At 34.5% G+C, this 115,343-nt stretch carries 105 protein-coding genes, 6 pseudogenes and 1 riboswitch (1 of these 112 running past the window's edge); of the genes and pseudogenes, 23 read left to right on the forward strand and 88 right to left on the reverse strand.

Translation table 11 applies throughout. From position 1 onward, the window contains the following. Positions 1–311: 311 nt before the first annotated feature. The 10 genes from BAU23_RS17895 to BAU23_RS17940 form a co-directional block, all read right to left on the reverse strand. Positions 312–632: a PTS sugar transporter subunit IIA gene (locus BAU23_RS17895; protein ID WP_000437094.1), complete on the reverse strand. Its 321-nt coding sequence runs from the start codon at positions 630–632 to the stop codon at positions 312–314. A gap of 113 nt (positions 633–745) precedes the next feature. Then, positions 746–2,044, reverse strand: a complete 1,299-nt coding sequence (locus BAU23_RS17900) for a PTS sugar transporter subunit IIC (RefSeq protein ID WP_000770437.1) — start codon at positions 2,042–2,044, stop codon at positions 746–748. Between the two features lie 33 nt (positions 2,045–2,077). Beyond that, positions 2,078–2,860 carry a histidine phosphatase family protein gene (locus tag BAU23_RS17905; RefSeq protein ID WP_000038011.1) on the reverse strand — a complete coding sequence of 261 codons (783 nt, stop codon included), beginning with the start codon at positions 2,858–2,860 and terminating at the stop codon, positions 2,078–2,080. Between the two features lie 87 nt (positions 2,861–2,947). Further along, positions 2,948–4,240 (reverse strand): prolyl oligopeptidase family serine peptidase, encoded by a 1,293-nt coding sequence (locus tag BAU23_RS17910; protein ID WP_071734919.1) that lies wholly within the window; start codon positions 4,238–4,240, stop codon positions 2,948–2,950. Between the two features lie 38 nt (positions 4,241–4,278). Continuing rightward, complete coding sequence (locus BAU23_RS17915) at positions 4,279–4,581, reverse strand: PTS sugar transporter subunit IIB (RefSeq protein WP_001244592.1); 303 nt, start codon at positions 4,579–4,581, stop codon at positions 4,279–4,281. A gap of 350 nt (positions 4,582–4,931) precedes the next feature. Next, positions 4,932–5,753, reverse strand: a complete 822-nt coding sequence (locus BAU23_RS17920) for a MerR family transcriptional regulator (RefSeq protein WP_000760112.1) — start codon at positions 5,751–5,753, stop codon at positions 4,932–4,934. A gap of 175 nt (positions 5,754–5,928) precedes the next feature. Continuing rightward, positions 5,929–8,133, reverse strand: a complete 2,205-nt coding sequence (locus tag BAU23_RS17925) for a helix-turn-helix domain-containing protein (RefSeq protein WP_071734920.1) — start codon at positions 8,131–8,133, stop codon at positions 5,929–5,931. Positions 8,134–8,262: 129 nt separating this feature from the next. Beyond that, positions 8,263–9,621 carry an MFS transporter gene (locus BAU23_RS17930; protein ID WP_000836226.1) on the reverse strand — a complete coding sequence of 453 codons (1,359 nt, stop codon included), beginning with the start codon at positions 9,619–9,621 and terminating at the stop codon, positions 8,263–8,265. A gap of 276 nt (positions 9,622–9,897) precedes the next feature. Then, the gene (locus BAU23_RS17935) at positions 9,898–10,539 is read right to left on the reverse strand and encodes a hypothetical protein (RefSeq protein ID WP_000679129.1); all 642 of its coding nucleotides are present in this window, start codon (positions 10,537–10,539) and stop codon (positions 9,898–9,900) included. Between the two features lie 21 nt (positions 10,540–10,560). Continuing rightward, on the reverse strand, positions 10,561–11,028 hold the full coding sequence (locus BAU23_RS17940) for an NUDIX hydrolase (protein WP_071734921.1): 468 nt from the start codon (positions 11,026–11,028) through the stop codon (positions 10,561–10,563). A 190-nt stretch (positions 11,029–11,218) separates the two neighbouring features. On the opposite strand from BAU23_RS17940, the gene BAU23_RS17945 reads away from it, so the two are divergent. Continuing rightward, positions 11,219–12,010, forward strand: coding sequence for a DUF4240 domain-containing protein (locus tag BAU23_RS17945; protein WP_071734922.1), 792 nt, complete (start codon positions 11,219–11,221; stop codon positions 12,008–12,010). Between the two features lie 59 nt (positions 12,011–12,069). Here BAU23_RS17945 and BAU23_RS17950 read toward each other — a convergent pair whose 3' ends face one another. Continuing rightward, on the reverse strand, positions 12,070–13,107 hold the full coding sequence (locus BAU23_RS17950; protein WP_071734923.1) for an SDR family oxidoreductase: 1,038 nt from the start codon (positions 13,105–13,107) through the stop codon (positions 12,070–12,072). A 255-nt stretch (positions 13,108–13,362) separates the two neighbouring features. Beyond that, the gene (locus BAU23_RS17955) at positions 13,363–13,716 is read right to left on the reverse strand and encodes a hypothetical protein (RefSeq protein ID WP_071734924.1); all 354 of its coding nucleotides are present in this window, start codon (positions 13,714–13,716) and stop codon (positions 13,363–13,365) included. Positions 13,717–13,889: 173 nt separating this feature from the next. Between BAU23_RS17955 and BAU23_RS17960 the strand changes: the two genes are divergently transcribed. Next, entirely contained in the window at positions 13,890–14,645 is a 756-nt protein-coding gene (locus tag BAU23_RS17960) for a CPBP family intramembrane glutamic endopeptidase (RefSeq protein WP_071734925.1), read from the forward strand. Between the two features lie 183 nt (positions 14,646–14,828). Here BAU23_RS17960 and BAU23_RS17965 read toward each other — a convergent pair whose 3' ends face one another. Genes BAU23_RS17965 through BAU23_RS17980 form a run of 4 tightly spaced genes read right to left on the reverse strand, consistent with a single transcriptional unit; the run spans position 14,829 to position 17,535 of the window. Further along, on the reverse strand, positions 14,829–15,770 hold the full coding sequence (locus tag BAU23_RS17965) for a serine hydrolase domain-containing protein (protein ID WP_001192446.1): 942 nt from the start codon (positions 15,768–15,770) through the stop codon (positions 14,829–14,831). A gap of 23 nt (positions 15,771–15,793) precedes the next feature. Further along, positions 15,794–16,684, reverse strand: coding sequence for an AraC family transcriptional regulator (locus tag BAU23_RS17970; protein WP_000446062.1), 891 nt, complete (start codon positions 16,682–16,684; stop codon positions 15,794–15,796). 48 nt (positions 16,685–16,732) lie between these two features. Beyond that, positions 16,733–17,203, reverse strand: coding sequence for a GNAT family N-acetyltransferase (locus BAU23_RS17975; protein WP_016129786.1), 471 nt, complete (start codon positions 17,201–17,203; stop codon positions 16,733–16,735). 17 nt (positions 17,204–17,220) lie between these two features. Next, positions 17,221–17,535, reverse strand: a complete 315-nt coding sequence (locus BAU23_RS17980; RefSeq protein ID WP_083583378.1) for a DUF3980 domain-containing protein — start codon at positions 17,533–17,535, stop codon at positions 17,221–17,223. Between the two features lie 189 nt (positions 17,536–17,724). On the opposite strand from BAU23_RS17980, the gene BAU23_RS17985 reads away from it, so the two are divergent. Next, positions 17,725–18,192: an NUDIX hydrolase gene (locus BAU23_RS17985; RefSeq protein ID WP_000623998.1), complete on the forward strand. Its 468-nt coding sequence runs from the start codon at positions 17,725–17,727 to the stop codon at positions 18,190–18,192. Between the two features lie 18 nt (positions 18,193–18,210). Here BAU23_RS17985 and BAU23_RS17990 read toward each other — a convergent pair whose 3' ends face one another. Next, positions 18,211–19,122, reverse strand: coding sequence for a DMT family transporter (locus BAU23_RS17990; protein WP_071734926.1), 912 nt, complete (start codon positions 19,120–19,122; stop codon positions 18,211–18,213). A 124-nt stretch (positions 19,123–19,246) separates the two neighbouring features. On the opposite strand from BAU23_RS17990, the gene pdxR reads away from it, so the two are divergent. Continuing rightward, positions 19,247–20,689 carry a MocR-like pyridoxine biosynthesis transcription factor PdxR gene (pdxR, locus tag BAU23_RS17995; protein ID WP_016129790.1) on the forward strand — a complete coding sequence of 481 codons (1,443 nt, stop codon included), beginning with the start codon at positions 19,247–19,249 and terminating at the stop codon, positions 20,687–20,689. Positions 20,690–20,781: 92 nt separating this feature from the next. Here pdxR and BAU23_RS18000 read toward each other — a convergent pair whose 3' ends face one another. Continuing rightward, entirely contained in the window at positions 20,782–21,555 is a 774-nt protein-coding gene (locus tag BAU23_RS18000; protein ID WP_071734927.1) for a GNAT family N-acetyltransferase, read from the reverse strand. A 163-nt stretch (positions 21,556–21,718) separates the two neighbouring features. Between BAU23_RS18000 and BAU23_RS18005 the strand changes: the two genes are divergently transcribed. Next, positions 21,719–22,159: a YaiI/YqxD family protein gene (locus BAU23_RS18005; protein ID WP_000708786.1), complete on the forward strand. Its 441-nt coding sequence runs from the start codon at positions 21,719–21,721 to the stop codon at positions 22,157–22,159. Positions 22,160–22,245: 86 nt separating this feature from the next. Here BAU23_RS18005 and BAU23_RS18010 read toward each other — a convergent pair whose 3' ends face one another. The 10 genes from BAU23_RS18010 to BAU23_RS18055 form a co-directional block, all read right to left on the reverse strand. Continuing rightward, positions 22,246–22,560: a DUF3892 domain-containing protein gene (locus tag BAU23_RS18010; RefSeq protein WP_016129792.1), complete on the reverse strand. Its 315-nt coding sequence runs from the start codon at positions 22,558–22,560 to the stop codon at positions 22,246–22,248. 49 nt (positions 22,561–22,609) lie between these two features. Continuing rightward, the gene (locus BAU23_RS18015) at positions 22,610–23,620 is read right to left on the reverse strand and encodes a sensor histidine kinase (protein ID WP_000768498.1); all 1,011 of its coding nucleotides are present in this window, start codon (positions 23,618–23,620) and stop codon (positions 22,610–22,612) included. Beyond that, entirely contained in the window at positions 23,617–24,288 is a 672-nt protein-coding gene (locus tag BAU23_RS18020) for a response regulator transcription factor (RefSeq protein WP_000666450.1), read from the reverse strand. The genes BAU23_RS18015 and BAU23_RS18020 overlap by 4 nt, the downstream gene beginning before the upstream one ends. A 34-nt stretch (positions 24,289–24,322) precedes the next feature. Beyond that, positions 24,323–25,309, reverse strand: coding sequence for an alpha/beta fold hydrolase (locus BAU23_RS18025; RefSeq protein ID WP_071734928.1), 987 nt, complete (start codon positions 25,307–25,309; stop codon positions 24,323–24,325). A 133-nt stretch (positions 25,310–25,442) separates the two neighbouring features. Next, the gene (locus tag BAU23_RS18030) at positions 25,443–26,267 is read right to left on the reverse strand and encodes a DUF2785 domain-containing protein (protein ID WP_071734929.1); all 825 of its coding nucleotides are present in this window, start codon (positions 26,265–26,267) and stop codon (positions 25,443–25,445) included. A gap of 277 nt (positions 26,268–26,544) precedes the next feature. After that, positions 26,545–27,087, reverse strand: a complete 543-nt coding sequence (locus BAU23_RS18035) for a GrpB family protein (RefSeq protein ID WP_000358203.1) — start codon at positions 27,085–27,087, stop codon at positions 26,545–26,547. 43 nt (positions 27,088–27,130) lie between these two features. Then, positions 27,131–27,799, reverse strand: a complete 669-nt coding sequence (locus tag BAU23_RS18040) for a nucleoside/nucleotide kinase family protein (RefSeq protein ID WP_071734930.1) — start codon at positions 27,797–27,799, stop codon at positions 27,131–27,133. 122 nt (positions 27,800–27,921) lie between these two features. Then, on the reverse strand, positions 27,922–28,665 hold the full coding sequence (locus tag BAU23_RS18045; protein ID WP_000357663.1) for a metallophosphoesterase family protein: 744 nt from the start codon (positions 28,663–28,665) through the stop codon (positions 27,922–27,924). Between the two features lie 13 nt (positions 28,666–28,678). Next, positions 28,679–29,617 carry an aminoglycoside phosphotransferase family protein gene (locus BAU23_RS18050; protein ID WP_000391245.1) on the reverse strand — a complete coding sequence of 313 codons (939 nt, stop codon included), beginning with the start codon at positions 29,615–29,617 and terminating at the stop codon, positions 28,679–28,681. 11 nt (positions 29,618–29,628) lie between these two features. Next, the gene (locus BAU23_RS18055; RefSeq protein WP_016129796.1) at positions 29,629–30,429 is read right to left on the reverse strand and encodes a VOC family protein; all 801 of its coding nucleotides are present in this window, start codon (positions 30,427–30,429) and stop codon (positions 29,629–29,631) included. Between the two features lie 98 nt (positions 30,430–30,527). On the opposite strand from BAU23_RS18055, the gene BAU23_RS18060 reads away from it, so the two are divergent. Continuing rightward, positions 30,528–31,538 carry a sulfite exporter TauE/SafE family protein gene (locus BAU23_RS18060; RefSeq protein ID WP_002076481.1) on the forward strand — a complete coding sequence of 337 codons (1,011 nt, stop codon included), beginning with the start codon at positions 30,528–30,530 and terminating at the stop codon, positions 31,536–31,538. A gap of 40 nt (positions 31,539–31,578) precedes the next feature. On the opposite strand, the gene BAU23_RS18065 is transcribed toward BAU23_RS18060, so the two are convergent. Beyond that, positions 31,579–32,028, reverse strand: a complete 450-nt coding sequence (locus BAU23_RS18065; protein WP_071734931.1) for a GNAT family N-acetyltransferase — start codon at positions 32,026–32,028, stop codon at positions 31,579–31,581. 384 nt (positions 32,029–32,412) lie between these two features. After that, positions 32,413–32,605, forward strand: a riboswitch (Lysine riboswitch). Positions 32,606–32,717: 112 nt separating this feature from the next. On the opposite strand from BAU23_RS18065, the gene BAU23_RS18070 reads away from it, so the two are divergent. The 3 genes from BAU23_RS18070 to BAU23_RS18080 all read left to right on the forward strand — a co-directional run bounded on the left by BAU23_RS18070 (position 32,718) and on the right by BAU23_RS18080 (position 35,413). Further along, the gene (locus tag BAU23_RS18070; protein WP_001083392.1) at positions 32,718–34,184 is read left to right on the forward strand and encodes an amino acid permease; all 1,467 of its coding nucleotides are present in this window, start codon (positions 32,718–32,720) and stop codon (positions 34,182–34,184) included. Positions 34,185–34,303: 119 nt separating this feature from the next. Continuing rightward, positions 34,304–34,609, forward strand: coding sequence for an iron-sulfur cluster biosynthesis family protein (locus BAU23_RS18075; protein ID WP_001026200.1), 306 nt, complete (start codon positions 34,304–34,306; stop codon positions 34,607–34,609). A 33-nt stretch (positions 34,610–34,642) separates the two neighbouring features. Further along, positions 34,643–35,413: a DNA alkylation repair protein gene (locus BAU23_RS18080; protein WP_000521701.1), complete on the forward strand. Its 771-nt coding sequence runs from the start codon at positions 34,643–34,645 to the stop codon at positions 35,411–35,413. A 63-nt stretch (positions 35,414–35,476) separates the two neighbouring features. On the opposite strand, the gene BAU23_RS18085 is transcribed toward BAU23_RS18080, so the two are convergent. After that, positions 35,477–35,968 carry a DUF2716 domain-containing protein gene (locus BAU23_RS18085; protein WP_000800541.1) on the reverse strand — a complete coding sequence of 164 codons (492 nt, stop codon included), beginning with the start codon at positions 35,966–35,968 and terminating at the stop codon, positions 35,477–35,479. Between the two features lie 194 nt (positions 35,969–36,162). Between BAU23_RS18085 and BAU23_RS18090 the strand changes: the two genes are divergently transcribed. After that, positions 36,163–36,927: a class I SAM-dependent methyltransferase gene (locus BAU23_RS18090; protein WP_000817555.1), complete on the forward strand. Its 765-nt coding sequence runs from the start codon at positions 36,163–36,165 to the stop codon at positions 36,925–36,927. Between the two features lie 82 nt (positions 36,928–37,009). Here BAU23_RS18090 and BAU23_RS18095 read toward each other — a convergent pair whose 3' ends face one another. Continuing rightward, positions 37,010–37,534: an NUDIX hydrolase gene (locus BAU23_RS18095; RefSeq protein WP_000280171.1), complete on the reverse strand. Its 525-nt coding sequence runs from the start codon at positions 37,532–37,534 to the stop codon at positions 37,010–37,012. A gap of 187 nt (positions 37,535–37,721) precedes the next feature. On the opposite strand from BAU23_RS18095, the gene BAU23_RS18100 reads away from it, so the two are divergent. Next, the gene (locus tag BAU23_RS18100; RefSeq protein ID WP_071734932.1) at positions 37,722–38,345 is read left to right on the forward strand and encodes a cephalosporin hydroxylase family protein; all 624 of its coding nucleotides are present in this window, start codon (positions 37,722–37,724) and stop codon (positions 38,343–38,345) included. A gap of 35 nt (positions 38,346–38,380) precedes the next feature. On the opposite strand, the gene lepB (BAU23_RS18105) is transcribed toward BAU23_RS18100, so the two are convergent. From lepB (BAU23_RS18105) to BAU23_RS18115, 3 genes are all read right to left on the reverse strand, one after another. Continuing rightward, complete coding sequence (lepB, locus tag BAU23_RS18105; protein WP_000656819.1) at positions 38,381–38,902, reverse strand: signal peptidase I; 522 nt, start codon at positions 38,900–38,902, stop codon at positions 38,381–38,383. A gap of 111 nt (positions 38,903–39,013) precedes the next feature. Next, positions 39,014–41,152: a peptidoglycan D,D-transpeptidase FtsI family protein gene (locus BAU23_RS18110; protein WP_001249178.1), complete on the reverse strand. Its 2,139-nt coding sequence runs from the start codon at positions 41,150–41,152 to the stop codon at positions 39,014–39,016. A 213-nt stretch (positions 41,153–41,365) separates the two neighbouring features. After that, positions 41,366–42,061: an NAD-dependent protein deacylase gene (locus BAU23_RS18115; protein WP_071734933.1), complete on the reverse strand. Its 696-nt coding sequence runs from the start codon at positions 42,059–42,061 to the stop codon at positions 41,366–41,368. A gap of 286 nt (positions 42,062–42,347) precedes the next feature. On the opposite strand from BAU23_RS18115, the gene BAU23_RS18120 reads away from it, so the two are divergent. Then, the gene (locus BAU23_RS18120; protein WP_000660283.1) at positions 42,348–43,835 is read left to right on the forward strand and encodes a peptide MFS transporter; all 1,488 of its coding nucleotides are present in this window, start codon (positions 42,348–42,350) and stop codon (positions 43,833–43,835) included. A 493-nt stretch (positions 43,836–44,328) separates the two neighbouring features. Here BAU23_RS18120 and pcp read toward each other — a convergent pair whose 3' ends face one another. The 7 genes from pcp to BAU23_RS18155 all read right to left on the reverse strand — a co-directional run bounded on the left by pcp (position 44,329) and on the right by BAU23_RS18155 (position 50,066). Then, the gene (gene pcp / locus BAU23_RS18125) at positions 44,329–44,976 is read right to left on the reverse strand and encodes a pyroglutamyl-peptidase I (protein ID WP_000859723.1); all 648 of its coding nucleotides are present in this window, start codon (positions 44,974–44,976) and stop codon (positions 44,329–44,331) included. Between the two features lie 16 nt (positions 44,977–44,992). Next, positions 44,993–45,955 (reverse strand): DUF979 domain-containing protein, encoded by a 963-nt coding sequence (locus BAU23_RS18130; protein ID WP_001021645.1) that lies wholly within the window; start codon positions 45,953–45,955, stop codon positions 44,993–44,995. A gap of 1 nt (position 45,956) precedes the next feature. Continuing rightward, positions 45,957–46,652 (reverse strand): DUF969 domain-containing protein, encoded by a 696-nt coding sequence (locus tag BAU23_RS18135; RefSeq protein WP_000593391.1) that lies wholly within the window; start codon positions 46,650–46,652, stop codon positions 45,957–45,959. A gap of 173 nt (positions 46,653–46,825) precedes the next feature. Next, positions 46,826–47,587, reverse strand: coding sequence for a 5-oxoprolinase subunit PxpA (gene pxpA / locus BAU23_RS18140; protein ID WP_016129802.1), 762 nt, complete (start codon positions 47,585–47,587; stop codon positions 46,826–46,828). Positions 47,588–47,605: 18 nt separating this feature from the next. Next, the gene (locus BAU23_RS18145) at positions 47,606–48,595 is read right to left on the reverse strand and encodes a 5-oxoprolinase subunit C family protein (RefSeq protein WP_000382211.1); all 990 of its coding nucleotides are present in this window, start codon (positions 48,593–48,595) and stop codon (positions 47,606–47,608) included. Continuing rightward, a complete protein-coding gene (gene pxpB / locus BAU23_RS18150; RefSeq protein WP_016129803.1) occupies positions 48,586–49,299 on the reverse strand; it encodes a 5-oxoprolinase subunit PxpB in 714 nt (237 codons plus the stop codon). The genes BAU23_RS18145 and pxpB overlap by 10 nt, the downstream gene beginning before the upstream one ends. Before the next feature lie 14 nt (positions 49,300–49,313). Then, a complete protein-coding gene (locus tag BAU23_RS18155) occupies positions 49,314–50,066 on the reverse strand; it encodes an IclR family transcriptional regulator (RefSeq protein WP_016129804.1) in 753 nt (250 codons plus the stop codon). Between the two features lie 252 nt (positions 50,067–50,318). Between BAU23_RS18155 and BAU23_RS18160 the strand changes: the two genes are divergently transcribed. Then, on the forward strand, positions 50,319–50,732 hold the full coding sequence (locus tag BAU23_RS18160; RefSeq protein ID WP_071734934.1) for a hypothetical protein: 414 nt from the start codon (positions 50,319–50,321) through the stop codon (positions 50,730–50,732). A 57-nt stretch (positions 50,733–50,789) separates the two neighbouring features. Here BAU23_RS18160 and lepB (BAU23_RS18165) read toward each other — a convergent pair whose 3' ends face one another. Then, positions 50,790–51,341: a signal peptidase I gene (gene lepB, locus BAU23_RS18165; RefSeq protein WP_000856369.1), complete on the reverse strand. Its 552-nt coding sequence runs from the start codon at positions 51,339–51,341 to the stop codon at positions 50,790–50,792. A gap of 23 nt (positions 51,342–51,364) precedes the next feature. Then, positions 51,365–52,042, reverse strand: a complete 678-nt coding sequence (locus tag BAU23_RS18170; RefSeq protein ID WP_000889676.1) for a copper homeostasis protein CutC — start codon at positions 52,040–52,042, stop codon at positions 51,365–51,367. A gap of 187 nt (positions 52,043–52,229) precedes the next feature. Between BAU23_RS18170 and BAU23_RS18175 the strand changes: the two genes are divergently transcribed. Further along, complete coding sequence (locus BAU23_RS18175; protein WP_071734972.1) at positions 52,230–52,700, forward strand: hypothetical protein; 471 nt, start codon at positions 52,230–52,232, stop codon at positions 52,698–52,700. A gap of 223 nt (positions 52,701–52,923) precedes the next feature. Here BAU23_RS18175 and BAU23_RS18180 read toward each other — a convergent pair whose 3' ends face one another. The 7 genes from BAU23_RS18180 to BAU23_RS18215 all read right to left on the reverse strand — a co-directional run bounded on the left by BAU23_RS18180 (position 52,924) and on the right by BAU23_RS18215 (position 59,407). Next, positions 52,924–54,072: an acyl-CoA dehydrogenase family protein gene (locus BAU23_RS18180; RefSeq protein ID WP_001218373.1), complete on the reverse strand. Its 1,149-nt coding sequence runs from the start codon at positions 54,070–54,072 to the stop codon at positions 52,924–52,926. A gap of 154 nt (positions 54,073–54,226) precedes the next feature. Further along, positions 54,227–54,859 (reverse strand): YdcF family protein, encoded by a 633-nt coding sequence (locus tag BAU23_RS18185; protein ID WP_000662233.1) that lies wholly within the window; start codon positions 54,857–54,859, stop codon positions 54,227–54,229. 332 nt (positions 54,860–55,191) lie between these two features. Continuing rightward, a complete protein-coding gene (locus BAU23_RS18190; protein WP_000452000.1) occupies positions 55,192–55,779 on the reverse strand; it encodes a GNAT family N-acetyltransferase in 588 nt (195 codons plus the stop codon). A gap of 159 nt (positions 55,780–55,938) precedes the next feature. Then, a complete protein-coding gene (locus BAU23_RS18195) occupies positions 55,939–56,319 on the reverse strand; it encodes a VOC family protein (protein WP_071734935.1) in 381 nt (126 codons plus the stop codon). Between the two features lie 90 nt (positions 56,320–56,409). Next, on the reverse strand, positions 56,410–56,925 hold the full coding sequence (locus BAU23_RS18200) for an SRPBCC family protein (protein WP_000069876.1): 516 nt from the start codon (positions 56,923–56,925) through the stop codon (positions 56,410–56,412). Positions 56,926–56,954: 29 nt separating this feature from the next. Further along, complete coding sequence (locus tag BAU23_RS18205) at positions 56,955–57,299, reverse strand: ArsR/SmtB family transcription factor (protein WP_000014568.1); 345 nt, start codon at positions 57,297–57,299, stop codon at positions 56,955–56,957. 779 nt (positions 57,300–58,078) lie between these two features. Then, positions 58,079–59,407 (reverse strand): YjiH family protein, encoded by a 1,329-nt coding sequence (locus BAU23_RS18215; RefSeq protein ID WP_071734936.1) that lies wholly within the window; start codon positions 59,405–59,407, stop codon positions 58,079–58,081. A 240-nt stretch (positions 59,408–59,647) separates the two neighbouring features. On the opposite strand from BAU23_RS18215, the gene BAU23_RS18220 reads away from it, so the two are divergent. Then, the gene (locus BAU23_RS18220) at positions 59,648–61,462 is read left to right on the forward strand and encodes an S-layer homology domain-containing protein (RefSeq protein ID WP_016129809.1); all 1,815 of its coding nucleotides are present in this window, start codon (positions 59,648–59,650) and stop codon (positions 61,460–61,462) included. A 46-nt stretch (positions 61,463–61,508) separates the two neighbouring features. Here BAU23_RS18220 and BAU23_RS18225 read toward each other — a convergent pair whose 3' ends face one another. The 9 genes and pseudogenes from BAU23_RS18225 to BAU23_RS18265 all read right to left on the reverse strand — a co-directional run bounded on the left by BAU23_RS18225 (position 61,509) and on the right by BAU23_RS18265 (position 69,768). Next, positions 61,509–62,387, reverse strand: coding sequence for an aminoglycoside phosphotransferase family protein (locus tag BAU23_RS18225; protein ID WP_071734937.1), 879 nt, complete (start codon positions 62,385–62,387; stop codon positions 61,509–61,511). A 23-nt stretch (positions 62,388–62,410) separates the two neighbouring features. Then, positions 62,411–62,872, reverse strand: a complete 462-nt coding sequence (locus BAU23_RS18230) for a DUF2691 family protein (RefSeq protein WP_000820208.1) — start codon at positions 62,870–62,872, stop codon at positions 62,411–62,413. A 232-nt stretch (positions 62,873–63,104) separates the two neighbouring features. Beyond that, positions 63,105–63,539 carry a ferritin-like domain-containing protein gene (locus BAU23_RS18235; protein ID WP_000282810.1) on the reverse strand — a complete coding sequence of 145 codons (435 nt, stop codon included), beginning with the start codon at positions 63,537–63,539 and terminating at the stop codon, positions 63,105–63,107. A 295-nt stretch (positions 63,540–63,834) separates the two neighbouring features. Further along, complete coding sequence (locus tag BAU23_RS18240) at positions 63,835–65,202, reverse strand: FtsX-like permease family protein (RefSeq protein WP_071734938.1); 1,368 nt, start codon at positions 65,200–65,202, stop codon at positions 63,835–63,837. Between the two features lie 23 nt (positions 65,203–65,225). After that, positions 65,226–65,348: pseudogene (locus BAU23_RS18245) on the reverse strand (bacitracin ABC transporter ATP-binding protein); the annotation flags it as partial. A gap of 23 nt (positions 65,349–65,371) precedes the next feature. After that, complete coding sequence (locus tag BAU23_RS18250; RefSeq protein ID WP_071734939.1) at positions 65,372–66,556, reverse strand: ABC transporter permease; 1,185 nt, start codon at positions 66,554–66,556, stop codon at positions 65,372–65,374. A gap of 2 nt (positions 66,557–66,558) precedes the next feature. Continuing rightward, positions 66,559–67,233, reverse strand: coding sequence for an ABC transporter ATP-binding protein (locus BAU23_RS18255; protein ID WP_071734940.1), 675 nt, complete (start codon positions 67,231–67,233; stop codon positions 66,559–66,561). Next, positions 67,230–68,324: an efflux RND transporter periplasmic adaptor subunit gene (locus tag BAU23_RS18260; RefSeq protein WP_071734941.1), complete on the reverse strand. Its 1,095-nt coding sequence runs from the start codon at positions 68,322–68,324 to the stop codon at positions 67,230–67,232. Before BAU23_RS18260 ends, BAU23_RS18255 begins: the two co-directional genes overlap by 4 nt. Positions 68,325–68,586: 262 nt before the next feature. Then, entirely contained in the window at positions 68,587–69,768 is a 1,182-nt protein-coding gene (locus tag BAU23_RS18265) for a YhgE/Pip domain-containing protein (protein ID WP_000475894.1), read from the reverse strand. Positions 69,769–69,938: 170 nt separating this feature from the next. On the opposite strand from BAU23_RS18265, the gene BAU23_RS18270 reads away from it, so the two are divergent. After that, positions 69,939–70,556, forward strand: a complete 618-nt coding sequence (locus tag BAU23_RS18270; protein WP_001205696.1) for a TetR/AcrR family transcriptional regulator — start codon at positions 69,939–69,941, stop codon at positions 70,554–70,556. 55 nt (positions 70,557–70,611) lie between these two features. Here the strand turns inward: BAU23_RS18270 and ppsA are convergent, their stop codons facing one another. The 3 genes from ppsA to BAU23_RS18285 all read right to left on the reverse strand — a co-directional run bounded on the left by ppsA (position 70,612) and on the right by BAU23_RS18285 (position 74,954). Continuing rightward, positions 70,612–73,218 (reverse strand): phosphoenolpyruvate synthase, encoded by a 2,607-nt coding sequence (ppsA, locus tag BAU23_RS18275; RefSeq protein WP_071734942.1) that lies wholly within the window; start codon positions 73,216–73,218, stop codon positions 70,612–70,614. Between the two features lie 132 nt (positions 73,219–73,350). Continuing rightward, positions 73,351–73,692 carry a YolD-like family protein gene (locus BAU23_RS18280; RefSeq protein ID WP_071734943.1) on the reverse strand — a complete coding sequence of 114 codons (342 nt, stop codon included), beginning with the start codon at positions 73,690–73,692 and terminating at the stop codon, positions 73,351–73,353. Beyond that, positions 73,689–74,954 (reverse strand): Y-family DNA polymerase, encoded by a 1,266-nt coding sequence (locus BAU23_RS18285; RefSeq protein WP_071734944.1) that lies wholly within the window; start codon positions 74,952–74,954, stop codon positions 73,689–73,691. Before BAU23_RS18285 ends, BAU23_RS18280 begins: the two co-directional genes overlap by 4 nt. Before the next feature lie 196 nt (positions 74,955–75,150). On the opposite strand from BAU23_RS18285, the gene BAU23_RS18290 reads away from it, so the two are divergent. Then, positions 75,151–75,516 (forward strand): YxeA family protein, encoded by a 366-nt coding sequence (locus tag BAU23_RS18290; RefSeq protein ID WP_071734945.1) that lies wholly within the window; start codon positions 75,151–75,153, stop codon positions 75,514–75,516. A 104-nt stretch (positions 75,517–75,620) separates the two neighbouring features. Here BAU23_RS18290 and BAU23_RS18295 read toward each other — a convergent pair whose 3' ends face one another. From BAU23_RS18295 to BAU23_RS18355, 13 genes and pseudogenes are all read right to left on the reverse strand, one after another. Next, positions 75,621–76,331 (reverse strand): alpha/beta hydrolase, encoded by a 711-nt coding sequence (locus BAU23_RS18295; RefSeq protein ID WP_071734946.1) that lies wholly within the window; start codon positions 76,329–76,331, stop codon positions 75,621–75,623. Between the two features lie 277 nt (positions 76,332–76,608). Then, positions 76,609–76,965, reverse strand: a complete 357-nt coding sequence (locus tag BAU23_RS18300; protein WP_071734947.1) for a YxeA family protein — start codon at positions 76,963–76,965, stop codon at positions 76,609–76,611. 300 nt (positions 76,966–77,265) lie between these two features. Further along, the gene (locus BAU23_RS18305) at positions 77,266–77,631 is read right to left on the reverse strand and encodes a YxeA family protein (protein ID WP_071734948.1); all 366 of its coding nucleotides are present in this window, start codon (positions 77,629–77,631) and stop codon (positions 77,266–77,268) included. Positions 77,632–78,015: 384 nt separating this feature from the next. Then, positions 78,016–78,513: a DUF4358 domain-containing protein gene (locus tag BAU23_RS18310; protein WP_071734949.1), complete on the reverse strand. Its 498-nt coding sequence runs from the start codon at positions 78,511–78,513 to the stop codon at positions 78,016–78,018. A gap of 163 nt (positions 78,514–78,676) precedes the next feature. After that, a complete protein-coding gene (locus tag BAU23_RS18315; RefSeq protein ID WP_071734950.1) occupies positions 78,677–79,813 on the reverse strand; it encodes a DHHW family protein in 1,137 nt (378 codons plus the stop codon). 33 nt (positions 79,814–79,846) lie between these two features. Continuing rightward, entirely contained in the window at positions 79,847–81,253 is a 1,407-nt protein-coding gene (locus BAU23_RS18320) for an MBOAT family O-acyltransferase (RefSeq protein WP_071734951.1), read from the reverse strand. A gap of 80 nt (positions 81,254–81,333) precedes the next feature. Beyond that, positions 81,334–82,023 (reverse strand): GDSL-type esterase/lipase family protein, encoded by a 690-nt coding sequence (locus BAU23_RS18325; RefSeq protein ID WP_071734952.1) that lies wholly within the window; start codon positions 82,021–82,023, stop codon positions 81,334–81,336. Between the two features lie 624 nt (positions 82,024–82,647). After that, positions 82,648–83,490 carry a polysaccharide deacetylase family protein gene (locus BAU23_RS18330; protein WP_071734953.1) on the reverse strand — a complete coding sequence of 281 codons (843 nt, stop codon included), beginning with the start codon at positions 83,488–83,490 and terminating at the stop codon, positions 82,648–82,650. A 270-nt stretch (positions 83,491–83,760) separates the two neighbouring features. Beyond that, positions 83,761–84,444 carry an N-acetylmuramoyl-L-alanine amidase family protein gene (locus BAU23_RS18335; RefSeq protein WP_071734954.1) on the reverse strand — a complete coding sequence of 228 codons (684 nt, stop codon included), beginning with the start codon at positions 84,442–84,444 and terminating at the stop codon, positions 83,761–83,763. A 126-nt stretch (positions 84,445–84,570) separates the two neighbouring features. Beyond that, positions 84,571–86,355 (reverse strand): sensor histidine kinase, encoded by a 1,785-nt coding sequence (locus BAU23_RS18340; protein WP_071734955.1) that lies wholly within the window; start codon positions 86,353–86,355, stop codon positions 84,571–84,573. Continuing rightward, a complete protein-coding gene (locus tag BAU23_RS18345) occupies positions 86,352–87,038 on the reverse strand; it encodes a response regulator transcription factor (RefSeq protein WP_016129841.1) in 687 nt (228 codons plus the stop codon). Before BAU23_RS18345 ends, BAU23_RS18340 begins: the two co-directional genes overlap by 4 nt. Before the next feature lie 384 nt (positions 87,039–87,422). Next, on the reverse strand, positions 87,423–87,845 hold the full coding sequence (locus BAU23_RS18350) for a DUF1801 domain-containing protein (protein WP_016129842.1): 423 nt from the start codon (positions 87,843–87,845) through the stop codon (positions 87,423–87,425). Between the two features lie 304 nt (positions 87,846–88,149). Then, a pseudogene (locus BAU23_RS18355) lies at positions 88,150–88,415 on the reverse strand (IS200/IS605 family element RNA-guided endonuclease TnpB); the annotation flags it as partial. A gap of 1,015 nt (positions 88,416–89,430) precedes the next feature. Between BAU23_RS18355 and BAU23_RS30665 the strand changes: the two are divergent. Next, positions 89,431–89,734 (forward strand): annotated as a pseudogene (locus BAU23_RS30665) (DDE-type integrase/transposase/recombinase); the annotation flags it as partial. A gap of 587 nt (positions 89,735–90,321) precedes the next feature. Here BAU23_RS30665 and BAU23_RS18370 read toward each other — a convergent pair. The 4 genes from BAU23_RS18370 to BAU23_RS18385 form a co-directional block, all read right to left on the reverse strand. After that, positions 90,322–90,711: a YidH family protein gene (locus tag BAU23_RS18370; protein WP_061675783.1), complete on the reverse strand. Its 390-nt coding sequence runs from the start codon at positions 90,709–90,711 to the stop codon at positions 90,322–90,324. A 489-nt stretch (positions 90,712–91,200) separates the two neighbouring features. Next, a complete protein-coding gene (locus BAU23_RS18375; RefSeq protein ID WP_061675784.1) occupies positions 91,201–92,385 on the reverse strand; it encodes a serine hydrolase domain-containing protein in 1,185 nt (394 codons plus the stop codon). 28 nt (positions 92,386–92,413) lie between these two features. Then, positions 92,414–93,649 (reverse strand): MFS transporter, encoded by a 1,236-nt coding sequence (locus BAU23_RS18380; protein WP_071734956.1) that lies wholly within the window; start codon positions 93,647–93,649, stop codon positions 92,414–92,416. A 224-nt stretch (positions 93,650–93,873) separates the two neighbouring features. After that, complete coding sequence (locus BAU23_RS18385; RefSeq protein WP_061675786.1) at positions 93,874–95,055, reverse strand: CaiB/BaiF CoA transferase family protein; 1,182 nt, start codon at positions 95,053–95,055, stop codon at positions 93,874–93,876. Between the two features lie 129 nt (positions 95,056–95,184). On the opposite strand from BAU23_RS18385, the gene BAU23_RS18390 reads away from it, so the two are divergent. Beyond that, the gene (locus tag BAU23_RS18390; protein ID WP_071734957.1) at positions 95,185–96,087 is read left to right on the forward strand and encodes a LysR family transcriptional regulator; all 903 of its coding nucleotides are present in this window, start codon (positions 95,185–95,187) and stop codon (positions 96,085–96,087) included. A 245-nt stretch (positions 96,088–96,332) separates the two neighbouring features. Next, on the forward strand, positions 96,333–96,899 hold the full coding sequence (locus tag BAU23_RS18395) for a recombinase family protein (protein WP_071734958.1): 567 nt from the start codon (positions 96,333–96,335) through the stop codon (positions 96,897–96,899). A gap of 520 nt (positions 96,900–97,419) precedes the next feature. Here BAU23_RS18395 and BAU23_RS18400 read toward each other — a convergent pair. Beyond that, positions 97,420–99,465 carry a sigma 54-interacting transcriptional regulator gene (locus BAU23_RS18400; protein ID WP_071734959.1) on the reverse strand — a complete coding sequence of 682 codons (2,046 nt, stop codon included), beginning with the start codon at positions 99,463–99,465 and terminating at the stop codon, positions 97,420–97,422. A gap of 269 nt (positions 99,466–99,734) precedes the next feature. Here BAU23_RS18400 and BAU23_RS18405 point away from each other — a divergent pair. Both BAU23_RS18405 and iadA read left to right on the forward strand, forming a co-directional pair. After that, positions 99,735–101,147 (forward strand): annotated as a pseudogene (locus BAU23_RS18405) (YfcC family protein). A 36-nt stretch (positions 101,148–101,183) separates the two neighbouring features. Then, positions 101,184–102,356 carry a beta-aspartyl-peptidase gene (gene iadA, locus BAU23_RS18410; protein WP_071734960.1) on the forward strand — a complete coding sequence of 391 codons (1,173 nt, stop codon included), beginning with the start codon at positions 101,184–101,186 and terminating at the stop codon, positions 102,354–102,356. A gap of 411 nt (positions 102,357–102,767) precedes the next feature. Here the strand turns inward: iadA and BAU23_RS18415 are convergent, their stop codons facing one another. Further along, positions 102,768–106,049 (reverse strand): VaFE repeat-containing surface-anchored protein, encoded by a 3,282-nt coding sequence (locus BAU23_RS18415; RefSeq protein WP_071734961.1) that lies wholly within the window; start codon positions 106,047–106,049, stop codon positions 102,768–102,770. 501 nt (positions 106,050–106,550) lie between these two features. On the opposite strand from BAU23_RS18415, the gene BAU23_RS30240 reads away from it, so the two are divergent. Further along, positions 106,551–106,727: a hypothetical protein gene (locus BAU23_RS30240; protein WP_165444519.1), complete on the forward strand. Its 177-nt coding sequence runs from the start codon at positions 106,551–106,553 to the stop codon at positions 106,725–106,727. A 465-nt stretch (positions 106,728–107,192) separates the two neighbouring features. Here the strand turns inward: BAU23_RS30240 and BAU23_RS18420 are convergent. The 7 genes and pseudogenes from BAU23_RS18420 to BAU23_RS18450 all read right to left on the reverse strand — a co-directional run. Beyond that, positions 107,193–107,882 (reverse strand): annotated as a pseudogene (locus tag BAU23_RS18420) (IS6 family transposase). Positions 107,883–108,086: 204 nt separating this feature from the next. Continuing rightward, positions 108,087–109,574, reverse strand: coding sequence for a sodium:solute symporter family protein (locus BAU23_RS18425; RefSeq protein WP_001017592.1), 1,488 nt, complete (start codon positions 109,572–109,574; stop codon positions 108,087–108,089). Continuing rightward, positions 109,571–109,771, reverse strand: coding sequence for a DUF3311 domain-containing protein (locus BAU23_RS18430; protein ID WP_000691319.1), 201 nt, complete (start codon positions 109,769–109,771; stop codon positions 109,571–109,573). The genes BAU23_RS18425 and BAU23_RS18430 overlap by 4 nt, the downstream gene beginning before the upstream one ends. A 12-nt stretch (positions 109,772–109,783) precedes the next feature. After that, the gene (locus BAU23_RS18435) at positions 109,784–110,971 is read right to left on the reverse strand and encodes an amidohydrolase (RefSeq protein WP_000078118.1); all 1,188 of its coding nucleotides are present in this window, start codon (positions 110,969–110,971) and stop codon (positions 109,784–109,786) included. 168 nt (positions 110,972–111,139) lie between these two features. Further along, the gene (locus tag BAU23_RS18440) at positions 111,140–112,438 is read right to left on the reverse strand and encodes a helix-turn-helix domain-containing protein (protein WP_000276611.1); all 1,299 of its coding nucleotides are present in this window, start codon (positions 112,436–112,438) and stop codon (positions 111,140–111,142) included. Positions 112,439–113,093: 655 nt separating this feature from the next. Beyond that, positions 113,094–114,908 carry an acyltransferase family protein gene (locus tag BAU23_RS18445; protein WP_071734962.1) on the reverse strand — a complete coding sequence of 605 codons (1,815 nt, stop codon included), beginning with the start codon at positions 114,906–114,908 and terminating at the stop codon, positions 113,094–113,096. Between the two features lie 114 nt (positions 114,909–115,022). Further along, positions 115,023–115,343, reverse strand: a pseudogene (locus BAU23_RS18450) (IS6 family transposase) (its annotated part continues 15 nt past the right edge of the window); the annotation flags it as partial.

The raw sequence follows: 115,343 nt of genomic DNA on the forward strand, positions 1-115,343 counted from the left end.
TAACATAAGAGAATAGTAACGTGCTTTTAAGTTTAAGAATAGTCTAAATCCTTAAGTTGATGGATGTGTGGAAGCCCCCCATAAAAAGTCTTTTTTAAATGAACTATTGAGCATAATTTTTACCTGTCCTTTTCAAAAATAGTATTGTTATAGTTTGTTGATTCCGCTATTTGTGGGCAGTAAAACTCCCACCTCAAAATTCAGGTGGAGCAAAGTAGTTAGGTGGGAGTCGGGCTGCCCGTAAATGCCCGATCGGTGAGGGCTGATAATCAGTGGGATGAACCCCCCACTGATTAAAATTTCACTTTATATTAAGCTTGTTTCACTAAAAATGTTTCATAAACACTAATTAGCTCTTCCGCTATTATTTTAAATCCTTCTGCACTCATTAATTGATCTTCTGCATGTGCTAACAATAAGCTTACTTCTACTTTTTCACCAGCTGCTTCTCTACTAATCAGTCCAGCATGCGCTCTATGCCCTTCAATGAAAGTTTCACTACCCTCATTCATTAATTGTCTTGCTTGTTCAAAGTTACCCATTTTTGCTTCTTGAATTGCTTCAATATAGGAAGATCGTGCGCTACCTACTGCTGATATAATTTGAAATACTACTAATTCATTTTGTTCCATAACTATTCTCCTAACATTTTTTTATTTTTATTATTTAAAAAGCAATCAGTGAGGTTTAGCTCATTCCCACTGATTACTAGCCCGAAATAATCGGGCTTTTGAGGGACTCATTATTATTGTTGTGCTGCTTGTTGTTCTGCCTCATAAGCTTTCTTATCTCCCATTTTAAAGAACGGATAATATAGTAGAATTTGAGAGATAATAATTAATACCGTCATGATTAATAGTAACCAACCACCAGAAATATAACCTGCAAATGGTGCTGGTGTTACCCATGGCAATTCAATAAGTGGATTAAAGGTAGATAAAATTCCCGTGATTTTAAGGAATACGACACAAATTAACCCGCCAACTATTGAAGATGCTACTAATGGAATAAAGTAGATTGGATTCAGAACAAGCGGTAATCCAAATACAATCGGCTCATTAATATTAAAGATATTTGGGACGATACCGATTTTCCCAAGTGATTTATATTGCTGTGACTTCGCAAATAGTAGATTTATTGCTAAACCTAACGTATTTCCTGTTCCACCAATGGCAACTGCAAAATGCATTAAACTAAATCCTAAATAAGGAATTTCCGCAAAAGGTGTTCCTGAAGCGAAAGCTGTAATTGCTGCCGTAAATAATGGAGCCGTCGCACTATACCATACATTTATGATTGGAGCTGGATGTAAACCGAAGAACCAACATAAATTCATAAAAGTAAAGATAGCAATAACTGACCATACAGACGATCCAATTACTTTTACAGGTAACGAGATTACTTGACTTACAAAGTTAAAAATATTTTCATATGGAGTATAGCCAAATATTACTCTAATAAAGAAGATAAGCGTGAAAATAATGATTGAAATAAATACTGGATTAATCGCATCAGCTACCATAGGTGGTACCGATTCTGGTAATTTTACTCCAATATTTTTTCTTTTTAATGCACAGTACAATTTACCGGTGAACACGCCGACAAACATGGCAACGAATATTCCATCACTACCTAAATACTGATTTAAAATGGCTGGTATTTGTTCTTCTCCAACTTTAATTGACATTGGCATTAAGCATAAGAAACTACCTAATGCTATAACAGCAGCTGTCATTCCGTTCATGCCTTCTTCTTTCACATAAGAATAAGCGATAATGACAACCATATATACTGCTAACAAGCTAAGTGTCGCACTAATCATGTCTTGCATGTGCGTATATAAACCAATTTGAATTAAAAATTCTTTCCACCCTTTAAATGGTAGATTACCTAAAATAGCAAACAATGTAACACCAATCGTAACAGGAATCGTCATCATCATCCCTGATGTAATAGCATTCACTACTTTACTATTTCCGAGATAATTTGTTAGTGGTGTGATGATTCGTTCTAATCCGTTTCTTATCCCTTCTAACAGCTTCATAATTACCTCCAACATTTCTGACTTTTAATTAATTTACTTTTTTCCTTTTTCTACGTAGCTCATATCATTTACAGATTGAACTTTATATTTCCCATCTTTATATACAACTTTTGAAACACTTGCATTTCCTAACCCTTCTTCAACCTCATTTAAAGATTCAGGAGATATTGAATATAATAGATCCATTAAAGATATACCATGTGATACAACAAGGACTTCACCGCCGCCATCTTCTGCTACTTCTTTTGCAATTTTATCAACTTCGTTTTTCATTCTCTTTGTGACTGTTTCAGTATCTTCAGCCTGTTTACTCTTATCGATCTTCGCTGCAGTTTTTTGCATAATATCGATGTCGAAATTATTCATAAATTCTTCATGGCTCATATTATTTGCTTGTGCAAGTTTTTCCCGAAAAGTATGATTTAACTCCCCTTCAAACTCACCGAAACACACTTCACGCAAATTTTTACTTTGATTGATATTCATATCTTTATTTCCACTTTGATCTAATACAATTTTCGCAGTTTCTATTGCACGTCCACTATCGCTACTATATGCCTTTTCAAACTTAACTTCTTTCAAACCTTTACCAAGATACTCTGCCACTTCAACTCCATCTTTAGTAAGGGGCGCATCTGCCCACCCCTGTACTCTATCAGTCGTGTTTAGCATCGTTTTCCCATGCCTTACTAAATAAAACTCAACCGGCTTTTCTTCTTTTTTCTCTTTCACTTTTTGGTCTTCATTTGCTGAACATCCAAATAATGAAACTGTTAAAGAAGCTAACAAGCAAAGTGATACTATCTTTTTACTCATTATGAATTCTCCTTATGGGCTTATAAAAATGTGCATGCACCACCTACATGAGTAGAATGCTATTTTTATAATCAAGATATTTAAAAATTATTTTGACTGATTAAACAACCAATTTATCATCTCTTTATCCTGCAAAGCTGGTACCCAAGAGAAGTGTCCCATCGGTTGAACGATTCCAGTTGGATATTCTGTATATTTGACCAAAGAACCACCTAGTTCTTTAATCGCTTGTACAGCATCTCTGCTATATCTCACATCAACTAGCGGATCATCTTCTGCATGGAAGACCCAAATTGGCATATCTTTAATATCTTTGAATACTGAAGTATCTTGCATCGGTTCATATTCACTGACAAGCTTATTTTCCGGCAAATCACCTATTCCACAAATCGGAACAGCAGCTGCGAAAAGATCTGGGTTCTTCTTAATAACATTCCAAGTCCCAATTCCACCATTGGACATACCAACAACATATATACGATTTTTATCAATATCATATTTATCGATGGTTTCTTTGAGTAAATTCAACATAGTAGAATAGTTAGGTTCCTCGGTCCAATATGCTGTAAGGGTTTCAGTTGCTTTAACCTGAGGAGCTAACACATATGCAGGGTTTTTCTTTTGCTGTTCTGGATTAGCCCACGCTACAGCACCCTCATTCCCTACGACTTGCATATAGTTGTCATTTCCACGTTCACCTGATCCATGTAAAAATAAGACTAATGGATATTTTTTGTTAGCCTCTTTTTTAGGCTCAAAAAGTCTATATTGCATTTTGCTTCCAGATGTATCTTGATATACCCCTTTTTTAAAATCATCTACAACTGGAGTAACTACATTTGAAATTTTATTTTTCTGTTCGGATGCTTTAAAATTTGCACCATCTTTTGTCTTAATATCTTTCATAAGAGATAATTTATAGTCTAAATTATCTCTTGTGCTTAAAAATTTTTCTTCATTAAATGTTGAGGTAGATGCATATTTTTCGTTTTCATCTAATTCGATTACAACGTATTGTCCGTCTTTTGAAGTCTCTGATACCTCAGCTTTATTATTTGTGTACACTTTATTTATTTTTCTATTTTGAGGCTTCCCATTCACTTCCACCTCAACTTTGAAACTATCTTTTGTTAATTTTGAGCTATCTATTGTATCTCCAAAATCACAAACGACGGTAGCTCCTACTTCACCATATGGAAGAACATTTGTTATAAGTGTTATATCTGAGTCTTTTAAATCCTTATCTTTACTTTCTGATGAACATCCTGAAAGTACCAAACCACCTGCCAAGCTCCCTATTACCATACATAAAATTGGAAATTTTCTTATCTTTTTCAGAAGATGACCTCCCTCAAAATATGTACTTTTCATAACTGACATAACTCGAAAGCTCGTGTATGTTCCCTATGTATAATCTTTTAATCACCTAAAATGTTTTTCACTTGCTCAATTACTTTTTTTCCATCTAACATGCCGTAAGCTGCCATATCAATCACTTCAATATGCTTTTCTGGCAATTGGCTTTTCACATTATTTAATGCATATCGAACTTGTGGTCCTAATAAAATGATGTCTGCTGTTGGCCCAACATTTTTTGCTTCAGTTAGTGCATAAGCATTAATTTCACAGTTATAACCTGCTGATTCTGCATACCCTCTCATTTTGTTCATTAACATACTTGTAGACATACCTGCATTACATAAAAGTACGATGTTTCTCATAATAAAAACCTCCAATATTTATTTTAAGTGCTTTGCATACTTTCTATTTCTGCAAGCGCTTTCTTCATAGGTTCAATATAAACTATGGTCTAAGACTAGGGTCAATAGCTTAATTTAATTAATTCATTTATTTTGTATAATTTGTATAAAGTGTAACTTTAATCAATGGGATTTTGTTCATTCCCTACTGATTATCAGCCCATACCAATCGGGCGTTTACTGCCCATAAATAGCTGGATAAACCTAGCTAAACACCGTATAAAAACTCTTTTGTTTCAAAAAAAATGCATGTAACTGTAGACTGTGTCTAACAATTACATGCATTTTTTCATTTCCTTCTCTACTTCAAGTCACTTTGTACCGTTTGATTTAATAATAGGAATCATAATAATATAATGTTCAACTGTTTTGTCTTGACTCTTTGTTTCACAAACATATCGACATAAAACATCTCCATTAAGAGCGTATCCCTGTTCCTGCATAATATGGAATGGTTCATCTAATATCAACGATGATAACGGTTCATCCACGTCTTTTTCATATAAATAATTCAAGCACTCTCCCATAGGTATTTGAATAACTGAATCATCCATAGGTAATTGACATTCTTTCATCTTTGATTCAGAGATAGCCATTACCCAGTAACTATTATCTATATTTTTCATTTTATATTCTTCAAGTGGAATACATAATGCTGTGGAAACTGTTGGCAAGAAATTTAACCATTTCTTTAATAGAGGATTTACACATAACCTTCCTTCATTTAAATGAACATGTTTGAGAAAATAATAAGTCTCAGCTTGTTTTATAACCCATCGCCTATCTTCTTGTTTATATTCGTTTAATAAGTTCATAAATTCATTTATTTGCTTTGTTTCTAACTCTAACTGTTTTATTGCTTCATTTTTTTCAGCTATTTTATCATTACATTTTTTCATTATGTCATCATACTCTAAACCGTTAAAAACCGATCCAATTTCTTTTACATGAAATCCCATCTGTCTAAAGCTTCTAATTGCTAAAAATACTCCAAAATCCTCATATGTATAAAATCTAAAACCGTTATCTTTGTCTTTTTGTGGTTTTAGGAACCCTTTCTTTTCATAAAACCTTAAAGCATCTATTGAAACTCCAAATTCCTTTCCTACTTCTCCTATTTTATATTTCTTCATGCATATCACCTTCAACTCTATAATTCCTTTTAAATACCTATATAGTGTAACAAGTTTTGAAAAACAATTATATAAAAATAAAGTGCAACTTTAATCATTGGGATAAAAGAGATTTCGGATAAAGGTGAAACCTCCTTTTATCAAAATAGAACATCACTGAAAATATAAACTTCTATTACCCTACTACTTCCCCGTGCATATCATAAAGCTTCAACGCCATCATTAAATTAAATCTAACTTCAGCATGATTTAAATCAACTGAAATGAGCGATTCAATTTTTTCTAGCCTGTATAAGAGTGAACTTCTATGAATAAAAAGTTCTTCTGCAGCACTTTTTACATTTCCATTGTTTTGTAAGAATACATGTAATGTATTATATAAATCAATATTCTTGCCTTCTGAATATTCAATTAGCGGACCGATTTGTTTCTTAACAAAAAGATCTACAGCTGTTGAATGATTTAAATGATGTAAAATGGCATACGATCCTAGATCTTCAAATAGTGCAAACCCCTGTTTGCGGAAGCGACTATCTAAAATATTTAAAGTCTGTATAGCTTGCTGATAACTAGTATAATAATCTTCCAACTGTTTTGTAACACCGCCAATCCCTAATAAAACACGACAGCCTATAGGTGATGAGCCAATCCATTTTTTTATGCTATAAAACATCGATTCCCAAAATGTATCTGCGCCCTTTTTCTGATTTTCAATTGGAACAATTAAAAGTTGTTCATCGTTATGGGATACTGCTAAAATGCCTGTCCCTAGTTCTGGAACACGCGTCTTAATCAAATCCCATATAAGTGACTTTTTCGCTTGTTGTTCGAGTAGGTTTCCTTTCTTTAATTCTTTCTCATCGAGTGAAATTGATAATACCGCGACTCGATGTTTTTTGAAAAGATCCCATTGATACAAGTTTGCATATTGCAAAATATTATCTCGGTCCTCAATTCTTTCAGTTAATAATTTACTAATAAAGCTGTCTTTCATCTGTTCTTTCGTATCTAGAACGAGCTTTTGTTTAATAAACTGGATGGAGCATATATTTCGGGCTAAATCAACCGTTAATTGATCAAATTCATCCATCCCCCCGCTATTTCTTCGTACTGCTAAATATCCTAAAAAATTACCGCCCCCATTAATGATCCAAAACGAAAAACAATAATCACTATTATTCGGATCATGAATTTGGAAAGTATCAGTAAATCTTTTCTTTTTACGTTCTTCTCTTGTTAGTTCAGCTAAATGTTCTGCTAAGCGACTATCCTTTTCATCATGAAATGCTATTGGTTGCATAAATCTATCAAAAATAAATACTGTATCTTGAAATAGATTACCAAGCATTGTTGTAATGCCTTCAAAATTATTATCATCGACCGTTTCTTTTAATAATGCTTGCTGATAATCTAATAGAAAATGAAGACGTTGCTTATGCTCTTTCTCACCATTATATAACCTTGCATTATCTAGTATAGTTGCTAAATGATTTGCAATCATTTCAAGTGATTTCGCATCTGCTTCCGTAAAAAACCCTTCGCATTCCTTTTCAACATGTAATACTCCAATTGGTTTCATATCAATAATGATTGGAGCAGTATACTGTTCACCACCAATCGTTTCAAAAAATGGAAAGTGTTCTTTTAATACATATTTATCCTCAACCATAATTTTGTATGGCTTCTTCATTTCTCCATATGAAGGTGCTTGAAAAACAAAACAGTTTTCAGTCTCGTTATATAAATAAACACAAGCAAAATTCGAATTTGTTTCATTTCCGGCTTTAGAGGTTACCTCATATACATGATTTTCTAATGGAACATCTAGCGACAGATTTTTACTAATCCATCCAAACCCTTCAATTTTTTTCAACTGTGACTCTTTTTGTCTCGCTACAGCTATTGCCACTGCTATATCTTTTCCAAACTCTTCAAATGAAATTTCCATATCTAAAAGCGGGATATGACTTGAAAAGGCGACAATACAAAAACCAAAATGCTGGATATCATCTTTTAATGGAACAGTAAACCAAGTCTCCACCCCAGCATTTTTCAAAGTTTCAGATAGAAGACACACTTCTGGTAAATCTGCCGTTTGATCCGTCATGCTTTGGTATTGTAGTTTGGAGGAACATTCATCAGAATGAAGTGGAAACGCCGAAGCTAAAGAAGTTAAATTACCACTCCAGGCTTTTGGCAAAAATTGTCCACCTTCATTAAAAATTACAGCGACGAAATCACAATGTAATTCCGCGCAAAAGGAATGAGTTAAATATTGAAGCGCCTCTTCTTCCGTATCAATTTTAATAAGCTGGCGTGATGTATTTCGCAAATGATATTCTATTCTTTTCATTAATCTCTCTCTCTTATTACTAGACACGCCCAATCCCCCATTTCATCTTTCTATCTATTGTATAAGAAACGTTACATAAAATAAAAGTAAATATTCTAATTACTCACTGAACAAATGCAAATCCCGAAGAAATGTATCCCCGGGATTGATCATTTACTATTTTGCTGTAGTTACATTATTATCTCTACTAGTGATTTCTTTTTTCTCTTTATAATAAATCCCGTGTTCTTCTTTCACAAATAACAATGCTATACCGCCAATTACAGCAGCAGTCGCAATTGCTGCAAAATTATATTGAGGCAATAAATGCATGGAAAGTAGAATACCTATCAAAGTTGGAGCTACCACACCTCCAAGACGCCCAAAGGCCATTGTACTTCCTACCGCTGTTGAGCGCATATTACTAGGATAATATTGAGAAACAAATGCATTTGACATATTTTGTAGTCCAACAGAAGAAGCACCAATTACTGAAATTAACAAAAATCCAACAAACATATTATTTACAAATCCGATGAGTGATAATGCAATTGCTCCACAGAAAAATAATGGGACAAGTACTTTTTTAAATCCAATTTTATCTACTATTGGACCGAATATGAGAGTTCCAATGATAGCTCCGATTTGCATGACAGCTGTAAATGAGAGACTTGATTTAAGATCGTATCCTGACTGCATCATAAGCCTTGGTAACCATGTACTCATAGAGTAAATGAGTACGAAAGCACTAAAACATGAAATCCAAAACATAATTGTACTTACGGCGCGCTTTTCCTCAAATAACTTAACAACAGGAGAACCTACTTCTTTAGTCGGTCGTTTTGTAAATTCAATTGCCGCATCTTTACTTAACTCTGGATTTACCTTAGCTATTACTTTTTTCGCTTCTTCTATTTTTCCTCTCATTAAAAGAAAACCAATAGACTCAGGAATACTTTTCATTAAAAACGGGATAAACAATAACGGAATTCCTGCTAACCAAAAAACTGGCTCCCATCCTGCTGTCGTAAGAAGGGAACGACTTGTAAGTGCCGCTACCATTGCTCCAATTGAATATCCGCAAAAAATAAATGATACGATAGCAGTCCGAACTCGTTTTGGCGAGAATTCTGTTGCTATAGCAATTACATTCGGCATAACTCCGCCAAGCCCTATACCTGCGATAACACGAAAAATCGCAAACATTACAGGACCGTTCGCAAAACCAGATAGACATGTAAATAGACTAAATAAGATTGTAGTTACTATTATGATATTTTTACGACCTATTTTATCAGCTAATAAACCAAAGAAAGCAGCACCAATTGCTGTTCCTATAGCTGTATAACTACCAATTGCCCCTGCTGTAACATCCGATATTCCCCACTCTTTAATGAGCGAAGGTACTGATGCTCCATAAATAACAGCATCATATCCATCAAATGCAATTACGATAAATAACCAAAATATTAACCAAATATGCATGGAATGAATACGGCTTTCGTCTATCACATTCATCGGGTTAATCGATTTCATCTTAATAGCCTCCTTATATGGGAATCTTCTTTTCTTGTACCTCAACAACAGTAAACGCTTTCAATTACCTCCCTTAAGTTTCTAAATATTTTTCTGAATTTTCCGTATTTAAATTGTAATAATTACTATTAAAAATTGTTATCCGTTTTTTATAGGAAATAGAAAAGTAATATTCCTCTTTAATGCGGGCGTTGCCTCATAGGAATTAAAGTTTGAGCATAAAAAAGAGGCGCAATAAGCACCTCTTTTACATGTAAATCAATAATTATTATTCATTCAATCTTTTATTGTTTCTTCCAGTTTCCCTATCATTTTTGCTATAACTGTAATTGAATTCTCTGTTTCAAATTCCCCAACATTTAAAGAATGATTAGCGTTCTTAACAACATCAATTTTTAAATTCGTTTTATGTACTTGATTCATTTGATGTACATTGTATTGATGATCTTTGTCTCCAATTACTAAAAGCCCTTCATGACGACTATGTAAGATCGAATCAAAAATGGAATCAAAAGTTAGTAAAGGTGTAAGTAGTATCATTTTTGACTGTGCAAATTCTTCTCTCTTCATTAAATCATTTGCAATCGGGATTGTTCCGAGTGATTTTCCTAAAAACATCGAATCGTTGTATTGTCCATTTCTTAGCACTTCATTAATGATAGGATTAATATCATCCATCATTACTTTCGTTACTTCTTCCATTGGTTTTTCCATTAACTGTCCATCGTAGGAATAATGAATATGTACTACATCTATTTTATTTTCAAGCATAAGCATCGTTGCATAATAAAATAACGGCTTGTCATAATTGTAGCCTGAGCCTGAGAACATAAAACAGATTGTATTAGAACCTTTTTCGATATGTGTGTAACGAATGACTTTATTATCTATATGTATCTCTTTTTTAGTCCCCTTCACCGTTTTCCCCTCCAAACACGCTTATTTTTGCAAAACGATATGTTCTGTATGAATTGATATATCCTTTACTTTATCTTTTATAAACGCTGGCTGTAAGTTATACGCATCTAACTCTTCTACCGGCACCCACATAAATAAATACCTTCTACCTTCTTCTTCTAGAATATATTGATCAGCCCCATTTGCAGGTAACTCATGCAATTCTACTTCATAATAAAAACTAATCTCATGAAACTTTCGCTCAGAAAGTGTAAAGAAATTTTCTACTGACCATATTAATCTCTTCACCTTAATAGGAACAGCTAATTCTTCAGCAAGCTCTCGTTTTAACGCATCTTCACTACTTTCTAGCATTTTCACTCGTCCACCCGGTACATACCAAAAATCTTCACTGTCACCTTGCAGAATGAGTATTTTATTATCATGTTTACAAATTGCTCCAACGCGGTAATTAAAACATGTTTCCTCTACTTTAAATGTAAGATCCACAACGAATCCCTCCAATGTATCATTACAAAACTATTATGTATGTGCTGTACAAATAAGATTACTAAATTTTTCTATTTCATTCAATAATTTTCGAACTTTCCGAAAACTACACTTACCTTTTTGTCATTACAGGTATTTATACATATGTTACAATCACAATGCACACTAGAAAAGCACTATGGGGGTACAAATGGAAACGTTATTAATCCAGCAAACTGAGAAATCAAATAAGTTTTGGAAAATCGTTGTGAAAGATAGAGACTACGTTGTGTTTTACGGAAAAATTGGCACAGCTGGTAGTGTGAAAGCGAAAGAATTAGAAACAGAAGAAGAATGCATAAAAGAAGCTAACAAACTAATCGCTTCCAAACGAAAAAAAGGATATACCGACCCTATTCTAGGGAAAGATTACATAAAAGAAAAAACGATAACAGAAGAAAATTTTTGGGAACTACTTGCTCGTGCAAAATCGAAAGGCGAAGACCAAGAAGAACAAATAGAATGGCTCACTTCTCACCTCGCTAAACGTACAGTACATGAAATTGTAGCTTTTGACACACATATGCACCATATTTTAAAAGCCTCCTATACGTCTCACTTATGGGCAGCTGCATATATAATTATGGGCGGTTGTTCGGATGATAGTTTTGATTACTTCCGCGGGTGGTTATTGTTCCAAGGAAAAGAAGTTTACGAAGCATGTATTGAAGATCCAGAACGGTTAATTCCTGTATTAGAAAATTTGAGTGAGTATGATGTTCCAGAAATTGAAGAACTTACGCTATATTTCGGACAAGAAGTATATATGGAGAAGACTGGGGATGAAGATGATACATACTTTACACTATACCATGTCTTATCAAATGAAGAATTTGAGGAAGTTGATATCGAGTTAGACTGGGATGAAGATGACGAAGAAGGTTTGAAAAAGATGTTTCCTAAGCTATGGGAAATGTACGGGGAAGAACCGATTGAGTGGTAGACTAATATTAGGACTCTGTTTAACCAATAGACAGAGTCCTTTTTTCATAGGATTCTTATTTAACCTCTCTTTATTTCATACCACTTATCTAACAGCACCTTTTCTCTTTCAATTGAAATACCTGCCTTAAATTCCCTACCTTTCGTTTCTTTCATCCACTCATACACGTCTGTAACTGTATCTTCTAATCTTCTTAAAGTAAGACCCTCTTTAACTGCGCTCTCTATATTAATAGAGAATCCACCTTTCCACGGATCTGTTTCACCTTCTAATGAAAAAGTTTCGGGAAGCCATAATGGCATTTCCGTCCATGGATGTACTTTATTTTCATGCATAAACGATTCATCAACCCAAACGAATTCAGCATCGCTATTCGTAACTTCTTTACACGTATTTAATAACTCTTCCATCGTCAATTCATCTTTCGGACCCGTTACATTAAATGTACCTGCTTTATTGTTTTCTGCCATGTTTAGTCCCCAGTTTGCGACGTCTTTTATATCAACTATCTGCACTGGACGGTCCTTTCTTCCTGGAACTAACACTTCTCCTCCCTTTGCTACACGCCCAATCCAGTATGGAAGCCGATCTGTATAATCAAACATCCCTGAAAGAAGTCCTGCTCTTACGTGTAAAACACGCCCCGGCCAATACTTCTCTGCTTCTTTTTCACACAATACTTTCAGCGCACCGTAATACTCATAAGGAGAAACTTCATCATTCTCCACAGCCTTTATTTGATCACCCGTTGGTTCGGGTTGTAAAATATAACTTTCTTTTATATGATGCGGAATCCAATCTTTATAAACGGAAAGACTTGAAATGAATATATAATGCTTTATATTATCCCGTAAGACTTCTCCAACATTTCTAATGTGATGCGGAGAAAATCCACACGTGTCGACTACCGTATCCCATTTTCGATTTTCTAAACTTGAAACATCATCATTTCTGTCACCGATTAACTGCTCTACTTCAGGAAAAACTTCTTTATTCGTTCCGCGATTAAATAATGTAACTTCATGTCCTCTTTTTAAAGCTTTTTCTACGAAAGCTCTTCCTAAAAAACGTGTACCACCTAGAATTAAAATCTTCATGTTTCTCCCCCATTCATGATTGAAAATCCTTTCTTTTGTTAAACGATTTTTTGTTGTGAAAAGTTACGGGGGATTTGTTGTTTTACTTCAATTAAATATTTAACTATTTTCGGACCGTGACCTCATTATATAAGAAAAAACAACAGAAAAGTTAGAATATTCTTTCAATTAACGTTTTTACGTATTTTTTACATTTACTCTACCAAAATGACATAAATTCTAAATTACGCTATTTTTAAAATTGACTGCTGATTTTCATAAAAACAATGCTCCTATCAAATTGACAGGAGCATTGTTTTTTTTCAACCCCCATTTACTTTTATACATTTGAATTGAAATTATCGAAATCAAACTAAGCAACCCCATAAATAAACAAATCGCACCTAGAATTGTATAAGAATTTCCATATCCTTGTAATAAAGCTAAATACGTACTTGTATCCATATGACCGCCCTGCTCTGCAACAGATTCACTTGCTGCCTTACTCCCCATTTCTGGTGCATTTATTAGTACATACACACCGATAATAGCTACTAATGCTGAAATGATTTCTACAACATTAGACTTTGTCATCATACCCTCACCTTTCAAACAACGCCTTTTATCCATCTAGTGAAGTCTCTTTCTATCTCTTACTATACTAGCAAAAAAAAGAGATATAATTTAATCCCCTTCTCTATTACTAGAATCAACAATATGAAAATATTCATTCTGTCTATTTCCATTTCATATATAATTAAAATATCCAATATTTGATTAACAAATTATACGTACTTAGGTAGGTGATAAATATTAATAAAAACATAGTTTATCATTCAACATTTTACATTTATTCTCTCACATCGTTCTTTTATATCTTTTTGCTAAACATAGAAAATGGTCGTAGTTATTTGGGTTTCACGATGGTTGTTCCGTTGTTAGCCGTTCTTTTATATCAAAAAGCATATAAGAAACAAGAAATTTTTCATACATTTGGCATTTCACGTCCAACATTAAAATCACTAATTTTCTCCATTTTATTCCCACTACTTCTAGGTCTATGTCTCCATTTCTATTTTTATATTTATAATATACAGTTCTTATTTAATCACTGCAATGAATTGGGATTTCTCCTACTCATTGGTCTTACAATTGCAGCTTTGTCTGCATTTTTAGAAGAAATCATATGGCGTGGAAATTTTCATTACCATTTACGAAAAAAATATTCATTAAAACAAACAGCAATCATTACTGCATCGCTTTGGTCTTTATGGCATTTACCAGTATCAATCTTTTATAAAAACTATGAATTATGGTTTGTAGGAATATTAAGCTATCTATCATTATTATTTATATTATCTATAATTTTGACGTATATGAGAGAGTATGGTCGTTCTGTAATACCACCCGCTATTTTACACGGTATGTTTAATGTATTTTATTTAACAGATGGAGTAGAAACGAAATGGGATTTTAGCCTAATGGAATTAATTAAATTTATCTTGCTGGCAATTGTGTTTGGCATGATGTATCTAATACATCGAAAAGTTAAAAAATAGTTAAAAGTACCTAAACAAATTATAAAGTACTTCAACACCTTGCAATTATTCAATAATCGTATAGGTGTTGAAGTTTTCTAATCTTAGTTGAACAACTTGGTTAATAAAACACTTTTTTCTATCATGAAGAACAAAACAAGTTTAACTAAACCTTTCATTCTTATTTTTATAAAAATAACCATATTAATCTTTTAAATAAGGAAATATGCACTCTTTAATTAACTTCCATCTATCCCCTGCATTCGGTATGACTTCAGAAGCAATCGCCACCACCAGTTCCTTCTCTGGTACGCAGCAAATCATATTCCCACCATCGCCCATTGCACAATATGAAAAGATACCATCTTCTTCTCGTAACCACCATAAGTAGCCATATTGATTCGGATTCATCGCTATTGATTCTTTTACCCATGATTTTGAAAGAATTTGTTTCCCCTCATAAGTACCTGCGTTTAAATATAATCGTCCAAACTTAGCCATATCTTTAACTGTTAACATTAGTCCCCAGCCGCCCGTCGAAATTCCATTTGGATCGTGAACCCATCCCTTTACATCTTTTCCGAATAAGTCATCGAATCCAAATGCTTTCATATTGTAGTTTGGAATTTCTCTCATGCCGAGTGGCTGAAATAAGTATTCATTCGCAAATTCACGCGCACTTTTTCCTGTTACACTCGTAATAATTGCTGATAGTACATGTGCGCCTGCCGATGAATATTTAAAAGGTCCAATTTCTCCACCTTTTCCTGCCCTATTTAACGTATACTTCACCCAGTCCATTTGTGTACATAGTTCTTCTAACGGTTCCTGCCAGTCTATATAAGGATATGGAGCTGTCATTGTAAGTAGATGCCGAACTGTTACTTCAGATGCCTTAAGATTATATTCAGGAAAAAACTCTATTACTTTTTGATTTACACTTTTGATATATCCTTTATCTATACATATCCCAATTAACGCAGAGATTATCGTTTTTGTGACCGACGCTATATGAAATGCATCATTTGGACCGTGACCGTTATAATAGTTTTCAAAAATAACATTACCTTTCTGTACTACTAACATACCATTAACATTTTCATATTCTTCTTTTATAATCTGATCTAACTTTTCAGCAGTTTGCATCGTTCTTCCCCCTTAATCAATGATTAAAAAGGTTCGATAGGTACATATATATCAACTATATGTTTATTTTCCGGGTACTGCCTTGGATCATTTCTATATACTTCAAAAGGATACGAATCTCTCGGCTTATATCCGCTATTTGGAAGCCACTCACCGTATAAGAAATCCCATGCTCCTTTATATTCATCTTGGAATATTTCAAAATGACCTACCGCATACTTGCCTGAAGGTATTACCATTATTCCAATGTCGCTCGTTTCTACTGCGGACTCATCTGGAATTGTTATACATAGACTTGTTCTTAAATGATAGTCCTCAGTAAATTCATGATGATCGTGGTAAATGGTTAATATTTTCGTATCCTCAAATACATGATAGTTTTGCTCCGATGCGTAATGAAATAGTTTTTCTATCATTTTCGGAAAATCTATAGCTAAATCTTTATATGTACCTACATGTCTTATGTATGCGACGTTTACGTTGTCCGCTGTTACAATTTCGACCTCTCCTCGAACCTTCTTACACTCATTGTATTGAGAATCTTCGCTAACGTCTTTGCACTTCTTGCTATTGTGATTTCTATAGTGAGACGGACTTACTCCGTAATAACTTTTAAATGTCCGGGAGAAAACTGCTGAATCTGTGAACCCGAAGTAATACGCAATGTCTGTAATCGTCATATCTGTACGATAAGTAAGAAGGTGTGTTGCCCTCTCTAATTTCAAACGATTCACATACCGAGATAACGGCTCATCCATCATCCCTTTAAAAATTCTATGAAAATGAAATTTTGAAAAGCCTGCCACATTAGCTAAATCTTCAATTGAAAGTGAATCATTTATATGTGATTCTATATAGTCTTGCACTTTATAAACACGTCGTAAATACTCGTTTCTACTTTGAGAACTCTCCATATTTATCACTCCTCACAACAAAAAGGCTAACGTTAAGCTAGCCTCCTTTTACACATTTTTTAAAAATAGCACTCTACTACCGCCGTTCCCATCATAATTTGTATGTACCGATACACCCTCTATCTCATCATCCCCAGCCTCGATTCGAAAACCGATTTCTTGATGAAACTGTATCGAATTTTTATTAATTGGTGACGTAATTGCTTTTACAACTTTACGGTTATTTGCACGAGCGGCATCAAAGAAATAAGAATACAATGTCGATGCGATTCCTCTTCTTCTATACTTTGGATTTACACCGATAAAATGAACATATGCTTCATCTTTATATGTTTGTGAAAAGAATCCACATAAGAAACCTAACGTTTCGCCATCTTCTTCAATGATAAAACTCGTTTCTTGAAAGTGAACGAAAAACAATTTTGGCAACAAGGCAGCCATGTCTCTCCCGCCCCACCAATCATTTAAAACAGAATGAATCTTAACATAATCTTCCCCTTGAATGTTCCTTACTCGCATGTATTTCTCCCTCTCACTCACTTCATTTTTTCATAAATTTTAATGACTGTTTCTACTAATAGGATGAATACCCATATCCCGCAAAATACAAGAACAGACTGGAATAGAGAACCTAGCATAACTATACTTATTAAACCTAATTCTGATCCTGAAATTGACATTTCATCAAATCCTATATTATGTATAAATGGACCGGTTGAAAAAGCCATAAAAATAGATGCTATTAAATAAATCACACTCATTATTTTTAATATTTTTATAGAAAGATAAGAAGTTTGTTCTTGCTCCACTTGTGATAATTCGATTTCTCCGCTCGCAATTCCTTTTTGCAAACAGTCCTCACATTAAAATTCTTCCTTAATTTTTTTACCCCCATGTATTGTACCCGTTATCTCTTTACACCTTGAACATTTTCGATTTATCATGTTGTTACCACTCCAATCCATTAAGATTATACTTATACCATTCTGTATTTACCTTAATATCCCTTTTATGTATTTTATAGAGAAAGGTCGTGTTTTATGATTTCAAAACTTACGTTTGGCTCGAAAAAACATACCGTTCATTATGTATTAAGACCTAGTTGTTATGCGGTTATTTTCCATTCATCTTCTTCAATGATTGCTGTTATCCAAAAAGGAGACCGTTACTTTTTACCTGGTGGTGGTATGGAAGGTAATGAAACAAAAGAAGAATGTTTGCATCGTGAACTACTAGAGGAATTAGGATGGGCAATTGAAATGGATCAATATATCGGTAATGCAGCACGATATTTTTATGCAGAAAAGGAAGATACATATTATTTAAACGATGGGTTCTTTTATAGCGCAAACATGGTACATCAGCAAACTGATAACTGTGAAGAGGATCATGTTTTAAAGTGGATGTCTCCTATACTTGCTGTAGAAATTCTCATTCATGATCATCAAAAATGGGCCGTTGAACAAGCGCTTTTATTACGAAATAAAAAAGGATCTCCTTCTATATGAAAGAGATCCTTTTTACTGTTAGCTTACTTTTTTCAAATTGAGAGCTGGCTTTTTGATTCCGCCTTTTTTTACAACATATAAGCCGATAAAGATAATAAGTCCGCCAACGAGTTGCATCATATTGATTTGCTCTCCAATTGTTACAGCTGCAAAGATAACTGCGAACAATGGTACTAGATACATATAAACCATTACTTTCGTTGAGCCAATTTTACTAATACCGACATACCACATTGCAAGTCCGAAGATTGTCGCAAAGACGATTGAATATGCTAGAGAACCCCAGCTTGGCGTATCTACTGGCCACGTTAAAGAATTTACGTTGAATAAACAGTATATAACGAGAGGTACAATTCCAATTAAAGTAGACCATGATGTGACTCTCATTGCGGAGTATTTTGTAATAAGAGGTTGTGCTAATATTGGATACCATCCCCACGCAATTGCTGCGACTAATCCAATTACATTTCCGAGCCATGCATACTCGTATGTAGCTCCTCCTGTATGCCCTGTTAATAAAACGAATGCTGCACCAATAAACGCTATTATTGAACCAATTTGTACTTTTATCGAAAAACGTTCTTGTTTGTGTAATACTGCTAATATTCCTGTAAAAATAGGTGACATCGCAATTAATAATGAGGCGTTCGTTGCTGAAGTATATTTTACAGATAGCATAAACATCGTTTGATACATTGCCGTACCAACGATACCGACTGCTACTAATCGTAACCAATCTTTTCTTTCAATACGTAATGAGCGTTCCATCATAAAAGTAATAAGTAATAATACCGGTGATGCTACTAAAAATCGTAAACTATTAAATTGAATGGATGACATATATGCCACGCCATACTTTCCAATTGTATAATTTGCTCCCCATACTAATGCTACTGATACTAGGAGCCATTCCATTTGCCATCGTTTCATCCGAATCTCCCCTTCCATATTTAGCATAGTAAAATTGGCTGGATATAACACCGTCCAATTGGCTGTTTTTTTCCCCAGCCAATTTGTTATACTTAATGTATATAAGAGATGCGGAGGCGTTTGTATGGAATGGAAGCTAGATAACGACAGTAAAATCCCAATTTATCAACAAGTTGTTGACTTTATTGAGAAACGTATTACATACGGAGAACTTCCTCCAGGAAGCTTCCTCCCTTCAGAACGGAAATTAGCTACACAGTTAAATGTAAACCGAAGTACAGTAACAACTGCTTATAATGAGCTACGCGCTATGGGAATTGTAGAAAGTACGACTGGTAAAGGTACACGTGTAAGTACACATATGTGGGGCGTTTCTCCAACATTAACGCCGAACTGGAGAAATTTTGTAGAAGGTGGCACGTTTTTACCAAACTTACCGTTACTTCGCCATATTCGTGCGGAGGTACAACAAAATGAAAATATTATAGATTTTGCAAATGGAGAGCTCGGTTGTAACCTCTATCCTCACGATCAATTACAATCAATTTTACGAGAACAACCGTTAACTCATTCATTAAGTTATGATCACCCGCAAGGCTATCTCCCGCTCAGACAAGCGGTCGTAAAATATATGAAGGAATATTTAAAAGTTGAAGCGACTGAACAATCCATTATGATTACATCTGGCGCACAACAAGCACTTCACCTTATCGTGCAATGTTTATTAAATCCAGGTGATGCAGTTGCTTTCGAAAGTCCTTCACACTGTTATTCCTTACCGTTATTCCAATCAGCAGGTATCCGTATTTTCCCGTTACCTGTCGATGAACACGGTATTAATCCAGACGATGTGCAAGAATTATATAGAAAGCATCGTATTAAAATGATCTTTTTAAATCCAAACTTCCAAAATCCTACGGGCACAATGCTTCATCCTAACCGTAGAAAAAAACTATTATCACTTTGCGCAGACTTACGAATTGCGATTGTTGAAGATGACCCTTCTAGTTTACTTACGCTAGAAAAGAAACAACCTTGCCCTACTTTGAAATCAATTGATGAAAATGGAACAGTCATTTATGTACATTCCTTATCTAAAATGATTGCACCAGGTTTACGAGTTGGCTGGCTTGTCGCTCCGCAGTCTGTAGTAGAAAGGTTATCCGACGCAAGGCATCAAATGGAATTAGGTATGAGCATTTTCCCGCAGTGGCTTATGCAGCAATTTTTCGAAACTGTACCATTTCAGTCTCATATCGTACCGTTACGAAAACAACTAGCAGAAAAAAGAGACGTTATCGTTCGCGCCCTAAACGAGCAACTTCACGATAAAATCTCTTTTTCAAACCCGACCGGTGGTATATACATATGGGGAAAATTAAACGAACCGATAAACGAAAAACAACTTATTATGCAGAGTTTAAAACAAGAAATCGCCTTTATGCCCGGTAGTATTTTCGGTGCGAAAGATGGTTATATTCGTTTATCATATGGAAAAGTGAATATTGATCAAATTGAGGAAGGTATTTCTCGTTTACGTGAGGCTATTTTGGTTTGTGGAAAATAAGTAGCATCCTTACATATCGTCAATAGAATTTAATTAATTTTTAACTAAGTACATAAACTAAAAACCACTTTAGTTTATGTACTTGTATTGGTTCATTTTTTTATTTCAATAAAATATGTATCATAAGATTCTTTAAAAGTGTAGCCTATCTTTTTTGCTAGTTCAACAGATTCAGAATTTGCTCCATCCCAACTAGGATATTTCCCTCTATCTAAACAATCTAATATAAGTGCAGATGCTACAATCTTAGCTAAACCTTTTCTTCTATGTTCAGGATGACTCGCAATTTCAATCTCGATTCCATCATCAAATATACTAAATGATGTTGCAGCAGAAACAACTTGTCCTTCATTTAAAATGGCGTACCCTACGCCCCTATCAATAAAATCATCAATTGAATTAAACTGACTAGTAAAATCTTCTGATAGTGCATGGAATGAAGAAGACTTTGCTATATCTTTATCGATTTTTTTCACTTCATAATCTTGCGGTAATGTAGACAAAATATCCCGTATGTATTCTTTATCTAAATCGCCGGGGTTCTTATTAAATCTAAACCTTTGAAACTTCTCAATTGATCCTTTGTGAACAGTCTCTATCCGTTTTTTCCATTCATCCGAATCAACAATGGTAAGAGTAAAATCAGGTAGATTATATAGTAATTCATCCGCCTCTTCTGCGTTTGGATTCCCTGCGTAAAACACAAAAATTCCTACAGTTATTTGAGCAACAGTTGGATTTTCAGGATTGTCTACCCACGCACTTCCCATATGCCCTTGGAGATAGGAAAGTACAATAGTACTATCGAAATTCCCAAACATCCCAATTAACTTTTTCCTTACATTGTTATCTGCTTTATAAATCATTCCATTCCTTCTTTCTAAAAATTATTATTATTCCATCAATTATATGTTAGCATATAATTTTAAATATATACAATTTTTGTAAATTAAAATACAAATTCCTCGTTTGACAAAACCTAAATCTACCATTATCATCAACACGAACCTAGTTTTAGGAGTGATAAAAATGAAAATCTACGTTGATGCAGATGCTTGTCCTGTAAAAGATGTGATTATTTATGAAGCTACGAATGCTGAAATTCCTGTTACCCTCGTTACTAGCTTTTCTCATTATTCTAATGCGGAACAGCCATCAGGAGTAGAAACAATTTATGTTGATTCCGGAGCGGATGCTGCGGATTACCGAATAATGCAGTTAGCAAAAAAAGAAGATTTAATCGTAACCCAAGATTACGGTCTTGCTTCACTCGCTTTAGCAAAAGGCTGTATCGTTCTACACCATAAAGGCTATAAGTATACGAATGAAAATATTGAACAATTGTTACAAACACGGTATTTAAGTGCAATGGTTCGAAAAAGCGGCAAGCGTACAAAAGGGCCAAAACCATTTACAGCAGAAGATAAAGAGAAGTTTAGAGCGCTCTTTAAAAGTATAATCGCACTTTAAAAATGAACCGTCTATTTGCAAGGAAAACTTCGCAAAACAAAGAAGAGAATATCCAAATGAACATTCTCTTCTTGAGGTTTACCTGTTTAAAATGAAGGTAAATTATCTAAGTTATTTTCCTTTATCCCATCAGGTTCACTACGTATAATATCTCTACCATACTTATGAAATACGTCCACATGAGCTAACTTCCCTGATTTCGCTTCACTAAGAGCAGCTATATAATCTAACTCTCTTCCGCTACTTGTTTTAAAAGCAATTAAATCCCCATCATCATTTTTACGAACGGCAACAATTTGTTCTGCTCCTGAATTGACTTCATTGCCTACTTCAAATTGCGCTTGCTCTTCTCCTTGATGTAAGTAATCATTATAAACTTTTTCAAAGTCTTTTTTGTCCATAAATTTCACCTCCAACACATTTTATTAGTATGGTTGTGAGGTGTTGGTTTTATGTGCTTTTCTCTAAAACTTGAGTGTTTTCAAATGAAAACATAGTCCCCTCACTATTTGATTGTAAAGTGTATTTTACATTGAACATCTTTGATATATCTTCAATATTTTTTAATCCTATTCCCGTTCCTTTGACATTTATATCAAAGCCAATCCCATTATCTCTAAAGAAAACAATATCATTGCCTATGAGGATCTCAAGTTTTTTAGCATGTGAATGTTTAAGCACATTTTGCAAAATATTATCGAATAGCCTTTGAATCCATAACTCATTACTATTCCATACCAACTCTTTATCTTGTGGATTATATACTAATTCAATTTTATGAATGCTATACAAATAGCTCCATTTTTTAACCATGTTTTCTATTAAATTTTGTATATTCACTTCATCCTTCACAATATAAGTATTCTCTAATGTCTCTGTAGATTGCATATTAAATTCGTTAGTTAAATCACTTATATATTGTATCTGCCCATACATTGATTCAAGTACCGGTGCTTGTCCTTCGTATTCGCCTTCTAAATAATATAATTGTAATCTAACCGCTGTTAAGGGTGTATTAATATCATGCCGTAATTTATTTAATAGTTCCTTTTTTATTTGATCCTGTTGTTGTAGTTCTAATTCTCGATAAGTCGTTCTTTCTATAAGCAAGTTTACTGATTTAATCAGTTCCCCCATCTCATCATCGCTTTTGACATCTATTATATTTGGAATTTTTTTATCACTTGCTAAATCTCGAATCGTTTGATTTAATACATTAATTTTATTTAATAATGTATTAATTGATTTTGAAAATACAAAAGCTAATACTAATAGTGATAATAAAAATATGATTAACATAGTAGGATATGCAAAGGATTCATGAAAAGGAATGTTCTTGTTTTTAGTTTTAAAGGCAACATTATAAATTACTGATACAAAGATACTAATCGATAGTAATAACAATGGTACGCTAATAATAGCAGTGAATAGTAATAACTGATATTTCTTCTTTAATTTCATTTCTTCATAAAGGTATTTAATCTATACCCTTCTCCATATATGTTCTGAATAATGTTACCTGTTTTATCATCGATTTTGGTCCTAATTTTCTTTATATGTACGTTCATGATATTTTGATTTCTATCTTCGAGTTGCCATAAGTAATCAAAGAAGTGTTCTTTTGTTAGAATTCTATCCCTATTTTCATACAAATAGAAAAATATTTTTCGCTCAATCGCTGTAAACACAACTTCATCACGCAAACCATTAATGAAAACCCTTTTATATTCTGCATCTATAAATAAATGTTTAATTTGCGCGAAAGTACCATATTGATTACCTAACATTTTCTGAATTCTTAACAATAATTCTCGAGGATCAAAAGGTTTTATCATGTATTCTTCTCCAATGGTAAGACCTTTTAGTTTACTATCAATATCATTCCGAGCTGATAGAAATATGATTGGAATATTTAATCCTAGATTTTTTATTTTTTTTGTAATTTGATAACCATCTTCACCTGGTAACATAACATCCATTATGACTAAATCTATTTCATGAATTACATCAAGAACATTCTTTCCTTCTTTCTCCCAATACACTTTATACTTCTCACGCTGCAAAATTTTTTGTAATAAATCTCCTATCATCAAATCATCTTCAACAATTAATATGTTATATTCTTTCATTATGTAGACCTTCCATCACTAAAATAACAATAGTTTAGTTCTTCACCACTTTATTATTAATAAAATCCATTGCAAGTTTGTATATTTCATCAGGAGCGTGTAAATAAATACTATGTGTACCTTCAATTTTTTTCACATCAGCTATCAATAACTTGCTAGCAAACTCCTCATAATCTCTGTTTTTTTGCTTTGTATATTTCGAGTTTTTATTTTCCCTAGCAATCGCATCTATAAATAAAATTGGTGTTTCTTTTGGGAATGATAAGGAATTAGATTTGTTACTGTTATTGTAACTTTGTAAAAGTTCTTGCTTCATATCATCATTAAAAGCTTGTTTATATGAGAGCGCTTTATAAATAGTTTTTTCCTGTTCGGTTAAAAAGGATTGCTGAATTACTTCGGGATTATAAGTAATAGAAGGAGCTAATCGCTGAAAACCAATTTTCGTTAAAATATTCATCCCTTTTATTATTAATGAATCAACCTCTTCTATTTTATGAGTTACGTACTGATTAGGTAAACCAATATCTAATCCAATAATCCCTTTTACTTCACTTGAGTATTTTTGTGCCCAATAAATAGCCTCTATACCCGATAAAGAATGTGGCACTAAAATATAGGGAGGTTTATTCCCACTTCTAATAAGCGCTTTTCTCGTTTGTTCTAATATCGTATCAATATCTCTATCATCATGAAAAACATCACTGTATCCATAACCAGCCCTCTCAATTACAGAAATCTTGTTTTCTTTCGAAAATTCACTATATAATCCTTTCAATTCATAAACAGGAGCGGCAATTCCAGATCCGGCCATAAATACAAACGTATCCTTCCCGCTCCCCTCGTTATAAACATTCACTTTTTTATTATTGAAATTAACAATTTCCCCTTCATTGTTCATTAATTTCGATTCCATTCTTAATTGATAGTTATGATATATAAATACAGCGCCTGTTCCAAGGAAAATAATGCTACTACACACAAAAAATATAATCTTTACTATCTTCAATAATTTTTTCATTTGACACCCCTTTCAGCCTATACTGAAAGGGTACAATTTAAAAATAAATTTCTAATAAATTTTTCAAAATTAATATTTTCTCTTTGTTTCTAAGTATGGATTTCTTTTAAAATTTCCAATTCAAATGCTTTTTTTAATACCTACGCAAATCCTTCAAAGTCTCCAATATATCATCTGTAAAGGCTGTACTACCCTCTGTCTCTAAAACTCTGAAATATAAACTTCTTAAGAAGGCTCTAATATTTTGTACTAAAATATCATACTGAGGATGCGGGATGTCTTCAACAATTGCTATACTATGTAACCAGTTGCCCCACTCTTCTTCAGTTAAAAGATTTTGGTTTCGTAACGACATAATTGGCGCTACTAATCTCTCATCCTCAAAATGTATGTATACGTAATCATTCAATCGAATCTTCTGACGAACAGCAGCTAATATTGCATATGAAAACTCACGATTTTGTATTGTACGTGCTAACGCATCTAGTGCATCAGCCGCATGAGCCGTAGAATGTGCCCAACCTTTTCCTTCTACGTAACCTCTTACATCTTCTTCTAAATAGACATATTCCAGAACTTGTTCTGCTACACTGTACAGTTGTTCTTCAGATAACAACGGTTCTCTTTCATGAACAGATAAAATAAGTGGCGGAATTAATACGGAGAATGCACGTTTAAATACAGAATCAGTTCCCTTTTCACCAATTTTATAAAATAAATAATCAGGACTAATCGCTTGTAACATTAATCCTCGTAATTCTTTTTGTCTAAATACATCATTTGTAATCCATGTGTGAAGCGTACTATATATCAAATCATCACGTAATTCAGCATCAGGTGATCCGATATAATCTAGCATCCACTGTGCATATGGATATGCGTCTACGTCTTCTGGCACAGCATAATTATTATTTTTAATTTGTAGTAGTTCTTCTTTTAATTCTAGTACTTCTGTCATTATATTCCCTGTCCCCTTTTTACGTTTTTTAACTTATTTTCGCCTTATCCCCTGTAATTTCCCTCATAAAATCAAGTCAACTTTTAATATAGCTTTAGTCCCTATCTTTCTATGAACTTGATTCAATTATATAAAATTTCTCCCGAGAAATAAAAGGAAATACATTGGAACACCAAAGCTTCTCACTTTGTTTACATGCATTTCATGTAAGTTTAGGTTATAAAATAAAGTATGTTTTTTCATTCATATTCAAACGTAGTTACAATCAAAATTCGAATTATTTTAGAACTTGTTTAATAAATTTTGCTTTAGCTTTTGTGTATGCTTCTCTATCTTGGTTAAACCTTTTAGCTAACTCTTGCTTTAAATTTGAATAATCATAAACTAATTGTGGATTTTCTCGTAAGCGGTTACGAAATAAAAGTTGTTGCTCCCATCGCTCAGTTCCTTTAACCATCAAATGCAGATGAGCTACACGCCTATTACTCTTCACTTTCACAAAGAACCTTCTCCAAGGTCTTTCATCTAATTCCGGGCCTACATAATGCCAATCATATATAGCCAATTTTGCTGAAATATCTAGTACTCTATCAAATGAGTCTGTTTCAGCCATTAGATCAATGATAGGTTTTGCAGATAAACCAGGTATGGATGTACTGCCTATATGTATTACTTTGCTAATACCGAGAGGAGTAAGTAGTTCATAAAGTTGCTGTTCTTCACATCGGCCTTTATCTTGCCAATCAGGATTCGCATTAACTATCTCTACTGACTCATTCGCCCATACAGGCCAATCGTTCGGATTATCTTTTTTATCCACCCAACACATCCCCTTTCACGAACTATTTGCTATATAAACGATTTTAAATTCCTTTAAATACAACTACCGGATCATCAAAATTACTATTCTGAAATATAACATTCGCACATTCTTTCGGATTATGCTCATCTATATACATCTTACAAGCCGCATGATATCTGTTTATAAACATTTTCTCTGCTTCTTCATAACTTCCAAAAGCTTTAGTCTCCCGATTTGCACCACGTTTTCTCGCAATCTCAAAATCTGTATCTACGAAAATTTTATAATCAAATAGATACTCAATTTCTTTTTTCAATAAAAATGTTCCATCTACTATTAGCACCATATTTGGCGGTGCCACTAGCGGCGTATTATATACAGGGATGTCCGTTATTAAGTTATGAGAAATCGTTTCATAGTGCAAATTCCCGTTAGGTCCTAAAGGCTTTAATAGCCTTTCTTTGAAAGCTGTATAATCGTGTGCATCTTCATAATACCCTCTTGCTGATTCTTTGCCTTGTGTATAGCGAATCACTCTCGGGTTATGAAAATCATCAATGCTTGCGCGTGTTGCTTGTACTCCTCGTTTTATCATTTCCTCTGCCAGTTCATTTGCAAATGTTGTCTTTCCTGAAGCTGTTATACCACTTACTCCAACTCTTATTGGATGGGTTAAGTTTAATTTAAAAATATGATCTACAATGTTTTTAATACGTTGTTTTCGGAGCATGACATTCCCTCCTGTAATTCTGTTTACATAATAAAATTATAATAAATAAACTTCATCAATGTTTGTTGGTAAGTCGATATTTTGAAAAATCATTGATATATTTTTATTGAATTATATTTTCCTTACTTCCCCTTAAACCCTCGATACAAAGCAGTCCGTAATTCTTGCTTGTATTCCTCGATTTCTGGCATATCGAGTTCTTCCGCTAATCGAATTGCTAATTCAATATCATACGGTACACGTACGAGTTGAATAGAAAAACTCGCTGCTTCTTTTTCATTGTAAGTTCCTTCGAAAATTAAATAGGAAGCTTGTGTAATTTCAAGAGGATTTCCTACGCTACCAGCATTACATAACGTTTTCCCTCTAAAATTTTGCACATACGCCTGGTGAACGTCACCGTAGCAAACGACATCTGGTTTTCTTTCCCCTTCTATATTCTCTGTGAGCTCACTATTTTCGAACATACTAATACGCTCTTCTCTTGTTGCATGTGGTTGAATTCTTTCATATAAACTTCTTGGTGAAGCGTGGAACATACGAATGAGTTTGCCGCTCATAAAAAATTCGATTGAAAATGGTAAGCTTCTTAAATACTCATTTTGTTCTTCTGACAATTGTTTTTGATGCCATTTTAACGATTCAAATTCAGTCGGTTTTGTAATGAAATCATCCCAGTTCCCCATAACAACTCCTTCACACTCTTTACGAATGATTTCAATTACTTCGCTAGAATGAGGACCCTTTCCTACTAAATCTCCAAGACAAATAATGCGCTCGATTCCTCTTAATTTAATATCTTTCAGCACAGATTCTAATGCCGGAATATTACCATGAACATCTGAAATTACCGCTATTTTATCCAAATGAACCCCTCCATTATCTATTGTTTATTATATCCACATGATGTGATTGATACCATTTCGGAATATAGGATGAAAAATGATTATGATCTTCTAAAATTCTGTTTAATCTCTCTTTCATATCATCTACTAAATGTGGCGTGCTTCGGTTTGTCCATACGATATCCGCTGGGAATGTCATTGCTGCATATAATGAATACAGTTTCCAAAAATGAAGTGAAGGTTCACCTCCGCAATAACCGTGAACTTGACCAACCGCAAATGGTTTGCTTATTCTTGTAGTAAAAATCGCTACGTTATAAAAATCGTGTATTGGATCGCCAAAATCATATCCACCAAAATCGATAACGATAAACTCCTTATTGTGAATCATACTATTTGCTGGGTGGTAATCATCGTGTAAAAATGTGATAGGACGATTTTTCAATAAGTCTTTATGATCCTCTACAAAGGTTGATACTGGCTTCATATCGAGAAAGTCTACCTCAAAGTCTGCTAATGCTTTCAAGTATCTCTCATACTTGTTCCACCGAAACGTTTCCCACGAACCAATGACATTCTCTTTTTCTATTGCATGAATTCTCTTTAAAACTTCTCCAGCTCTTTTCCCCGCAGCATACTGCTCTTTCACCGATAACTTACCTAAACTCTCTTCTCCATTTACACCGTTAATCCATTCAAATATTTGAACGCATTTATTTAATTCTTCGAGTCTTATGAAATGAATTAATTTTGGCGTCGGGATATGTAATGACTCCAACTGTTTCATATACGTATATTCTTCTTGTTTTCGTTCAAAATTAGCAGAATCACACACTTTGACAAAATACGTTTCTCGATTCTCTAATTCAACTTTATATTTCTCTTCATGTGAAAACCCTTTTGTAATAGATGTACATTTCACAATACGAGGACACTCTATTTTTCTCTCTATCTCTCTTAAAATTTCTTCCACAAAGTTCACCTCTATTCATATATGTACAAACTACCTAGCACTTCATGCTCTCGTTTATTTTCACCTTTAAACTCCACTGCAAATGGATATTCGCCATGATGATTCAAACGTTCTAGTACTAGCCCTTCTCCAATTGGTTCACAAAACTGCACATGAATGTCACCAAACGATACACTTTGACATTCCGCATTCCATTCTTCATTTTTTACGACTGAGCTTGCAGTTAGCTCCATTACTTTTTTCCATTTCCGCACTGTTTCTCGAACGCTTTTCACCGCATAATGAATCGTTTCAATTTCTTGTACTTTGTTTTTATGTTCAGTGATTGTTCCTATGTTACATAAATCGTTTCTTCTTTCTTCATCCGTTTCATTCCACTGTATAAAGAAAGGTAATTTCGGTCCACTTTCTTCCTGCTTTACAAATAACATTTTCCATTCTAAAAGACGGCCATCTTTTCTCACACGTTTCCCTTCGAATGGTCCAATCGTTTGTAAGCCATGTTTGCTTAAATTCACTGCTAGTTCTTCAATTTCATTTGTTCGAATTGCGATTTGTAGCATCCCTTCTCCATTTTGCAATTTAACAACCGTTTCCTGCACTAATGGATTTTCTGCTTCTTTCGCTTTTTCTTCATGCTGAACTGCTAAAAATTCTATATATGATAAATCAAAATAACATAAACTATTCCAAGTACCCCAGTTCGTATGCTCTCCGCCTAGTGCAGTATGAAATCCAAGCTCCTGCATTTGTTTTGCCGCTTCCTCTGGTGTACCATGCACTGCATGAACAAGATGGTCAAATGCTAACATATTCTTTCTCCCCTTTCTCTCCATCCTTTTATTGTATATTTTATTTTTCTTTCATTCAATTCAAAAACTTTAAAACCTAGTTGATTTATACGATTAATATGTATTATAATAAAACAAATTTAATTATTGCTGATTGGAAAAACCAAAGGCACTTTTCTCATACGGGAAAAGTGTCTTTTTCATTTATTATTACAGGGGGATTATTTATGCAGAAATTAATTGTCTTTGCTATTATCGGATTTTTCGCTCAATTGATCGATGGTGCACTTGGTATGGCGTACGGGGTAACGTCTACCTCACTATTATTAATGTTTGGTATCGCACCAGCCGTTGCATCGGCATCAGTTCATTTAGCTGAAGTTGTTACAACTGCCGCTTCTGGTGCATCTCACATCAAATTTGGAAACGTTGATAAATATACAGTTTCTAGGCTTACATTACCAGGAGCAATTGGCGCATTTATTGGGGCATGTTTTTTAAGCAATTTACCTGGTGATGTAATTAAACCGTACATTTCCATATTTTTATTTACTTTAGGGGTTTATATTTTATTACGATTCCTCATTCAAAAACAAATTGTTGCTTCAAATAAACGTATGTCTGCAAAACAACTTGTACCACTTGGCTTATTCGCTGGATTCGTCGATTCAACTGGTGGTGGTGGCTGGGGGCCGATTACGACACCTGTTCTTCTTGCAAGAGGAAATGAAGCTAGAAAAGTTATTGGATCTGTAGATACGAGTGAATTTCCTGTTTCACTCGCTGCAACGATTGGCTTTTTCATTTCACTTGGCTGGGAACAAGTAAGCTGGGTTTGGGTATTTTCTCTCATGCTCGGTGGTATCGTTGCGGCACCAATCGCTGCATGGCTAGTACGCATCGTTCCTTCTCATTTACTTGGCGTATTAGTTGGTGGCCTTATAATCTTTACAAACATTCGTACACTACTTACTACATTTAAAGTGGATCCAACTATTATTTCACTATCTTACGTTGCAGTTGGTCTTGTCGTTATTATTTCTATTTTCATTGCTGTTCGTAATCATTCCAATCGTTCTAACGAATCGACAGCTGGCTATCCGAAAGATCAAAAACAAATGCTACCATAATTAATAATAATACCGCCCGATTTACTTCGAGCGGTATCTTTTATTTATCTATTTTCCAATTGATCATCGTTTCAGTACTATTTACTCTTTTCATATGTAATTTCTCTAATACACGAATGGAGCTATAGTTATCAAGGAGTGTCTCTGCTGTAATCGTTTCCACTTCGCCTGTTTGAAAAGCCCATTTCATTAATTCACTAACTGCTTCTGTTGCATAACCTTTATTCCAATATTTCTCAATAAATCCGTAACCAATTTCTACCGTATGTTCCTCGTTTGGTTTCCCTTTAAATCCTATATCACCTAGAACTACGTCATCCTCTTCTCGAATAACATACCACGGTCCCCACGGTAATGAAGCCGCATCTCGTTTCACATTTTCTATATATCCTACCATATGCGGACCACTATTGTATCCTTGATTATCCGCAATTTGAATCCATTCTTCTGTACACGGTACTATATGTAATCTTTCCGTTTCTAATTTCATAATGATATCCCCTTTTCAATTAAACAATACCTCAATTTTATCAGAAATAAAAAGAATATTCATTCTATTTATCGGATTTATACTTATTATTTGAATCGAATTTAAGGAATAATCCCCTTCTGATAGTTATGTCGAATTATATTTTCTGAATTTTCTTTTAATTTTAAAGGGTTTTTCATTATTTTTTGCGAAACATTTGTATAACAATTTTTTCTTTGCTTATTGCTACATAATAGTAGGTTCGGGTGGAGTTATGCAAGCGTTTCCTATACAATAACCGATATTTTTTGACTTTTCCTAACAAAATTCCTTGCAATATATTCAGAAAGTCATTACAATTGCCATATATTAAATATCTTAGCAATATATAAATCCTCATCAATCCGATGAGGTAGAGGTTGCGACTTTTAAAAGTAAAATGGACGAGACACAGAGAATGTCACTGACTCCGTTTGAAAGGAAAAGTTGCCGAAGTTTATATTTCTTCTCTGGAAATATGAGCTGGGGCTGTCTCCGAAAGGAACAGAACTGTCACGTTTACAAAATTACCGTGTAAACGTGGGGTGCTATCTTAACGGAAGGGTATGATGGGGTGGTTATTTGTGAAACGTTCCGCCTAATTACTTTGGCGGTTTTTTGTATTTTTCTCCCCCGCTCCTTCCTAACCTACAAGAAAAGGAGTGTTGAACATGAATAGCGCAACAAATCAATCTACCTCTAAAACGCAAACTACACAAGGACAAGGTGAATTAAAACGCGGATTAAAATCTCGTCACCTTACGATGATTTCTCTCGGTGGTACAATCGGTACCGGATTATTTCTTGCCAGTGGTGGTGTTATCCATTCAGCTGGTCCTGGCGGTGCATTAGTCGCATATGCCGCAATTGGAATTATGGTTTATTTTTTAATGACAAGCTTAGCAGAACTCGCAGCTTACATGCCTGTTACTGGATCTTTTAGCACTTATGCAACAAAATTTGTTGATCCATCACTTGGTTTTGCACTTGGATGGAATTATTGGTATAACTGGGCGATTACGATCGCTGCTGAACTAGCGGCCGTAACATTAATTATGAAATTTTGGTTCCCAGATACCCCTTCTCTTATTTGGAGTGGACTTTGTTTAGCTATTATTTTTCTCTTAAACTATTTATCTGTTAAAGGTTTTGGTGAATCTGAATATTGGTTCGCACTTATTAAAGTCGTTACTATTATTATCTTTTTAATTGTCGGTTTTATGATGATTTTTGGAATTATGGGCGGTGAAGCTGTTGGTTTTAAAAACTTCACTGTTGCAGATGCACCATTTAATGGCGGCATCATGGCAATTATCGGTGTATTTATGGCAGCTGGTTTCTCATTCCAAGGAACTGAATTATTAGGAGTGGCTGCTGGTGAAACTGCTGATCCAGAACGCAATATTCCGAAAGCAATTCGTTCTATCTTTTGGCGCATTATATTATTCTACATTTTAGCAATTCTTGTTATCGGTTTATTAATTCCTTATACGACTGATAGCCTTGCAGCAAGTGATGTTACAGTAAGTCCATTTACACTAGTATTTGAAAAAGCGGGCGTTGCCTTCGCTGCTTCTGTTATGAACGCTGTTATTTTAACTGCAGTTCTATCTGCTGGTAACTCTGGAATGTACGCATCAACTCGTATGCTTTGGGATTTAGCTCGTCAAGGAAAAGCACCAAAGTTCTTAGGCAAATTAGATAGCCGCGGTGTACCTGTTAACGCATTAATCGCAACATCAGTAGTTGGTAGCGTCGCTTTCATCGCTTCTTTATACGGTGACGGTGTTGTATACATTTGGTTATTAAATGCTTCTGGAATGTCAGGGTTTATTGCTTGGGTAGGAATTGCTATTAGTCATTACCGTTTCCGAAAAGCTTATGTTGCACAAGGAAAAGATTTAAAAGATTTACCGTATAGAGCAAAATGGTTCCCGTTCGGTCCAATCTTTGCATTTACACTTTGTGTTATCGTTATTTTAGGACAAAACTACGGCGCATTTATGGGAGCATCTATCGATTGGAACGGTGTACTCGTTTCTTATATCGGTTTACCACTCTTCTTAGTACTATGGTTAGGATATAAATTTACTAAGAAAACGAAAGTAATTCCACTTGATAAATGTGAACTAAAATAGAGTATAGCAAAACGAGCAAACAAATTTGTTTGCTCGTTTTTTTATTACAATCCCATTTACTTCCCTATTTCTTATCTTTTTGCAATAATAAAGTAAATACACTTAAAGGTTGGGATCACATGAACATTCGTATTACTGATGAAGCAAAAGTTGCTATACATAGATTAGAACGTGAAGACAAAAAGATTATTCGCATTAGAGGGACAATGACAAACTCTTGTAGCATTTTCGTTGATGTCGATTTAATTTGGGATACATATCATGCAGATGATGTTGTATATGAAGATGCGGAGCTTATCGTACAAATGGATTCATTTACGAAAGACTACACTGGTGATACCGTGAAACTTGATTATAAAACGACAGGTTTTAGTATTACGACTCCTAGTGAGACTTTGGTGTATGGATTGTCGATTAAAAAATAAACTTTGTTTTTATCCGACCAATGGGGTGAAAAAATGGGCAAATATGTTCCACTAAAATTTTTATTCAACGAAGAATTAGCAGAAAAAATGGCTGATTCTATTTGTAAACACGATCCTAATTTCTCTAAAATAAACTTTGTATCTTCCGTAACATATAAAGTTGAAAATTTAGAGTTAAAGCAACGTATAGAAGCCATAGCAGATGAATTACACAATGCATTACAAAAAGATTTTAATGAAGCAATACATATATTACTGAAAACATTGGGACCAGAAAATACAACAGAAGTAGGCACATTTACAAACGGATATATGTACATGCCTATCGCAAAATACGTTGAAAAATATGGGCTTAACGATTTTGAATCCTCTTTCAACGCAATGTATGAAATAACAAAAAGGAATACTGCTGAATATGCCATTCGGCCTTTTCTTGAAAAATATCATGAAGACACACTAGACATATTACAACAGTGGATTCATGACGAAAACAGCCACATTAGGAGATTAGTTTCAGAGGGTACTAGACCTAGACTTCCTTGGGCTAAAAAAATAGGAGCTCTGAAAGGTGACTTTAGAAATAATTTAAAGCTACTTGAGCTATTAATGAATGACCCTTCTAAATATGTCCAAAAATCAGTAGCCAATCATATTAACGATATTACAAAAGAAGATAAAGAACTCGTTTTTCAATGGTTACAACAATTACGTGATAAACAGCTTCCTGTTAACCCTTGGATTATAAAACATGGGTTAAGAACGGTGATAAAAAATGGTACTTTACCAAAAGATTTTTCTTTTTAAGTATTTTAAACAAAACGCTTATGCTTCAAAAATGAAGTATAAGCGTTTTTTCTCTTTAAAACATTAGCCCTGCCTTAAAATATTTTGAAACATTTCTGGCTTACTTTGTTCAAAGCTCTCTATTAATTCTTTTCCAAATATCGTTATACTCTTCTCCCAAGGATGGCCTAAATACCCCCACTTATAGTCCTTTTGAATAAAGAAATTGTAATCTCCATTTGGAAAAATCGGGATTGTCCACTCATCAAATTCATTTCTTTCAAACTCTATGTGTGGATTCACCCAGTAACACTCATGTTGCCAATCAAGTACCATAATATATTCATTCGCTGCTGTATTTTCTTTAAAAACTAGTAATGCTTTTTCTTCCAAATCATCATATACATTTAAATCTATCGATTCTCCAAAGTAATGAGAAATATCATATGTAACAAAAGGACTTGGCACTTTAAATGATGGGAATATAGAAATACTTGGTGAAAACTCAAAATCACTATATACCCTATCCCATATTTGATCGCTCTCTTTGTCTGTAAACTTCATCCAATTTTTCATTAAACAACTGCCTTCCCTTATAATTTCAAAGGATTTTCACTTAATTATCCCGAATATACAAATAACCATTCTCACAAGGAGCGAATTTCTATGAATCTATTCGAACACGAAACGTAAAACCGCTTCACCTTAATAAGAGGTCCTCCCTTTTTTCTCATCATATCACTCACTTTAAAAAATAGGAGGACATAATTATGAAACGTGATCCATTATTTTTAACTTTTTTAGAAAGTGCTAATACAAATTTTAGTGGCTGGGATTTTTCTTTCATTTCAGAAACTGGCCGTATGAATAGCGAGCCTTTATCATGGTCGTACGGTAGCACAGCCTTCCAGCTTATGCAGCATGCAGAATCAATGCTAGATATGGGAACTGGCGGCGGAGAGTTTTTATCTATGTTACAACCGTTCCCGTCAACTATTTATGCGACTGAAGGCTACGCTCCGAATGTACCAATTGCACGAAAGAAATTAGAACCTTTAGGAGTTACAATCGTAGAAGTTACGGATGATACTGCTTTACCATTTCAAGATAGTCAGTTTGATTTAATTGTCAATCAACATGAATCCTTTTCTGCTTCTGAGGTGAAAAGAATTCTTTCCACCAATGGAACATTTCTTACTCAACAAGTTGGCGGTCTTGATTGTGCGGAGCTTAATGAGCAGTTTGGCACACCGCTGAATAGCGAATTTTCAAGTTGGTCACTCAAAATGGCATGTAATGAACTAAAGGAGAATGGATTTACTATTTTAGAAGCGAAGGAAGAATTCCCCCTTCAGCGTTTTTATGATGTCGGTGCTGTTGTCTATTACTTAAAAGCAATTCCGTGGCAAATTCCTGATTTTATAGTAGATTGCTATACCGAGGAATTGTATCGTATACATGAAATTATCTTACAAAAAGGATATTTCGATGTGAAGCAACACCGCTTTATTATTAAAGCAAATTATGTAGAGTAAAATTTGAATTAGCATTCCCTACAAAAAAGCCAAGTCCCAATAAAGGACTTGGCTTTTCCTTAGTATTTTAACGCTTCTTATCTTATTGAGAAATGAGATATTTTTCATATCGTTTTTTCGTATCATCTTCTGTCAAAAGTGTAGTTGTGTAATCAATAATATTCCGGTTATCATATGTGAATGTATGCTCTAAATTGTTTTCTTCTTTTAATACTCTCGGTAAATATCTTTGCAAATTGCTAACTACACCTCTATTATCACCATCTAATATCCAATCAATTGACTTCCATTCTAATATACCTTCATCTGTGCTTACTGGCGTATCAATATGTACTCCATCTGGTAAATCAGTTAGGAATACATACATTCCCTCACTACCCAAAGGTTCGTCTTTAACTTGAAACATAACATTCCCTTTATACGTTACACTTGGAAGCTCTATTCCCGTTTCCTCAAACGTTTCTCTAATAACTCCTTCGTATGGCGTTTCATACTCTTCTATTTTCCCTCCGACACCATTCCACATTCCCATTGTCGGCTTTTTGTTTCTATTTAATAGCAGTATATTATCTCCTTTTCTAATGAAGCAAATTGTGTACTTATACATACGATCATTTCATTTCCTTTCATTTACATCTTCTTTTGTAAGTAATTCATTTTCCACATGTGTTATTTTGCTTATTTTCACGTGAAAACAATCGCCTTATAATCCCTTACCACATAATATATAGTACAACTTTCATACGTAAACTCTTTACGTATGAAAGAATCCTTTTTAGAAAGGAGAATTCAAAATCGATAACATTAGTAGCGAATTTCTAAAACAATATTACGACAGCAACGTTTGGCTACATGGTACACACTGGTTCGGGGTTCCAATCTGCAAACTTCCTTCTGATCTTTTTTTGTACCAAGAGATCATTCACGAATTAAAACCCGATTTAATTATTGAATGTGGAACCTTCTATGGTGGTAGCGCACTGTATTTAGCTTCTATGTTAGATTTAATTGGAAAAGGTCATGTACTTACTATCGATATAACTCCGCAACCAAATCGGCCATCACATAATCGGATTACGTATTTAACAGCCTCTTCTGTTTCTGTACAGGCGGTCCAAACAATATTAAGTATGCGCAAACCTGATGATGTGATTTTAGTTATTTTAGATTCTGATCATAGTAAAGAGCATGTATCGAAAGAACTCTTACTTTATAAATCTATTGTCACCACTGATAGTTACATTATTGTAGAAGATACAAGTATTAACGGAAATCCTCTCCTTCCTAATTGGGGCCCTGGCCCAATGGAAGCTGTAGAAGAGTTTTTAACTAAAAATAGTAATTTCATAATCGATGAATCTAAGCATAAGTTTTTCATCTCATTTAATCCAAAAGGTTTTTTAAAGAAGATAAAGTGAAACTTTAATAAGTGGGGGCTTTGTCCATCCCCCACTTATTCTATGATCTTCATTTTCGAAAAAGGATAGTACACAAATTCCACTTTTCCTATTATATTATCTTCTTCAATATAACCTAAACCATTTCGACTATCCTTACTTTGTTCACGATTGTCTCCCATTACAAATAACTTATTTGGCGGAATCTTTGTCTTTTGAAAATTGTAAAACACTTGTGTATTATTATATAAATCTTTATTTATATAAGGTTCATTTTGCTTTTTGTCATTTACGTATACAGTTCCATTCGTTATGTTAATTATGTCACCAGGAAGTCCTATTACGCGTTTCACATAATATTTCGACTCATCCTCTTCCTTAATAATGACGATTTCTCCGTGCTGTAAGCTAGAAAAATGTACAGCAGCTTTATTTACAAATACGTAGTCTTCTTCATGTAAAGTCGGCTGCATCGATTTTCCTTCCACCTTACATAAAGTAAAAGACTGGTACGTTACTACCATGACAAATATAAATAGTATGTATTTTCCCCAACCTCTCTTAATCTCCTCTTTCATATCCATTCCCACCTTATCAAAACACTTTTCAACTCAAAAATATATCACTGCACCTGTTCATTTGCGCAGTGATATACTACAATTTGAAGTTTTTTACTGTGCCTTATTCGGCTATTGTGCTACTGGGACTGGACTTGCACCCGATCTCTGCGTTTTCAAATCAAAATATGCATCCAAAATCTCTTTACCAATTGTAGAATTAATACCTGATTTATCATTATTTACCCATGGCACAACAACAGAAAAAGCGACTTCCGGATCAGCGTCATATGGCGCATACCCGGCGAGAGTTAAATTATAACATTTTTTTCGATAGTTGTTTTCATCTCTTCCAATATCACTCTCTCCACCGTACACTGTCTCTGCTGTTCCTGTTTTTCCAGCCGGTTTATAAGGTAGTCCTTTAAAAGTTCCAGTACCGGTCCCATCTGCCTCTTGGAAAACCCTTCTAAATCCTTCTTTCACATGATTTATATATGAAAGGTCCATATCCACTCGATTTAACACGACTGGTTCCATCGATTGTATAACTTTTCCCACTTCCTCGGGTCTATTTGGTTGCTCTCTAATTTCTTGTACAATTTGTGGTTTCATTCGGTAACCGCCATTTGCAATCGTTGAAATATATTGAGCAAGCTGCAGTGGCGTATATGTATCATATTGTCCAATCGCGTAATCAAGTAAAAAACCAGGTATAGTATCGGTTCTACCCATTTGACCCATCGATTCATTTGGCAAGTCAATGCCAGTAGACACACCTAAACCAAATTGTCTAAAGTAATAGCGCATTTTATTGAATGTTTCTTGTTTAATATCTAACGGGTTGTTTGGTACATAATCAATACCTGCCATTTTTAAAGCTGTATTGAACATATATACGTTCGATGAAACTTGCAAAGCTCTTAAATCATCAATATCTCCAAAGTCTTTCCAAGATTTCTTCGGCTTCGAACTTCCTTTAAAGTACATTGGCGCATCAAAGAAATGCGTAAATGGCTTAATCGCTCCTGCTTGATATCCAGCTAATACCGTAGCTCCTTTCACCGTCGATCCTAACTCATACGAGCTTATCATCGTTCCTAAAGCGTAGTCTTCTATTTGCATCCCGCCGTCTTTATTTACAATTTTCTTTCCTGCTAATGATAGAATTTGACCATTTTTCGGATTCATCATAACGACGAATGCACGATCCATCATCGGTTCAGAAGAATGGAATGCCCTTAAATTCCTTTCAAGACTTTCCTCCACCTTTTTCTGTAAATCCATATCAACTGTTAACATTAAATTATTTCCACTTTTTCCTTGTGTCACTTTTTCAGTCCGAATAATATTTCCAGCTCTATCAGTAATATTTTTGGACTGTTCTTTCATTCCATGTAACACATCTTCGTATTGTTTTTCGATGTAACTCTTACCGATACGATCATTTCGGTTATAATCTCGTACTAAATAGTAGTCTAATTGTTCCCTTGGTAATCCTTCATTCTCACTCGAAACACTACCAAGTACGGAACGTAGTATTTTGTCATTTGGGTATTCACGCTCCCAATCCACAGTCGTATCTACGCCTGGCAAAATCGATAGTCTTTCACTCACTACTGCATATTCATTTTGACTTACATCTTTTTTGACGATTTGTGGCGTCATTTTATATCCCGCATTCATTTTGCTTTTAATTGCTAGTACTTCTATATCCTCTTTCGAAAGCTCGTTTAGTTCTTCCTGTGTAATTCTTTCTCGTCTCAACTCTTCTACTTTTTTGTCTAATTCTTTTCCTTCGATTTCCTGTTTCCTAAATTTACTCTCATCTTCTTTCGTTACTTTTGTTGCTGCACGTTTTTCGTTTAACTGCATCCAAAAATCTTTTTTATCTGTCTCTGTTAACTTGTCCATTTCTTCTTGCGGCATTTCGATTAGCTTTGCTAAATTTCTTGCCACTATTAAAACCTCTTTTGAGTCCACTCCTTTCATCTTCGTATATGTAACAGTTCGTAACGGTTTATTATTTACAATAACTTTCCCTTCCCGGTCAAACATCTTCCCTCTCGGAACTGGAGTACTCACCGTTACATCTTCCTTTTTATTCACTTCATTTCGATACGTTTCTCCGTCAATAATTTGTACTTTACCTAATTGAATAATAATAGCTGAAAATAAAAGAAAAACGATAAAAAATAGTACATTTAACCGAAAAGGAATATGAGTCTTTTTCTTTTTCGACTGTTTCTGCTTCTCCTTTTTCTGTCTCATTTTGCTCCCTCGCTTCATTCTTTTAACATTTCTGCGCAAAAATCATTATGTATTAAATTTATTTATATGATATATATAGAATTTTATATTAGTTACAAAAGAAAGAAAAGATTTAATTTTCAGTTTTTGTATTTTACAACCTATTTATTACCATTCCCCTTAATACGTAATAACATGAATATAATGCATACAAAAAACTGAGGTGGACATCAGTCACCTCAGTTTCTTTACGAAAACAAAATCAAAATTATATTCTTGCCCTGTTAGTTCTTCATTTACTAAAATGGTTGTTGCTCCCACTTCCCTCTTTGCAATTTCTGGGAATGAAGCGACATGCTGTACTTTCAGTGACGTTCCCATTACGAGAAGTACATCTGTTTCATATAAACGTTTGATCGCATTTTGATATTGAGGTAACGTATCTCCGTATAAAACAACATCTGGATTTAGAATGAAATTACATTTTTCACAACGCGGCACTTCATGATCAATCATATATTGTAAATCATATCCCGTTTTACACTTCGGACAATGCGCAGTTTGAAGTGTTCCATGTAAATCAATTACATGTTTACTTCCACCTACTTGATGCAAACCATCAATATTTTGCGTTAATATCGTTATGTCTTTCCCTCGTTCTTCTAGCTCAGCTAAAAAACGATGCCCACGATTTGGTTTATATTGATGAAACGTATTAATTTGAAATATTTCTTTATAATGCTTCCAAAATTCTTTCGGACTTCGGTTATAGTATCCTCTTGATAAGTACATCTCCACATTCGCATCAGCATACAATCCATTTGCTGAACGAAAATCTGGGATACCACTTTCTGTGCTTGCACCAGCACCTGTTAACACCGTAATTTTCTTTGCTTTTTCTAATATCGAACGTACTTCTTCAAATTGCACAAAAATCACCTATATATATATTGCTATACTTATTATACCAGTTGTTTACAGAAGGTGTTGTATAATTCATTTTACTTACTTCATTGCATGAATTAAACCCAAACTTTTTGAGCGTAATTAAAGTTTCAAAGATAACTACTGTTCAATTAAAATAAAGTTATCATTTAGAAAGCAGCCAGAAGGCTGCTTTTCTTCATCGGTAGGCTTAGATAGTTATGGACTACTGGAAGCCCCTTAAGTTATACTTGTATAATATCAAAAATTAACAAGGGGTAATATTAACATTATGAAAGAAAAAAACGAACTTGTTCAAAGTATTCCTCAAACAGGATTTTTTGGGCATCCAAAAGGATTATTCTCTTTATTCTTCACTGAGTTTTGGGAAAGGTTTTCTCATTACGGAATGAGAGCTATTTTACTGTATTATATGTACTATTCGGTCGCAAAAGGTGGATTAGGCATTGATCAATCTACCGCAACCTCGATAATGGCAATTTACGGTTCCTTACTGTTCATGTCTAGTATTATCGGTGGATGGATATCGGATCGTTTATTTGGTCCAAGTAAAACCGTATTCTTTGGTGGCGTTTTAATTATGATTGGCCATCTTATTTTAGCTTTACCGGGTAGTAAAAGTGCGTTATTTATCTCTATGGTCTTCTTAGTTCTAGGAACAGGGTTGTTAAAGCCTAACATATCGAACATCGTAGGAAGTTTATACAGTGAGACAGATGCGCGTCGTGACTCAGGGTTCAGTATATTCTACATGGGTATTAACTTAGGTGCCTTACTTGCACCTTTAGTTGTCGGAACATTAGGTCAGCAATATAATTTCCACCTTGGTTTTGGAGTTGCGGCAATTGGTATGGCAATTGGGTTAGGGGTATTTGTTGGAACAAAACAGAAAAACCTTGGTCTAGTCGGTACGCAAGTACCTAATCCATTATCAGATTCGGAAAGAAAAAAGACTATTAAGTATTTCAGTGTTGGTCTGGTTGTATTAACATTGCTAGGTGTGGTTACAATTCCAACTGGGTTGTTAACTATAAATCGTTTTACATTCCTGATTAGTATCTTAGGGATTGTTATTCCAGCCTATTATTTCATTTATATGTATCGTAGTCCTAAAACAACAAAAGTAGAGCAATCTCGTCTTCTTGCGTATATACCACTCTTTATTGCAGCTACAATATTTTGGTCTATACAAGAACAAGGTGCTATTATCTTAGCGACATACGCGGATCAACGAACTCAATTACAGTTCAATGGAATTACATTGCATTCCGCTTGGTTCCAATCATTAAGTCCAATCTTTATCGTAACGCTTGCCCCGATTTTTGCATGGGTTTGGATAAAGTTAGGCAAGAAGCAGCCTTCAACGGCAAAAAAATTCGCTATTGGATTGCTATTTGCAGGTTTATCATTCTTAGTTATGATTATTCCGGCTTTAATCAACGGTACTCACTCTTTAGTGAATCCTATGTGGTTAGTCCTTAGCTTCTTTTTAATTGTAATTGGAGAAGTTTGTTTATCTCCTTCAGGGTTATCAATAACGACGAAGCTGGCTCCAGCTGCTTTCTCTTCGCAAACCATGAGCTTATGGTTCTTATCAACTGCGTCTGCGCAAGCAATAAATGCCCAAGTTGTTAAACTGTATAATCCTGCAACAGAAGCAATTTACTTTGGTGTTATTGGTGCTATCTCCATTTTAGTTAGCATCCTGCTGTTTACATTATCATCAAAAATCCAAAATTTCATGAAGGGACTTCAATAACGGTCTCTTATTGAAATGAACAAATACAAGTTTCTATGTGAAGAGTAGCCAAGCGGGTTACTCTTTTTTGTAAAAGTTAGATAAATATTGCATTCTTACCGTACTTATATTTAAATTTATCAGTTTTGAAAAATCATAGTACAATTAACAATTCTGCTGATTATCTCTTACCCAGTTATACTTTACTAATGGCAAAAATTCACTCTGTTTGTTTTACATAAAAATGGTGTGATATTTTTTATCACACCATTTTAAAATCATTACTTTGTATGTCTTTGAGTTTATCAGAACTTAACTGTTTATCCATTCATATAGACGAAAATTCTACATCATTAAGAAACTATCTAAAAAGTTTCCTTTTATTCGGAACAATTCCATATTTGTTAGAATACTCCCATTGCAACCTTTCCCTTTATATTCTATACTGCGTCTTCAATTACAAAATACAAACACACAAAAAGGGCTGCATCAGCCCTCTTTAATCTACTATTATTTAATGCGTCGTACCCCCAATTTCCACAATATCCACCTCAACTTCCATCGCTACCTCAATTGCCAATTCTATACCTTTACTAATAGTAGAAAGTGACATACTCGGTTGACCTGGATAGTTGCTCGCTTGCTCTGGTAAGAACGGAATATGAACAAATCCGCCTTTTATTTTCTTATCATTCTTCTCTAGTTCGTGCATGAGTCCATAGAATAAATGATTACAAACAAATGTACCTGCCGTTTGTGAAACAGACGACGGTATACCTTCTTCACGAAGTTTTTTCACAATTGCTTTCATCGGAAGTGTAGACCAATACGCAATAGGTCCTTCTTCTACAACCGGCATATCCACCGGCTGATTTCCTTCATTATCAGCAATTCTTGCATCGTCAACGTTAATTGCTACACGTTCTATCGTAATATCTGATCTGCCCCCAGCTTGTCCAATACATATAATAATGTCGGGCGACAGCTCTTCTATATATGCTTTTAATACTTGTATCGATTTATGAAATACCGTCGGAACTTGCTTACTTATAATCTTGTACTCTCCAATTGTTTTTTCATGTAAACTTTTTGCTACTTCCCAAGCTGGGTTGATGCTTTCTCCGCCGAACGGATCAAATCCTGTTAATAATACTGTTTTCATAGTTTCACTCTCCTAATTAGAAACGATATACGAGGCCGTACATAATAAACATATTGATAATGAAAATGGAAAGAGCAATTGGTACTTGCGCTTTAATGACTGCATTTTTATCTTTCAGTTCTAAAAGCATCGCAGGTACGATATTAAAGTTTGCCGCCATTGGAGTAAGCAGCGTTCCGCAATATCCAGCAAACATACCTAGTGCTGCCATAATTGCTGGGTTTCCTCCGTGCATTTGTACAATTAAAGGTAAGCCGATTCCGCCAGTGATTACAGCAAATGCTGCGAATGCATTCCCCATTACGACTGTAAATAGCATCATTCCTAAACAATACGCCATAACAGCAACGAATGGATACTCTGTCGGTAACACTTGTCCGACTAGATCCGAAACGACTTGTCCTACGCCAGACTTCGCGAAAATACCGCCAAGTGCTGCTAACATTTGTGGTAAAATAACTGCCCACCCGACAGCCTGTAGTAACCTACTTCCTTCTTGAACAGGCGTTGTTATTTTCGCTTTTGTAATACGCATCGCCGCAATGAATGCGAGTAATGCCCCTAACGCTAATGCTACTAATGTTACTTTATCAGGATCAACAAGTGCGACATTTCCCCATTTGATTTTTCCTAACGTTAACGTTCCGATAATTGTAAAAATAGGTATTAATATTGCAGGCATAAAAATTTTATTTTTTAATTTCTCAGCATGTTTCACACGTTCTTGTACTGGTACTTCTTTCTCCTCGGATTTTGTTACTTTATTCAATGAAGCTAACACGACCATAGCGAGCACAATACAACCAACGTAAAACGAAGGTATTACATTTCCGAATATGAATGTAACTGCAAACAATGCCCAAAATAGGCTAGAACCAAATCGGTTTGGATGTTCACGATCAAATGCAATACGAACGGCAATAAATGCAACGATTATACCTAATACATAATAAATTGTATCCATTGTTATGATGTTCATCTTATATAGCCTCCTTCTCTTGTTTTTCTTCTGCTTTCATTGTTTTCTCTATATACTTATCAAACCTTCTAAACCTGATCCAGCTCACAATAAGGGCAGATATCGCAGTTGGAATTCCCCAAAGCGCCATATCCCATACACCGACATGCATACCTACTGAATCGAAGAATCCTTTCATTAATAAAATGGCTCCAGTTGCGATGAAAATATCTTCTCCGAAAAACCAAGCTGTATTTTCCGCGGCTGCTGCGTTTGCTTTAATCTTTTCTCTCAATTTTTCAGGGAGTTTACCATATTTACCTTGCGCAGCTCCTTCTGCCATTGGCGCAACAAGTGGTCTTACTGTTTGCGCATGCCCACCAATATTCAGTCCAAGTGCTGCTGATGATTCTCTTATCGTAAAATATGACATTAATACTCTTCCAGTTGTTGCGCCTTTCGATTTCGTTATAAGCGCTTCTGCCCTTTCTTTTAAACCATAACGCTCTAAAATTCCGATTACCGGTAAAGTTAATATGATTGGCATAGACATATATCTGTTTTCTATGAAAAATTTACCGAACATGCTGATTACATCATAAAAACTTAAGCCTGAAACCATACCAGTAACAATACCTGCAACCATTACTACTAACAGTGTATTTAATCTAAATAAAAACCCAACTGCAACAAGTAGTATCCCAATTAATTTAATCATTTCCAGCACTTCCCCTCATTTTTTATCCCGCATTAACGGGCAGTAAAACTCCCACCTCAAAATTCGGCTGGGGCAAAGAAATTTAGATGGGAGTCGGGCTGCCCGTAAACGCCCGATTGGTACGGGCTAATAATCAGTGGGGGATGAACCTCCCCACTGATTAAAGTTTCACTTTATTTCGGTGCATTTATAGAAACACCGTTAAGTTCGAATGTTCTGTATATTTTCTCCGCAAATTGGACTGCTTTCTCCCCATCACCGTGTAAACATATCGTTTGCGCCTGAACTGCTACTTTTCCTCCATTAACAGCTTCTACATACCCTTCCTTTACCATTTGAAGCACTTGTTTTATCGCTTCATCTTCATTTTTTATAAGAGCATTTTCTTCTGTACGGCTCGTTAACGTTCCATCCTGCTTATACGTACGATCAGCAAAAGCTTCTTGTACGAGAGTTATATTATATTTTTCTGCTGCCTTTATAAACGCCTCACTATTCGCTAATCCGTAAAGTAATAATCTAGGGTTAATATGATAAATTGCCTTTGCGATTGCATCTGCAATTTCTGAATTAGTTGCCGCCATATTATATAAGGCACCGTGCGGTTTTACATGCTGCATTTTCCCTCCAGCAGCTTTAACAAATCCTTCTAATGCGCCAATTTGATATAAAACATAATCGTATACTTCACTTGCTGAAACATGCATGTTCCTTCTTCCAAATCCAATTAAATCAGGAAATCCAGGGTGTGCCCCTATTGCTACATTTTGCTGCAGGGCTTTTTCAACCGTTTGCCTCATAACGGACGGATCACCCGCATGAAAACCACAAGCAACGTTTATAGAGGAAACGAACGGAAGAATTTCATCATCATTCCCCATTTTATAAGCTCCAAAACTTTCTCCTAAATCACAGTTTAAATCGATCGTAGTCACGATGTTTTCCTCCTAATCTTAGCTTCGTAAAGCGATGAATTTCTTTAATAGACTCATACTTGTTTCCTGTTCTATATACAATTGTGCAGCTTCTTCCATAGTTATTTTTTCAAAAGTTACATAGTCTCCTGGTTTCAGCTGCGCTAGAAGAGGTAAATCTACTGAAATTACATTTCCAATTCTCGGATAACCACCTGTCGTTTGTCTATCCGCCATTAATATAATAGGCTGTCCACCATTCGGTACTTGAATTGTTCCGAATGTAACGGGGCTCGATAAAATTTCTATCTCTTCAGCTCTATTTAAAACATCTCCGTCAAGCCTATATCCCATTCGATCAGCATAATTGGATACTTTATACTCTTTCGAAAAAAACGACTTTATACTTTCTTCTGTAAATTGATCATATTCAAAGTCTGTTATGACGCGAAGAATAGGATGCTTCTTATATTTTGGTAAAGCGTCATTACAAATTGCCCACTTCGTTTTTATACGCGCTTCTTCTTGTAAGTTTTGAATGAAACGACTCGCAACTTCTGCCCCTGTACCAATTTGAAAATAATCTCCTTTTTTCAGCATTCTCCCTTCGATACCGCCAAGAGCAGCACGTATGTAAGTACTTTTACTTCCCATCGTACAATCAATATTTATACCGCCCGCAAAAGTCACATATGCTCTGCAACCGCTTTTCGCTTTTCCGAGGCAAAGCATGCTTCCTTCTTCAGCTAATATAGGGCGCCATAATGGAATGCGCTCTCCATTTAATAACGGTTCCATATCTGCACCGCCAATTGCGAGCAATGTCGTTTTCTTTATTAACAATTTAGGTCCCATTATTGTAATTTCGAGTCCCGCCTCATTCTCTTCATTACCTACTAACATATTAATTATCCTGAGCGCATTCTTATCCATAGCACCGCCAACAGGTACACCGTATTGTTGATAATGAGATCGTCCTAAATCTTGGACTGTTGTAAACATTCCTGCATGCAAAACCTCTACATCCATTCTTTAGCCCCCTCAAGCGATACGTACTCTTCCTGTGTTATTGGTATAAATCGTAAATACATACCACTTTGAATATATGTTGGTGTTTCTTCTTTTGGATTAAATAGAGAAATAGGTGTTCGGCCGATAATATTCCATCCTCCTGGTGTTTCAAGCGGATAAATACCCGTTTGATTTCCGCCAATCCCTACTGAGCCAGGAGCAATTTGTAACCGTGGTGTTTCTTTTCTAGGTGTTTCTAGTTCTTTTGATAATCCCCCTAAATAAGGGAAGCCTGGCGTAAAGCCTAACATATACACGAAATATGTTGTTTCACTATGTATTCGAATAACATCCTCTACTTGTAATCCTTGATAATGTGCAACCTCTTCTAAATCAGGTCCATATTCTCCCCCGTAACACACTGGTATAGAAATATGTTTCACATCTCGGTTCACTTCTTCTTTATAAGAATCACACAGCTCCCGTATAAACTGGCAAACGTAATCATATGGTCTTATATTTCTATCATTTTCCTTCCATACTTCGTATAAATTGTAATAAACCGCTAATGAAGTAAACGACGGAACGCATTCAACCATTCCTGCAAACGGATGTTGCTGCAGTGCTTGAAATAGTCGTTGTACTTTTTCGTATATATCCATCCCAATTTCTTCACCAAATGTAACAATAATTGCTTGATCCCCTAACGCAGAAAATTTCATCCCACTCCCTCTTTCTATGCCAAAAAGCCGAGTTCTTTCGAAATGCGGTTCGCTGTTTCTTTCACTTTCGCAGTAAAATACGTAATGTTACTTTCGCTATACTCAATTGCCAATCCCGAAATACTAATGCCTGCTACAACCGTTCCATCACTTGCAAAAATTGGAGCTGCTATAGCCGCTGTATGATTTTCTAATTCAGAATAACTAATTGTATATCCAGCTTGTTTTGCCATATGTAACACTTCTAGTAAATGCTCCTTATTCACAATCGTTCCATCTGCAAACTGCTTTAAATCCGTTTCCTCTACGTACTTTCTTTTCTCTTCCTCAGAAAAATACGATAGTAAAATTCTCGGACATGCCCCCGCATAAAGCGGTGCTCTTCTTCCAACCGCCGTATAAACACGTACTGGCTGAACTCCTTCCATCTTCTCAACGTAAATTGCGTCATTACCATCTTGAATAATTAAATTTACTGCTTGCCCTAAACTATCCCTAAGCTCTTTCATATAAGGAATCGCAATATTTCTTACGGATAACCTTTGGGAAACAAGTTGACCAAATCGTAAAAAAACGACTCCGAGACGATACTTGCCCTTTTCTGTTTTTTGTAAAAAGTCCATTTCTTCTAACGAACCAATTAAACGATAAACAGATGTTTTCGGCATATTCGTAAGCTGAACCATCTCTGTCAAACTTAGCTCCTCATGCTCATAAAACAACTCTAAAATATCCATTGTCTTAACTGCCGTTTTATTTATACTCATCCTATCTCCTTTTCGTTCCGAATTTCGGAACTTCAATTCCGTTTTTCGAAACAAACATATAATTTAAAATTATAAAATATTCTTTCAATTCTATCAATATATTTTTCGCGTATATTATCCGATATATTTTGTCAGTAATTTAAAAAACGTAAATAATTAAATACATTTGTAAATTTTCACATTAAGTTATTACATTTTTAATATGTTTATTTATTATAGTATATGTACAATAAAATATAAGGAGTGTTTCTTTTGAAAAAACTGCTAGTAATCCCTGCAATTATGTTATCTTTTTGTATAAGTTATAATGTAACATTTGCTACAAATGAAGATACTCATTCAAACTCTCCAATCGCTCAAAATCATAATATAGCGAATGAAGAAATTCATTTTTTTGGATCAAGTAATTCTGGATTTGACTATTCTAATGAGAATGACTTAAGTGTTTTTGTGAAAAATATAGGTGATTCTCCTTTTAATTACACTTTATATAACGCTAAAGGTTCTTGGATGATTGACGGAACTTTAAAACCTGGAGAACAAGCTATAAGTGAGTTCAGTATAAATTGGAGTGATTGGCTTCCTGACGGTGAATACAAGATTAAATTTAGAAATAATGATGGTTCTCTTTCAAAAGTTCAAATTATAGCAAAACCAAAAATTTAAATAAGTAGGACACAAAAAAAGTATGGAAGATTATATTTCTCCCATACTTTTTTTGCTTTATAACGCTCTCACTTGTTTCAACGGCCAGAAAACAGCTTGTCCTTTTCCGACAATTTCATCTTCTGAAATAAACCCAAACATACGACCGTCTTTTGAAACTTCACGATTATCTCCTAAAACAAATACTTGGCCTTCTGGTACTTTCGTTTTCCCTGTGATTTGTTCTAACGTAAAGTCTGGAGTTAATACACGGCCCGCTGCCTTTTCTTTAAATTCTTTTAAATACGGTTCTTCCATCGCTTTTCCGTTTACATATAAAACATCATCTTTATACTCAACTGTATCACCTGGTAAACCAATTACTCGTTTTACTAAATCGTACCCTTCTTTTCCATGGAAGACGATAACGTCAAAACGTTCTAATCCGTTTATACTATAACCAATCTTATTAACGAGAACTCGCTCATTATTTTCTAAAGTTGGCATCATCGACTCACCTTGTACTAATGACGGCGTAAATAGCACCCCGCGAACGATAAAGGCAATCGCAAGTGTAATACCTATCGTTTTAATCCATGAGATCAATTCTTTCTTCGTATTTGTCTTCATCGTCTCTCCTCTTTCTTACATATTTACTTTATTATTTCAACTAATTCTTGTACTAACTTTAGGTCAATTTCAGAAAAACATGACTTATCTTCTCTAACCGCTGTACCTACATGTGCCTGCGTAATTCCAGTCTCATCTAGCAATTGTTTTACATTCTCTTTCGTTACTCCGCTTCCGACAACAAGCTGTATATTCCCTTCACTTTCCTTTTGCATCTCTGTAAGTACCGGAATATTATCTACTACATTTCCTTGTCCACCTGAAGTTAACACGTGAGTAACTTTATTGAATTTCTTCAAAACTTTCATCGCTTCTACTGGATTTTCTGTATCATCTATCGCACGGTGATACGTTACATTTATTCCATCTACAACAGATAATAAATCTGCTAGTTGCTCTTCATCAACTTCATTTTGTTCATTTAACACACCTAATACAACACCAGCAGCCCCTAGATTTTGAGCAACTACAATATCTTCTTTCATCATTTCAATTTCTTCTTCCGTATATGTAAAAGACTTTGCATGCGGACGAATCATAACATGAACTGGTATTTGCACTGCTTCTACTGCTTTTTTTATAAAAGCATAGCTCGGTGTTAAACCACCTTCTGTATATGATGAAATGAGTTCAATTCGATTTCCACCAGCCTTTTCAATTCGCTTCACATCTTCTAAACAAGTTGCAATAATCTCTAGCATGAGATAACCTCTTTTCGTGCTTTTTTCTTATTATACAGTAGGTGAAATAAGAAACATAGCATTCCACTATAAAACTATAAAAAGAAGAATGAAAAGAAAGATTTTTCAAATTGATAATAAATGTCATATATGTTATGTTTTTCTTGGGATTATACATTATTATATTTTTATAAAAGGAGATACATATATACTTCTTACAAAAAAACAGTTCGTTATCTCTAGTTCATTTATTGTAATTACATCACTTTGCGCGATTACTTTTTTAACAAAACCAAATACAAAACTAGATTCCTCAACTTCAAGTATAGAAACAGAAACAGTTACCCTTTCATCAAGCAATAAAGAAGAAACCCGAACATTTCATTCATCTTCATTTAATAATTCAACTGTATTCAGAGGTGGCACAGGTACTGGTTTTGACTTTAGCGGCCAAGGTGACTTACATATTACAATTAAAAATACTGGTACAAACAGTTTTACTTATTCAATTAAATTCAAAGAAGATCGTTTAGTAAAATTCACGTTACAGCCAAATGAAAGTAAATCCTTTACTTTACGTTCACTCATCGCCAATCCTTTACCAGGTGATTATTCATTATTTGCACATAATCAAGACGGTTCTGAAAGTAGTATGAATCTTGAAGTGCAACCCCAATAGAACAAAATAAAAAGGCTATCCTCTTATCAAAAGGGTAGCCTTTTGATTTTGTAAAACGAGAGCTTTCTCTCCTTTGAACAATGACATACTACATGGAATTATATCAATGATTTTTCGAATATATCTGTCTCAACTCTAAATATATCAATGATTCAACATAGAGTATCAATTCACCGACAACAAAAAGTCTGCTCCAGAACGGAACAGACTTTATATTTCTTCATTACGACCGAAACGCCGCATCCGCCAGCATAGATAGTGTTGCATCATCCATCGGCGGATTGTGTAGTCCTGCTCTGACGTTTAAATAATAGCGATGAAGCGGATTTTTTTCTGATAAACTTTTCGCGCCTACGATGCGCATTGCTTTATCTACAATAGATATTGCCGCGTTCGTGACAACATATTTCGCTGCTGCTAGTTCGGCTTGCAATAATAATTTATCTTCTGCCTCATCGTATTTTTTCGCAATTTGATATAAAAAGACGCGAGCTTGCATAAGCTCAAGTTCTAATTCTCCAACTAATCTTCTAACATTTGGTAATAAACTTATAGAATGATTTAAACTGTTTGGCTTGTATGATACCGCAAACTGAACTGCATAATTTCTTGCTGATTGCGCAATTCCTAAATAACATGCTGGTATATGTAGCAACCAGCCAATACCCTTTTGTTTCACTTTCCCGCCCCATACATCCGTAAAAAAGCGGTTCTCTATCTCTACATTTTGTAAAACGAGATCATGGCTCGCAGTTCCTCGCATTGCGATACTATCCCACGTTTCTTCAATTGTTACGCCTATCGTATTCTTCGGAATAACAAACTCTCCGATTTCTTCTCGGCCTTCAATACTTGCTGAAATGATAAAATAATCAAGTACTGGTGCCATTGTCGTAAACGTTTTTCTTCCATTTATAATCCACTTCTCACCTTTTTGGACAGCTAACGTCTCTGGTTTCCCGCCGCGCGTAGGACTCCCCGTATTCGGTTCTGTTGCAGCTCTATTAAAAAGCGCGCCATTACGCACTTCTTCACAAAACCAAGTGAACATTTCTTCATTCCAAGAATGATTTTCAGCTAACTCTTTTACGATGCCAAGATGCCATCCAATCGATAATGCGGTAGCACCGCAACCTTCTGCTATTTTCTCTTGAAATAAAACGAAGTCATATAAAGAAATCGCATTGCCTCCCACTTCTTTTGGCAACGTTAATTTCGTATATCCGATATCTTTCAAATTATTAATATTTTCATACGGAAATGCTCCTAATTCACTTAGTTGATGCTCCCTTTCCATGAACTTCGGAATCAATTTATTTATTTGTTCAATAATTAAAGATTGTTCTTCTGTTTCAACAAATGAGAGTGCCATACTATAATCTCCTTTTATGTTCGATTCATAAACCTTTCATTTTGTCATTATGATTATATGAAGCTACCTCTCTATTGTTTCACTATTCCGATAAAAATACAATGTTTTTGAACAATAAGAAAATCCCCTATTAAAGATAGGTTCTTTCCTTATATTAATCTCCTTTCAATGCCTTTAATGGCAATGAGGTTACATATCCAATATACGAGCATAATTCTTTAAAAAAGAATGGAATCTCTGTATCTAACGTTTTATACGCTGACGTTGGAGTTGGTGATGCATACGCTTCAATTTTAATATGTTTTGCAATTCTCATCGCACGTTTCATATGAAGTGGATCACTTACAATCGTATATGTGCGTATTCCGTTCTCTATTCCAACTTGCTTTGCATTCTTCAAATTATCCTCTGTGAAAAGGGATTTTGTTTCAATTAAAATATCCTCTTCTTTTACACCATGTTTCATTGCATACACTCTAGCAGTACGAGCTTCTTCAAGCTCTGCCTCAAACTTTGTACCACCTGTGAAAATAATCTTTTTAATATTACCGTTCTTATATAATGAAATTGCATGATTAATTCTCTCTTTAAATACAGGAGATGGTTTTCCGTTCCATGAAGCTGCTCCCAGCACGATACCAGCATCTGTCTTCATTCCATCATCTGTTTTAAAGCGATAACTCCAAATATCGTAAGCTGCATAACTTACATATAAAATAATAGAACAAATCATAAGCAAGAATACTTGCAAGATTCTTCTTTTCTTACTCTTCTTATTTTCTTTCATTTATAACTGCCTCCGCACATCATCCATACTTCTATATAAAAACGTATATATCAAATCATTTTGTTTGAATTTGTTTAAAAGAAGGAATTTTTCTTGTCATATATATTCATTAAAGGGTTTTCATTTAAAATTGAGGATTATCAATTCATTTTTCGTTTGCGGTTTTCATTACATTTATGTAATTTATAAGTTTATTACCATACAACTACATTGTAACGAATTTTTTATCATAATGGAATGATGAAACAAAAGTAAATAAAAGAAGTAACTGTTTTGTAAGAAAAAAGGTATATTTTTCAACTAGACGATCAATACACCTTTCTTAATATAAATTATCGTTTTTCTTTATACGATTCTAATTTTTCTAATAACCGTTCCTTTACGGCTGGCCATTCACTTGCAATAACACTGTATACAACTGCATCTCTAACATGCCCACTCGGTAATTTTCTTTCGTTTCTAAGTACACCCTCTTTTACTGCGCCGAGTCTTTCAATTGCTCTTTGTGCTTTTTCATTTCGTGCATCCGTCTTAATTTGTACTCTCCGCATATGCAACTTTTCAAAAGCATATTGTAATAACATGTACTTACATTCTGTATTCATACTCGTACGTTGCACACTTGGGTCATACCACGTTTTCCCTAATTCTACCGTCTTATCTTCCACTGAAATGTTATATAGGCGTGTACTCCCTACTATTTCATTCGTCTTTTGATCCACAACAACAAATGGTAAATCCTTCCCTGCCCCATAAGCTTTTATCGCCTTTTGAACATATTGCTGCATATCTTGAACAGTATCCATTTTAGAGATTAAATACGCCCAAATGTCTCGATTTCCTTCCACGATTGAAAACATTTTTTCGACATCATTGCTATCCATTAACCGTAACTTTGCTCTTTCGTGAATTACTTCCATTTTTAAGCCCCCTTTGTTGTAACTATATCATACTCTATTAACATTTAATCGTTATATAGGAATATAAAATTATATTTATGTTAAGGAATATAATATATTTTTAAAATAAAAAATGCGATGCCTTTATTCAAGCATCGCACTCATAAATTGAATTGAAACTTACTTCTTTTCCATTACTGCAAAATAATTATTTTCGCTATCTGCAAAATTAAATATTCTACCTGAAGGCATATTTACAATTTCTCCGACTGTAACGTTTTTGTTTACTAAATCACTATATAAACTATCGAATTCTTTTGAGGAGAACATTAAAGAAGGTGTACCAAGATTTAACTCCGGCTGCATTTTAGCAATTAGCTCCTTATTATGGAGAATAATACTTGTTTCAGCTTCTTTAGTTGGAGCAATTTCAATCCATCGCATTCCTTGACCGTTATCTTCCTCTGAAATTACAATAAATCCTACTTTTTCTGTCCAGAATTCCTTCACTTCATCTTGGTTATTTACATACAACATGATTTGACCAACATTATTAATCATTTATTTTAACGCTCCTTTATAAACAATTTTTATTAAACTCCATACACTTACATCTAATTATCACCGAAAATAAAGTTGTGGTACAAAAATCTATTTCAGCGACTCCAATCGCTCGTTCAAACGATCCCAAGTTTCGGTGATACCTTGTAGCATGCCCATGTCCATAACAGTCTTAAGAGCTTCTTCGGAAACATATTCTGCACGGTTTATTAGCTTTGTCTTTCCACCTAAATCGATGAATTCCAATGTCATCTCGGTTGACGGCATAGAATCATTTACATTGCCTTCAGCATCCGAAAAGTAATCGGTGTAGACAATTTTCTCTGGCTCAATAATCTCTTTATAAATTCCTTTGCCCCATGATTCCATACCAAAAAATTGCCCCAGGTTCTGATCAACACACTTCATACAGTAGTGCCAAACGCCTCCCGGACGGAAGTCGACAGTGCATGCAGGAACTTCCCAGCCCCTTGGTCCCCACCAGTGTTTCAAATGCTCTGCCTCTTTAAACATACTGAATACAAGATCACGCGGCGCATCGAAAACGCGCTCCAGTACTAATACCCGATCGTTCTCTACTCTCGATACCATTGTATTGTTTGACATTTTAATTCCTCCTTAAATATGAACTGATTTTATGACTTTTCCTTGTTTTGCAATTCCTTCAAATACTCATCTAAATTATCGAATCGCTCTTCCATCACACGCTTAAATGACTGCACCCAACAATCCAGTGCTTGGAAAGGCTCAGGTCGGAGCTTATAAATCCGGCGATTAGCTTCAGCCTGCACTTCCACAATCCCTGTATCGCTTAACACTTTTAAATGTTTCGAAGTTTGTGGTTGCCTTAATCCCAAATGTTCGGCGATTTCCCCAACGGTTAAGGGACCGTCACGCAAGAGTTCAACGATATTCATACGATTCGGTTCAGATAAAGCGCTCAACGTCGTCATATTCACACCCGGAATTTTCCCCGACATATCACTCACCTCGTTAAGTGATGGTCTCCGGTTATAACACATCAATATCATCACTAATATTATTTTCCTGTTGAATTAATTATACCCAAAGAGGAATATTCCCGTCAAGGAATATTCAAAGCTAAAGTAATATCAAATCGTTACTTAATAATAAGAATGGATTAAAAACATTTCACAAACCTATGTTTTACGATAAAGTGATGCTTTAGTCAGTGGGTTTGGGGACAATTTCCGCGAAGGCTTTGTTTTTATTTGCTCCAAGAAAGCTTTAACACTTTTAATACTATTTAACGCTATAGTATTTTTTGTCATATTTTTATTTGATAGGTTAGGTGCCTTAGTCGGAGCTATAACCATTGGAAAATGGGGAAATACAATAAACAAAATGAATATCTTAAACGGTTCGGCCTTTTATCGAGCAATTATTTTTATGGTTAATCATTTTGGTTTTTATTGGTATATTTATCACTTCTATCTCTGTATGCTATAGTTACTTACTTCAAATCTAAACCCCTGCAATATTAATGGAAAAAGTAATTACAATGGTGCACGGCGCCATGGTTATTTCACCTACATTAGGTTCACTTTTAGCCCTATGGATAAAGTTTTTCTACTCGCAGGAGTTTTAATCACAAATATCGGTATAATTATATATTTAGCTAATACGTTATTTATGAAAAAATCATCTAGAGTTACTTTGGAACATAATTAAAGTTATGCCATTTTCTGATTTGAATAATCAGAAAATGGCATAACTTCAGAAACTTAACGCTACATGTTTAAAGTAACAAATAAGCAATCGGCGTAATAATTAGCAACGTTAATATCGTTCTTTGTACATAGAGAATAATAAGTTCCGATACTTTTAACGGAATGTCTGTCGATAAAATACAAGGAATGGAAGCTGAGAAAAACAATATAGATGATACCGAAACAACCGCAATGACAAGCTTTGTTACAAGTGGTGCACTTACAACTAAAAGAGAAGGTAAAAACATTTCTGCGATACCAACGGATGCCGCTTTAGCAGCTAGTTCCGCTTCTGGAAGCTGTAAAGCCCATGTAAATGGATAAAAAATATAACTAATCCAATCAAATATTGGCGTAAACTTTGCTAAGACGATGCCAATTAGTCCTACTGACATAATCGATGGTAATATTCCCATCGTCATTATAAATCCGTCTTTTAGGTTCACTGCGATATTTTTCATAATGCCCGGTGCAGATTTTGACACTTCTAATGCATCTTCCCAAGCACGTTCTAGCATTTTTTCTTTATAAACAGGCTCTGGGAACCCTTCTTTCGTAATGTATGTATCTGGTTTTCTACTAAGAGGCGGGATTCTTACGGTGATAGCGGTCACGATGAATGTTACAACAAGAGTAGTCCAAAAATAAACATTCCATAAATGCATAATGTCTAATGTTTTTGCGATGATGATCATAAATGTAGCGGATACTGTAGAAAAACCTGTAGCGATAATTGCTGCTTCTTTCGTCGTATACTTTCCTTCTTTGTACACGCGATTCGTAATAAGAAGTGCAAGCGAATAACTCCCCACAAAGGAAGCAACCGCATCGATTGCTGAGCGCCCAGGTGTTTTCCATAACGGTCTCATAATCGGACGACAAAATGTGCCGATAAACTCAAGCAATCCATACCCGACTAATAACGCTAAAAATGCCGAGCCAATTGGTACGAGTAAACTTACTGATATAACTAACTTCTCATACAAAAACGGTCCAACATCTGGCGCAAAGAACCAAGCTGGTCCTACTTTCAAACAATATAATACTCCAAAAACAACACCTACTATTTTTAAAATAGAAAAACAAATATCTACAATAGATACATTCCATTTCTTCGTATAAAATGGATAAATCGCACCAATTATCATTACAAGTAATGCGTAATACGGTACTACAGAAGGAACTGAAGTCCGAATCCACGATACGATATGATCAATCATAATGGACGAAGCACCATTTATCGTAACTGGTACGAAAAACATAAACACCCCTACTAAACTAGCAAGTATAAACCGAAGAATAATCCCCTTCTCTCGCCCTGTCTTAATTACATTCCTTTTTAATTCAATTTCACTCAAAATTCGACACCTCCTATTATCTAAATATTCTGTATAATTATATTGAATTCCTCCTTATTGATCGAAAATTAAACAAGTAATAATCTTACTTTTTCATTGTCAATCTCCAAAAGTTATCATATAATGTTCTTCGGGAATGTTACATATACATATTAAAAACATATAATTAGTAACGGACTATTTTCTTTTGTTAATTTATTCATTAACTTAACATACATAAAATTAAAGGAGAATGTACAATTGAAAACAATAAAAATAACTATGGCAAGCGCACTGCTACTTGGTGCTATCATCGCTCCATCTAGTTCTTTAGCTGTGAGTGAAACTGTAACACAAGAAAATAATGCGCAGTTGGAGATTTACGAAGACGAAGACGATTACTACTATCAGTTTCCTGATGTTATGGGCTGGGCAAAGCCGTCCGTTGATTATTTAGTAAAGAAAAAAGTCTTATCTGGCTTACCAGACCGTACATTTGGACCTAATCTTGAAATCGATAGAGCTTCTGCCGCAATTATCATGGCAAAAATATTAAACTTACAAATAGACGCTTCAGCTAAGCCATCATTTAAGGACTCTCAAGACCATTGGGCTACTCCTTATATTGCTGCAGTTGAGAAAGCTGGGATTATTAAAGGAGTAGGTAATGGGAATTTCAATCCTTCTGGAAAGCTAACGAGAGCTGCTATGGCTTCTATGCTTGCTCATTCATATAACTTAGATAAAAAATCTACTGAACTATTACCTACTGTATTTCAAGATTTAAAAGGTCACTGGAGTGAAAAGTCGGCCAATCTTCTTGTTGCTCTTGGTATTTCAGCGGGTTATGGTGGTAGTCATTGGTATCCAGATAACACTATTACCCGTGCAGAAGCTGCAAGTTTAGTTGCCCGCACAGACCAATCGAAAGATAAAGAAATTAAATTAAAGCAAGTTACTATGAAACAAAATTATTTTATTTATCCTGAATCCTCTCTTCATTCAGGTATACTTGCTGAATATGCACCACAAACCGTTACTGTATTTGATGAATCTGAAAACGGATGGATTAAAATAGCTACGGATCATGGGTTAAAGTGGACACCATTACAAGAAAAACAAATGTATATTGATATAAATTTTGTTACCTTTGATAGACCGTCAAGAACAGGATACGTGGTTGGTAAGTATCCCCCTCAAACTGTAACAGTCGTTGAAGAAAATAGTATCTGGTTAAAAATTCGCACTAGCGAAGGTCTTCAATGGATGAATCCATACTTAAAAGAGGGTGAAGGAAAAGAACTAACATACATACCGAGAGAATTTTTCGCTTACGATAGCCCTAGTTTTTCTTCTAGAGTATCTGGAAAATATGCTCCACAAGGTGGCATAGAAGAATTAGCTAAGAGAGATGACGGATGGGTACAAATTCGTACAGATAAAGGTCCAAAATGGGTAAATATGTCTTATCTCTTACGTCCAAAGCTTCTCTTAAATGTTCCTGCCATTAATCAATTACCGGAACTACAAAAAGGAAGTACAGTTGTTTCACTGCAAATGCTTTTAGAATACTACACAGGACGTTCATTAAATAAAGTAGAATTTGCTAATCAAATGCCATTTGATACAACGCGACAACAGATTAATGGAGATGGAAAAATTACAGTTTGGGGTGATCCAGACATTGGATTCGTTGGTGACGTAAGAGGAATAAGATATGGTTACTCTATTAACCCAGCACCATTGAAACAATTACTTGATAAGCATGCAAGAGGTACAGATTTAACAGGACAGGATTTCTCTGTATTAGAAAGCTATGTACGTAATGGTAAACCAGTTGTAGCGTGGGTAGGAAACAGAATAACTGCTCCGCAACTAGAACACACTTGGCAAACACCTCAAGGAAAAACCGTAAATGGATACAGAAATGCACATACTATTATCATAACTGGTGTAGATGATCGTAACATTTACTATAATGACCCATTAGAAGGTAAAAAAGACCAACCAATGGTAAAATCCCGATTTGAGCACAGTTATAATCAAATGGGTAAAAAAGCTTTAAGTATCGATTAATAAAAAAGCCTATTTTGATCGCATGATTCAAAATAGGCTTTTTCTATTACATCCCATACTCATCAACAATTACTTGAATGACACGATACGATTCTTCTGCCACTATCTTATTACTAGTCTTATTCGCATCATATGTAATTAACGCCTTCCAAAGTGCCCATCCTCTCGCTCTATTCCACGCTTCTTCATCTATATGCAATACTTCTTTAAATACGTTTCTACTATTCTTATCAAAAAATGTCCATGCCATCGCTGCATCACAAGCAGGATCTCCCACTCCTAATATACCAAAATCAATTACGGCACAAAGTTTTCCTTCTTTAACAAGTAAGTTCCCTGGCGCTACATCTCCATGAACCCAAACTGGTTTGTGGTCCCATGTTGACCTAAGTGCTAAATCCCAAAGATGCTTTAATAATGTCTCATCAAAAACGTCCTTATTATTTTCGATAGCATCTCTCGCTTCTTCATCGTATACAGATATAAGCCCGCCTCGGTAAAAATTATGTGCTCCAGCTATTGGTCCGTTACTCGCATCAATTGATTGTAACTCTATTAAAAATGAGCCTAAGTCCGCCGCAAACTCATCTAAGTCACGAACATTTTCTTTCGTAACCGTTTCTCCCTCTATCCACTTATTAATGGACCAAGGCAATGGATACGCTTCAGACGGATTTCCTTTCGCAATTGGTGTAGAAATTGGCAAAGAAAGTCCCTTACTTAATATAGGAAGCCAACTATTTTCTTTCTCTACTTGTGGTGCATATGCCGCATCACTTGGCAATCTTACACTCATCTTATCCCCTAAGTGAAACGTTCTATTATCATGCCCACTAAACTTTACAGGTTTCACTTCTAAATGTGCCCATTCAGGAAACTGTTGTTGTATTAACTTCTTAACTAAACTTACGTTAATGAGATTCATTTACTTCCCCCTTTATATACCTATCACACGGATAAACGCGTTCTACCGTCATTTTCGTCTGTAACATATTCAACATAAAACCCTTGATCAATTGCGTTTTCATACATCAATTCAATCGCTTCTTGGTCTTTAGCGTAAACTGTGACGTATGTACAATCCGCAACTAGTAAAACTAATTCACACTTACTCTCTTTAAATTCTTCATATGTTTCAATATCTACTACTTCCTCTCCTTTTGGATACGCTTTTAAATCTGCAAAAATAACATAATATATATTGCCTTTAAATAATCTTTTCAAATCTGATCCTTCCACTATACTTGGTTCTTCTGGAAATAATGCCTCATCCAATCCACCACGTGCCGCTAAGTACGACTCCTCACTCCCCACCCACCAATCAAATGAAGTAATATCGATTGGCTTTAACACTTTCCAAAGTAGGTTATCATATTCATTTGGAATATCTACTGTAATTCCTCTTTTCATTTATTTGCTCCTGGCTTATTTATTTTCGTTTTCATTTCATACATTATATACCAAATTCAACTACTATATTTTGTCGATACCTATGTAACTTGTATTTCACCGCGAAAAAACCGTCCCACTACTTATGAAACGGTTTCTTTCTGCTTATATTTAAGTTTTTCATTCAATTATTGCACTGCGTTTTAAAATAATTTCTAATATGTTCAACACATCAGCCATTCATTTTTAACACTCACTTCGACTTCACAAAATAATATAAAAACCACACCGCATGATTTTGTTCATCTGCAGCTATTCTGCGCAATAACTCTTTCATAGATGCATCTGCTGCTTCATCTGAAATTTCCAAGTAAAAATCTACGGTCTTTTGCTCATCTTGTATAGCGAACTCTAATCCCTGTAAGTACGTATTAGGGCAATTTTCCGTAATCTGTGGTTTCGGCTGTCTGCCAGTTAAATTTGTATAGATTTGTACAAAATGATGAAAATGCCTTATTTCATCATTACGGATCTCAAGAATTTGTTTTTGTTCTACTTGACTTGGAGCCATGTTAGCTAATTTTGCATAGCAGCTTATAGCGCTATACTCTCCGTTTATAGCTTTTTCAATATCACTAATTAGCTTATCATTCTGTCTATACCAATCATCATAATTCGAATTATACATCGTATCCCCTCCATTATTTCGCATAACATTTTATGCATTTCGAAATAGTAGGAGCATGTATACATAAAAGAACAGTATGGACTCATTCTTATAGCCCTTTTACTCTAATCCTTTTAAAACATTGAAAAAGCCTAACCATCACTACTTTCATTTCCTATCGATTGAATATTCTATAATGATTTCACAAAAAAAAACGCTTCACTACTAGTGAAACGTTTTTATCTTTTAAATGTTTAATTCAGTTTTATTTCCTCTTCTTATTTTATTGACATCACATCAAAAAATGTATTGATTCTTATTTATACACAATTTTAAAATACGAATAAACAGTTAACACATAATACCCAAAGTAAATTACACAATATGCACCACTACTAATTAAAATAGGAATAATGATATTATATATAGGCATGTTGTTTATTATCGGTATCGCAAATAAGCTATGAACGAGTCCGACTATTAGAGGTGAAATAAAACTAAAGCTAACTTGTTTCGAAATTGACTTTCTTACCTCTTTTTTCGTAACACCTATTTTCCGAAGAGTTTCATAATATCTCTGATTAGCATACGCTTCAGATAATTGTTTATAATATATAATTGAACCTGTCGCCAACACAAATATTACCCCTAAAAAACTTCCAATAAATAATGAAACTCCATACAGTTGCATAAAATCTCCATTTGTTTCAGATTGTCCTACATAATAACCTGCTGCGACTGTACTAATTGCCGTTAAAGCTGTAGCGCTTAATATAGCAATTGTTGCAAGCAACTTAGCGTTCCCTTTTACTCGGTATAGTAATTGCAAAATGTTTATTATATTTATACCGCTATAAAATATTTCTCTTTTACTTCTAATTTTCTTTAATACAATAACTGTATAAGAAGTGAATAGAAGATATGTCCCAAAAACAACTACAAACAAAATAAAAACTGGAATCATTATAGGGTTTATTATAGGGTTCATAGGATCAATAGGATTCCGCACAATATTTACTACTTCACGGAAGAAGCCTGCTAATATATATCCTAATCCCATTAAAATAAGACCTATATACGCCCTAAGTACCGAACCTTTTGGCATACGTTCTCCTTGATGATTAGCTTGAAACATTTCAATCAATGGAAATTTATAAATGATGCGAGAGTTTTTCCATGCTGTATATAATAAAATAGATAAAAATACGATGAACGTGTCTATTATTGCTTTTATAGATAACTCGAAATGAATAGTTACATTTAATTTCATTAAACTCATTAGCAGTTCTAAAAATAACTTGAAGCTCACACTACCAATCAGTATGCCAACTACTAAAGCAACGCCTCCCATTATCATAGTCTCACAAAATAACATCGTACCAATTTGTTTTTTAGTTATTCCTAGTAAAGAATATAATCCTACCTCTTTTTTTCGTTTCCTTATAAAAAAATTAGTAGAATAAATAATAAATATGGCTATAAAAATAATGAGAATCACTTTTGAAGATTGAAGAACGCTATTAATCATCACATTATTAACCATTTCTTTTTTTATTTGAGTACTATATCGAAGTGATGCAAATATAAAATAGATAAGCACACTTGAAGCTAACGATACAAAATAGAGTATATACTCTTTAAAATTACGCCGTATGTTACGTTGAACTATATCAAATAAATTCATTTATCTTAACCTCCAGAAACTATTGCTGCAAACGTATCATGCGTTACCATTAAAATCGTTGAGGTCTCATCTTTATTTAATGACTTCATACTTTCTAATAAATCTGTCGCTGTTTTAGATTCCAGTACTCCAGTTGGCTCGTCCCCAATGGTTCGTAACCACACTCTTCCTATTCATATCGCAGACACTCAATCGGATCCAATTTAGCTGCTTTATTAGCCGGAAGTATGCCAAAGACAATACCAATTGACATCGATATTCCAACTGAGAGTAATCCAAGACTTACAGAAATAACTAGTGGCCATTCACCTATTGATGAAGCGATCCAAGCAAAAAACATACCTAATCCAAAACCAATCGCCCCGCCTAATGACGTTAAAATACATGCCTCGATGAGAAATTGTGTTAATATTTTTCCTCTCGTTGCACCGAGTGCTTTTCGAATACCTATTTCACGTGTACGCTCTGTAACGGATACTAACATAATATTCATCACACCAATACCACCTACAAGTAAGGAAATCCCAGCAATACTAGCAAATACTATTTTCATCGTTCGTGTTGACTCTTCTATTTTTTGACCATATGCTTTCGTATCCTCGACTGTAAAAGAATGCTCAAATTCTGGGGATTTCAATTCATTCAATACAGATATAGCTTGTTTTTCTACAGCCTCTCGCTCACTTGGAGAAGATAACTTAATTTTCACTGTATCGTATTCCTCAATCCCTGCAATTAAAGGTGCATTGTCAATAGATGTATATCCTTCATACAATTTAAATTGACGTTGAAAACCGTCTTCATATTTGTACACCCCGACAACCTTATATGGTTTTCCTTTTATATCTATATATAAATCATCTTTCCAGGTATCAAATAGTGTTTTAAATAAATCTTCAGCTACAATTACAACAGGAATTGGCTTTTTCAGTTCATCCGTTGTTAACTCTCGCCCATGCACCATTTTCATTTTAGAGTCCTGCATAAAGTTTCCTGTTCCCACATTTAAACTAAAAGAGACATTTTTTGATCCTGTATATACTTTTACATCCATATGTGCATTGGGATACACATCTTTTACACCTTGTATCGCTTGCAATTGTTTTACCATATCTGGTGTGATTTTTGCTTTTTCTGTCGGAGAATCAGGGTTGAAGTATTCTATTTTAAGTTCATCCATATGCTGATTCTCTGCAAGTTCCTTTTGCATCTTTGCAGTCTGTCCATCTCCCATTGAAATAATGGTAATAATTGCACTGATTCCGATAATAATGCCTAGCATTGTTAATATAGATCGCATTTTATGCGCAAAAATAGAAGATATGGCCATGCGTATATTTTCATTCGTATTCAAATTTATTCTCTCCAATCTTGAACGATATTGCCGTCACGGATTTCAATTTGACGTGCTGCTGCTTCTCCGATTTCACGATCGTGAGTAATCATAATAATCGTTGAACCTTGTTTATTTAATTCGTAAAAGAGGTCCATAATTTGTTCACTCGTTTTCGTATCAAGTGCACCTGTTGGTTCATCTGCTAAAATAAATTTCGGATTATTTACAATTGCACGCGCTACAGCAACACGCTGTTTTTGACCACCTGATAACTCACTTGGAAGATGAGTAGCACGGTCAGCTAACCCAACTTTCGCTAGAGCAGCTAACGAACGCTCGCGTCTCTCTTTTTTATCAACTCCTGCATAAATAAGTGGTAATTCGACATTTTGAAGTGCTGTAAGCCTTGGTAGTAACATGAAATTTTGGAATACAAATCCGATTTCTTTATTACGAACGTGTGCAAGTTCTGTTTCAGACATAGTTGAAATATTTTGACCAGCTAGCTCATACGTACCTGCAGTTGGTTTATCTAAACAACCGATAATGTTCATTAAGGTTGACTTACCAGAACCTGATGGTCCCATAATGGAAGTGAATTCTCCCTGGTTCAGTATTACATCGATTCCATGTAATATTTGGACGGACTCCGTACCGTTTTGAAAAGATTTCGTGATGCCTTTTAAATGAATCATTTTATGTTAACCTCCATACCATCTTTTACATTTTTCATAGGTTCAGAGATAATTTGTACACCTTTTTTCACTCCAGAAACTTTTGCTTCATGATTCGTTTCAAATTCAACCGTAACTACTTGTTCTTTCGCTTTTCCATCTTTGACAACGAATACAACATCTTTGTCACCTTTTTTCACCATACTGCTTTTCGGAACGATTGTACCAGTTGCTTCACCTGTTTTGTTTGTCACGTTTACGTGGAAACCGTTTTGTAATCCTTCACTATCGTTTAATGTAACAGTGAATGGATAGCTAGAAACTGTTTTGTTTTCATCCATATTCTTTAATGGTGTAGATCCGATTTCTGTAACTTTTCCGGTCCACGTCTTACCAGATATAGTTTTGGATGAAACTGTTACTTCTTGCCCAATTTTTACACTCGCAAGCTCATATTCAGACAGTTGACCTTTTACTTTAAATGGACCAGCGTGACGAAGTGTAATTCCACTCATACCAGCATCATTATTTTTGACGATGTCATCAATTACACCATCAGCCGGGCTCGTTACAGAAAGTGTGTTTACTTTCTCTTTTGCTGCTTTAATCATTTCATCAGCTTTTTCTACTTCAAACTTTTTCATTTCAAGTTGCGATTCTAATTGTTGTACTTCGATTTCTGATGCTTTTAACGCTTCCTCAGGAAGAGCAGAATTTTTATCTTTTTTTAGTTTCTGCTTCGCTGTATCAATTTGTTTCTGATGCAGTGTTACTTCTTTTTGTGCGATTTTCTTTTGCATTTCCGCTTCTGTTACACCTTGTTTAGTAATAGGGTCATTATATTTAAAAAGAAGTTGCCCTTTTTTTACTTCATCACCTTTTTTAACAGCTAATTCATACGTACCTTTTGTTGGGTCGAATGAAATTGTTTCTATACCATTTGGGATAACTTCGCCACCTAATTTTTGCTCATTCTCTATTTGTTTTTCTGTCACTTCATATGTTTTATAAGTTTTGACCGGTTCAGATTCTCCTGCAAATGTCATATACGATCCGACTCCTAAACCAATTGTTATCACACCAACGATGAGTAATTTGTTTGCTCTTTTCATATTATCCTCACTTTTTTTATTCAATTTATTTTTTAAAACAATATACAAACAATGAAATTAATTTTGTTTCAAACAACAATCTTCTATAACAACACACGCTAACATAAGCTCTATTTCCTCCTTGACTTAACGTACATTTAGAATAGAAAAAACTATTAAAATAAAAAGTAGGATAAACTTTAAATTTTTATTAAATTTTTAAGCTCCCTTCAAATTTCAACATAAAAAACCGCTTCACTACTAGTGAAACGGTTTTTATTCCTTACATATTTAATTCATTTATCTTCCCCTTCATCTCACTACGCTTTAAAGCACTTCCAAGTACGATAACCATACTCACTACACCAATCCAAACGAGTACAGTAAGAGGTGTATTCCAGCTTAATCCTTTGCCGAAGAAGAATATTTCTCTAAGTCCTTCAATCATAAATCGCATTGGCAACCATGCGTACACCCAATCTTGATAAAACGGTGACAACATTTCAGGTGCTAACGATAATAACGGTGCTCCGAAGAATAGTAAGAGAGCGAATAAACCGATTCCCTTTAGTCCGACTAATGAAAGTACCGCCGATATCATTAAGAAGAAGCAAAAGGACGTAATAGATAGAAACAGTGCCGTATCGATGAAATTTGAAATGTTAAGTCCTACCATACCATCCGCAATCCATGTAAGACCGAACCCAATAACAAGTGCGGCAATTGCGCCTGTTACTATTTGCTTTAGTTTTAATACGAAGTTTTCTTTTCTTGTACCTACTGGCATTTTACTTATCGCAATAAAGATAATTGCTGCACTCGCTAAACTTGCAATCCATAACGGCTGGAATAAAGACATTGGCGAGTTACCGTTCGCACTATTTTTTCCGATTTCATTTACGTTTGTCACTTTCTTTGCAATAGGTGTTACTACATTTGAAACTTGGTCTGCTGTTAATGTAGCTCCTTTTGCTTTCAATCCTTCTAATAGTTGTGTGCGAACAGTATTGTTCATATTATCAACGATCGCATTTAACATTTGTCCTGCCATAGTTGATGCCGCTGTATTCATTCCTTGATTGATGAATATTTCTACCTCTGGTGACGATGGCTGTGGTGTTCGTAATGATGCTTGTTTTGTGCTAAAGTCTTTCGGAATAACTAACGCTGCGTAATACTCTTGATTATTTAAACCTTTTTGAACCGCTTCTTTATTTTTCACTTCTACCCACTTCACCGCAGGTTCTTCATCTGATTTTGATGTCTTTTTCATATTATCAACAATCGTTTGCCCCATGTTCATTTTCGGTTGATTCGGAATTTCTACTCCTTGATCCTCATTTACAATTGCAATTGGCAAGTTTTTCGGCTGAGGTTGAACAGTTGGAAATAACGTTAATGAAAAAATAAAAACAACAAGTAGTGCAATAACTGGTGATACATATAAAAGTTTATTTTTAAACATTTTCTTTTCTCCTCCTATAATTTGATTTATAATAACCAACAACGTGTTGTTTATTTATATTTGAATTATATGTTCGAGTTGAACCTTATACAATAATCAAAAATCGTGAATGTGTCGGTTATAAGACACATCCTTGAAATGTGTTGGCTAAAAAGAAGGAGGGACATGCTTTGCGTGATAGTAATTTAGATTTACGTGTTGTTCGTACGAAAACTGCCATACGAAATGCATTGGTGGAATTAATTGAAGAAAAAGGTTTTGACGCCATTACAGTGAAAGATATTACAACGAAAGCAAACATTAATCGCGGTACTTTCTATGCGCATTATCAAGATAAATTTGATTTAATGACGAAATGCCAAGAAGAAATTATGTATGAGTTTTCTAGCATTGCCAAACAGAGATTGCCTGAAGTTATTGCTGATCTTGGGTCAAATCCTTCCCCAACAATGCCGTTTATACTTATCACTTCTATTCTTGAATTTCTAAATGAAAATAGTGATTTTATGAAAGCTGTATTAAGCCCAAAAGGAGATTTATCTTTCCAAACAAAACTGAAAGACTTTATGTGGAAAACGCTATTTGAAGATACGAATGGTCCTCTCATTAATAAGAAGAATTTACTTGTCCCAAGCCAATACTTAGCTTCTTATATGGCATCTGCTCATATTGGTGTTATTCAGCAATGGTTAAATAACGGGCAAAAAGAAACACCTGAAGAAATTGCTCGTATTTTATCAACAATCGCAGTTCATGGACCTTTTTATGCGGCTGGCTTAAAAAAATAAGTCCGCTATATAATAAAAGATCATCCACTATAATAGCGGATGATCTTTTATTTCATTACAACACTTCAATGTATCCTTCAGTTCCATGTACCCGAATTCGTTGTCCGTCTTTTATTCGTTTCGTAGCATTCTCTACTCCGACGACTGCTGGTAATCCATATTCACGTGCAATAACTGCCCCGTGCGTCATCAGTCCGCCAACTTCGGTGACTAACCCTTTTATAGACACAAACAATGGTGTCCATCCAGGGTCAGTAAAGGCAGTAACTAATATATCTCCATCTTCTAAATTCGCATCTTCCATATTTAAAATAACGCGTGCTCTCCCCTCAATCACTCCTGAAGAAACAGGCAGCCCTACGATTGCTTCAGCCGGGAGATTTTCTCGTTTGTACTTCCCAGTAATGATTTCTCCATCAGACGTGATAACACGCGGAGGCGTTAGTTTTTCATATAATTTGTACTCATTTTTCCGTTTATGAATAATCCCGTAATCCAGTTTATTCGTGCGGACGACTTCGTGAAGTTCTTCAAAAGTTAGATAGTATATATCTTCTCTTTCATTAATAACGCTATTTTGCACGAGTTGCTCGGCTTCTTTCAATATTGCCTGCTTATATATGAAATATCGATTAATCATGCCGTATTTTGGATATTCACGATAACCGATAAAATTACGGATGTTACGAATCATTTGTTTCGTCTCTTCTACTTTTTGTTTGCCATCCGGCAAATGCTGCAATCGATCTAATAACTCTTCCTCTTTTTTCAAAGCTTCCTGCAGCCCTACTTCAAATTTCCGCTTACTAGCACCCATTTCAAAATCTCTTATGTTATTTAAAATCATCGGGATAATTGTAGTTGGCTTTTCACTCCAGCGTGTTTTCGTAATGTCGATTTCTCCGCTGCATCTCATTCCGTATTTATTCAGAAAAGCATAGATTGCATCTCGTACTTTATCTCCACCTTCAAACGTAACTAGCTCATCTAAAAAGCTGTCATCTTCTATATGCTGTAAATACTCAATGACTTTTGGATATGGCCGAATCACATCAGCAACATCCAATAATGCTAGCCCCATTTCTGACGTAATATTGTTTTGTACAGACTGTGAAAGTGTGTCTGCTGCATTCTTTTCGCCTAGCCATTGCTCCATCTTTTCATTGATCCATGATGAAGCGTCCATACCTGCCATAATGACGGCTATACTTTGTGGGTTGAATAATACTGTTCTTAATTGCTGGATGTCTTCCAAAATAAAATCAAATACATCCACCCCTGATTTTGTTTGCATATTTCGTTTTAACTCTTCAAGTGATGCTTGACTAGTCTTTATTAAATCCGTAACGATTGCCGGATCGTTTTCGATTTGTGGTTGCGAGCTTGCAGGTGGCACACTTTTACCAACACTCTTTTCTTTTTCATCATCCGGTAACAATGTAATAAAATCATCTCGCTCGACTACAGTCGTTAATGCATCTCTTATGAGCGGATCCGATTTTCCTAAAGTATTTATTAAGAAATCTCTGCTAGCAGGTGAAGCTAATCTTTGTGTAGCATCCACAAATAGCCTTCCTCCCGCTTTACGCATAGGAGCATTAGTCGTTAACAGGAAAAAAGATAACCCTAGTGGTTTCATTGCATCGGTCATCATTTGTTGGTGACCAACCGATACATACACATGATTTTCCTGATCATTTGCTTCTGGAATTGGATATAAAGTCGTGATTGGTCGGCTTTGGACAATATAAAATGTATCATCAACTAAACACCATTCAATATCTTGCGGACAACCAAAATAAGCTTCAATCTGTCTTCCGATGCGTGCTAGCTGTAATATTTGTTGTTCAGGTAATGTTTGAAGCTTTTGCTGAGCTGGTTCAATCTGCCCTGTCTCTGTTCCGCCCTCTTTTAAAGCATAGATAGCTAATTTTTTAGTCGCGATCATCGTTCCGATAATTTCGCCTTCTTTTACTTTATAATTATCGGCAGAGACCAGTCCTGATACTAACGCCTCACCAAGCCCAAAACTAGCATCAATTGATAACACCTTTCGGTTAGAAGTAACCGGATCAGCAGTAAATAAAATGCCCGAAGCCTGCGGGAAAACCATTTTTTGAACGACAACACATATAGAAACTTGGCTATGTTCAAAACCATTTTGTATTCGGTACATGACTGCTCGCTCTGTAAATAAAGAAGCCCAACACTTTCTTACATGCTGCAGGATCGCTTCTTTTCCGATAATATTTAAATACGTATCTTGTTGACCAGCAAACGAGGCATATGGTAAATCTTCAGCCGTAGCACTAGAACGCACGGCATAAGCATGTTCGTTTCCAAAACGTGAGAGATAATGAGTAACTGCTTTCTCAACATCGGAAGTAATTTTTACTGCCATAATGGTTTCTCTAATCTTCTTACTGATTTCACCAATTTGATTTCGGTCCTCAATTTTTAGCATTGTTAATTGATTCAACAAATCTTGAAACGCTTCATTTTGTTCGATGGCCTTTTCATACCCTACCGTTGTAACACAAAAACCTTCTGGCACTTGTATCCCTTGAATGTTGGATAACTCTCCTAAATTCAATCCTTTTCCACCAACGAGAAAAAGCTGCGTTTTTTCTATTTCCTGAAAATCGAGAACGAAAGAACTCATTTAACATCTCTCCTTACTAGTCATGTGTTCTTGATTGTAGCAGTAGTAAATAAGAATAAACAGTCTATTTCGAACTTGATTTACATGATATAATTAAGTTAGGAAGGGATAATTATTTTTATTTCTCCCCCTCTAATTCACTTCAATTACATCAACAAACTTAAACATTCGTTTATTATAAAATGCATCAGTACATATAATCGTCTCATTTATTGGATTAATATTGATTACTGTTATGTAATTTTTATATAGATAGACATCTTTATAATATGTAAGTAAAACCTCTTCTTCACCTAAAAATGAACATAGCAGCTTATTTTCAATCATTTCCTTTGCATCCTGCGTTAAGATTGGACGTGGGACTTTCGTTTGTTCACTTATAATTTCTTTAATAACTGCGAACTGTTCTGGCATACTGGCAAACGGTTGCCATTTTACCATACCTCTTCCTTTTGGCATATTAGCATTCTTCACGATTTATGTCCTCCTAATAATGTGTTTCTATATCTTGCTGTTGCGACGCTTGTGTAAGAAATCCCCCGTAAAATACTGTTCTTACCAAATCGTGTTCGAATTTCGTCCATAACCTTCGTTAATCGCATTTCTTTTTCTCTTTGTATAATGTTATCGAAAAGTGAAATTTGCTCTTCCCCTTCATTTATTAAATTTGTTAATGAAAGACTTATCGATCGAATCGGCTCCCCTGTATGCCGCTCGTATAAAAAATAGGTACAAACATTATAAATATCCATTGTTAAATTTGTTGCCCTATTTAATGTATGTGCTTTTTTTATTCCCCCTCCATATTCTTTGCTATATCCAACTGAGAAATGGATCGTTTGCGCGCATTTCTTTTCTCTTCTCAATCTGTAACAAACTTCTTCTATATGCTCTAATAAAATAACGATGAACTCTTCAATTGAATAATTACGAAATAATATTTGGCTTTTCGCTATAGATGTTGTCGCTGGAACATATTTCTCTGCTATTCTGCTAAAGTCAATCCCATTACTATGTAAATGTAATTCTTCCCCTATTACACCAAATGATTGTTTTAAATACTTCAACGGATACTGCGCTAAATCCCCAATCGTATGTATACCTTTTCGGTTCAATTTCATTTCAGTTTTATACGATATACCCCAAAATTTACTGAGCGGTCTAATACTCCATAACTTCTCGGGTATATCGTCATATGTCCAATACGCTATCCCATCTTTATTCTTTTTCGCTTCCACATCCATCGATACTTTACTCAATAATAAGTTTGGACCGATACCAATTGTGCTTTCAATTCGCGTACGTTCATATATTTCTTGCTTGAACTTTAAGGCAAACTCGCATGGACTACTCGCAAATAAATGAATACTTGCGGTCATATCCATGAAAAATTCATCGATACTATATTGATGAAAATCTTCCGGCGCAACATACTGCAAAGCTAAACCTGTTATGTAAGTTGAACATTTCATATACGTATGCATAATTGGATTCACAATAATAATATCTGGCCGCTTCGGTATTTCGTACAACCTTGCCATCTTCTTAATTCCTAACGCTTTTAATGGTGGTGTTGCCGCTAATACGATTGATCCACTGCGGTTTATATCTCCTACGACAGCCAATTTTGTATATCGTGGATCAAGTCCTTTTTTAATGCAGGATACACTTGCATAAAAGCTACGAAGATCTACACAAAGAATAATACGATTCGGTAAAAGAGAATAATCATACAAGGTTATCACTCCTAACAAAAGAACGTTTGTTCTTATTATATACGAACTTATGTTCTTTTAAAAGGTATTTTCATGAAAATTTTGGTTAAAATAACCTTACTTAAAAAAACTAAAAAACACTTAAGGAATTTCCCTCAATATTCATAAGAGTTTTTTTCTATACTGAAAATGTAAATTAACAAAAGAAGAAACAACCATGAAGAAGTCTTTACTTTGCATACTAGGGATAGGCCTCCTTATATACTTACTACCTTTCATGTTACGCGGAGATCTGGACATATTTAATCCACTTGCTGAAGAAAAAAATGTATATGCCGTTGCAGAGGGATATGATGTTCCCGATTACCATACGAACGGAAGAGCTATGTACTCACTAAAAGGCATTGATGAATCTGGAAATAAGGAAGAGTATACAGTAGGAACGAATACTCCTAATGATTTTATAAGAAAAACTTACTTGAAAATTCATGTAAAAGGAAGATACGTCTATTCTTACGATGTTATTTCTGAAAAGGATATTCCGGAGAAAATAAGGGGGAAATTGAAAGTACCAAACAAATAAAAGAGCCTACTCGTATGAGTTGGCTCTTTATTCCCTCTCTCATCTATTGCCCTTCATACACTCGAGAAAAGAGAATTCTTTCGATAAATTTATTAAATTAATTATCATTGTTTTAATAACCATTGTTCAATTACTTTCACTGTTTCATCTTGTTGTGCTTTTGACGTAATTAAGCTCGCATTATCACCCTTTTGCTCACCATACATGCCAAAATGGGCATGGTTTCCCCCTTTTATCATGTGCATAGTTGTATTCTTAGACATTAACTTTTTATTGTTCTCTATTTTTTCTACAGTTGCTAAAGCATCTACTTCCCCATAAATTGATAACATCGGAATTGATTTGGTAGAAAAATCATCTGCAGGATACGAACCTAAGAAAATGATCCCGTCTACCTTGTCTTCATTGTGAAAAGCATACTTAGAAATCATAGCTCCCCCCATTGAATGCCCCGCAACATACCATTCTTGAACTTCAGGATACTGTTCAATTACACTGTCTACTGCATTGATTCCAAGTATCGCTAAGTTTAATGGTAACTTAGGCATTACTACAAAATGCCCATCTTTTGCAAGAGCTTCTCCTAAGTAACTATAAGCCTCAGCTTCTACTTTAGCACCTTGATAAAAAATAACTCCTACTTTAGCCTCTTTCTCTCCAAAAACTACATTATCTTCATCTTTTTTATCATACACTAACGACAAAGCCTCTTTCGTTGGTTTATAAGTAAACTGAGACCAAACAAAAAAACTAATACTTCCCATAAGTAAAATACCTAGTAAAGAGTACAGAACAATTTTCATCCACTTCTTCACATATATGCCCTCCCTAAGATGTGTATACTTTATACTTTAAATGATTATTTATATAATTGTCGAATAATCTGTTAGTGTCATTCAAAAACAAATAAAGGTTAAGAATATAGTTGTTTACTCTTAAAGTAAGGGCAAAGGTAAAACATACTATATAACAGCAAGCGAAGCCAATGTGTATGTGAAGTAAGAAGAGGAATAAAAAATGGTTATTAAATATATAAAAGGTCTACTTGGATGCACTAGTAGACCCTTTGTTTTATTGTAAAAAATCAAGGTATTATATCGAAAGTACTGTTTTTGCTTTCTCTGGAATATCTTTTTCGGACACTACATCATAAGAAAAGACATGTTTTCCCCGTACATCAATTCTTAAATATGTCTTGGATATAAAATCATTAGGCGTGTTAACCCCTACTATATACTCCATATTTTTTCCAGATTCATCAGCACCTTTTAATTTATAGAAATAGCGACCTTCATAATCGTAATCAGGTAAACCATAACCTTTTGCAACAGCATATACATATTTTTGTTCAAAGAATGGGTTTAATCTATCTAAATCTCCCCTTACAATGTAAGGTAACATATAAATCATCAGTGCTAGTCCTAATACTACTAGTATTGGTTTCTTCATTTGTTTTGCTCCTTTTTATATCTTCAATTAGCTCAATTAATAATTGTAATTCCTAAAGCAAAGCTAATTATATAAAGGTTTCCTTCAAAAGAAAAGAGAATAATTCTTAAGGTTTTCTTAAGAAGGTTGGAGTAAATATTTTATACAGGATAAATTTTTAGAAAGAAACACATATTTAGGGATAGTATGTGCTGTAATGCTAAACGAAGTTTATGCATCAGTGAAATGAAAAAGGATTCCTCCACAAACGGGGAACCCTTTTTATTATATACATCTGGTCTTGAAGTAACTATTTCTTGATTATTTTTTTAATTTTTCTTTAGCCTTTTCTGGAATATCACTTTCTTTTACTTCCTCTAATGAGAAAACATATTTTCCTTTTACTCGAACTTTTATATATGTGTCTTGATATTCAGTTTCGCCAGCAACCCCTACTTTAATTTCCGATTCATTTCCTGATTCATCCACTCCATTTAACACGTACATAAATCTTCTAGGCAAATCAGGATCAGGTTCTGCTGGGCCCTTAGTAAGGACATACACATCTTTTTCTTTCACAAGTGGATTATATCTATCTATAATCTCGTTTTCTGTAAAAGTTAATCCCCAAAATCCTATGATTAGCACTACAATTACTCCAGCAATTTTAAATAATAATTCTTTCATGTGTAAATTTCACCTTTCGTTAATTAATATATTTATGACAACATTTATATCTTTGAATTTTGAAAGGATAAATATGTTGTATAAGACATTTCTAAAGATAATGGGTATATCTTAATAAAAAGTGAATAAATAACTTAAGTTTTTCTTAATATCCCATTTTAATTTTTCAAAAGAATCATTATCATAACGGAAATAGACACTGTAATGGTGAATGAAAACTATCGAAAAAATTAGCGAGCTTCTCAAAGTAGATATCAGTAGCGAAAGAAAAAGCCGATTTCCTTATCGTATAGGAAATCGACTTTTGGCTTAGCTGTTGATTTAGTAATAAAAAATCACGATATGAAAAGGTTTTTATTTAATCCCTTGTTTTTCAAATTCATATTACTTAAAAATTTCATCGAACGTTTTTTCAACTTTATCAGCATCTTTTGATATTGCTAAAAGGATATAATTATCTTTTGTTTTTAAGACACGTTTTTCTATTAAGAAATATTCTTCTGGAAGATAGTCTTTAAAACTTTTTGACTTTTTTTCAATCCTATTTGAAATTTTCTCTTTAATGCTTTCTACATTTTTCATATCTTTTACTTTAATCGCAGCAATTTCATCAGCTTTGATATTTGTAGGAGCGGTATATAGCACAAAACTTTCGACTTCATCAGCATTTATGTTATATAGCTTTTGAAGTTTTTTACTATCTCCTTCTTTCATTTCCTCTAAGTTAGTAACATGTTTCATTTTCTCCCCTATTTCTGTAGCTGAAAGGCTATTGGCACTTTCTTTTTTTCCAAAACAACCACTTAAAGCTCCTAAGGTAATCGTACAAACAATAATAGTAATAACGAATTTTATATTAAAAGGTTTCAACAAATTTATCATTAGTTTAAATTCTCCTTTTCGTTTAGTTGGGTCAAACATTTAATTTGAACCAGGATTGTAACGATTTATATTTAATGAATACGGCCATTGACATAAATAAATTAAAGACGAGGATACTGCTCGTTATAGATAGGATATACATTAAATATATTCAATTCATTTATTAAGATAAATCATTTATGGATACATCTTCAAAGAAGGTATTTCCATTATAAAGCACTAACATATCATTGATTTTATTTTTCTGTACCAACATATTTAGACTATCTGTATAGTATCTAAGGTCGACTATATGAATTTCACTAAAATGCGGTAGTAAAAAAGGCAGTAAAGAATTTGCATAAGAATCTTTGACAACTAATAATTTTTTTCCGTTCGTATTATCAGTTTTTATTTTTATTAATGGATGATTCCCATTAAAAAATACAGTATATTTATCTTTTTTCTTAATGTTTTCCATTTCATAAAGCGATGTTGACGTTTTGCTTTCATCTATATACTCTACTTTATATTTGGTCGCTTTCTTTTGTTCATATAATTCAATACTATCAGGATCTATATTTTTAAAACCCGCTTTTGAATATAGGGATCCATAAAAGCTATTTGTAATTTGTTTAATGTTGAATGAACTATCTTTATTAGGAGCAAAATTCATATTTTTACCTAGCTCTTGATAGGCATAATATGCGCCTTTAGTAGTCCAATGATGATCGGTTTTATAATATATATATTCATCCTTTTTAGAACTCAATACAGGATATACATCAATAAAGTTTATATCCTTATCTAAAGATTTTTTTACTTTATTAATATACGTAAGCTCATCACTATGAGAAACATAGTTTGGGAGTTTATTTTCTAAAATACTAATTGCTGTAGGTACTAACATGACTTGCATTTTCACATCAGGATTTGCAAGATGAAAATCATTTATTGCTTCTATTTTGCTATTTACATCTTGTTCTTTAGGCTTACTAAACTTTTGAAGTAAAAAACCATCTTTACCGATATACACACCATTATTCTCTTTCTTTCCTAGTGTGTAGTCCATATCAGACTTCACGTTTATCCAAAAGTCCCTGAATGCAAACTGATCAGAAATATATTTTTCGTAGTTAGAAGTGAACTTTTTCTCTATAAGATTTTGGAAAGAGAACGCCGGAAACTGTTCTAGCTTTCTATTCTCTTCATCTGAAAATGTTTTATTGGGAGTTAGTAAATTTACACTGAACATTCCCACTATAAAGAGTGTCAATAACCCTGCCATTGTGTGTTTGTATATTTTTTCATACTGATTCAAGTAACTCACCCCTTTCAAACTAATGCGATATCATTAAAACCTAAAGTATAAGAATGGATTATATGTGTCATTCACTAAATACGCCGTTGAAAGCACTGCTAGTATGACATACAAAACTGGAATGCCAATAGCACCTAGTAACTTTAGCTTTTCTCTAACATATACAAATGCTCTTTTTGGGAATGGTGTTGAACAAATCGCTAAGACAATAAACAGTATAAAATTAGTTGTTACGTAATATAGAGTTGTATTATCCAAGAAAATGGATTGATTAAAACCAAACATCGTTCCTATGAAATTCATTGCTACCGATAAGTTTTCAAATTCAAAAAATACCCATCCGATTAAAACAATGATAAGTGTATATACATGTCCGATAAAGCTCATTCTATTTTTTAGCCATTTTAAAAGGAATAGTTTTTCTATTGTTACAAATAATCCAAAATACAATCCCCAAATAATAAAATTCCAGTTTGCTCCATGCCATAATCCTGTTAAGAACCAAACTATAAACAAATTTCTAAGTTGTTTGAGCAACCCAGTCCGATTTCCGCCAAGAGGAATATATACATACTCTCTAAACCATGAGCCTAACGATATGTGCCATCTACGCCAAAACTCAGTTACACTTTTTGATATATAGGGATAATTAAAGTTTTCTGGAAAATCAAACCCAAACATTTTGCCTAACCCTTGAGCCATAGCTGAATATCCTCTAAAGTCAAAATATATTTGGAAAGCAAAAGCAATAATCCCAATCCATGCTGTAAGGATCGTAAGTTCTGATATAGAAGTTGTTTTTACACTTGTCCAAAGAAGTCCTATATTATTAGCTAAAAGTACTTTTAATGCAAGGCCTCTAATAAACAATTCCATTCCTTCACCAAAACGATCAAATGTTACTTTTCTTTCTTGTAATTGCTTGTCAATATCACTGTATTTTACAATAGGTCCTGCAACAAGTTGAGGGAACATCGTAACATAAGTACCAAAAGAAATAATATTTTTTTGCGCTTGTACTTTCCCTAAATAAACATCAATCACATAAGACATCGTTTGGAAAGTATAGAATGAGATTCCCACCGGAAGAGGAAGCGCCTCGACCTGAATATTTAAATTGAAAAGGGTATTGATATTCTCTATTACGAAACCATAATATTTGAAGAATCCCAGTATTCCTAAGTTTATTACAATAGAGTTAATAAATATCGCCTTTTTAATACCTTTACGATTTCTATACTTATCGATAAGTATGCCATTAACATAGTCAAATATGGTAGAGAATATCATAATGACTATATACACCGGCTCACCCCATGCATAAAAAATGAGACTAACGATAAATAATATCAAATTTCGAAGAACTTTAGGTGATACGTAATAAACAATAAGTGCTAATGGTAAGAACATGAAAAGAAAAATCAAACTACTGAACACCATTGTTCTTTCACCTCCTACAATTATTTTTTCTTAAAAATTTACAGTCCTTGCATAAGAACTGTAAATTTTAAGTATAGGTACTACTTAACAGAACCTTTCAATTGTTCAAGTAGCATCTTGTAATAATCCGCTTTAAAATGCACACCATCTGAATCATGAACATCTTTGTTTTTTTCAAAGATTGGGGATAAATCAATGTACTCTACTTTCTCAGTTTTTGCTAATTCTTTAAGTTTCACGTTATATTCATCAATATGTTTATATTGCGGATATTCCTGTAATACCTTATCTGCAACTGGTGTAACAGATAAAAGGTGTATGCTTACATTTGGAAGTTTCCCCTTTATTTTTTGTATTAATTTGGAATAGTTATCTATTGAAAACTTAATTGGATTTTCGATAGGTTTTCCTTCGAGGTCCATAGGCATCAGTAAATCATTTGTTCCAAAGCTCATAAAAATATGTTCAGGGTTTTTTTCTACTACTTTGTTAACATCTTCCTCTATAGCCATTGCTGTAACTTTCCCCTTGTCAGCAATAATATTTTTATCTTCGATTAATTCTTGATCAATCATTCCTTCAGTAATAGAATCTCCAAAGAATAAACTGTTTTTAAAAATAGGTTTATACGCACTATCTTTCGATGTTTTTTCATGCGTAGCATTTTGAGTAACCTTATTTGATGGTTTTTCAGCCCCGTTATTTACACAGGCTGCGGAGGTCAATGCAACGGCCCCCGTAAGTAGACAAACACATACTTTCTTTAACATTTCTATCTTCCTCTCAAGTCATTATTTCGTAAGCGATGGTGTATATAGCAATGTTATTTTTGTTTTCAATGCGAACCTTTCGTTTACAAAATATAGATTAAGCGTTATAGGTAAAGATGAGATGCAGATTATATAGATAGAATTTAAAGAATCAACAGTTTAAAAATTAGTTATTAAATAACCTCGTAAAAAGAATAGGTAAACGCTTATTTTTTTGAAATTAGGTATAAGGAAATACGTTTTATAATCAATGCAGCGGTTTGTTAATGAATGATTTCAATATAGTAAATACGAGCCAAATAAAGAGGAAATGAAATGTACCAATTGCAATAGTTCACTTCCCTTTATAAATTAGATTTATATAAACATTACACACATTAACAGAAGTCATTTGATAATAAAAACATACTTTTCCTTCGCCAGGCAATTCTCAACAAAAAAAAGCTAATTCCCTGTACACTAAGGAAATTAGCTTTTAGCTTATTTATTGACTTATAAGTTGTTCAAAAAATGTAGTAACATGTACGGTTTTTATGTTTCAGAAAATAATCATACTCCTTGAGAAGTGAATCGGTTACCTACGATAAATCAATACACTACCCTATAACAATCCCTATTCATATGTTATAGACGTTGATCTTTCTGGAAGTTTAGTCCAAAATGATCCGCATCATTGTAAACACCAAATTCATACCCTTGCTCTTTATAAAATTTAATAATTTCAGGAAGAGCTTGTAATGTTTGCGCCTTTTCATGCATTAAAACAACTTCTACTTCTTCTGTTGTCTGTTTCTTTATATTTTCGATAATCTGAGTTGGATTATCTTTTAATTTCCAATCATTTGAGTCTATTGTCCAATCCCAAACTTTTATTGCTGCTTCTACAATTTGATTACGAATTTCCTCTCCCTTTAATCCTGGTGCAGATCCATATGGTGGACGGACTAGTTTAGGAGTTGTACCCGTAATATTATGGATAAGAGCTAGCGTTTCTTTCATCTCTGGTACAAATTGTCCCTTTTTGTATAGTTTATCACTATTGTGTGTCATACTATGAGCACCAATATAATGTCCCTCTTTTACTGCTCGTTTTACGTTTTCCTGAAAACCTGTATTTTGTAAATTACTACCTTGCATAAAAAATGTTGAAGCAACATTTTGCTCTTTTAGTACATCTAAAAATTTCCCAGTCAGTTCGCTAGGGCCATCATCAAATGTTAAATAAACAACTTTTCCTACTGGCTTTCCATCAGGTCTTTTCTGTTTTGCCGGTGATGTTTCTTTTTTCTTTTCTTGTTGTTGCGTATTAACTTGTTTCATACTTTCATTAGCTACTCCCTTCGCTGGGGTAGAGTGCCATTTTCCAATTAAAAAGAATGTGAAAAAGGTCGTTGCTAAAACAACTCCTAGAGATATTATTACCTTAGTTAATCGACTTGTTTTTTTCTTACTTTGTGATTCTTTCATTATTTTCCGATCCTTTCCCTATTAATTTTCATATTCATTATTTATAAGGCTGAGCCTTTACTCGACTGAATCATTCGTTTCAACCGATGTTTACAATAAATAGATTAATAGAGATGGATAAAGATAAAATGCAGATAATGTCGAAATCAGTTAAAGAATAAGGTTAAGTTAATTCTTAAATTTGAAAACTGGATATACACCCAAAATAAAAAATACTACTCTTCCTAATTAAGATTTAGAAAGAATAGTATTTTTCTATTTGTCCATTTATTACATCGTAAAATAATTAATAATGCCATCCACAATACCTTTTTGCGATTTTGTTTGGAATTCTTCTGAATTCATTCTTTTTTCATCACTGGAATTAGATGTAAATCCTAACTCAATTAAGATAGATGGAGAAGGATTTTCTCGTAAGACAAGAAAATCACTTCCATGAATGCCTCTATCACGGCTGTCTATATTTTGATCAAAAATAGCTTCTTGTACGGTCTTAGCTAACTTTTTATCTTTCCTTTTATTAGCTCCATAATGAGTTGTTATTCCTTTTACATTTGTATCCTCAAAAGCATCATGATGAATGCTGATATACAGGTCTGCCGAATGGTCGTTAGCTACTTTGACACGCGCTTGTAATTCTTCCTTTTGCTTCGTTTCTGGAAGTAAGCTTGTATCTTTTTCGCGTGTTAGTATCACTTTTGCATCCGTTCTTTCCTCTAATTCTTTTTTTATATTTTGTGCTACTTTTAAATTAAGATCTTTTTCAATCGTTCCAAATTTCTTTCCTTTCGTCCCTCTATCTCCTCCACCATGCCCCGGATCAATTACAATTGTTTTTCCTCTTAATCGTAAATCCTCTTGTGATATATTTTTATGCCCCTTAGCATGTATGAAACTAACGCCTGTACCCATTATTAATATAATAAACAAAAGCAATATCGCTCTTTTTTTCATTTTAACAATCTCCTTATCAGCTTCTCATTCTGTTTCTAATGAAAATAGTAATGAATGCTGATAAAGATAAAATGCAGACAATGTCGATTTTGTTTAAAATCGACAAAAACGTGTAGAACGAAAATTCTACACGTTTTTATTTAAATAGAAGAAAAATAATACTCCATCTTCTGTATTCAAAACACCATATTCCACGCCATGCAGTTCTAATATATTTTTTGAAATAGCAAGACCCAATCCTGTTCCACCTTTGGAGCGTTGACGAGACGTATCTCCTCGATAAAAACGATCCCATATTTTCTCTAAATGTTCTAGTTCAATATGTGCTCCTTTATTTTCTACACATACTTTTACACGTTCATTCTCTTCTATTGTAGAAATAATAATATTCTCATGTTCTGGTGTATAACGAATCGCATTTGTAATAAAGTTAGTAACCACCTGTTCTATTCGATGTGGATTTGCAACAACTTCAATTTTAGAAAGTTGTTTATGCACATGTAATTGCTTAGCTGTTATATCCGAGGTTAATTGCTCACATATATAATCAATCATCTCGTCAATATGGAAAACATCCATTTCCATTTTATACGTACCAGATTCGAATTTTGCTAACTCCAGCATATCAATAATGAGCATATCCATTTTATCTACTTCTTTTGACATTGCTTTAAAGTAATAATCCTTTTTATTACTAGCAACACCATCCTCCAAAATTGAAATACAGCTCTTCATAATACTTAAAGGTGTTTTTAACTCATGTGAAACACCCGCAATAAATTCTTTACGTGTATTTTCTAATTGCTTTTCTTTCTCTATATCTTGCTGCAATTGATGAATATACGAATGCAACGCTTTAGAAAGTGTATTAATATTTTGTGATAAATCACCTATTTCATCCTTTGTAGTAATAGGTATCATCTCTGAGAAATCTAAGCCTGCGATTTTTTTTGTAGTATCATTTATTTGTAATAGTGGTTTGGCAATTTTCTTTGAGTAATAGAACGATATCAACACGATTAGAATCAATACAAATAGAATTAAATATACATAATAATCCTTTATCATTTGCACAGCTTCATCAACTGGTTGCAATGATGTCATAGCAAATATGTAATTTACCTTACCATCTGCATCTTTTGTTGGTTTGATTAATAGTTTATATTTAATATCATTTTCTTCATAATCGACTATTTCTGTAGAAGTAATATTACTTGATTTTTGATTTAATATTAAATCAACCTGAAATTGTTTTATTCTATCTATTAACACACGATTTCCATAAATAGAGTTAGTTCCTACAGTACCCTCCGGTAACTGCACGTTCTTAATGCTTCCTGCTAAATATAATTGCGAACTTTCTTTTGAAGATGCGTTTTTTTGTCCATATAACATTTCTGATAGTTGCTTGTTCTCCAGCCCAACATTCTTCTCTTTTATTGTTAACATCGCAGGGACCACTATATCCCCCTTCTGTAATCCGTCGATAATAATATGATTCCCCTGTTCTAAACTATATTTTATCCTTTGTATATCTTCTAAATTAATAAAACTATACAACGGTATCTGAATTAAACGTTCAGAAAAGGTCTTATTTTCGTTAGGATCTAACTGAATTTCTAAAGAAAAATCATTTGCATATTTTATATTTCCTACACTATCTAACGTTGTAATCCATGTCGCATTATCTTGGTAGAAATTTTGTTCCAACTCTTGAATCCTTTTCGCGTCATCTCCAGCTTTTATATATGCCTTTTCAAAGGATTGAATATTCGTTTTAATATCATTAACTTTTCGATTCGAATAATATTGCTTAAAAAATATGGTTTGTCCAATAAAAATAGTCACTAAAATAAGTGTGCATAATGCCGTTGTTAATATAAATAGTTTTAATACAATTCCTTTTTTCATACCTGTCCCTCAAATTTATAACCAGTTCGCACAACGGTTACAATACAAGTCGCTTTTTGCCCTAATTTATGACGCAAATTACGAATATGACTATTAACAGTACGATCATCCCCAGCGAATTCATAACCCCAAATTTTAGTGATTAGTTGTTCTCTCGAAATTACAATCCCTTGATTTTGCATGAAATACGTTAATATTTCAAATTCTGTATGTGTCATACTTATGTCTTCCCCATCTACAGTTACTGTACGAGAAGGGAAATGTACATGGATACCACTACTAGTTAATGTGTCTGCAGTAGATACATTAACAGTGGAAGAATATCGGCTTTCAATTAATCGTTTTGCCCTTGCCAATAAAATAGGAGGACTATATGGCTTGGTAACATAATCATCCGCTCCCAGTTCAAATCCGAGTAAGGTATCATCCTCATCCACCCGAGCCGTTAGCATAATAATAGGTACATTAGATTTCTTCCGAATTCGCCGGCAAACCGACCAACCATCTAATTCCGGTAACATAATGTCTAAAATAATTAAATGTACCTCATGTTCTTCAAATATAGATAACGCTTCTTTCCCATCAATCGCCTCTAAAACGTTATACCCTTCGTTTAGTAGGTAATCCTTCATAATTTCACGTAAAATATCTTCATCTTCTACAATTAAAATTGTTCTTTGCATATTTCATCTTCCCCACGATTCATTTTATTTTTATGAAGAAATAGTTCATTTTATATGTTAACCAATTAGAAATCTTTCACTATTTCTGTCACCACTAAATGCAACATAGTTATATAAAGATAATAGTATGCTGATATAAAGATAAAATGCAGAGATAGCCTTAACATTGAAATTCTATTATGAATTTTGTATTTGTAGGTAATGGGCTACCGCCACATCCCCATCAAGCTAAGACAATGAATAATCCCCAAAACGAAATAAATAGTTTGGGGATGTTTATGTTTTATAATTGCTAGATATAAAACATGAATTTTTAAGGACAGTATATAGAAATCTAAAAGAGCTCCTTCCTATTTTATTTTTTAATTTCACCTATAAATTTTATTAATGATTTGGATACGTTTCTTTCAAAAAACTTATAGATTGTTTAATTAGCGCTTTTAGAACATTACTATCAATATCTGCTATTTTATTAATATAAATACACGATTTTCCAGAGGTATACTTTCCAAAGTTTTTTAATAGTTCTTCTCGCTTAGGGTCACCAGTAGCAAAATATAGACTAATTTTAGCTTTTCTCGGGGAAAATCCTACTAATGGAGCATCTCCCTCATGACCGGATGCATATTTATAATGGTACGTACCAAATCCTATAATGCTTGGTCCCCACATTTTTGCTGTATAGCCTGTTGTTTCAGTAAATATATCTAATAATTGATATGCGTTTTCTCGTTTTTTAAGATTTTCAACACTTTCAATAAATTCAATTACACTATTGTTAGTTTCTTTTGTTTTAAGTTTGTACATATTAAAATCACTCCTTTTTAGATATAGGTTTCATAACATATTTAATTATTATATATGGCTCATCATACATGTCTCTCGACTTTAAATGTTTTATGACCCTTAAATACACAAAATCTTTATTATTATGGGGTGGATATGGGAGACGTATATAGTGCAGTAAGATATTTGTTGGTTTTCTACTTGTATCAGTATTTGGTCTGGGATCTTTCGTGAATATCTTACTTTTATTTAGCCGCAGCTTCAAGTGTTTTGCCTTTCTTTTCAAGGTTACCAATCTTTCCTATGACTTTTCGAATAACACTTAATGTGTAGCACAAGAAGTGCAATCCCACTCACGACGATTTAGATTTTTAACGTCTTTGATACAACAATAACTTGCTTCCTGTACCATTTCCCTTTGTAGTTCAACATACTTCTAAACTGTGACCACGATACTTCGTTGATTGCTTTTGCAAGCTTTCTATTTTTGAGCATATTATTGATTTGTAAATCTTCCATACTGGTGACATCGTGATTTTTGATGATCTTAGCAAAAAGTTTATACAAATAAACAGCTCTTGCATTTGTGATTCTCTATACTCTTTTTTCTAGAATGTACCCTCATTTAGAAAACTTTGCAACAGAACCCGTTAACCGATTGACTCTATTAATACCCTATTCAATGTCCTTTCATCTCCGTTAGAGCTTTTATATGTTCTTAAAATTGTCAAAATCACTTTGATTTTTCATAAAAAAATTTTGATATTATATTGGTACAAGGTCATGTGTTCCCTTAACCCAAAACCTTACTGATGCCCTGTAACCCTTGACGGGGCTTTTTATTTATCTTTTTTCTAGAAGTTAAAGATACCTCTTGATGACTGCCACACTATTGTATACTCCCCTAGCTTTTAAATTACGTGTCATTGCTAAGATTTTCTTTCGTTCATATTCGTGCGCGCTGTTCTCTATCCATCCCTCATAATCACTTTTATCTATCCTCTCTATCACATATGCTAATACAACAAGAACCAGCAATATACCAATACCATGATTAGCGAGTTACACCTAGTCCTCACTTGTTGTTACATAGGATATTTTACTTTGAGAAGAATCTGAATCTCTAACTCTCTCATTCGTCAGCAATTTACACTCAATAATTTTGAGCTCGTCCTCATCTAATAAGTTATCAAGCACCCTTTCGACCTCATGCACCGTCCACTTATTTGTATTCCTTGGATTACGCAACTCAGGAAACAAACTGATTATTGATTCCTTCTTGCTGCTCTACTCCACGCTCGGTACGTGTTTTTAAAGTGCGGTCCTCTTTTAAGGTGCTAACTACTTCCTTTTATACCTTCTTCTTCGTTTCTTTGTCCAATATGGGTAATAAAGACAATTGAACCACTTAAAATTCCTATATTTTTAAATTTGTCATTTTAATAATAATTAAGGTACGTGAAATTTTTGCATCCCTAACATTAATGCTCCTATCACTGTGAATTTTAAATAGAAGCATTATGAACAGGAGATTATTCTATTACCAGTTAGATGTTATCTCTGGTACTAAGTTATCGAGATTGGTAGAAATGGATCGAAGCTAAATAAACGCGTTCGTCATCATTTGAAGAAAACAAATAATGACGAACGCGATTCTATGAAACATATATCAAAGTTAAAGAAAAATGAATATACTTGTATCGAATTGTGGATTCTAGAGGAAACACTGTTGATTTTATTTAAGTAAAAATAGAAAAGCGAAATCAGCTAAACGTTTCTTCAAAAGGGCTGTAGCTTCTTGTCATACCTCAAAACCTCGTGTCCTTACAGTTGATAAAAAAACAGCCTATCCAAAAGCCATAAAACAATCACCAAAAGCAAGAAACCTACCTACAGGACTTAGTGACAGGGTTGCTGCTCTAGACCGAAAAGTAGAGTTTTCATCCTCTATTCAAAAGATTACACTCAAAATAGTGATTATTCTAATGTTAGGGGATTGACAGCTTTATTTTATCATCACGTCAATCTATATGGAACTTTTGAACCCGATATGGATCAGCGAATACCTATTAAGTTGAAAGTGTCATAGTTTCCATCATTTCGATTGGAGATAAAACCAGCTAATATCCCGTCAGATGACCTACTGATATAAGCGGATCAAGATGAGTGTAATCATATTTCCTTAGTTTATTTTAATGACAGGTTTTTTGCCGTTTTTGGTCTAAAAATTTTCGTGATTATAGTATTCTGTTAAATGGGTAACTTCATAAGTGTGAACCGGATTTCAACATCCATTTAATCTTTTACAATTGAGGCGGTTTCTTTAAAAGAATCATACATATTAGTCATGCTAATTTGTATGATCCTTTTAATTGAGCCATTAATAATACTTATTTTGCGTAAATAACAAAATAGTGATCCTTTTATAATATGGCAGAAATTCGCAAAAATCTTTCGAGGATTAATAAATTGGTTTATTTTAAAAATATTAACCAGACTACATAAATAATAAGAAAGAAAGATACATAAAAATAATGAAAATTAAGAAGGAGAATAGGGAAGTTATAAAGAAAATACAGTGGTTAGAAGGAATAAATATACCATTTTGAATTTCTTTCCTTTTCTTTGAATATTGAAGGGTTGCCAATACTCCTATTATAAAACCTACAATACATGCAAAAATGCCTAGGAATGTTGCTACATTATTAATATACTGATTTGAACTAATTTTAATAGTAAAATGCAAAGAAGTTGTCAAAAAACCTACTCCTACAATAGATACAGCAGTCCGTATCCAAGCTAAATAAGTTCTTTCATTAGCTAAATGTTGTTGTGCATATTTTACACTTTCTTCTGTTACTACTTTCATTTTATTTAAACCTTCCATAAATGGTAATCCCCCTTCCTGTAGCGTTTTTGTGAGAGTCTCGTATTCTGTGAAAGTTTATGTTATATGGTGAATACAAGGATAAAGATTTTTTCTTACTTTAGTAAGTTTCTGTTTTCCGTCTACTCCACTAAAACAGAGTATAGGAAAAAATCCTCTGACAGTTCCTAAAATTATAAATGATTTTTTTACTTTCTAAGCGCTTGTCATCTTATACGATCCATCTAATAGATATTGTTTTGTTGATGTGCATGGGACAATATCCCATGCACATCAACTTAAGAGAAAAATCCCCCATACCCATCAAGCTAAGATATTTAATCATTCCAAAAGTGAAATTTACCTTTCTTCAGTTGTCTATGTAAATCATTTCACTTTCTCTTTTGAAGGTCATTTTTTTCTTAGGCTTGATGGAGATGGTATCACCACAGTATTTAGCGGAAAACATTCGATAATCTTAAAAGCCTTCACTCTCAACTTCTATTGGTTTTATTGCTTTAGTACATACTTTATTATCGTTTGAAAAGCAATAGTTTCCTTTGCACGCGGCAGATGAGAAGATAGTTTTACAATTACTATATCAGCTTTAGGTGCAATGTATATTTGCTGGTCAAAACGCCCACGGGCTGAATATCCGCCAAATTGATCATGGCTAATCCACCATTGATTAAGGTAAGAGAATTCAGCAAGATGACTATGAGTAATACTTTCTGCAAGATATTTTCGGTTACCACCTTTTTTAATGTCCTTTATTATATGTTCCGGAATAATTTGTTGGCCATTGTAGTAACCATCATTAAGCATCATTTCACCAAATCGTGCCAAGTCACGCAATGTAGCCCGCATTCCGCAATTGGAAATATCCGTACCGATTAAATCTACTTGCATCTCTGCGTTTTCTTCTGCCCCCAGTTTAGACCAGATTTTTTCTTGAATTAATTCCGCCATATTTTTTCCAACCAAGCGTTTGACAATCCATCCCAATGTTTCTGTTTGTCCATTTTCATAATAAAATGCAGTACCAGGTATTTTATCTATTTTACTCGACAGCATAAATTCATAAAGGTTTTCCGGTCCAGTGTAGTTATCAGGTTTTGGCATTGAACCTGATGCAATAAAAATGGGTGTACCCCGGCCTATTCCCCATGGTGTATCGGCTTCCATATATTTCACAGGAACCTGCATATCAAGCAATTGCTGAACAGTCCCTTCACCAAGTCCTGTTCCTTTTAATTCAGGTACATAGAAGGAAGCTTTTTTATTTACATCTAGCAATCCTTCATCAGCAAGCAAACTAACAATCAAACCTACAAAAGATTTTGTAGCAGAGTTCATTGCATGTAGTTCATAAGATTTATAACCGTTAAAATAGTTCTCATACATGACTTTCCCTTTATGCATCACTAAAAAAGCATCCGTATTAGTTCTTTCAAGATAGGCTAAAACACTTTCACCATTGTTATCGTTTATTTTTTCTAAATCTAACTGATCTTTAGTATATGATAATTGGGTGGACTTTTGGTTTCCTCTCCATATGATACGGCTAGCGCTTAGTTCACCGCTATGACAATACTGCTGCAAATTTTTTTGAGAAGTAAACCAATTATCCTTCGTAACAATATCTTCTGGACGAGGTGGAAAAACTTTCATTTCATTCTTTGTAATGGACTGCATGACAATCCCTCCTGCTTTTTTATTTTAGTTAAAAAGATTGCTCTATAAACACATTTTCTTTTGCTTCTTTGACGTTGTTTTTAATCGTTAGAGCCACAATTGCCCCTGCCAATGAAGCAGAAATTAAAAACCAGGAAGCAACATTGTAAGAACCGTTAAACACAGTAAGAACGAACCCAATTACGGCTGGAGAGATACCCCCGGCAATTTGTGCGCCAAAACTAATAAACCCTGTAACAGAACCAGTTAATTCCTTTGCTGAGTATTTAATGGTAATTGTGTATAGTGATGTTCCAATAAAAGCAATTGAAATAGAATTTAAGGTCAAATAAACAATTCCATGTGAAACAGACGTTGCATTAAACATCAAATAAAGAAGGATGGCAGATGAAATTGATCCTGCCACTGCCAAGTATTTTTCTCTTCCACTCATATATTTATCTAAAATCCAGCCGCTTACATTAAACATAAGAAAGGAGGCAAGATACGGTATGGCCATCAAGGCACTTGCTGACAATAAATCTAAACCCTTACTTACCCAATAAGTAGGCATCCAGGAAATAATACCCCAGTTCACTATATTTGAAAAAAATTTAGTGAAAAATATCTTCCAAAAATTTTTTGTTTCAAATAACTTTTTATAAGGAACTTTTTTTTGATTTTGCTTCTCTTTATTTATTTGTATATCTTCCGGAGATTTTAGATAAACCCAAAATGCCCATGCTATCAAAACACCTATAATACCAATGCTGACAAACATCCATCTCCACCCAAGGGAAACCACCATAACCCCTATTGTTATTGAGCCTAGCGCACCACCGAACGTTTGTGCAGATAGAAAGAAGGAACTTGCTCTACCCCTTTCGTTTTCGGGAAAGTTTTCGGAAATAGATCTTAAACTGGCAGGAAAAACACTTCCTTCCCCAATACCAAACAGGAAACGAAACAAAAGTAGTGATGCAAATGACCAAGCAAAACTCGTAAGAGAAGTAAAAATCGAAAAAGCTAAGATGGAAAGTACTAAAATTTTACGTGATCCATATTTATCTGTAAGCCATCCTCCTAATGGGTGCATAAGGGCGTAGCTGAAAAAGAAAATACTTATGATCAAGCCTGATTCAAAAGAATTAAGCTGCAGGTCTTTCTGAATCGGGATGATAGCTACGTTTATCGCCGCTTTGTCAATGTAACTTACTGTCATTCCTATAAATAAGAGACTAATAACAATAGATTTACGCTTACGGTCGGTTAAATTATTTTGCATTTATTCACGCCCTCTTCTTAAAAAATGGTGATTGAATCGATCCTCCTTACCTTCTAACAATAAACACTAAATAAAGATCTTGCTCATGGATTAACACAAATAACCGAAGTAAAGCGCTTAAATATCAATTCATATAGTTTTTCTCGCTATCATATTTAACTGATACATTATTCATCTTCCTATACATGTAAGCCTTTACATTTTTTACGGGAAGTATATTCGTTTTAAATGATATTAGCATTTTTTAACTCACTAAGTTTGTTTTGATCCAAACCTAATAGTTGTTCATAAATTTCATAGTTGTGTGCCCCTACTTCCGGACATAGCCACTTAACTGTACCTGGTGTTTTAGACATTTTGGGTACGATACCTTGTACGGTTACGTTTTTTTTGAGTTGGTCATCAAAAATGGATAGTAAGTTTTCCCTTACTATATATTGTGGATCTTTAATAATATCCACTACGGAATAAACGGACCCATGTGCTACTTTAAAGGTAGTTAAAATAACTACTAATTCTTCATACACATGACTGGAAAAGAAGTCTTTTAAATATTTATCCAGATCTTCTCTATGCTTGACCCTTAATTCATTTGTAAGAAATCTTTTATCATCAACAAGCTCGGGATGACCAATCGCGTTCATAAGACGTTTGAACATGTTGTCTGTAGATGCTGGAATAATAATCCAACGATTATCTTTTGTAAGATATAAATCATTCGGGGCAACACCAGGATTATGGGTTCCAACTCTTTCTCTTACTTTTCCTTTGGTATCATAGTCAACAATAAAATCTTCCATTACTCTAAATAGTGGTTCATACAAGGATAAATCAATTAATTGACCTTCTCCTGTCTGTTTAAAGTGATATAGTGCAAGCATGGTGGAAAATGCAGCATATACTCCTCCGAGACCATCAGCAATTGCGAAACCGGAAGGGATAGGCTTTTCATTAGGATGACCAGTAATGTTCATTAATCCTGAAAAACCCTCAGCCACTCGTGCAAAACCGGGATTTTCTGCTAATGGACCATTTCTTCCATATGCAGAAAAATGCAGCATTACAATATTTGGTTTTACTTTAACTAAGTCCTCATAATCTATTCGCCACTTTCTCAACGTTTCAGGTCTAAAATTCGTTATAACTACATCTGATTTTTCTACAAGTTGATAAAAAACTTCAACAGCTTCTTCCTTATGCAAATCTAATGTAATACATTTTTTATTTCGATTTGTTACCTTCCATGTGTTACTTCCCCAGTTACGGCTGGCATCTCCCTTTTCAGGTTGCTCAATTTTAATCACTTCTGCTCCGAAATCACCTAACAGATTAGAAGCAAGTGGTGCAGCTAATACAGATGATACATCTAAAACTCTTATTCCATCTAAAATCGAATTCGAACTCATAAAAGATCCCCTCCTTATTAATTGTCAGAAAATATTATTTCTTCAAATTTATTTTACAATTGTTTTTTTTGCATGTAAAATATCATTATGTCATATATACTTGATTAAAAATCATACAAAGGAGCCACAATGAATATTGAGCAGTTAGAACATGTTGTAGAAGTTGCAAAGATGAAATCTTTCTCCATTGCTTCTGAAAACCTGAGAATTTCTCAGTCTGGTATTAGCAGATCCATTAGTAATTTAGAAAAAGAGTTAGGTGTGAAACTATTTGAACGTTCAAGATTAGGAACCATACTCACAGATGATGGTGAAAAAATTGTAAAAATAGCGTATGAAATTGTATCAAAGCTCCAACAGTTAAAAGAAGAGGCTAAAATACAAACGGCCAGTATCAATGGGAAATTAAGAATCTCAGCTAGTCCGAGTATGTTAATGACCATTTTGTTAAAAGCCATACCACTTTTTAAAAAAGATTATCCCGGTATTGAACTGGAAATAACAGAAAAACCAGCCGATGAAATTATTGAGAATCTGCGAAAAAATAGGATCGATATTGGTTTAACATTCATTAACGAACATATACAAAAATCAAATGATATCAAATTTGGTACGTTAGTGGACGGTAAAATAAATGTATGTGTCAATAAAAATTCCCCTTTATCTTTAAATCACGCGTTAACTCCAAAAGAAGTCTCAATGCACCCCCTAGCTATGTACAACGGTGTGAATATGAAATATTTTATTGATCATTTTTTTCATGAGCATGGGGAAATGGATGTTTTATTTACATCCAACAATATAGAGGCGGTTAAAAGAGCAGTTATTGAGGGAATAGCGATAGCTTTTATTGTTGATTTAGCATTAAAAAATGATATCTACGTAAAGAATGGGGACATCGTTCTTATTCCACTAACAGATTGTGGCATTACGACAATTCCATTTGGATGGATTCGATTAAAAAACCAATATTTAAGCTATGCAGAAAAAGAATTTATTAAGTATTTGCAGCTTGTTTCAACAAATTATTAGCAGGACGCATAAAGCTGGCGATAAGATCCAACTGTTGTTTATAGAAAGTTTAAATCATTTTCTACTGTGTTATTCCACAAACTGGCCCTTTTCTTGAATAACGTGTTTAAACGATCATTTAATTACATTCGAGCACACAGAGACTAAATTAAAGAACTTTTTTTACTCAACATGATTACCAAACACCTTTATAACAAAGTTACCTCTAGTAATATGAAAATATACAAGTTTACTGGAGGTTACATATGATTATTGGTTATGCCCGTGTTTCTACTATTGACCAAAACTTAGATCGTCAAATTAGTACTCTTTCTGAATACGGTTGTGAAAAAATAGTAAAAGAGAAGTTTACTGGTACTATTAAAGATCGAAAAGGTCTTCATCAACTTTTTGATATGCTCAGGAATGGCGATACAGTTGTAGTGGAGAGTATCTCCCGTTTAGGACGTAAAACATTAGATATCCTCAACATTATTCAACAGTTGGAAGAGACCGGAATGCAATTCATTTCTTTAAAGGAAAGTATGGATACAATAACCTCTACAGGCAAAGCGATGTTCCAAATGATGTGCGTAATTGCTAAATTAGAAAGAAATCTTATTGCTGAGAGAGTAAAAGAAGGACTTGAGGCACGTAAAAAGCGTGGAAAAACATTAGGTAGACCCAAACTAGATAAAGAAAAGCTCACTGTTGCACTTCGGATGTATGACAGTAAAGAATATTCTGTTAAAGAGATTGTCTCAGCAACCGGAATATTTAAAGGTTCTTTATATAGGGCAATAAATCGAAGAAAACTAAGAAAAATAAACTAATAAGGAGTATTTTATTTTTTCTCTACATTTACTTTGCGGTCTAGAGCAAGAACCCTGCCATTAAGCCTACAGGAATCAAGTTACTACAGATGAAAGATCTAAACAACATTGTCGAACAAGACCATCGATTTATTAAAAAATGGTTCTAATATATACTAATGTCCAAATTTTTTCACAGAGCAACCAAAAACACTTGCTGAAATAGAAGCTATGCATATGATTAGAAAAGGACAGACTTTCCACGGGAAAAAGTCTGTCCAAAAGCAGATACAACTGATTAATATTCTCTTTTGTCTTATCGCATAAACAGTCATTCCATTAGGAATGACTCATTCTTTTTACTCTTCATTATCTTCTTTTACCAGCACCTAAAAAACCGCCATCCTTTCCTATGATTCTACAGAAAGAATAGCGCTTTTTTGTTATCCGGCTATAAAAAATTCAAATATTAGTATTATCCTGTTAAGTAATGGCTAATTATATCATTTCCATTCACAATCAAAATATAGGAATGATTTCTTTAGCAATACACAGCAGACTTTGATTTAAGAAAATACAAATACTCTATTCCGGCATCAGTGATCTTTGTACCGGCCCGCCCTCTGCCTTTTACGACAAATCCTTCACTTTCTAAAATATCCAGGCGGCGACGGATTTGCTGTGGGGATAAAGCAAAGTCTGATTCTTTGCTTTTACTTGAAAGTTGATCTCTGCTTGCCGCCTTTCCTTTTTCGTTACATTGCTTGATTACTTCCAAGATAAAAACATGCTCCTTCATTTCCAGTATACTTCCACATACGGGATATTCGGATTTCACGCTGCCCCCCTCTTGTCCCAGCATGGACGGAAGATCTCCTTTCGTCACGACATTTCCCTCACAAATTGTCAGCATATAATCAATTGTGCTTTTTAATTCTCGTATATTTCCAGGCCATTCATATTGCATGAAATACTCCAGCACATCTTGTTCTATCTTTACCCATTTTCCGCTCTTTGTGATGAAATGCTTAATCAAAATTGGTATATCCGCTCTTCTCTCAATGAGTGGTGGAATGCAGAGATTAAGTACATTCAACCGGTAAAATAAATCGACTTTGAATGAACCGGCCCTTATCTTTCCTTGAAGATCTTTATTTGTTGCGGTAATCACTCGAACATTGACAGGTATAATTCTTACACCACCGATTCTGCGGATTTCTCCCTCCTGCAGAACGCGCAGCAAATGTGATTGAACAGTAAGACTCATGTCCCCGATTTCATCCAAAAAGATAGTTCCGTTATCCGCTAATTCAAACAGACCTTTCTTGCCCCCCTTTTGTGCTCCTGTAAATGTCCCTTCTTCGTAACCAAACAATTCACTTTCAAGCAGGCTCTCTGTTAATGCGCTACAATTTACAGCCAGAAACGGTCCGTTTTTTCGCAATGAATGCTCATGAATAGCATGGGCAAACAGTTCTTTTCCTGTTCCTGTTTCACCCTGAATTAAAATCGGATGTTCCGATAAGGCAAGTTTCTTGGCGATTCGCTTACGCTCTTTCATTACAATATGTTCGCCGATAATATCCTCAAATCCGTATTTTGTATGAAATCCTTTATTACGCATTTCTCTTTGCGCTGTTTTTTCAATTTCAAAGGCTTGATGTACACTCTTAAAAGTTGCGACAATTGTATTTTCTTGCATCATTTGCAAACGAAAAATTACGATATCCACGCCATCTATGTCGAAGAACTTGCTTTCATCCTTTCCATTCATGATGAAATCGGTAATATCCCGACGACTCATCACATGTTCTACATACTCATTAACCACATCTTGCGCCACAATATGAAACAATGCCGTAAGACGTTCATTGAATACCGTAATCCGCCCTTCCTGGTTAACGACTAATATTCCATCATCGACAGTTCCTAACACATTTTGGATGTGCTCACTCATCTGCTTAGCATCCCGCTCTGCATGTAATAACTTACGTTGTAATTCAATGATATTGCTAATATACCTTTCTGAAATCTTCGAGGATATATCCTTATTCAAACCACAACATTCTACAACTTCCAGAATTGTTGTCATATCAAAAAGACGTACACCTATATCAATTACTTCTTTTATGTAAGAAGGGCACAGATGTGTTTCTCCTGGCGAAACAGCAATTCGAACATCATCATAAAACAATACCCCCTTCCGAAAAGGGATAAATTGAATATGATTTATACCAAGTTGATATAAGGATTCAATAAGATTTATTGTTGCATCATCATTATCATTCACCACTAGAACTGATGAATCTTCAGGTATTCTTAAAAGTTTATCAATGTATTCATGATGAACTGTTCTCTTTCCCACAATTATTTTCTCAGCATTCACGCTATACATACCTTTTGTTTGATCATAAACAGAAGCTGATGAATACAAAATAATTGTATCTTCAAGAGACTGCGGTATTCCCTCATCCGCAGCATGGCTTTTAATATAAACATAGTCTCCAAGCAATTGTTCTAGTTGCTCCTGTAAGGCTTGCGTTGTTTTTGAGCTTCCAGCTATAAGTGTAAGTGAGGATTTTAACATTAAGACACCTGCCTATATTTAAATTGGTTCTATTATATCGCCAAAAAAGGACAATAAAAACCAAAATCTCTACTCTTGCCATAAAAATCTCCTTAAAAATCACACTATCAATATTGGCACACATATTGCATATATAAATTAATGAAGTGTCCGAGGTTATGAAAAGGAGGGAAACAGCAGAATACGAGAAAAGAACATGGTCTATTAGCGTTATTTTTGTAAGCATTCTATTTCAATCCATTTATTTTAAATACAAAGGAGGAACACATATGAGCCAACTACAAGAACAGGCTGTTTCACTTGGAAAAAAAGAGAAAAAAATTAATGTTTTTGTATTGCTATTCGGCATTCTCGTAATAGCGACTCTATTAACTTATTTTTTACCGACCGGAGAATATGCACGGATTGAAGTGAATAACCGGACTACTGTAGACCCAAATTCTTTTACATCAATAGAATCTGCTCCGGTCGGATTTTTCGATATGATAAAAGCTGTTCATACAGGAATGGTAGAAGCCGGCAATATTATATTTTTCTTATTGATTATCGGAGGATTTTTTGGTGTCTTAAGAGCAACTGGTACGGTTGATGTGCTTATCGCTACAATGGCTAGGAAGTTGGCGACGCGTGAAAAACTATTGATTCCTGTCGTGACGCTGTTTTTCGCTGTAGGTGGCTCTTTAATGGGGATGGCGGAAGAAACACTAGCTTATCTTCCTCTTATCATTCCACTGGCGTTGGCTCTGGGATTTGATGCAATTACAGGAACTGCTATCGTCATAGTAGGAGCATTGTCAGGGTTTACAACTGCCATCATGAATCCTTTCACAGTAGGGCTTGCACAAGGAATCGCAGAATTACCGATGTTCTCAGGCATAGTGTTTCGCCTTATTTTATTTGTTATCATCTACCTTGTTTCTGTTCTTTATATCTATCGTTACGCAATGAAGGTAAAGAAAAATCCTTCTGTAGGAATCTACGGAAAGTATACAAAAGAAGACGCGGAAAAATTACTGAAATCAAGTGGGAAGTTAACAGCAAGACATAAGTTCATCTTAGGAGCTTTTGTAATTAATTATATCGTTTTGGCGTTTGGTGTAATCAAATTCCAATGGTACATTACAGAAATCACATCTTTATTCCTTTTATTGACAATAATAATTGGAATCATCGGAAAACTCTCTGCAGATCAAATTGTTAACTCCTTTATCAACGGCTCTGCATCCTTGCTCGGCGGTGCCTTGATTATCGGTGTATCGCGCGCCATTCTTGTTGTATAGAATGAGGGACATATCGTTGATCCTATGCTGCACCAATTATCTGTATCAATTAAGCATATTCCGGACTATTTAAGTGTTGTTGGCATGTACAATTTCCAAGCTCTTATTCATTTTGTTCTAGCATCTGGCACTGGTCATGCGATGCTGACAATGCCGATTATGGTGCCACTTGCAGACTTATTGGGTATTACGCGCCAAACTGCAGTGTTATCTTTCTCTTTTGCTGATGGAATTGGAAATATGATTTTTCCGACCGCTACGACCTTAATGGCAGGCTTGGCCATTGCAGGAATTTCTTGGACAAAGTGGGCAAAGTGGATTCTGCCACTTGTGTTCATTCACTATCTCATCGGATTAGTAGCTGTTATCATAGCTCACTTCATAGGATATGGTCCATTCTGATATAAAACGAAAAGTATTGACAGGAGGAAAAAAGAATTGATTACCTTAATAAAAAATGGAGAAGTATACGCACCCAACTATCTAGGACGGAAAGACATATTAATTGCAGATGATAAAATCGCATTCATAGATGATAGAATCGCAATTCCTAACAACTTTGCTCCTATTCTAGTCATTGATGCGGCAAATCTTTTGGTTGTTCCAGGATTTATCGATTCACACGTTCATATTATTGGTGGAGGCGGAGAAGGCGGATTCAAAACCCGCACACCTGAGCTGATGCTTACTGATATTACAACTGCAGGTATTACAACACTAGTCGGTTTACTCGGTACTGACGGGACAACACGTAAAATGGAAAGTCTGCTTGCCAAGGCGCGGGCACTTGAAGAAGAGGGAGTTTCTTGTTTCATTCACACAGGCTCCTATCAAGTGCCAGTAAAAACGCTGACGGGAAAAATCGAAGATGATATTATTTTAATTGACAAAATTATCGGTGTTGGAGAGATTGCTATCTCCGACCATAGATCATCAGAACCTACATTTGAGGAAATAGTTAAAGTCGCCACTGCCGCACGCAATGGCGGTATTCTGTCAGGAAAAGCTGGCATAATAGAAGTTCATGTAGGGGACGGAGAAGGAAAACTTTCATTGTTGCATGAAATTGCTGATAAAACCAACATTCCAATTCGGCACTTCCATCCAACACATATAAACCGAAACGAAGAATTATTCAGGGCGGGTATTGATTACGCAAAACGAGGCGGTTACGTAGACTTTACCACAAGTACTACTCCTCAATTTTTGGAGGACGGGGAAGTGAAATGCAGTGAGGCATTACGTATAATGCTTGAAGATGGGGTCCCAGTCGGACACATCACCTTCTCCTCAGATGGACAGGCCAGCCTCCCCTTCTTTGACAACAATGGGGAGTATGCAGGCCTTCAAGTCGGAAAAGTATCTTCGCTATTTCACGAAGTACGAGAATCTGTTTTAGTGGAAGGTATTCCGTTAGAAACGGCACTAGAAGTCATTACCACGAATCCCGCACAATTGCTGAAACTTTCAAGTAAGGGCTGTATCCAAACCGGGAAGGATGCTGACATCGTATTGTTGGAAAAAGAAACGTTGGACATTCACAGCGTCATTGCAAAAGGCAAGTTTATGGTAGAAAATAAAGTTCCGATAGTGAAGGGAACATTTGAATAAGAAAGATAAGAAGCTTCTATTAATCGTTGGGGTCACGTCACATCGCTATCAAGTTAAGAAACGCATTCTTCCCCAAAACGATAAAAATGAACTTCGGTACTATAAAAAACACAAAATTTCCATTTAGGGGGTACTTTAAAAGCTTAGCTTGATGGTAATGTCGCGGTACTCCTTAATGGAGTATTATCTTTATTTTGAGCATTTAATAAAATTCTCCATGTTGTCCAGTTCTTGTTTTAATAACCTTGATAAAAATAATAGTTGTGGGAATGGCTCTAAAACCAAATCTTTATTAAAATCCTCTTTAATTTTAGCTAATTTTTTGGTTTCAATTTTCATTCTGGATCAAAAATAAATGTAAAAAGATAAGCACATCTTGTTAAAAAACAGATGTGCTTATCTTTTTAATTTCTATGCATTTTTACGTTTTAAGAAAATCACCCCACCAACAATTAACAGTAATGCGCCTGTAGCCATAGAGATCCAACTTGTAAGGTTAGTACCTGTTTGCGGTAACCATCCAATTTTAGATTGAATTTCTTTCTTAGGTTGTGGTTGTTCTTTTACTTGCTCTTTAGGTTGCTCTGATGTTGGAGTATTTTTATCTGAATTCGGCTGTTCTGATTTAGGTTGTTCCGGTTTTACCTCTTTAAATTTCACTGTTTGACCCTTATCTTCAATGTCAACGTGAATAGCAACTAAGACATTGTCTTGATACAGTTCTTCAAACACAACTACTTCTTTACCTTGTAATGCAGAAGCATTAAATATGAAATCTAATGTGATAGAACCATTTTTTTCTTTTGTAGTAAACTTGGATTCTGCTGTTACTTCTTTACCATCAACTAATAATGGTTTGTTTGTTGCTTTATCCATTAGTTTGCCTTTTACAACGTACTCTTTACCCACGATTAAGTCTTTGTATTCCACTTTATCTTGGATAGTTATAGATTTTGTAGCGTCTAATTCTTTAGAACCATCAGCTTTGTTTGTAGCTGTTGTTTTTATTGAAGGCTCTACAAATCGAACTGTTTGACCTACATCGTTAATGTCAGAGTGAGTTGCAATTACTTGACCCTCATGTAATAAGTCTTCAAACACGACTACTTCTCTTCCTTGCTGTTCAGCACCAACGAAAGTAAAGTCTAATGTTACAAAACCACTCTTTTCTTTTGCAATGAACTTAGTCTCTGCTGTTATTTCTTTACCATCAATTAATAATGGTTTGTTAATAGCTTTGTTCATTAATTTACCTTTTACAGTGTACTCTTTACCAACAACTAAGTTAGTATACTCTACTTTATCTTGAATAGTGATAGAATCCTTTGAATGAATCTCTTTTCCACCATCAGCTTTGTTTGTAGCAGTTGTTTTTACTGACGGCTTAACGAACTTAACTGTTTGACCTTTATCATTGATATCAACATGTGTAGTAACAACTTTTCCGTCTTTCAGTAACTCTTCGAATACTACTACTTCTTTTTCTTCTAAACCAGTTGCATCAAAAGTGAAATCTAGTGTAATAGAACCGTTTGCTTCTTTTGGTGTAAACTTAGTTTCAGCAGTTACTTCTTTACCATTTACAACTAATGGCTTATTAGTCTCTTTATCCATTAATTTACCTTTTAAAGTGTACTCTTTACCTACTTGTAGGTCTTTGTATTCCACTTTATCTTGAATTGTTACAGACTTAGACGTGTGCATTTCTTTTGTACCATCTTTTTTATCAGTTGCTATTGTTTTAATTGAAGGAATCTTCTCATCTTTGACGATGTGTTTAATAATTTGACCATTCTCTTTGATTTCAAAAGAAAACGTCTCTTCATTTAAGATATAACCTTTTGGTGCAACAGTTTCTTTATACGTGTATTTTCCAAATGGTAACTTTTCAAATTTAGCGATACCTTTATCATCTGTTTTACCTTTTACTACTTCTTTCCCTGCTTCGTTATAAATCGTAAATTCTGCATTTGGAAGCTTGTTGTTTCCATCAGCTACATCTACCTTTGTAATTTCCAGATCACCTTTGATAAGATGATTAACTGCTAATAGCTCAATAATTCTTCCATGTTCCTTTATTTCGAACACAATTGGTTCTGTGACAAGAACGTAACCATTTGGAGAAGTCTTTTCTACAAATGAATACTTACCATACGCTAAATCTTTAACGTTAATCTCGCCATTTTTATCTGTCTTATAATCCCCAATTACTTTTCCACTTGCATCTTTTAACTCGAATACTGCACCTTCTAATTTTTTACTTATATCCTCATTATCTACTTTTAATAGTTTTACACTACCTTTTACTTCAGTGTTTTCTACTGTAAAAGTAAGTGTTTTATTGTGCTCTTTAATTTCAAAAGGATACTTTGTTTTATTTCCAATATATCCATTTGGTGTTTTTGTCTCTAAGAAATAATACTTACCAAATGTAAGGCCTTCAACATTTGCAATTCCATTTTCTTTTGTTACTGCCTTTTTCACTTCTTTTCCATCTTCAGTAAAAACAGTGAATTCAACATTAGGTAGCACTTTACCTGAATCACTAAGTTTTTTTATTTCAATGTTCCCTTTTGCCTTGTTGTTTACTATTTGAACAGCTCCTGTTTCTCCTGTCTTAACCTCAATAGTTTGTGGTTTATCTCCTAAAACATAGCCTGTTGGCGCTTTTATTTCTTTTACAGTATAAGTACCAATTGGTAGATTATTTAATCCTGCAGTACCATCAGCACCAGTTGTGATTTTTCCAACTGATTCATTATTTGCATTAAAGACCTCAAATACCGCACCAGCTAATACTTCTCCATTTTCTCCAACCTTTTTAATTTTTAAAGAACCAGCAGCTTCCCAATTTACTGCAAGGTCACTACTAAGCTTTTCTTCATTTCTTTCTAATAGTACTGTAGCATTCTGAACAGTATCCGTACCGCGGTAAGCAATTGCTTGAACTTTTGTTAAGTTTGCAGCAACACTTAGATTAAATTCACCTGTTTGTGTATCTTTAGGAATTTGGATACGGAATTTTTCCCCAACTGAAAGCTGATCTTTCACTTCTCCATTTTCACTAACAATTTTAACTCCATTAGGTGCATTTTTCGCCACTACTTTATAAGAACCACTCTTAGCATTTGTTTGTACTGTGTATAGGTTTGTTTCAAAGAACTCACCCTTTAGTTCTGCCTTTTGCTTTTCAGCAGGAATCACATTCATAAAAATATCTTGAGTATCTTCACTTGTATTTGCAGCATTAATAATTGTCTTAGCCGCTTTTTCAACATTTTTATTTTCATGCTTTAATTCATTTACATCAAGTTGACCTAATGCATTCCAAACCGCAAGCTGAGTTGCATAATGTGCTTCATTCTGATTCGCTACCCCCAGTTGTTCTACACTTTTTTGCGGGAAACCATTTAATAGTACCCTATATACTACATTATCCGTCTTCCCCATTTCAGGAAGATCTTCACCATTTGGAGATTTTAATCCAAGAGTTAAGCAATAAGCAATTTGACCGCTTGAATTTTTAATAATTTCTGTTCGGATGTACTTACCTAGGCTATTACTATAGCTCCAGTCCATTGAATATTTTTCATGCGTCATAACCTCTGCACTAGCCCTTGGTAAAAACACATTAAGGCATAATGCTAGTACTGATAATAATGTAAAAACTCTTATAATAACTCTCTTGCCCAATTTTGAAACCTCCCTAAAATAAATTAATCCGATTGTATATCGCAATATCTAAAACATTCACGACCAACCCGAGTATCATTATAAAACAAAAAATTACAAATATTAAACCAATTTAATTAAAGAGTCAAAAAATTTACACATTTTAATGTTTTTCAAGTTTTTAATCACATTAACCATTTACAAATTTCCAAAAAAGGCCTTAATTAACAAAACTAATATGTATGTTAAGTATGTAAATACCCAGTTCTTTTTGCTCAAGTTATTAACCTTTTATCCAATACATAAGTTCCTATCTAATTCGATTTTTTTTGAATACGTTATGCAGTTTTCTAGGGACTATTTTGGGGTCCTTTCGTTTGTTACCATCTTCAAGTCCTGCAACATCATAAGCTTTGCTATGTATCTTTAACAACCACCCAAATACGCATGGACAATTGTCCAAAAATATACAAATAAATATAATATCGAGAGCAATAGGATTAAAATAAGGAGTGACTGTCTTTGTATCGTCAAACATTTGAAGATTGTGTATGGGATTGCATTATGAAAGGTGGACATAGGTTTGAATGTGAAGATATATGTCGTATGAATCCATCTAGTGCCAATTTTTACGGGTACAACTCCTACTTACAGCCAACAGTTTATTCTTCCATTTTCCCAATAGATCCAGAGTGCTAAGCCCAGTGCATAAGGAATGGTCATAGTCCCTTGTTCTGTCAAAGTGCTTGCAGAGAGAATCCATGGTAAAAATATTTTAATTCAATAAATAAGTAAAGAAACTATCTTATCTAAGATGGTTTTTTATTTTCACACACAAGATTGTTACGAATTTAGGGCCTATTTTTTACAAATAAAAAAGATGACTCATTTCTGAGCCATCTTGAATAAATAATTCGCTATATTCTTAACTGTTTCCGCAGAATATTCGTTTACAACAATAACTTTAATTCCCCAAAATTCCTTCATTCCGATTTTCCTCTCAGCCTTTTTAATACTCTTTTATCATTTTAGCCCAGAAGACTCCTTCCTCAAGGAACGCGAAGTGAGTAGGTGGGAGATCAATTGGCTAAAATAATAAAATGGTTCTGGTGCAAAAACCATTTGATAGAGACATAGAACCTACATGGATTGTTCAATTACAGATTATGATCCAATTCCAAACAACTTATATATGAATCCGACTTCATTTTGGGCAGACTTCACCTGTGGGTGAAGTTGTCCTTTTTCATCATGTGCATGGCTTCAACGCCACTCAATATAAAAGTGGATGTTTCATACGACTTGAATCCTAACATAGAACGCACACGTTTCTTAATGAAACGGTGATCCTGTTCCACTATATTATTGAGATACTTAACTTGCCTTATTTGTATGCCTTCAGGCATACGTTTCTCTTCTTTTAGCTCTTGAATCACTACGGGATAGGCTGGTTTTTTGTCTACTGTTATAACACGAGGTTTACAAATATGAGAAGCAGCCAAGGCTTTCTTGAAAAAGCGCTTGGCTGTTTGTTTATCTCTTGATTCACTTAGATAAAAATCAACGGTATTCCCTTCTGAATCGACTGCGCGATATAAATACATCCATTGATCTTTTACTTTCACATACGTTTCATCGACTCTCTAGGAATCATTTGTCGTCTTAAGATGACGTCGTACTCTTTCATCTAATTCAGGTCCATATTGATGCACCAAACGCATAATGGTGGTGTGAGCAATAGACAAACCTCGTTCGTCCATCATTTCTACCAAATCACGAAAACTTAGATTGTACCGTTAATAAGATAATATCAGGCTGATATTGCTTCCGTTTGAACATTTTTTCCTTTTCCATACTGATCACACACCTTTTATAGAGTTGTACTATTATTATGTCCAAGATTTAGAGATTCGTTGCAATTTCCCTAGAGTTTTTGCACCAGAACCGTATTTACTATCTTAACGTTTTTACTCTTGTATCTATCTAGCACTAAAAAAGTCCCCAATCTAACTTAGGGACTTTTTCGATATATTTACAGGGATTACCTTTTCTATTAAATTAGATCTTACTCTCTATTACAGTTGTCTTGTCCCGATGAACATTTGAAATATTTTTGGTCATCAAACTGACTATTACTAAAACTACAATATTCACAAATAAAGCGATAATTCCTTCATTCAAATCTTTAATTACCTGAGGAAAATCAGGGAATATTTTGCCAATACCGAGGTTTCCTAAGTCCATAATTGAGACTAACAATCCGCCTGTAATAATCCCAGCAAAAGCCCCTTGTTTAGTCACAAAGTTCTTTCTCATCAAACTCGCAAAAAATGCTGGAGCGAGTTGCGTAATGAAATTATAAGCAATTAGAGCTAGACTAAACAGGGTATTCCCTCCTTTAAAGGTCAAGTAAATTCCCACAAGAGAAATAAACGGAACTAAGTATTTTACCAATTTTCCAAGCTGTTTTTCCGTTACAGATGGATTAAATACTTGATATATATTTTTGGCAAGCAATGTTGATATTGCCATTAATAATAATGAACTTGGTACTAGTGCTGCTAACACTCCCGCTCCGCCAATTACCCCAACAAACCACGGATCAAAAGCTTGTTTAGACAGTTGCAGCAAAATAGAATCAATATCACTACCTCTTAATCCTGGCATCCGTAAGATTGCAGCAAATCCGACGAAAAAGGCAAATAGTAAAATTAATTGATACATTGGCATTAAAATTGCATTTTTTCGTAATGCTTTTTCACTTGATGCAGCAAAAATGGGGGAAAAACCATGTGGCCACATATAAAATCCAATAGAACTTAATATTACCGTCGATATATACCATGATATACTCATTCCCTGTTCAGGTAGTATGGTAAAGTTCGGTTTTACTTTTTCAATTGCCTCATACATAGGTTGAATCCCACCATAATAATGAGTAGGAAAATAAATCCCTAAAAATACGACAATCCCAAGAATCAGAATATCCTTTAGGATCGATGTTTGTGCAGAGCCATGAATACCGGAAACCATTACAAAAATAGTTACCCCTATCGCTCCAAACCAAATGGCTGTTGTAGAAGATATGGCACCGTAAGATGTTGCAGAAACGATATATCCTAGTCCCTTCAATTGCAGCACTAAATAGCATGTACAGGCTATAACACCAATAACTGCAACAAGTACCCCAAGATAAGGACTTTGATATTTTTTAACAAAAAAGTCCGATTGTGAAACTAAATTATGTTTCTTTGCATACCTCCAAATAACAGGAAAGGTCCAGTAGGAGATTACTGTTGCTAAACAACCGTATGTTATAATACTAAAGATAGAGCCTCCCTCCCCATAAGCTGAACCACTTGCCCCTAAAAAGGTAAAGGTAGTATACATTTCGCCTGCAGACAGAAGGAAAATCAACAGGGCTCCCATTCCACGACCTCCAACCGACCATTGCTCTAAATCCATTTCTTGTCCTTTTTTAGCACGAATACTAATCAAAATGGGGATGACGAAAAAACATAAAATGAAAAACACGGCAATATTCATTTTGAATCCCCTTTCTGGTTAACAGGATCTATTTTATAAATAATCGCTAAGATAGCTGTGGTTATAAGTGACCAGAGTACAATCCAAAAGTGGAAGAATGGCATTCCAAAAACATAAGGACTCACCTTATTTGTAAATAAAGCACCTGCAATAAATCCCAAAAATGGAATAATGCTAAGCCAATGTATGATTTTCATACTTTTATCCCCCTAATACGCTAGGTTTAACATCTTATAAGTACCGTGCACAAATAACTGTACTCCATATTGTAAAGCTTGTTCATCAATAGTAAATTTTGGATGATGGTGAGGATAGATAATTCCTTTTTCTTCATTACGAGCCCCTATAAAAATATAAGATGCTGGAGTCATATGTTGATAGGCAGAGAAATCTTCACTCCCCATAATTGGTTTTAAAATCTCTCGATTGTTTTCACTAAATATTTCACATACTGTCTCATCCATCAATCTTGTTACTTCTTCATTATTTATAGTCGGAGCATAGCCAAACTGATAATTGAATTCATATGTAGCTCCATGCGCTTCTGTAATTCCTTTTACTATTCGTTCGATAAAAGTTGGAACCTTTTCTCTCAGTTCCGGATTAAAACTTCTAACAGATCCCCCAATACTTATCTTATCTGGGATAACATTAATCGCACCTCCCGCATTAAACTGAGTCACTGAAATTACAAGCGTTTCCTGAGCATCTCGATATCTCGAAACAATGTGTTGGAGATTGGTAACAACCTGAGTCCCAATTACAATGGGGTCAATGGTTAATTCAGGTTGCGATGCGTGTCCTCCTTCACCCAACACCTTAATATTAAAAGTATCTGCTCCAGCCATCATTGGACCGTAACTCAAGCCAATCTTCCCCAAAGGAAGCGCCGACGAAAGATGACTTCCAATAATCATATCTACTCCATTTAGCACACCAGCTTGCACTAGTTCTTGAGCACCACCAGGTGGGAGTTCTTCAGCGTGTTGAAATATAAAACGCACCTCCCCTTCAATTTGATTTTTTAATTGTGTAAGAACCCATGCCGTACCCAGTAGTATTGCCGTATGTCCATCATGTCCACAAGCATGCATTACGCCTATCTTCTGTGACACAAAATCAAAATCATTCTCCTCCACAATTGGAAGCGCATCCATATCTGCTCTTAATGCAATTACCTTTCCTGGTTGATTACCAATTAAGCGGGCCATAACACTTGTTTTTGTCGGGCGCGAAATTTCTAAATTACCAAAAGTTTGTAGCGTTTCAAAAACAAATTGTGCAGTATTTTCTTCTTGAAATGATAGTTCAGGGTATTTGTGTAAATGTCTCCTCCATCTAACAACTTCGCCTTGAATATTTTCAATTAAATTATGAATTCTTTCTATTTGAGACACATATTTCAGCTCCTTTTCAATTTAAATTTCATTAGAAATTTTATTTTCGGTTCATTTAAGGAAAAAATTCCTTAAATGAAGTATATTAGTTATTTTTATAAATTTCAATATTTTCAGACGAATAAATATTATATTCATTACAAAACAAATAAGCACCCTAATGGATGCTTATAACAATCGATAAATTTTACTTGGTCTTCCACGTGTAGCATAGGTCTCTTGACCAATACATTGTGCCAAATCAACTTCACACATATCCGTAACAATACGTCTCACATTCCGTTCTGTCATCTCAAGATGTGCCGCTAATTCCTTTGTTGTGAAGCAACTCCATTTCATTTTATCTATAAGGGCCGATATTTTTTTGTACGTTTTCACACTGATATTCCCTTTTTTTAATTTCTCTAAAAGGACTTCACTTTGGGTACGACTTGTAAAGCATAATTCTTTTTTATCACCCGGCGATTCAACAATTTTACCATCATCTTGAACGATTACAATCCCACGCTTCTTCATTCCCTTAGAATGCTGAATTGCACGAAAAGCATTAATTTCTGCCGAATATGCAGTCTCACCAAAGCCAATTCCAACGGCAACAGTTGTATCTGCTTCAAACGCTAATTTCTGAACGGCATCTTGCAGCATCTGTATTTCTCTTTCGATTGCGCCACGAGAACTAAAAATCATATATCTACCGTTTCCCTTATCTGAAAAAGACCCTTTAATTGTTTCACCAAGCTGAATCAATATTTCTTTCAATCTAATCTCCAAATATTGCAAATGATATGGAGTCTTCATTTCCTCCGCAACTTTATTAAAATACTCAATTTCAATGATTTCGACACCGATTTGTGCATCTTTAAAATAGGAGGCTTTTACTTTCTCAGAAAGTATTCTAAGCGTCTGTCGAATTTCCATCTTACTCATCGACATCTTGTAAGATGGGATTCCATGCTCTCTTAGAGAATCACATACTGATGGGAAACAAGTTAAGGCTCCTGATGTTTTACCTTTTTCCCATAAATCCATATGAAAATTCAATAATTCCTCCATATCAATATCCAAATCAAATACTTTCGTATAAATCTGTGGTTTCTTTATATGTAACTGTGATAAAGCTTCTTCACTAATATTATTTAAAGACATAGTATCGATACTTAGTTTCTCAATAATTCTCCCTTGTTCATAGACCATCTCTAATAGAGATTTATACAAACCTGATTCTGTTGCAGGAACATAAACCATTATTTTATCGGTGCCTATATATTTTTTTGCAATTTCATAGGGAAGTGGCCCTGAAAAAAGCCATGCATGGACATGGGGAACGTGTTCAATTACAATTTGCTCTATCTCCTCTATTTTTTCATAAGTATAAGGGATAAATTCCAAATCATGTTTGAATTCTTCTACCATGCTTAAAATTTGCTCTATAGAACTTTTTAGACCGACTAATCCGATTTTATACATACTATATTCACTGCCTTTACAATATACTCTTGTAGGCTATACCTCACATTTTATAGGATACATATAGTATACTAAAAAACCTAGACTTACGCTTGCCAAACATTCATCTCTCACCTGAAGTTCCTGTTTTATACCTTTACATTTCCCAATAGAGAATCCTTTCTCAAAAGTATTTTTTAGGACTTCAGATATACCTTTTGCATAATCTGGCATACAAGCACATGCAATTCATCTAACTTCTTCCAACAATCTTCAACATCAGCTGACCATTTCCCCCGAGCTATACATGAGATAAAAAGGTGTAAGAAATTAATCTACTAACCTCCTTTCGCCTTCTCTCTTACTCTCTAACAATACCCAATTCTGGTTCGAAAATAAGCCCAAAGAATTAATTAATTCCTTGGGCTTATTTTTAAAGTTAGGAAGCTACATTCTTTCTTTCTATTAATAATTTCACAGAACATGACCATCGACATGTATAGCGAAAGACACTTTTCCTAATCCACAAGATTTCAAAGCCTTCGTCTTGACTCACGTTTAGTAACAGGCATCGAAACCACTCATTATTGATGACTGCAAAAAACTTGTCTTCCTCAACCATAAATCTTTTATATTTCAATTAACTTTGCAACAGAAGTTTATAAAGCATATCGAATTATTGATTCACAGCTTTGACTACAAGTGCTGCGTATGCTTCTGCACCTACTTTGGTTAAATGCACACCATCAGATGCAAAGTAGTCTCTCTTTCCAGCACTTGCTACATACCAATCGACTAGATTTACATTCGGATATTTAGATGCTGTCACTTTCAATCTCTCATTCACGATTGATTCCCACGGACGTGGTACCCTCGTATTAATAAATATCATTTTACGTTCATTTCCAATTAATTCTATTAATGATACAAGTTGCTCCGTAGTAAAGGCTCCATTTGTACCTAACCCAATAATGACATAGTTTCCTAAATTCCCTTCATTTTTTAACTGTTCAACTACAGGAATCGCTTTTGACAGCTGGCGACCAATTTGTGCATCAATCCTAATATCAGGAAAAGCATTTTTTAAATATGGAGCAATATCAATCATAACGGAATCGCCTATCGCTGTAACGTTGGGAGAACTTTTAGGTTGCACAGAATTTACTTCTTTTGATTCTTCTTGATTTTTGGGCGTCTCTTGAGCTGGATTTTCCCGAATTGCAACTGGATGTTTCGCTGGTTGTGTTTGTACTGCTTCCACCTTATCTAGTTGAGGATTCTCCTTAGCCTTACTAACTTTTGATAACCCAAAAACGGCTATTGACGAAACGAATACTGCACAAATTAAAGCTAACTTAACACTTAAAGCGACATTTTGAAGCCTTAAATTCTTAAATTGAATATTTCGGAGCGCACCTTGTCGGATTGGTTTTTCAATATACTTCCATGAAATTTGCGCAATCATTATAATTAGAATAAATTGAAGAATTGCTCTTATTAGTGAAAAATCTCCAGCATTTACTTTTGGAGTCGTCAATGTAAGAATTGGATAATGCCAAAGATATATGCCATACGACCTTATTCCTATCCAACGTAAAGGTCTAAATCGTAAAAATTGAGCGATACGGCTCGCTGGATGAGCAAGATTTGCCACTAACAATGCTGTTGCAATTGATAAGAGAACCATTCCTCCATTGTATAGAAACGGATCATATTGATTCGTCTTCCAAAACATAAGTAATATAATAATAAGAGCAGTTCCTCCCACTACATCAAGAATGAGACGCGCCTTTGGAATAATTTTATTTGCAAGCCTATTGCTTGGCCAAATTAAGGCAAGTGCCGCTCCAATAAGTAAGGAAAAGGCCCTCGTATCTGTGCCATAATAAATTCTACTCGGATCAGCTCCAGGTTCATACAAAATTGCCATCGCTAAAGCTGAAGCAACAGCTCCCAGACAAATCAATAAAATCATACGGGATTGTTTTTTTATGTGGTAAAGTCCTAAACTAATGATAAACGGCCAGACAACATAGAATTGTTCCTCAACTGCTAACGACCAAAAATGATTCAATGGAGAAAGCTGGTTAAAATTATCAAAGTACGATAATTTATGATAAATATACCACCAGTTACTAACATAAAATAACGCCGCTAATGAATCTCCACGCATTTTCTCAAGTAAAGAGCTATGAAAAATCGTAATCCAGGCCAACGTTATAACGAGCATAACAAACATTGCTGGAAGCAATCTCCTTGCCCTACTAAGCCAGAATTTCTTCAAATCAATTCTCTTATTTCTCTTCCACTCCATCGCTAGAATATCTGTAATTAAATAACCTGAGAGTACAAAAAATACAGTAACCCCTAAAAATCCTCCAGGCATCCAATTAAAATTAATATGATACAAAATAACACCTAGTATAGCTAGGCCCCTTAGACTGTCCAATCCAACCATATAACGACTATTTTTTTCAAAAGGTTTAGTCACCTACAATCACCTCTATTTCTTGGAAATTAGGTAAATAATAGCGGTATAATATGCTATTAATTTCCCGCCTACTCACTTCGCGTTCCTTGAGGAAGGATTCTTCTTGGCTAAAATGATAAAACGATGATTTTGTTCTACTATGTTAATTAAATATTTTATCCTTCGGGTTTTGGTGCCCATTGATATCCTTTTTTCTTCCTTCAACTGTTCGATAGCAATTGGATAAGCAGGACTCTTATCGCCTGTTATAACACGAGGCTTTGAAACATGAAAAGACTGCAAAGCTTTCTTGAAAAAGCACTTTGCAGCCTTATAATTTCTAGATTTACTCAAATAAAAGTCAATCGTGTTTCCTTCAGAATCAACGGCACAATATAAATACATCCACCGTCCTTTTATTTTTATGTATGTTTCGTCCACTCTCCATGAGTTATT

This window comes from Bacillus nitratireducens (assembly GCF_001884135.1).
GTDB lineage: Bacteria > Bacillota > Bacilli > Bacillales > Bacillaceae_G > Bacillus_A > Bacillus_A nitratireducens.

Bases quoted from the DNA above. Each gene is read 5' to 3' on its own strand.
- BAU23_RS17895 (WP_000437094.1), bottom strand. From the start codon at position 632: ATGGAACAAAATGAATTAGTAGTATTTCAAATTATATCAGCAGTAGGT.
- BAU23_RS17900 (WP_000770437.1), bottom strand. From the start codon at position 2,044: ATGAAGCTGTTAGAAGGGATAAGAAACGGATTAGAACGAATCATCACA.
- BAU23_RS17905 (WP_000038011.1), bottom strand. From the start codon at position 2,860: ATGAGTAAAAAGATAGTATCACTTTGCTTGTTAGCTTCTTTAACAGTT.
- BAU23_RS17910 (WP_071734919.1), bottom strand. From the start codon at position 4,240: ATGTCAGTTATGAAAAGTACATATTTTGAGGGAGGTCATCTTCTGAAA.
- BAU23_RS17915 (WP_001244592.1), bottom strand. From the start codon at position 4,581: ATGAGAAACATCGTACTTTTATGTAATGCAGGTATGTCTACAAGTATG.
- BAU23_RS17920 (WP_000760112.1), bottom strand. From the start codon at position 5,753: ATGAAGAAATATAAAATAGGAGAAGTAGGAAAGGAATTTGGAGTTTCA.
- BAU23_RS17930 (WP_000836226.1), bottom strand. From the start codon at position 9,621: ATGAAATCGATTAACCCGATGAATGTGATAGACGAAAGCCGTATTCAT.
- BAU23_RS17945 (WP_071734922.1), top strand. From the start codon at position 11,219: ATGGAAACGTTATTAATCCAGCAAACTGAGAAATCAAATAAGTTTTGG.
- BAU23_RS17950 (WP_071734923.1), bottom strand. From the start codon at position 13,107: ATGAAGATTTTAATTCTAGGTGGTACACGTTTTTTAGGAAGAGCTTTC.
- BAU23_RS17955 (WP_071734924.1), bottom strand. From the start codon at position 13,716: ATGGATAAAAGGCGTTGTTTGAAAGGTGAGGGTATGATGACAAAGTCT.
- BAU23_RS17965 (WP_001192446.1), bottom strand. From the start codon at position 15,770: ATGCAAACTGCTGAAAAGTTAGATCAGATTATAAAAGAAGAATATGAA.
- BAU23_RS17970 (WP_000446062.1), bottom strand. From the start codon at position 16,684: ATGGAGAGTTCTCAAAGTAGAAACGAGTATTTACGACGTGTTTATAAA.
- BAU23_RS17975 (WP_016129786.1), bottom strand. From the start codon at position 17,203: ATGCGAGTAAGGAACATTCAAGGGGAAGATTATGTTAAGATTCATTCT.
- BAU23_RS17985 (WP_000623998.1), top strand. From the start codon at position 17,725: ATGATTTCAAAACTTACGTTTGGCTCGAAAAAACATACCGTTCATTAT.
- BAU23_RS17990 (WP_071734926.1), bottom strand. From the start codon at position 19,122: ATGAAACGATGGCAAATGGAATGGCTCCTAGTATCAGTAGCATTAGTA.
- pdxR (WP_016129790.1), top strand. From the start codon at position 19,247: ATGGAATGGAAGCTAGATAACGACAGTAAAATCCCAATTTATCAACAA.
- BAU23_RS18000 (WP_071734927.1), bottom strand. From the start codon at position 21,555: ATGATTTATAAAGCAGATAACAATGTAAGGAAAAAGTTAATTGGGATG.
- BAU23_RS18005 (WP_000708786.1), top strand. From the start codon at position 21,719: ATGAAAATCTACGTTGATGCAGATGCTTGTCCTGTAAAAGATGTGATT.
- BAU23_RS18010 (WP_016129792.1), bottom strand. From the start codon at position 22,560: ATGGACAAAAAAGACTTTGAAAAAGTTTATAATGATTACTTACATCAA.
- BAU23_RS18015 (WP_000768498.1), bottom strand. From the start codon at position 23,620: ATGAAATTAAAGAAGAAATATCAGTTATTACTATTCACTGCTATTATT.
- BAU23_RS18020 (WP_000666450.1), bottom strand. From the start codon at position 24,288: ATGAAAGAATATAACATATTAATTGTTGAAGATGATTTGATGATAGGA.
- BAU23_RS18025 (WP_071734928.1), bottom strand. From the start codon at position 25,309: ATGAAAAAATTATTGAAGATAGTAAAGATTATATTTTTTGTGTGTAGT.
- BAU23_RS18030 (WP_071734929.1), bottom strand. From the start codon at position 26,267: ATGACAGAAGTACTAGAATTAAAAGAAGAACTACTACAAATTAAAAAT.
- BAU23_RS18040 (WP_071734930.1), bottom strand. From the start codon at position 27,799: ATGCTCCGAAAACAACGTATTAAAAACATTGTAGATCATATTTTTAAA.
- BAU23_RS18055 (WP_016129796.1), bottom strand. From the start codon at position 30,429: ATGTTAGCATTTGACCATCTTGTTCATGCAGTGCATGGTACACCAGAG.
- BAU23_RS18060 (WP_002076481.1), top strand. From the start codon at position 30,528: ATGTATTATAATAAAACAAATTTAATTATTGCTGATTGGAAAAACCAA.
- BAU23_RS18065 (WP_071734931.1), bottom strand. From the start codon at position 32,028: ATGAAATTAGAAACGGAAAGATTACATATAGTACCGTGTACAGAAGAA.
- BAU23_RS18070 (WP_001083392.1), top strand. From the start codon at position 32,718: ATGAATAGCGCAACAAATCAATCTACCTCTAAAACGCAAACTACACAA.
- BAU23_RS18075 (WP_001026200.1), top strand. From the start codon at position 34,304: ATGAACATTCGTATTACTGATGAAGCAAAAGTTGCTATACATAGATTA.
- BAU23_RS18080 (WP_000521701.1), top strand. From the start codon at position 34,643: ATGGGCAAATATGTTCCACTAAAATTTTTATTCAACGAAGAATTAGCA.
- BAU23_RS18085 (WP_000800541.1), bottom strand. From the start codon at position 35,968: ATGAAAAATTGGATGAAGTTTACAGACAAAGAGAGCGATCAAATATGG.
- BAU23_RS18090 (WP_000817555.1), top strand. From the start codon at position 36,163: ATGAAACGTGATCCATTATTTTTAACTTTTTTAGAAAGTGCTAATACA.
- BAU23_RS18095 (WP_000280171.1), bottom strand. From the start codon at position 37,534: ATGTATAAGTACACAATTTGCTTCATTAGAAAAGGAGATAATATACTG.
- lepB (WP_000656819.1), bottom strand. From the start codon at position 38,902: ATGAAAGAGGAGATTAAGAGAGGTTGGGGAAAATACATACTATTTATA.
- BAU23_RS18110 (WP_001249178.1), bottom strand. From the start codon at position 41,152: ATGAGACAGAAAAAGGAGAAGCAGAAACAGTCGAAAAAGAAAAAGACT.
- BAU23_RS18120 (WP_000660283.1), top strand. From the start codon at position 42,348: ATGAAAGAAAAAAACGAACTTGTTCAAAGTATTCCTCAAACAGGATTT.
- pcp (WP_000859723.1), bottom strand. From the start codon at position 44,976: ATGAAAACAGTATTATTAACAGGATTTGATCCGTTCGGCGGAGAAAGC.
- BAU23_RS18130 (WP_001021645.1), bottom strand. From the start codon at position 45,955: ATGAACATCATAACAATGGATACAATTTATTATGTATTAGGTATAATC.
- BAU23_RS18135 (WP_000593391.1), bottom strand. From the start codon at position 46,652: ATGATTAAATTAATTGGGATACTACTTGTTGCAGTTGGGTTTTTATTT.
- BAU23_RS18145 (WP_000382211.1), bottom strand. From the start codon at position 48,595: ATGGATGTAGAGGTTTTGCATGCAGGAATGTTTACAACAGTCCAAGAT.
- pxpB (WP_016129803.1), bottom strand. From the start codon at position 49,299: ATGAAATTTTCTGCGTTAGGGGATCAAGCAATTATTGTTACATTTGGT.
- BAU23_RS18155 (WP_016129804.1), bottom strand. From the start codon at position 50,066: ATGAGTATAAATAAAACGGCAGTTAAGACAATGGATATTTTAGAGTTG.
- lepB (WP_000856369.1), bottom strand. From the start codon at position 51,341: ATGAAGACAAATACGAAGAAAGAATTGATCTCATGGATTAAAACGATA.
- BAU23_RS18170 (WP_000889676.1), bottom strand. From the start codon at position 52,042: ATGCTAGAGATTATTGCAACTTGTTTAGAAGATGTGAAGCGAATTGAA.
- BAU23_RS18180 (WP_001218373.1), bottom strand. From the start codon at position 54,072: ATGGCACTCTCATTTGTTGAAACAGAAGAACAATCTTTAATTATTGAA.
- BAU23_RS18185 (WP_000662233.1), bottom strand. From the start codon at position 54,859: ATGAAAGAAAATAAGAAGAGTAAGAAAAGAAGAATCTTGCAAGTATTC.
- BAU23_RS18190 (WP_000452000.1), bottom strand. From the start codon at position 55,779: ATGGAAGTAATTCACGAAAGAGCAAAGTTACGGTTAATGGATAGCAAT.
- BAU23_RS18195 (WP_071734935.1), bottom strand. From the start codon at position 56,319: ATGATTAATAATGTTGGTCAAATCATGTTGTATGTAAATAACCAAGAT.
- BAU23_RS18200 (WP_000069876.1), bottom strand. From the start codon at position 56,925: ATGTCAAACAATACAATGGTATCGAGAGTAGAGAACGATCGGGTATTA.
- BAU23_RS18205 (WP_000014568.1), bottom strand. From the start codon at position 57,299: ATGTCGGGGAAAATTCCGGGTGTGAATATGACGACGTTGAGCGCTTTA.
- BAU23_RS18225 (WP_071734937.1), bottom strand. From the start codon at position 62,387: ATGAATCTCATTAACGTAAGTTTAGTTAAGAAGTTAATACAACAACAG.
- BAU23_RS18230 (WP_000820208.1), bottom strand. From the start codon at position 62,872: ATGAAAAGAGGAATTACAGTAGATATTCCAAATGAATATGATAACCTA.
- BAU23_RS18235 (WP_000282810.1), bottom strand. From the start codon at position 63,539: ATGTATAATTCGAATTATGATGATTGGTATAGACAGAATGATAAGCTA.
- BAU23_RS18240 (WP_071734938.1), bottom strand. From the start codon at position 65,202: ATGAATTTATTTGATATAGTTCAACGTAACATACGGCGTAATTTTAAA.
- BAU23_RS18255 (WP_071734940.1), bottom strand. From the start codon at position 67,233: ATGATTCATTTAAAAGGCATCACGAAATCTTTTCAAAACGGTACGGAG.
- BAU23_RS18260 (WP_071734941.1), bottom strand. From the start codon at position 68,324: ATGAAAAGAGCAAACAAATTACTCATCGTTGGTGTGATAACAATTGGT.
- BAU23_RS18265 (WP_000475894.1), bottom strand. From the start codon at position 69,768: ATGTTTAAAAATAAACTTTTATATGTATCACCAGTTATTGCACTACTT.
- ppsA (WP_071734942.1), bottom strand. From the start codon at position 73,218: ATGAGTTCTTTCGTTCTCGATTTTCAGGAAATAGAAAAAACGCAGCTT.
- BAU23_RS18290 (WP_071734945.1), top strand. From the start codon at position 75,151: ATGAAGAAGTCTTTACTTTGCATACTAGGGATAGGCCTCCTTATATAC.
- BAU23_RS18300 (WP_071734947.1), bottom strand. From the start codon at position 76,965: ATGAAGAAACCAATACTAGTAGTATTAGGACTAGCACTGATGATTTAT.
- BAU23_RS18305 (WP_071734948.1), bottom strand. From the start codon at position 77,631: ATGAAAGAATTATTATTTAAAATTGCTGGAGTAATTGTAGTGCTAATC.
- BAU23_RS18310 (WP_071734949.1), bottom strand. From the start codon at position 78,513: ATGATAAATTTGTTGAAACCTTTTAATATAAAATTCGTTATTACTATT.
- BAU23_RS18320 (WP_071734951.1), bottom strand. From the start codon at position 81,253: ATGGTGTTCAGTAGTTTGATTTTTCTTTTCATGTTCTTACCATTAGCA.
- BAU23_RS18325 (WP_071734952.1), bottom strand. From the start codon at position 82,023: ATGTTAAAGAAAGTATGTGTTTGTCTACTTACGGGGGCCGTTGCATTG.
- BAU23_RS18330 (WP_071734953.1), bottom strand. From the start codon at position 83,490: ATGAAAGAATCACAAAGTAAGAAAAAAACAAGTCGATTAACTAAGGTA.
- BAU23_RS18335 (WP_071734954.1), bottom strand. From the start codon at position 84,444: ATGAAAAAAAGAGCGATATTGCTTTTGTTTATTATATTAATAATGGGT.
- BAU23_RS18340 (WP_071734955.1), bottom strand. From the start codon at position 86,355: ATGAAAAAAGGAATTGTATTAAAACTATTTATATTAACAACGGCATTA.
- BAU23_RS18345 (WP_016129841.1), bottom strand. From the start codon at position 87,038: ATGCAAAGAACAATTTTAATTGTAGAAGATGAAGATATTTTACGTGAA.
- BAU23_RS18350 (WP_016129842.1), bottom strand. From the start codon at position 87,845: ATGTACAAACTTAAAACAAAAGAAACTAACAATAGTGTAATTGAATTT.
- BAU23_RS18370 (WP_061675783.1), bottom strand. From the start codon at position 90,711: ATGGAAGGTTTAAATAAAATGAAAGTAGTAACAGAAGAAAGTGTAAAA.
- BAU23_RS18375 (WP_061675784.1), bottom strand. From the start codon at position 92,385: ATGCAGTCCATTACAAAGAATGAAATGAAAGTTTTTCCACCTCGTCCA.
- BAU23_RS18380 (WP_071734956.1), bottom strand. From the start codon at position 93,649: ATGCAAAATAATTTAACCGACCGTAAGCGTAAATCTATTGTTATTAGT.
- BAU23_RS18385 (WP_061675786.1), bottom strand. From the start codon at position 95,055: ATGAGTTCGAATTCGATTTTAGATGGAATAAGAGTTTTAGATGTATCA.
- BAU23_RS18390 (WP_071734957.1), top strand. From the start codon at position 95,185: ATGAATATTGAGCAGTTAGAACATGTTGTAGAAGTTGCAAAGATGAAA.
- BAU23_RS18395 (WP_071734958.1), top strand. From the start codon at position 96,333: ATGATTATTGGTTATGCCCGTGTTTCTACTATTGACCAAAACTTAGAT.
- BAU23_RS18400 (WP_071734959.1), bottom strand. From the start codon at position 99,465: ATGTTAAAATCCTCACTTACACTTATAGCTGGAAGCTCAAAAACAACG.
- BAU23_RS18425 (WP_001017592.1), bottom strand. From the start codon at position 109,574: ATGAATATTGCCGTGTTTTTCATTTTATGTTTTTTCGTCATCCCCATT.
- BAU23_RS18430 (WP_000691319.1), bottom strand. From the start codon at position 109,771: ATGAAAATCATACATTGGCTTAGCATTATTCCATTTTTGGGATTTATT.
- BAU23_RS18440 (WP_000276611.1), bottom strand. From the start codon at position 112,438: ATGTATAAAATCGGATTAGTCGGTCTAAAAAGTTCTATAGAGCAAATT.